The 115,343-nt window shown below is 71.1% G+C and carries 93 protein-coding genes, 1 pseudogene and 1 riboswitch (1 of these 95 running past the window's edge); of the genes and pseudogenes, 46 read left to right on the top strand and 48 right to left on the bottom strand.

What is annotated here, in order from left to right:
* A protein-coding gene (locus ACIO3O_RS30305) for an Lrp/AsnC family transcriptional regulator (RefSeq protein ID WP_189821770.1) crosses the window boundary here: on the top strand, window positions 1–105 show its end. The gene continues 177 nt to the left of window position 1, outside the view; 105 of the gene's 282 nt are visible here — the last part of the coding sequence; the start codon falls outside the window, past its left edge; its stop codon occupies window positions 103–105.
* Window positions 106–176: 71 nt separating this feature from the next.
* Here ACIO3O_RS30305 and ACIO3O_RS30300 read toward each other — a convergent pair whose 3' ends face one another.
* From ACIO3O_RS30300 to ACIO3O_RS30275, 6 genes are all read right to left on the bottom strand, one after another.
* Window positions 177–1,592 carry an aminotransferase class V-fold PLP-dependent enzyme gene (locus tag ACIO3O_RS30300; RefSeq protein ID WP_401751395.1) on the bottom strand — a complete coding sequence of 472 codons (1,416 nt, stop codon included), beginning with the start codon at window positions 1,590–1,592 and terminating at the stop codon, window positions 177–179.
* A 238-nt stretch (window positions 1,593–1,830) separates the two neighbouring features.
* Window positions 1,831–1,948, bottom strand: a riboswitch (SAM riboswitch).
* 96 nt (window positions 1,949–2,044) lie between these two features.
* Entirely contained in the window at window positions 2,045–3,109 is a 1,065-nt protein-coding gene (gene trpD, locus ACIO3O_RS30295; RefSeq protein WP_401751394.1) for an anthranilate phosphoribosyltransferase, read from the bottom strand.
* A gap of 166 nt (window positions 3,110–3,275) precedes the next feature.
* The gene (locus ACIO3O_RS30290) at window positions 3,276–4,913 is read right to left on the bottom strand and encodes a cytochrome bc complex cytochrome b subunit (RefSeq protein ID WP_401751392.1); all 1,638 of its coding nucleotides are present in this window, start codon (window positions 4,911–4,913) and stop codon (window positions 3,276–3,278) included.
* Window positions 4,910–5,962 (bottom strand): Rieske 2Fe-2S domain-containing protein, encoded by a 1,053-nt coding sequence (locus tag ACIO3O_RS30285; RefSeq protein WP_401751390.1) that lies wholly within the window; start codon window positions 5,960–5,962, stop codon window positions 4,910–4,912. Before ACIO3O_RS30285 ends, ACIO3O_RS30290 begins: the two co-directional genes overlap by 4 nt.
* Window positions 5,959–6,768, bottom strand: a complete 810-nt coding sequence (locus ACIO3O_RS30280; RefSeq protein ID WP_189821775.1) for a c-type cytochrome — start codon at window positions 6,766–6,768, stop codon at window positions 5,959–5,961. The genes ACIO3O_RS30285 and ACIO3O_RS30280 overlap by 4 nt, the downstream gene beginning before the upstream one ends.
* 65 nt (window positions 6,769–6,833) lie before the next feature.
* On the bottom strand, window positions 6,834–7,454 hold the full coding sequence (locus ACIO3O_RS30275) for a heme-copper oxidase subunit III (RefSeq protein ID WP_189821776.1): 621 nt from the start codon (window positions 7,452–7,454) through the stop codon (window positions 6,834–6,836).
* Window positions 7,455–7,671: 217 nt separating this feature from the next.
* Here ACIO3O_RS30275 and ACIO3O_RS30270 point away from each other — a divergent pair, with 217 nt between their 5' ends.
* A complete protein-coding gene (locus ACIO3O_RS30270; protein WP_401751388.1) occupies window positions 7,672–8,094 on the top strand; it encodes a hypothetical protein in 423 nt (140 codons plus the stop codon).
* A gap of 115 nt (window positions 8,095–8,209) precedes the next feature.
* Here the strand turns inward: ACIO3O_RS30270 and ACIO3O_RS30265 are convergent, their stop codons facing one another.
* From ACIO3O_RS30265 to coxB, 4 genes are all read right to left on the bottom strand, one after another.
* Window positions 8,210–9,463 carry an Ig-like domain-containing protein gene (locus ACIO3O_RS30265; protein ID WP_401751387.1) on the bottom strand — a complete coding sequence of 418 codons (1,254 nt, stop codon included), beginning with the start codon at window positions 9,461–9,463 and terminating at the stop codon, window positions 8,210–8,212.
* A 131-nt stretch (window positions 9,464–9,594) separates the two neighbouring features.
* A complete protein-coding gene (locus ACIO3O_RS30260; protein ID WP_401751385.1) occupies window positions 9,595–9,993 on the bottom strand; it encodes a cytochrome c oxidase subunit 4 in 399 nt (132 codons plus the stop codon).
* A complete protein-coding gene (ctaD, locus tag ACIO3O_RS30255) occupies window positions 9,990–11,732 on the bottom strand; it encodes a cytochrome c oxidase subunit I (protein WP_401751383.1) in 1,743 nt (580 codons plus the stop codon). The genes ACIO3O_RS30260 and ctaD overlap by 4 nt, the downstream gene beginning before the upstream one ends.
* On the bottom strand, window positions 11,729–12,727 hold the full coding sequence (gene coxB / locus ACIO3O_RS30250) for a cytochrome c oxidase subunit II (protein WP_401751381.1): 999 nt from the start codon (window positions 12,725–12,727) through the stop codon (window positions 11,729–11,731). Before coxB ends, ctaD begins: the two co-directional genes overlap by 4 nt.
* A gap of 286 nt (window positions 12,728–13,013) precedes the next feature.
* Here coxB and ACIO3O_RS30245 point away from each other — a divergent pair, with 286 nt between their 5' ends.
* Window positions 13,014–14,390, top strand: a complete 1,377-nt coding sequence (locus ACIO3O_RS30245; RefSeq protein ID WP_401751379.1) for a cysteine desulfurase/sulfurtransferase TusA family protein — start codon at window positions 13,014–13,016, stop codon at window positions 14,388–14,390.
* Between the two features lie 174 nt (window positions 14,391–14,564).
* Here ACIO3O_RS30245 and ACIO3O_RS30240 read toward each other — a convergent pair whose 3' ends face one another.
* A complete protein-coding gene (locus tag ACIO3O_RS30240) occupies window positions 14,565–15,539 on the bottom strand; it encodes a carbohydrate kinase family protein (protein WP_401751378.1) in 975 nt (324 codons plus the stop codon).
* 191 nt (window positions 15,540–15,730) lie between these two features.
* On the opposite strand from ACIO3O_RS30240, the gene ACIO3O_RS30235 reads away from it, so the two are divergent.
* Window positions 15,731–15,946: a hypothetical protein gene (locus ACIO3O_RS30235; RefSeq protein WP_401751376.1), complete on the top strand. Its 216-nt coding sequence runs from the start codon at window positions 15,731–15,733 to the stop codon at window positions 15,944–15,946.
* A gap of 111 nt (window positions 15,947–16,057) precedes the next feature.
* Window positions 16,058–17,524, top strand: coding sequence for a hypothetical protein (locus tag ACIO3O_RS30230; RefSeq protein WP_401751375.1), 1,467 nt, complete (start codon window positions 16,058–16,060; stop codon window positions 17,522–17,524).
* Window positions 17,525–17,624: 100 nt separating this feature from the next.
* Here ACIO3O_RS30230 and ACIO3O_RS30225 read toward each other — a convergent pair whose 3' ends face one another.
* On the bottom strand, window positions 17,625–17,981 hold the full coding sequence (locus ACIO3O_RS30225; protein ID WP_401751373.1) for a HesB/IscA family protein: 357 nt from the start codon (window positions 17,979–17,981) through the stop codon (window positions 17,625–17,627).
* A gap of 320 nt (window positions 17,982–18,301) precedes the next feature.
* Between ACIO3O_RS30225 and nadA the strand changes: the two genes are divergently transcribed.
* Together nadA and ACIO3O_RS30215 are read left to right on the top strand one after the other, a co-directional pair.
* Complete coding sequence (gene nadA / locus ACIO3O_RS30220) at window positions 18,302–19,498, top strand: quinolinate synthase NadA (protein WP_401751372.1); 1,197 nt, start codon at window positions 18,302–18,304, stop codon at window positions 19,496–19,498.
* An 87-nt stretch (window positions 19,499–19,585) separates the two neighbouring features.
* Window positions 19,586–19,981 carry a YciI family protein gene (locus ACIO3O_RS30215; protein ID WP_401751370.1) on the top strand — a complete coding sequence of 132 codons (396 nt, stop codon included), beginning with the start codon at window positions 19,586–19,588 and terminating at the stop codon, window positions 19,979–19,981.
* 68 nt (window positions 19,982–20,049) lie between these two features.
* On the opposite strand, the gene ACIO3O_RS30210 is transcribed toward ACIO3O_RS30215, so the two are convergent.
* From ACIO3O_RS30210 to ACIO3O_RS30190, 5 genes are all read right to left on the bottom strand, one after another.
* On the bottom strand, window positions 20,050–23,211 hold the full coding sequence (locus ACIO3O_RS30210) for an efflux RND transporter permease subunit (RefSeq protein ID WP_401751368.1): 3,162 nt from the start codon (window positions 23,209–23,211) through the stop codon (window positions 20,050–20,052).
* A gap of 657 nt (window positions 23,212–23,868) precedes the next feature.
* Complete coding sequence (locus tag ACIO3O_RS30205) at window positions 23,869–24,585, bottom strand: response regulator (protein WP_401751366.1); 717 nt, start codon at window positions 24,583–24,585, stop codon at window positions 23,869–23,871.
* Window positions 24,582–25,880, bottom strand: coding sequence for a sensor histidine kinase (locus ACIO3O_RS30200; RefSeq protein ID WP_401751364.1), 1,299 nt, complete (start codon window positions 25,878–25,880; stop codon window positions 24,582–24,584). Before ACIO3O_RS30200 ends, ACIO3O_RS30205 begins: the two co-directional genes overlap by 4 nt.
* 270 nt (window positions 25,881–26,150) lie before the next feature.
* Window positions 26,151–26,429: a hypothetical protein gene (locus ACIO3O_RS30195; RefSeq protein WP_401751363.1), complete on the bottom strand. Its 279-nt coding sequence runs from the start codon at window positions 26,427–26,429 to the stop codon at window positions 26,151–26,153.
* Between the two features lie 32 nt (window positions 26,430–26,461).
* Entirely contained in the window at window positions 26,462–27,265 is an 804-nt protein-coding gene (locus tag ACIO3O_RS30190; protein WP_401751362.1) for a PspA/IM30 family protein, read from the bottom strand.
* 282 nt (window positions 27,266–27,547) lie between these two features.
* Between ACIO3O_RS30190 and ACIO3O_RS30185 the strand changes: the two genes are divergently transcribed.
* Window positions 27,548–28,153: a DUF3043 domain-containing protein gene (locus tag ACIO3O_RS30185; protein WP_401751360.1), complete on the top strand. Its 606-nt coding sequence runs from the start codon at window positions 27,548–27,550 to the stop codon at window positions 28,151–28,153.
* 107 nt (window positions 28,154–28,260) lie between these two features.
* Complete coding sequence (locus ACIO3O_RS30180) at window positions 28,261–28,983, top strand: class I SAM-dependent methyltransferase (protein ID WP_401751358.1); 723 nt, start codon at window positions 28,261–28,263, stop codon at window positions 28,981–28,983.
* 78 nt (window positions 28,984–29,061) lie between these two features.
* On the opposite strand, the gene ACIO3O_RS30175 is transcribed toward ACIO3O_RS30180, so the two are convergent.
* Window positions 29,062–29,268 carry a hypothetical protein gene (locus ACIO3O_RS30175; RefSeq protein WP_401751356.1) on the bottom strand — a complete coding sequence of 69 codons (207 nt, stop codon included), beginning with the start codon at window positions 29,266–29,268 and terminating at the stop codon, window positions 29,062–29,064.
* An 81-nt stretch (window positions 29,269–29,349) separates the two neighbouring features.
* On the opposite strand from ACIO3O_RS30175, the gene ACIO3O_RS30170 reads away from it, so the two are divergent.
* From ACIO3O_RS30170 to ACIO3O_RS30155, 4 genes are all read left to right on the top strand, one after another.
* Window positions 29,350–30,543, top strand: coding sequence for a bifunctional adenosylcobinamide kinase/adenosylcobinamide-phosphate guanylyltransferase (locus ACIO3O_RS30170; protein WP_401751355.1), 1,194 nt, complete (start codon window positions 29,350–29,352; stop codon window positions 30,541–30,543).
* 67 nt (window positions 30,544–30,610) lie between these two features.
* Entirely contained in the window at window positions 30,611–31,705 is a 1,095-nt protein-coding gene (gene cobT, locus ACIO3O_RS30165; RefSeq protein WP_401751353.1) for a nicotinate-nucleotide--dimethylbenzimidazole phosphoribosyltransferase, read from the top strand.
* An 88-nt stretch (window positions 31,706–31,793) separates the two neighbouring features.
* Window positions 31,794–33,605: a phosphatidylglycerol lysyltransferase domain-containing protein gene (locus tag ACIO3O_RS30160; protein WP_401751351.1), complete on the top strand. Its 1,812-nt coding sequence runs from the start codon at window positions 31,794–31,796 to the stop codon at window positions 33,603–33,605.
* Window positions 33,602–34,336, top strand: a complete 735-nt coding sequence (locus ACIO3O_RS30155; protein WP_401751349.1) for a hypothetical protein — start codon at window positions 33,602–33,604, stop codon at window positions 34,334–34,336. Before ACIO3O_RS30160 ends, ACIO3O_RS30155 begins: the two co-directional genes overlap by 4 nt.
* Here ACIO3O_RS30155 and ACIO3O_RS30150 read toward each other — a convergent pair.
* On the bottom strand, window positions 34,297–35,040 hold the full coding sequence (locus ACIO3O_RS30150; protein WP_401751347.1) for a hypothetical protein: 744 nt from the start codon (window positions 35,038–35,040) through the stop codon (window positions 34,297–34,299). The genes ACIO3O_RS30155 and ACIO3O_RS30150 overlap by 40 nt on opposite strands.
* Before the next feature lie 76 nt (window positions 35,041–35,116).
* Between ACIO3O_RS30150 and ACIO3O_RS30145 the strand changes: the two genes are divergently transcribed.
* Window positions 35,117–35,914, top strand: coding sequence for an adenosylcobinamide-GDP ribazoletransferase (locus tag ACIO3O_RS30145; protein ID WP_401751345.1), 798 nt, complete (start codon window positions 35,117–35,119; stop codon window positions 35,912–35,914).
* 134 nt (window positions 35,915–36,048) lie between these two features.
* On the opposite strand, the gene ACIO3O_RS30140 is transcribed toward ACIO3O_RS30145, so the two are convergent.
* From ACIO3O_RS30140 to ACIO3O_RS30120, 5 genes are all read right to left on the bottom strand, one after another.
* Window positions 36,049–36,840: an endo alpha-1,4 polygalactosaminidase gene (locus tag ACIO3O_RS30140; RefSeq protein ID WP_401751540.1), complete on the bottom strand. Its 792-nt coding sequence runs from the start codon at window positions 36,838–36,840 to the stop codon at window positions 36,049–36,051.
* Entirely contained in the window at window positions 36,837–37,496 is a 660-nt protein-coding gene (locus tag ACIO3O_RS30135) for a spherulation-specific family 4 protein (RefSeq protein ID WP_401751343.1), read from the bottom strand. Before ACIO3O_RS30135 ends, ACIO3O_RS30140 begins: the two co-directional genes overlap by 4 nt.
* A 505-nt stretch (window positions 37,497–38,001) precedes the next feature.
* Complete coding sequence (locus ACIO3O_RS30130) at window positions 38,002–39,438, bottom strand: hypothetical protein (RefSeq protein WP_401751341.1); 1,437 nt, start codon at window positions 39,436–39,438, stop codon at window positions 38,002–38,004.
* 85 nt (window positions 39,439–39,523) lie between these two features.
* Window positions 39,524–41,065: a GT4 family glycosyltransferase PelF gene (gene pelF, locus ACIO3O_RS30125; protein ID WP_401751339.1), complete on the bottom strand. Its 1,542-nt coding sequence runs from the start codon at window positions 41,063–41,065 to the stop codon at window positions 39,524–39,526.
* A 121-nt stretch (window positions 41,066–41,186) separates the two neighbouring features.
* Window positions 41,187–43,406 (bottom strand): hypothetical protein, encoded by a 2,220-nt coding sequence (locus ACIO3O_RS30120; protein ID WP_401751337.1) that lies wholly within the window; start codon window positions 43,404–43,406, stop codon window positions 41,187–41,189.
* Window positions 43,407–43,689: 283 nt separating this feature from the next.
* Here ACIO3O_RS30120 and ACIO3O_RS30115 point away from each other — a divergent pair, with 283 nt between their 5' ends.
* From ACIO3O_RS30115 to aceE, 5 genes are all read left to right on the top strand, one after another.
* Window positions 43,690–45,219 carry a leucyl aminopeptidase gene (locus tag ACIO3O_RS30115; protein WP_401751336.1) on the top strand — a complete coding sequence of 510 codons (1,530 nt, stop codon included), beginning with the start codon at window positions 43,690–43,692 and terminating at the stop codon, window positions 45,217–45,219.
* 293 nt (window positions 45,220–45,512) lie between these two features.
* Entirely contained in the window at window positions 45,513–46,901 is a 1,389-nt protein-coding gene (gene lpdA / locus ACIO3O_RS30110; protein WP_401751334.1) for a dihydrolipoyl dehydrogenase, read from the top strand.
* Window positions 46,902–46,965: 64 nt separating this feature from the next.
* Window positions 46,966–48,768 carry a 2-oxoglutarate dehydrogenase, E2 component, dihydrolipoamide succinyltransferase gene (sucB, locus tag ACIO3O_RS30105; RefSeq protein ID WP_401751332.1) on the top strand — a complete coding sequence of 601 codons (1,803 nt, stop codon included), beginning with the start codon at window positions 46,966–46,968 and terminating at the stop codon, window positions 48,766–48,768.
* 100 nt (window positions 48,769–48,868) lie between these two features.
* Window positions 48,869–49,492, top strand: coding sequence for a GntR family transcriptional regulator (locus tag ACIO3O_RS30100; protein WP_189821807.1), 624 nt, complete (start codon window positions 48,869–48,871; stop codon window positions 49,490–49,492).
* Window positions 49,493–49,728: 236 nt separating this feature from the next.
* Window positions 49,729–52,401, top strand: a complete 2,673-nt coding sequence (gene aceE, locus ACIO3O_RS30095; protein WP_401751330.1) for a pyruvate dehydrogenase (acetyl-transferring), homodimeric type — start codon at window positions 49,729–49,731, stop codon at window positions 52,399–52,401.
* A gap of 131 nt (window positions 52,402–52,532) precedes the next feature.
* Here aceE and ACIO3O_RS30090 read toward each other — a convergent pair whose 3' ends face one another.
* Window positions 52,533–53,957, bottom strand: a complete 1,425-nt coding sequence (locus tag ACIO3O_RS30090; protein WP_401751328.1) for a protein kinase — start codon at window positions 53,955–53,957, stop codon at window positions 52,533–52,535.
* Between the two features lie 93 nt (window positions 53,958–54,050).
* Here ACIO3O_RS30090 and ACIO3O_RS30085 point away from each other — a divergent pair, with 93 nt between their 5' ends.
* Complete coding sequence (locus ACIO3O_RS30085) at window positions 54,051–55,022, top strand: helix-turn-helix transcriptional regulator (protein ID WP_401751326.1); 972 nt, start codon at window positions 54,051–54,053, stop codon at window positions 55,020–55,022.
* Between the two features lie 304 nt (window positions 55,023–55,326).
* On the opposite strand, the gene ACIO3O_RS30080 is transcribed toward ACIO3O_RS30085, so the two are convergent.
* Window positions 55,327–56,253 (bottom strand): SDR family oxidoreductase, encoded by a 927-nt coding sequence (locus ACIO3O_RS30080; RefSeq protein ID WP_401751324.1) that lies wholly within the window; start codon window positions 56,251–56,253, stop codon window positions 55,327–55,329.
* 89 nt (window positions 56,254–56,342) lie between these two features.
* Entirely contained in the window at window positions 56,343–58,355 is a 2,013-nt protein-coding gene (locus tag ACIO3O_RS30075) for a hypothetical protein (protein ID WP_401751322.1), read from the bottom strand.
* 239 nt (window positions 58,356–58,594) lie between these two features.
* Between ACIO3O_RS30075 and ACIO3O_RS30070 the strand changes: the two genes are divergently transcribed.
* Window positions 58,595–59,113, top strand: coding sequence for a DUF4240 domain-containing protein (locus tag ACIO3O_RS30070; RefSeq protein WP_401751538.1), 519 nt, complete (start codon window positions 58,595–58,597; stop codon window positions 59,111–59,113).
* 411 nt (window positions 59,114–59,524) lie between these two features.
* On the opposite strand, the gene ACIO3O_RS30065 is transcribed toward ACIO3O_RS30070, so the two are convergent.
* Window positions 59,525–60,382: an SDR family NAD(P)-dependent oxidoreductase gene (locus ACIO3O_RS30065; protein WP_401751320.1), complete on the bottom strand. Its 858-nt coding sequence runs from the start codon at window positions 60,380–60,382 to the stop codon at window positions 59,525–59,527.
* An 89-nt stretch (window positions 60,383–60,471) separates the two neighbouring features.
* Window positions 60,472–61,248, bottom strand: coding sequence for an SDR family NAD(P)-dependent oxidoreductase (locus ACIO3O_RS30060; RefSeq protein ID WP_401751318.1), 777 nt, complete (start codon window positions 61,246–61,248; stop codon window positions 60,472–60,474).
* 149 nt (window positions 61,249–61,397) lie between these two features.
* Here ACIO3O_RS30060 and ACIO3O_RS30055 point away from each other — a divergent pair, with 149 nt between their 5' ends.
* Window positions 61,398–62,084, top strand: a complete 687-nt coding sequence (locus ACIO3O_RS30055) for a TetR/AcrR family transcriptional regulator (RefSeq protein ID WP_401751316.1) — start codon at window positions 61,398–61,400, stop codon at window positions 62,082–62,084.
* Window positions 62,085–62,191: 107 nt separating this feature from the next.
* Here ACIO3O_RS30055 and ACIO3O_RS30050 read toward each other — a convergent pair whose 3' ends face one another.
* Window positions 62,192–63,313 carry a PP2C family protein-serine/threonine phosphatase gene (locus ACIO3O_RS30050; protein ID WP_401751314.1) on the bottom strand — a complete coding sequence of 374 codons (1,122 nt, stop codon included), beginning with the start codon at window positions 63,311–63,313 and terminating at the stop codon, window positions 62,192–62,194.
* Between the two features lie 171 nt (window positions 63,314–63,484).
* Complete coding sequence (locus ACIO3O_RS30045) at window positions 63,485–64,021, bottom strand: GNAT family N-acetyltransferase (protein WP_401751312.1); 537 nt, start codon at window positions 64,019–64,021, stop codon at window positions 63,485–63,487.
* Window positions 64,022–64,076: 55 nt separating this feature from the next.
* On the opposite strand from ACIO3O_RS30045, the gene ACIO3O_RS30040 reads away from it, so the two are divergent.
* The 3 genes from ACIO3O_RS30040 to ACIO3O_RS30030 all read left to right on the top strand — a co-directional run bounded on the left by ACIO3O_RS30040 (window position 64,077) and on the right by ACIO3O_RS30030 (window position 69,028).
* Window positions 64,077–64,982 carry a TIGR01777 family oxidoreductase gene (locus ACIO3O_RS30040; RefSeq protein WP_401751310.1) on the top strand — a complete coding sequence of 302 codons (906 nt, stop codon included), beginning with the start codon at window positions 64,077–64,079 and terminating at the stop codon, window positions 64,980–64,982.
* 271 nt (window positions 64,983–65,253) lie between these two features.
* On the top strand, window positions 65,254–66,651 hold the full coding sequence (locus ACIO3O_RS30035; protein ID WP_401751309.1) for an NAD(P)/FAD-dependent oxidoreductase: 1,398 nt from the start codon (window positions 65,254–65,256) through the stop codon (window positions 66,649–66,651).
* A 160-nt stretch (window positions 66,652–66,811) separates the two neighbouring features.
* Window positions 66,812–69,028 carry a family 20 glycosylhydrolase gene (locus ACIO3O_RS30030; RefSeq protein WP_401751307.1) on the top strand — a complete coding sequence of 739 codons (2,217 nt, stop codon included), beginning with the start codon at window positions 66,812–66,814 and terminating at the stop codon, window positions 69,026–69,028.
* Between the two features lie 166 nt (window positions 69,029–69,194).
* On the opposite strand, the gene ACIO3O_RS30025 is transcribed toward ACIO3O_RS30030, so the two are convergent.
* Complete coding sequence (locus ACIO3O_RS30025) at window positions 69,195–70,655, bottom strand: regulator (RefSeq protein WP_401751305.1); 1,461 nt, start codon at window positions 70,653–70,655, stop codon at window positions 69,195–69,197.
* A 229-nt stretch (window positions 70,656–70,884) separates the two neighbouring features.
* Here ACIO3O_RS30025 and lipB point away from each other — a divergent pair, with 229 nt between their 5' ends.
* The 4 genes from lipB to ACIO3O_RS30005 all read left to right on the top strand — a co-directional run bounded on the left by lipB (window position 70,885) and on the right by ACIO3O_RS30005 (window position 73,932).
* On the top strand, window positions 70,885–71,682 hold the full coding sequence (lipB, locus tag ACIO3O_RS30020) for a lipoyl(octanoyl) transferase LipB (RefSeq protein ID WP_401751304.1): 798 nt from the start codon (window positions 70,885–70,887) through the stop codon (window positions 71,680–71,682).
* Window positions 71,683–71,805: 123 nt separating this feature from the next.
* Window positions 71,806–72,771 carry a lipoyl synthase gene (lipA, locus tag ACIO3O_RS30015; protein WP_401751302.1) on the top strand — a complete coding sequence of 322 codons (966 nt, stop codon included), beginning with the start codon at window positions 71,806–71,808 and terminating at the stop codon, window positions 72,769–72,771.
* Window positions 72,772–73,013: 242 nt separating this feature from the next.
* Entirely contained in the window at window positions 73,014–73,208 is a 195-nt protein-coding gene (locus ACIO3O_RS30010) for a hypothetical protein (RefSeq protein ID WP_189821824.1), read from the top strand.
* 19 nt (window positions 73,209–73,227) lie between these two features.
* Window positions 73,228–73,932, top strand: coding sequence for a DUF4191 domain-containing protein (locus ACIO3O_RS30005; RefSeq protein ID WP_401751300.1), 705 nt, complete (start codon window positions 73,228–73,230; stop codon window positions 73,930–73,932).
* A 121-nt stretch (window positions 73,933–74,053) separates the two neighbouring features.
* Here ACIO3O_RS30005 and ACIO3O_RS30000 read toward each other — a convergent pair whose 3' ends face one another.
* Window positions 74,054–74,521: an RDD family protein gene (locus tag ACIO3O_RS30000; RefSeq protein WP_401751298.1), complete on the bottom strand. Its 468-nt coding sequence runs from the start codon at window positions 74,519–74,521 to the stop codon at window positions 74,054–74,056.
* 281 nt (window positions 74,522–74,802) lie between these two features.
* Between ACIO3O_RS30000 and glnA the strand changes: the two genes are divergently transcribed.
* Entirely contained in the window at window positions 74,803–76,212 is a 1,410-nt protein-coding gene (gene glnA / locus ACIO3O_RS29995; protein ID WP_401751296.1) for a type I glutamate--ammonia ligase, read from the top strand.
* Window positions 76,213–76,483: 271 nt separating this feature from the next.
* Window positions 76,484–78,520, top strand: coding sequence for a hypothetical protein (locus tag ACIO3O_RS29990; protein WP_401751294.1), 2,037 nt, complete (start codon window positions 76,484–76,486; stop codon window positions 78,518–78,520).
* A 499-nt stretch (window positions 78,521–79,019) separates the two neighbouring features.
* On the opposite strand, the gene ACIO3O_RS29985 is transcribed toward ACIO3O_RS29990, so the two are convergent.
* The 3 genes from ACIO3O_RS29985 to ACIO3O_RS29975 all read right to left on the bottom strand — a co-directional run bounded on the left by ACIO3O_RS29985 (window position 79,020) and on the right by ACIO3O_RS29975 (window position 82,454).
* The gene (locus tag ACIO3O_RS29985) at window positions 79,020–80,615 is read right to left on the bottom strand and encodes a hypothetical protein (RefSeq protein WP_401751292.1); all 1,596 of its coding nucleotides are present in this window, start codon (window positions 80,613–80,615) and stop codon (window positions 79,020–79,022) included.
* Between the two features lie 112 nt (window positions 80,616–80,727).
* Window positions 80,728–81,711, bottom strand: a complete 984-nt coding sequence (locus ACIO3O_RS29980; protein WP_401751290.1) for a hypothetical protein — start codon at window positions 81,709–81,711, stop codon at window positions 80,728–80,730.
* Between the two features lie 440 nt (window positions 81,712–82,151).
* A complete protein-coding gene (locus ACIO3O_RS29975) occupies window positions 82,152–82,454 on the bottom strand; it encodes a hypothetical protein (protein WP_401751288.1) in 303 nt (100 codons plus the stop codon).
* A gap of 124 nt (window positions 82,455–82,578) precedes the next feature.
* On the opposite strand from ACIO3O_RS29975, the gene ACIO3O_RS29970 reads away from it, so the two are divergent.
* On the top strand, window positions 82,579–82,947 hold the full coding sequence (locus tag ACIO3O_RS29970; protein WP_401751286.1) for an ArsC/Spx/MgsR family protein: 369 nt from the start codon (window positions 82,579–82,581) through the stop codon (window positions 82,945–82,947).
* A 3-nt stretch (window positions 82,948–82,950) separates the two neighbouring features.
* On the opposite strand, the gene ACIO3O_RS29965 is transcribed toward ACIO3O_RS29970, so the two are convergent.
* Window positions 82,951–83,907 (bottom strand): Gfo/Idh/MocA family protein, encoded by a 957-nt coding sequence (locus ACIO3O_RS29965; RefSeq protein ID WP_401751284.1) that lies wholly within the window; start codon window positions 83,905–83,907, stop codon window positions 82,951–82,953.
* Window positions 83,908–84,158: 251 nt separating this feature from the next.
* On the opposite strand from ACIO3O_RS29965, the gene glnII reads away from it, so the two are divergent.
* The 8 genes from glnII (at window position 84,159) to ACIO3O_RS29925 (ending at window position 91,967) form a co-directional block, all read left to right on the top strand.
* Window positions 84,159–85,178, top strand: a complete 1,020-nt coding sequence (gene glnII, locus ACIO3O_RS29960; RefSeq protein ID WP_401751282.1) for a glutamine synthetase — start codon at window positions 84,159–84,161, stop codon at window positions 85,176–85,178.
* Between the two features lie 99 nt (window positions 85,179–85,277).
* Complete coding sequence (locus ACIO3O_RS29955) at window positions 85,278–86,255, top strand: DUF6891 domain-containing protein (RefSeq protein ID WP_401751280.1); 978 nt, start codon at window positions 85,278–85,280, stop codon at window positions 86,253–86,255.
* Window positions 86,256–86,330: 75 nt separating this feature from the next.
* Window positions 86,331–86,453, top strand: a complete 123-nt coding sequence (locus ACIO3O_RS29950) for a hypothetical protein (protein ID WP_401751278.1) — start codon at window positions 86,331–86,333, stop codon at window positions 86,451–86,453.
* Between the two features lie 125 nt (window positions 86,454–86,578).
* The gene (locus ACIO3O_RS29945; RefSeq protein WP_401751276.1) at window positions 86,579–87,253 is read left to right on the top strand and encodes a winged helix-turn-helix domain-containing protein; all 675 of its coding nucleotides are present in this window, start codon (window positions 86,579–86,581) and stop codon (window positions 87,251–87,253) included.
* A 124-nt stretch (window positions 87,254–87,377) separates the two neighbouring features.
* On the top strand, window positions 87,378–88,649 hold the full coding sequence (locus ACIO3O_RS29940) for a sensor histidine kinase (RefSeq protein WP_401751275.1): 1,272 nt from the start codon (window positions 87,378–87,380) through the stop codon (window positions 88,647–88,649).
* Between the two features lie 38 nt (window positions 88,650–88,687).
* Window positions 88,688–89,278 carry a LuxR C-terminal-related transcriptional regulator gene (locus ACIO3O_RS29935; protein ID WP_401751537.1) on the top strand — a complete coding sequence of 197 codons (591 nt, stop codon included), beginning with the start codon at window positions 88,688–88,690 and terminating at the stop codon, window positions 89,276–89,278.
* Between the two features lie 269 nt (window positions 89,279–89,547).
* On the top strand, window positions 89,548–90,312 hold the full coding sequence (locus ACIO3O_RS29930; protein WP_401751273.1) for a trypsin-like serine peptidase: 765 nt from the start codon (window positions 89,548–89,550) through the stop codon (window positions 90,310–90,312).
* Between the two features lie 152 nt (window positions 90,313–90,464).
* Window positions 90,465–91,967, top strand: coding sequence for a DUF1996 domain-containing protein (locus ACIO3O_RS29925; protein WP_401751272.1), 1,503 nt, complete (start codon window positions 90,465–90,467; stop codon window positions 91,965–91,967).
* An 87-nt stretch (window positions 91,968–92,054) separates the two neighbouring features.
* Here ACIO3O_RS29925 and ACIO3O_RS29920 read toward each other — a convergent pair whose 3' ends face one another.
* On the bottom strand, window positions 92,055–92,465 hold the full coding sequence (locus ACIO3O_RS29920; protein ID WP_401751270.1) for a hypothetical protein: 411 nt from the start codon (window positions 92,463–92,465) through the stop codon (window positions 92,055–92,057).
* Window positions 92,466–92,554: 89 nt separating this feature from the next.
* Here ACIO3O_RS29920 and ACIO3O_RS29915 point away from each other — a divergent pair, with 89 nt between their 5' ends.
* The 3 genes from ACIO3O_RS29915 (at window position 92,555) to ACIO3O_RS29905 (ending at window position 95,139) form a co-directional block, all read left to right on the top strand.
* Entirely contained in the window at window positions 92,555–93,148 is a 594-nt protein-coding gene (locus tag ACIO3O_RS29915) for a rhomboid-like protein (protein WP_401751268.1), read from the top strand.
* A 67-nt stretch (window positions 93,149–93,215) separates the two neighbouring features.
* The gene (locus tag ACIO3O_RS29910; protein ID WP_401751267.1) at window positions 93,216–94,037 is read left to right on the top strand and encodes a tyrosine-protein phosphatase; all 822 of its coding nucleotides are present in this window, start codon (window positions 93,216–93,218) and stop codon (window positions 94,035–94,037) included.
* 391 nt (window positions 94,038–94,428) lie between these two features.
* Window positions 94,429–95,139 (top strand): DUF4230 domain-containing protein, encoded by a 711-nt coding sequence (locus tag ACIO3O_RS29905; protein WP_401751265.1) that lies wholly within the window; start codon window positions 94,429–94,431, stop codon window positions 95,137–95,139.
* Here ACIO3O_RS29905 and ACIO3O_RS29900 read toward each other — a convergent pair whose 3' ends face one another.
* From ACIO3O_RS29900 to ACIO3O_RS29870, 7 genes and pseudogenes are all read right to left on the bottom strand, one after another.
* Window positions 95,140–95,874: a TetR/AcrR family transcriptional regulator gene (locus tag ACIO3O_RS29900; protein WP_401751263.1), complete on the bottom strand. Its 735-nt coding sequence runs from the start codon at window positions 95,872–95,874 to the stop codon at window positions 95,140–95,142. It abuts the gene before it with no gap.
* A gap of 83 nt (window positions 95,875–95,957) precedes the next feature.
* Window positions 95,958–97,046 (bottom strand): PDR/VanB family oxidoreductase, encoded by a 1,089-nt coding sequence (locus ACIO3O_RS29895; RefSeq protein WP_401751261.1) that lies wholly within the window; start codon window positions 97,044–97,046, stop codon window positions 95,958–95,960.
* Between the two features lie 3 nt (window positions 97,047–97,049).
* Window positions 97,050–97,964 carry a metal-dependent hydrolase gene (locus tag ACIO3O_RS29890; RefSeq protein ID WP_401751259.1) on the bottom strand — a complete coding sequence of 305 codons (915 nt, stop codon included), beginning with the start codon at window positions 97,962–97,964 and terminating at the stop codon, window positions 97,050–97,052.
* An 89-nt stretch (window positions 97,965–98,053) separates the two neighbouring features.
* Window positions 98,054–100,009 (bottom strand): hypothetical protein, encoded by a 1,956-nt coding sequence (locus ACIO3O_RS29885; RefSeq protein ID WP_401751258.1) that lies wholly within the window; start codon window positions 100,007–100,009, stop codon window positions 98,054–98,056.
* Window positions 100,010–100,057: 48 nt separating this feature from the next.
* Complete coding sequence (locus ACIO3O_RS29880) at window positions 100,058–102,115, bottom strand: ATP-binding protein (RefSeq protein WP_401751256.1); 2,058 nt, start codon at window positions 102,113–102,115, stop codon at window positions 100,058–100,060.
* 333 nt (window positions 102,116–102,448) lie between these two features.
* The gene (pulA, locus tag ACIO3O_RS29875) at window positions 102,449–107,776 is read right to left on the bottom strand and encodes a pullulanase-type alpha-1,6-glucosidase (protein WP_401751254.1); all 5,328 of its coding nucleotides are present in this window, start codon (window positions 107,774–107,776) and stop codon (window positions 102,449–102,451) included.
* A 218-nt stretch (window positions 107,777–107,994) separates the two neighbouring features.
* Window positions 107,995–109,371 (bottom strand): annotated as a pseudogene (locus tag ACIO3O_RS29870) (alpha-amylase family protein); the annotation flags it as partial.
* Window positions 109,372–109,618: 247 nt separating this feature from the next.
* Between ACIO3O_RS29870 and ACIO3O_RS29865 the strand changes: the two are divergent.
* Window positions 109,619–109,924 carry a cupin domain-containing protein gene (locus ACIO3O_RS29865; RefSeq protein ID WP_401751253.1) on the top strand — a complete coding sequence of 102 codons (306 nt, stop codon included), beginning with the start codon at window positions 109,619–109,621 and terminating at the stop codon, window positions 109,922–109,924.
* A complete protein-coding gene (locus tag ACIO3O_RS29860) occupies window positions 109,924–110,703 on the top strand; it encodes a phosphotransferase (RefSeq protein ID WP_401751251.1) in 780 nt (259 codons plus the stop codon). Before ACIO3O_RS29865 ends, ACIO3O_RS29860 begins: the two co-directional genes overlap by 1 nt.
* A 59-nt stretch (window positions 110,704–110,762) precedes the next feature.
* Here ACIO3O_RS29860 and ACIO3O_RS29855 read toward each other — a convergent pair whose 3' ends face one another.
* Entirely contained in the window at window positions 110,763–111,185 is a 423-nt protein-coding gene (locus ACIO3O_RS29855; RefSeq protein WP_401751250.1) for a MerR family transcriptional regulator, read from the bottom strand.
* A gap of 58 nt (window positions 111,186–111,243) precedes the next feature.
* On the opposite strand from ACIO3O_RS29855, the gene ACIO3O_RS29850 reads away from it, so the two are divergent.
* Entirely contained in the window at window positions 111,244–112,218 is a 975-nt protein-coding gene (locus ACIO3O_RS29850) for an oxidoreductase (protein ID WP_401751248.1), read from the top strand.
* Between the two features lie 10 nt (window positions 112,219–112,228).
* Here ACIO3O_RS29850 and ACIO3O_RS29845 read toward each other — a convergent pair whose 3' ends face one another.
* Window positions 112,229–113,266, bottom strand: coding sequence for a LacI family DNA-binding transcriptional regulator (locus ACIO3O_RS29845; protein ID WP_401751535.1), 1,038 nt, complete (start codon window positions 113,264–113,266; stop codon window positions 112,229–112,231).
* Entirely contained in the window at window positions 113,251–114,927 is a 1,677-nt protein-coding gene (locus tag ACIO3O_RS29840; protein ID WP_401751246.1) for a glycoside hydrolase family 13 protein, read from the bottom strand. The genes ACIO3O_RS29845 and ACIO3O_RS29840 overlap by 16 nt, the downstream gene beginning before the upstream one ends.
* Between the last annotated feature and the right edge of the window lie 416 nt (window positions 114,928–115,343).

Genomic DNA, 115,343 nt, shown 5'->3' with positions numbered 1-115,343 from the left:
ATCAGCAAGATCCCCGGCGTCGAGGGCACGGACACGCACGTCGCGTTCCGCACCTACTCGCAGCACGACCTGGAGGCGGCGTTCGCCATCGGGCTGGACGGCTGACACCTGCACGGTACGGCTGTGGCCCGCCCCCTGCACGAGGGGGCGGGCCACAGCCGTACCGTACGGAAGCCTCAGACGGCCGGGACGCAACGCCCGCCCTCGGTGCGGTAGTTCCACTGCGCGCCGTTGGCGACGAGTTCCTTGACCGCGCGCACGAACCGCTCCACGTGCTCGTCCGGCGTGCCCGCGCCGAAGCTCACCCGGATGGCGTTGAGGGAGCGCTCGCCCGGCTCGGCCTCGGGGGCGCCGCACTCGCCCGGGTCCTGGGGGTCGCTGCCGAGCAGCGTGCGCACCAGCGGGTGGGCGCAGAACAGGCCGTCGCGCACCCCGATGCCGTACTCGGCGGAGAGCGCGGCGGCGAAGTGCGAGCTGTTCCAGCCCTCCACGACGAAGGAGATGACGCCGACGCGCGGGGCGTCGTCGCCGAACAGCGAGAGCACCTTCACGGCCGGGACCTCGGCGAGGCCCGCGCGGACCGTGCGCACCAGCGCCTGCTCGCGCTGGACCAGGTTGTCGAAGCCCGCCTCGGTGAGCGCCTTGCAGGCGGAGGCGATCGAGTACACGCCGATGACGTTGGGCGAACCGGCCTCGTGGCGGGCGGCCGTGGTGTGCCACTCGACGTCCACGCCGCCGTCGGCGCGCCGCGCGACCTTCTTGGACGCGCCGCCGCCCGCGAGGTACGGCTCGGCCGCCTGGAGCCAGTCGGCGCGCCCGGCGAGCACGCCGGAGCCGAAGGGCGCGTACAGCTTGTGGCCGGAGAAGGCGACCCAGTCGACGTCCAACTCCTTGACGGACACCGGGTGGTGGGGCGCGAGCTGGGCGGCGTCCAGCACGATCCGCGCGCCGTGGGCGTGCGCTGCGGCGGCCAGCTCGGCCACCGGCCAGATCTCCCCGGTGACGTTGGAGGCACCGGTCACGCAGACCAGCGCGGGGCCGTACGGGTCGCGGTCGGCCAGCGCCCGCTCCAGCGTCTCGACGGCCTGGGCCGGAGTGCGCGGGGCGTTCAGGTAGGTGACGTTCGCGTCCTGCCAGGGCAGCAGCGAGGCGTGGTGCTCGGTCTCGAAGACGAACACCTGGCAGTCGGCGGGCAGGACGGCCGCCAGGAGGTTCAGCGAGTCGGTGGTGGAGCGGGTGAAGACGACCTGGTCACTGTCGCGGCAGTCGAGGAACTCGTGGACGGTCACCCGGCTGTTCTCGAACAGGTCGGTGGAGAGCTGCGAGAGGTACCCAGCCCCCCGGTGCACGCTGCCGTAGTACGGGGCGTACGCGGCGACGTCGTCCCACACCCGCTGCAGGGCCGGCGCACTGGCCGCGTAGTCGAGGGCCGCGTACGTCACTTCGCCCCCGGTGACCAGCGGCACGGCCACGTCCCGGCCGAGGACGGGCAGCGGCGCACAGCAGGGGTCGGCGCACTCGGCGGCGCAGGCGTCGACGGAGGGGGCGGCGGCAGAGGTGGCGGCGACGGTGGCGACGGACGATGCAGACATGGCGAAACTCCTGGCAGGACAAGGCGGAATGGCTTCAGTGATGCCCGCACGGAATCCGACGAAGGCTCAACTACCTTGTCTCGTACGGGAGTTGCCTCGACGCTCCGGATACACGTGTCCGGTTGCGGAGGTGAAGGTGAAACGGGGCCGAGCGGCCCTATCGCATTCGCTTGCTCACGAGACTGCTCCCTTGAGGACCAGGACCCCAGGGGCGCGCCACTCAAGATGAGTGCGCAGGGGTCCGCGCTTGCCGTAGACCTCGCTGCCTACGACCTGGTCTTCACCCGGGGCACCCCGCCACGGACGGAGGGTTGCCGGACAGCGGGCCGGGGCCGTAGTCGCTGTCACTCATGACCTGGTCAGCATCCTGCCACACACACGATCACATGCAAGAGCGCAGTCCGGTTTCTGAGACGTCCGGACTGCGCTCTGCGTCACACCAGCAGGGTGTTTCAGGCGTTGCTGGCCCGCACCCAGCGGTCCAGGGCCGCCTGCGCGCCCCCGGAGTCCAGGGACGCGCGCGCCTGCTCCAGACCGGCCGCGATCTCCTCGTTCAGCGATCCGCCGCCCGGGTTCAGGGCCACCAGCGCGGCCGCCGTGTTGAGCAGCACGGCGTCCCGTACGGGCCCCTTCTCGCCCGCGAACAGCCTGCGGGCCACCTCCGCGTTGTACGAGGCGTCCGCGCCGCGCAGGGCCTCCACCGGGACGAGTTCGAGGCCGACCTCGCGCGGGTCGAAGGCCTCCTCCCGGACGCCCCCGTCCCGTACCACCCAGACCCGGGAGGTCGCGGTGGTGGTCAGTTCGTCGAGGCCGTCGTCGCCGCGGAAGACGAGGGCGGAGTTGCCGCGTTCGGCGAGGACGCCCGCGACGATGGGGGCCATCCTCGCGTCGGCCACGCCGACCGCCTGGGCGCGCACCTGGGCCGGGTTGGTGAGCGGGCCCAGGATGTTGAAGGTGGTCTGCGTGCCGAGCTCCTTGCGGGCCTTGGCGGCGTACCGCAGCGCCGGGTGGAACTTCACGGCGAAGCAGAAGGTGATGCCCGCCTCGCCCGCCACCTCGGCCACCCGGCGGGGCGTCAGGTCCAGGTTGACGCCCAGCTTCTCCAGGACGTCGGAGGAGCCGCTCGCCGAGGACGAGGCCCGGTTGCCGTGCTTGACGACCTTGGCGCCGGTGCCGGCGATGACGATCGCGGACATGGTGGAGATGTTGACCGTCTTGGCCATGTCGCCGCCGGTGCCGACGATGTCGACGCTGGGGCCGGGCACCTCGATGGTGTTGGCGTGCTCGTACATCGCCCGTACCAGACCGGTGACTTCCTGCACCGTCTCGCCCTTGGCGCGCAGGGCGACCGAGAAGCCCGCGATCTGCGCGTCGGTGGCCTCGCCGGACATGATGCGGTCCATCGCCCACGCGGTGTCGTCCGCGCCGAGGTCCTGGCCGCGCATCAGGGCGGTGAGGATGCCCGGCCAGCCGCGGGCCGCCACGCTGTCGCCGCCGACTGGGGTCACAACGTTCATGGTCCGCTCCAGGGTCCACGCGCCCGGCGAAGGGCATGCCGATAAGGGATGGGGCCACCCTATCCAGCCCCGGTACGCGCGAAGAGCCCCGTCCGGGGTCCGGACGGGGCTCTTGGCTGTGGCGAACAGTCGCCGGTTCAGTTCACTTCACTGGACCGGCCGGGGATCAGTGGTGGCCGTGGCCGCTGGTGATCTCCTTGTACTCCTCGGCGGTGGGCTTGGCGATCTGGTTGCCCTCGCCGTACATGCCCTTGCTCAGCTTGACGCGCAGCTTCTCGGCGGGGCCGACCTTGCGCGTGACACCGTTCTCGTCCTCGGCGGGACCGATCTCGGCCGGCGCGTACTGCTCGTGCGCCGTGAGCGTGTGCAGCTTGTCCGCGGACAGGGGCTCGTGGACCTCGACGAACTCACCGTGCGGCAGGCGCTTGATGATGCCGGACTCGCGTCCGTGCAGCACCTTCTCGGCGTCCCTGCGCTGGAGGCCCAGGCAGATCCGCTTGGTGATGATGAACGCCAGGACCGGACCGACGAAGAAGCCGATGCGCACGAACCACGAGATCGAGTTGAGCGACAGGTGGAAGTGCGTGGCCCACAGGTCGTTTCCACCGCCGACGAGGCCGATGAAGTACAGCGTGATCCAGGCGACGCCGAACGCGGTGCGCGTCGGGCTGTTGCGCGGGCGCTGTGCGATGTGGTGCTCGCGCTTGTCGCCGGTGACCCAGGACTCCAGGAACGGCCACACCGCGATGACGGCGAGGATCAGACCGAAGAGGGTCAGCGGGATGAACACGCCCAGGACCAGCGTGTGGCCCCAGAGGTTGATCTCCCAGCCCGGCATGACACGCACCAGGCCTTCGGCGAAGCCCATGTACCAGTCCGGCTGGGCGCCCGTGGACACCTGATCGGGACGGTAGGGGCCGAGCGCCCAGACCGGGTTGATCGTGAACGCCGCCGCGATGATCGCGATGATGCCGAAGACCAGGAAGAAGAAGCCTCCGGCCTTGGCCATGTAGACCGGCAGCAGCGGCATGCCCACCACGTTGTTGTTCGTGCGGCCGGGGCCCGCGAACTGGGTGTGCTTGTGGTAGAAGACCAGGATCAGGTGCGCCACCATCAGGCCGAGCATGATGCCCGGCAGCAGCAGGATGTGCACCGAGTAGAACCTGGCGACCATGTCGTGGCCGGGGAACTCCCCGCCGAACAGGAACATCGAGATGTACGTGCCGACGACCGGCACGGACAGGATCGCGCCCTGCGTGAAGCGGACACCGGTGCCCGACAGCAGGTCGTCCGGCAGCGAGTAACCGGTGAAACCGGTGAACATGCCGAGGACGAACAGCAGGAAGCCGAACAGCCAGTTGACCTCGCGCGGCTTGCGGAAGGCACCCGTGAAGAAGACGCGCATCATGTGCACGAACATCGCCGCGAGGAAGATCAGCGCGCCCCAGTGGTGGATCTGCCGGATCAGCAGACCGCCACGGACGTCGAAGCTGATGTCCAGCGTCGACGCGTAGGCCTCCGTCATGCGGATGCCGTGCATCGGGGCGTACGACCCGTGGTACACGACCTCGTTCATGGACGGGTGGAAGAACAGCGTCAGATACACACCCGTGAGGATGATGATGATGAAGCTGTACATGCAGATCTCGCCGAGCATGAAGGACCAGTGGTCCGGGAAGATCTTGCGCATGTTGGCCTTGGCGAGGGAGTAGATCCCCAGCCGGCCGTCCGCCCAGTCCGCGACCCGCTCACCGGCGGGCGCCTTCTGCTGCGGCTTGGATTCGGTAGTCGTCGCAGTACTCATCCGCGCTCCCAGAAGGCAGGACCGACGGGCTCGGCGAAGTCGCCCATGGCTTCGAGGTAACCCTGGTCGTTCACCTTGATGTGCAGCTGCGGCAGCGGGTGACCGGCCGGGCCGAAGATGACGCGGGCGCCGTCGGACAGGTCGAAGGTGGACTGGTGGCACGGGCAGAGCACGTGGTGCGTCTGCTGCTCGTACAGGCTGATCGGGCAGCCCACGTGGGTGCAGATCTTCGAGTACGCGACGATGCCCTCGGCCGCCCACTCGCGCTGCTGCTTGTTCTTGATCTCGTCCGGCTGGATGCGGACGATCATCAAGGCGTCCTTGGCGATCTTCGAGTTGAACTCGTGGTCGTCCTCCTTCAGGCCTTCCGGGATGGCGAAGGTGAGCGAGCCCACCACGACGTCCTCGGCCCGCAGGGGCTCCATCGTGTTCTGGTTGATCAGACGCTTGCCCTTGTCCCAGGACGTCTCGCGGAGCTTCTTCTCCGGCAGCGGACCGAGGTCGCGCAGCAGCACGACGCCGGACAGCGGCACCAGGGCCAGCGCACCGAACATCGTGGTGCGGATCAGCTTGCGACGGCCGATCACCGACTCCTCGGCGCCCGCCTTGAAGTCGGCCATGACCTTGGCCTTGACCTCGGGCGTGGCCGCGATCGCGTGACGCTCGTCGGCGACCTCCACGTCGGACATCAGGGTGCGGGCCCAGTGGACCGCGCCCGCGCCGATGCAGAAGAGGGCGATGCCGAGCGTCAGACCCAGCGAGAGGTTGAGCGCGCTCACGTGGCCCAGCGGCCACACGTACACGATCTTGTCGATGGGGAACGCGACGAACGAGGCGATGAAGCCGATCGTCGCGAGCATCGACAGCGTGAACAGGAAGGCGACGACGCGCTCGGACCGCTTGGCGGCCCGCTCGTCGAGGTCCTGGATGCGCGGCTTGTGCGGCGGCAGGCCCGGGTCCGCGAACGGATCGTCCTTGGGCGCTACTTCGCCGTGCGCGTTGCCCTGCTCAGCAGGCAGGGCCTCTTCTGGATTCTCTTGGCTACTCATGACTTCTTGGCCTTAGCGGTGTGGGCCGCGACCCAGACGGCAACTGCGATGAGCGCACCCAGACCGAAGATCCAGGCGAACAGACCCTCACTGACCGGCCCGAGGCCGCCCAGTCCGAAGCCGCCGGGGCTCGGGGTCTCTTCGCCGTTCACGGCCTTGACGTACGCGATGATGTCCTTCTTTTCCTTCTCCGGCATGGTGCTGTCCGGGAAGGAGGGCATGTTCTGCGGGCCGGTCTGCATGGCCTCGTAGATGTGCTTCGGCGAGACGCCCTCAAGGGAGGGGGCGAACTTGCCGTGCGTCAGGGCGCCGCCCTCGCCGGTGAAGTTGTGGCACTGCGCACAGTTGGTGCGGAACAGTTCGCCACCCTTGCCGACGTCGGCGTTGCTCGGGTCGGTCTGGCTTTCGGTCGGCGTGATCGGGCCGGCGCCGAGAGAGGCCACGTACGCGGCGAGCTGGTCGATCTGCGCCTGCGTGTAGATGACCTTCTTCTTCGGCACCTGGGCGCCGGGCTGCTGCGCCGGCATACGGCCGGTGCCGACCTGGAAGTCCACTGCGGCGGAGCCCACGCCCACGAGGGACGGGCCGTCAGTGGTGCCCTGACCGCCGGTTCCGTGGCAGCTTGCGCAGCCGACGGCGTAGAGCTTCTTGCCCTCTTCGATGGCGAGGGACTGGGCGGTCTCGTCGGCCTGCGCCTTGCCCGCAGGCGCAAACGCGGCGTACAGCCCCCCAGTGGCCGCCAGCGCGAAGAGTAGGACGACGACCGCCGCCAGCGGATGGCGTCGTCGTGCGGAGAGCTTTTTCACGGATTACCCCGGTGTCAGGATCTTCTGCGTCGATGCGGGAAGTGTGTGCGGGCCTAGGCCCCTGGTTACTTGATCATGTAGATCGTGGCGAACAGGCCGATCCAGACGACGTCCACGAAGTGCCAGTAGTACGACACGACGATGGCGGCGGTGGCCTGCTCGTGGGTGAATCGCTTGGCCGCGTATGTCCGGCCGAGGACCAGCAGGAAGGCGATGAGGCCGCCTGTCACGTGCAGTCCGTGGAAGCCGGTCGTCAGGTAGAACACCGAGCCGTACGGGTCCGACGAGAGCGAGAGGCCCTCGTGCTTGACCAGCTCGGTGTACTCGTACACCTGGCCGCCAATGAAGATCGCACCCATCACGAACGTGATGATGAACCAGGTCCTGAGCTTCTTCACATCGCCCCGCTCCGCGGCGAAGACGCCGAGCTGGCAGGTGAGGGAGGAGAGGACCAGGATCGAGGTATTGGTCAGCGAGAACGGGAAGTTCAAGGCCGAGGCCTTTTCCGCCCAGAACTCGGGACCGGTCACCGATCGCAGGGTGAAGTACATCGCGAAGAGGGCCGCGAAGAACATCAGCTCGGAACTCAACCAGATGATGGTTCCGACGCTGGTGAGGTTCGGTCGATTGACCGACGGGTGCGCGTGCCCGGTATCTACTGTCGTTGCTGTCGCCACGACCGACATTATGTCGGTCGCTTATCCCGCCCTCACCCCGGGGGGTGCCGTTCGGAGTGTCAAGAGGGTGTGTCCTGCCCGAACGGCCCATCGAAGAGCCGTACGAACCGGTGTGGGCGGAGGGTCTGACGGAGTAGCATCCGCGCATCGGAACCGGCCCCAGCAGCCGCCTGCAGAGCCCAGAAAAGCCCGAGATCACCGCGTAACCGGACGTCACGGAGGAACAATGCAGCAGCCGACCGCCACGGTGCTGGTCTACAGCGACGACGCCAACACCCGCGAGCAGGTGCGGCTCGCGGCCGGTCGCAGGCCGGCCGCCGACGTACCGCCGGTCGAGTTCCTGGAGTGCGCCACGCTGCCCGCCGTCCTCAAGGCGCTGGACGCCGGCGGCATCGACGTGTGCGTGCTCGACGGCGAGACCGTCCCGGCGGGCGGCATGGGCGTCTGCCGGCAGATCAAGGACGAGGTCTTCGACTGCCCGCCCGTACTGCTCCTGATGGGGCGCCCGCAGGACGCCTGGCTGGCCACCTGGAGCCGTGCGGAGGCCGCGGTGACGCTGCCGGTCGAGCCGGTGGAGTTCGCCGCCTCGCTGGCGGCCCTGCTGCGTTCCCGGCTCGCCAGGTCCGCGGCGCCCGCCGTCCGGGCCTGAGGCGGCCGCGTACGGGCTCTGAAGCGTCCCGTACGGACTCGTAGGCGTCCCGTACGGGCTCGTACGCGTCCCGTACGGACGTGGCCGCACGCCGTCCCCCCGTGCCCCCGGGTCCTCAGACCTGGGGGCGCAGGCGCGGGGTGTGGACGCGGTCGCGCTGCTCCTCGGTGACGGCGAGCAGGGCGCTGCCCCTGCGCCACTTCTTCCAGTCGATGTTCCAGTCCCCGAAGCCGTTGCCGAACGGGTCCATGGTGTCGCCCCAGCTGCCGACGACCTTGACGATGTCGCCCTCGCGCACGGTGTCGTAGAACCACTCGGCGTTGCCGGTGGACATGCCCGTGCAGCCGTGGCTGACGTTCTCGTAGCCCTGCGAGCCGGTGGACCAGGGCGCGGCGTGCACGTACTCGCCGCTCCAGGTGACGCGGGTCGCGTAGTAGACCGGCAGGTCGTAGGAGTCGCTGGTGCCGGTCGGGATGCCGATGCTGGTGCCGCGCATCCGTACGAAGTACTCCTTGCCCAGTACGACCTTGACGCCGTTGCGGGTGGAGTAGCCGGGCTTTCCGGTGGTCACCGGAATGGTGTTGATCACTTTGTCGTTGCGCTTGACCGTCATGTAGTGCGACGAGGCGTCGGTGATGGCCTCGACCTTGTCGCCGATGGTGAGCTTCAGGGGCGTCGCGGCGGCTCCGTAGAGGCCCCCCGCGACCTTGATGCCCTCCAGGTTGCTGTGCGCCCGCACCGTCGCTCCGGCGGGCCAGTAGGCGCGCGGGCGGTAGTGCAGGAGGTCGTCCTCCACCCAGTACCAGGAGCCCTCGGCGGCGGGCTTGGAGTCGACCTTCAGGGCGCGCTCCACGACCGCGCGGGCGCGCGGGTCCTTGACCTTGGCGCTGAGCTTCGCGGTGACGGGCTGTCCGACGCCGTAGGTGCCCGCGTCCGGCCCGAACTCGACCTTGAGGGCCTTCTTCCCGGGGGCGGTCTTGAAGCCCAGCCTGCGCACGCCCGGTGCGCCCTCCTGGTCCTCGGTGCTGACCCTGACGGTGTATTCGGCGCCGGCGGCCAGCGGGGAGGTGGAGTGCCAGCGGGAGCCGTCGGCGGAGAGTTCGCCCGCCACCTGGCGGCCCGCCGCGTCCGCGGCGACGACGTCGGTGATCCGGCCGTCCTTGCCGGTGGCGGTCACCTCCAGGGGCTTCTCCGGGTCGACGTCCGTGCTTCCGGGTTGCCCGTTGAAGGTGATCTGCCGCGCCGCGTCGTACGGCGGGGAGGCGAGCGGGCTGCTCTCGGGCGTGCCGCAGGCGGTCAGCCCCGCCCCGAGGGAGGCGATCAGAAGGGTGCAGCTCAGGACCGTCCGGGCGCGGGGTGCGTGGCTCATGATCACACAATATGAAGCATCGTCAGATCAAGCGCGTTGAACACCGGCAAGTGACTGCAAACGAATGAGGGGCCCGTGCTCCGGAGTGTTCCGGTGCACGGGCCCCTCATCGAGGTGCCTCGCAGCGAGTGCTACTGGGTGCGGTTCTCACCGCGGTAGAACTCGAAGACCCAGCCGAACAGACCGACCAGGATCAGCGGCAGCGAGAAGAACAGCAGCCACCAGCCCATCGCGATGGCGAGGAAGGCGAACGCGCCGCCGATCGCCAGCGAGAGCGGCTGCCAGCTGTGCGGGGCGAAGAAGCCCAGCTCGCCGGCCTCGTCCGCGACGTCGGCCTGCTTGTTGTCCTGGGCCATGGAGTCGACCCGCTTGGCCGTGAAGGCCAGGTAGAAGCCGATCATGAGGCTCAGGCCGAAGGCCAGGACCAGTGCCGTGGTGCCCGCGGGCTCCTTGGACCACACGCCGTACACGACGGCCATGATCCCGACGAACACGCTCAGCCAGATGAAGAGCCAGCCTTGAATCTTCACTTGCCGGACTCCTTCGAGCTGAGAGCGAGCGGCTCGATGCCGTTGTCCCGGTGGTTCTCCAGCTGGTCGATCGCGGAGATCTCCGGGTGGTGCAGGTCAAACGCCGGGGATTCGGACCGGATGCGCGGCAGCGTGAGGAAGTTGTGCCGCGGCGGCGGGCAGGACGTCGCCCATTCGAGCGAACGGCCGTAGCCCCAGGGGTCGTCGACCTCGATCTTCTTGCCGTACTTCGCGGTCTTCCACACGTTGTAGAAGAACGGGAGCATCGACAGACCCAGCAGGAAGGAGCTGATGGTCGAGATCGTGTTCAGCGCGGTGAAGCCGTCGGCCGCGAGGTAGTCCGCGTAACGACGCGGCATGCCCTCGGCGCCCAGCCAGTGCTGCACCAGGAACGTGCCGTGGAAGCCCACGAACAGCGTCCAGAAGGTGATCTTGCCGAGCCGCTCGTCCAGCATCTTGCCGGTGAACTTCGGCCACCAGAAGTGGAAGCCGGAGAACATCGCGAAGACCACGGTGCCGAAGATGACGTAGTGGAAGTGCGCGACGACGAAGTACGAGTCGGAGACGTGGAAGTCCATCGGGGGCGAGGCCAGGATGACGCCGGTCAGACCACCGAAGGTGAAGGTGATCAGGAAGCCGACGGCCCAGAGCATCGGGGTCTCGAAGGACAGTGAGCCCTTCCACATCGTGCCGATCCAGTTGAAGAACTTCACACCGGTGGGCACTGCGATGAGGAATGTCATGAAGGAGAAGAACGGCAACAGCACGCCGCCCGTCACGTACATGTGGTGGGCCCAGACGGTGACCGAGAGGCCGGCGATCGCGATGGTCGCGGCGATCAGACCGATGTAGCCGAACATCGGCTTGCGGCTGAAGACCGGGATCACTTCGGAAATGATTCCGAAGAATGGTAGGGCGATGATGTACACCTCTGGGTGTCCGAAGAACCAGAAGAGGTGTTGCCAGAGAATCGCTCCGCCATTTGCGGCGTCGAATACATGGGCACCGAATTTACGGTCCGCCTCCAGGGCGAACAGCGCGGCGGCCAGCACCGGGAAGGCGAGCAGGACCAGAACACCGGTCAGCAGCACGTTCCAGGTGAAGATCGGCATGCGGAACATCGTCATGCCGGGAGCGCGCATGCAGATGATCGTGGTGATGAAGTTGACCGAGCCGAGGATCGTGCCGAAGCCGGAGAAGGCCAGACCCATGATCCACATGTCGGCGCCGACGCCCGGCGAACGGACCGCGTCCGACAGCGGGGAGTAGGCGAACCAGCCGAAGTCGGCCGCACCCTGCGGGGTAAGGAAGCCGGCCACCGCGATGATCGAGCCGAAGAGGTACAGCCAGTACGCGAACATGTTCAGCCGCGGGAACGCCACGTCGGGCGCGCCGATCTGCAGCGGCATGATCCAGTTCGCGAATCCGGCGAACAGCGGCGTCGCGAACATCAGCAGCATGATCGTGCCGTGCATCGTGAACGCCTGGTTGAACTGCTCGTTCGACATGATCTGCGTGCCGGGACGAGCGAGTTCGGCGCGCATGAAGAGCGCCATGACGCCGCCGATGATGAAGAACACGAACGACGTGATGAGGTACATCGAGCCGATCGTCTTGTGGTCAGTGGTGGTGAGCCACTTGATCACAATGTTTCCCGGCTCCTTGCGGCGCACCGGCAGCTCGTTCTCCGACGAGTCGATTGCTGCCGCGGCACCCTTGGGTTCGTTGAGGATGCTCACAGTTTGTTCGTCTCCGCATTCCGGGCCGGGTTCGTCAGCTCAATACCGGACGGGATGTATCCGGTCTGACCCTTCTTCGCCAGGTCCTTGAGGTGCTGCTGGTACTCCTCCGGGGAGACGACCTTCACGTTGAAGAGCATCCGGGAGTGGTCCACGCCGCAGAGCTCTGCGCACTTGCCCATGAAGATGCCCTCCTTGTTGGGGGTCACCTCGAAGGCGTTGGTGTGGCCCGGGATGACGTCCTGCTTCATCAGGAACGGCACGACCCAGAAGGAGTGGATGACGTCACGCGACGTCAGCACGAACCGGACCTTCTCGCCCTTGGGCAGCACCAGCGTCGGTCCGGGGTTCCCGTTCTCGGGGTTCCGGGTGCCGGGGATGCCGTAGTCGTAGACGCCCTCGGCGCCGTCCGGGAACTGCTTGGTGAAGCGGTCCGGAATCGCGCCGAGTTCCTTCGGAACGCCGGTCTTCAGCTTGGTCTTGGGGTCCGTCTGGGGACCCGTGGCGGTGTTGCCGTCCACGTCCTCGACGTAGTTGAAGCCCCAGCTCCACTGGTAGCCGACCACGTTGACCGTGTGCGTCGGCTTCTCGTCGAGATGCAGGAGCTTCGACTCGTCGCGGGCGGTGAAGTAGAACAGCACCGAGACGATGATGATGGGTGCGACCGTGTACAGGGCCTCGATGGGGAGGTTGTAGCGGGTCTGCGGAGGTACCTCGACCTTGGTGCGGCTGCGCCGGTGGAAGATGACGCTCCACAGGATCAGGCCCCACACCAGCACGCCCGTGACGAGCGCAGCCGCCCACGAGCCCTGCCAGAGGGAGAGGATTCGCGGCGCCTCTTCCGTTACCGGGGTGGGCATCCCCAGTCGGGGGAAGTCCTCCCATGTGTACGAGCAACCAGAGGCGGTCGCCAGGACCACGCCCGCGGTCAGCACCTGGAGCAGCTTCCGCCGCATCGGGCGCCGCGACGAGCGGTCGGAGCCGTTGGGACTCACGTAGCGCCTTCCCGAGAGTCTCGCCCGCGCGTGTGTGGCTGCGGCCGTCTGTCTAGGTCGGTCGCCGGCCCTGACGCGGGCAGGGGTTTGGATGTTTATGCGGACCAAACCCTACTGGACGCTATTTGGGGTCGCGCGGGGAGGGTGCCCAACGCGCCGCACCGCTCCCCGAAGGGGTGGCTCCGCCGCCGCTCGCGGGCGGAAGCGGTGCCTCCGCGCGGGAACTGACGGACCCTCCTCCGATGGCGGTAGGGGGCCGGGCGCACCCGGCGGCTAGCGTGGCCGCGTGCCCTACTTCGACGCCGCCTCCGCCGCTCCCCTGCACCCCGTCGCCCGCCAGGCGCTGCTTGCCTCCCTGGACGAGGGGTGGGCCGATCCGGCCCGGCTGTACCGGGAGGGGCGGCGGGCCAGGATGCTGCTGGACGCGGCCCGTGAGGCGGCCGCGGAGGCCGTGGGCTGCCGCCCGGACGAGCTGGTTTTCACCCCTTCGGGAACGCATGCGGTGCACACGGGAATTGCCGGGGCGCTCGCCGCGCGTCGGCGTGTCGGCCGCCGTCTGGTCCACTCCGCGGTCGAGCACTCCTCCGTGCTCCATTCGGCCGACGCCCATGTGGCGGGCGGCGGGTCGGCGGCGGAGGTGGCGGTGTCGGCCGCGGGCGCAGTGACGGCGGCCGATTTCGTACGGGCCGTGGAGGTGGAGGGGACCGCTCTGGCGTGTCTGCAGTCCGCCAACCACGAGGTCGGCACCCTCCAGCCGGTGGAGGAGGTCGCACACGCGTGCCGGGAGGCAGGAGTGCCGCTGCTGGTGGACGCGGCGCAGTCGCTGGGGTGGGGGCCGGTGGCCGGGCCGTGGTCGCTGCTGGCCGCGAGCGCGCACAAGTGGGGCGGTCCGGCGGGGGTCGGACTGCTGGTGGTCAGGAAGGGTGTGCGGTTCGCCGCGCAGGGACCGGCGGACGAGCGGGAGGCGGGGCGCTCCCCCGGTTTCGTGAACCTGCCCGCCGTGGTGGCGGCCGCGGCGTCGCTGCGGGCGGTGCGGGCGGAGGCCGACGCGGAGGCGGCACGGCTGCGGGGGCTGGTGGAGCGCATCCGGGCGGGGGTGCGCGAGGGGGTGCCGGACGTGGAGGTGGTCGGCGACCCGGAGCACCGGCTGCCTTACCTGGTGACGTTCTCCTGTCTGTACGTCGACGGGGAGAGCCTGTTGCACGCGCTGGACGCGGAGGGCTTCGCGGTGTCCTCGGGCTCCTCCTGCACGAGCAGCACGCTGACGCCGAGTCATGTGCTGCGGGCGATGGGGGTGCTCTCGGAGGGGAACGTCCGGGTGTCGCTGCCGTGGGGGGCCGCGGCGGAGGACGTGGAGCGGTTCCTGCGGGTGCTGCCGGGGGCGGTGGCAGGGGTACGGGGGGCGCTCGGGGCGCCCGAGGGGGCGGCCGGGAGTGTTCCGGGCCGGGACGCGGTGGTCGTGGACGCACTGGGGAAGCGCTGCCCGATTCCGGTGATCGAGCTGGCGAAGGTGATCGGGACCGTGCCGGTCGGCGGCACGGTCACCGTCCTCGCCGACGACACGGCGGCCCGCCTGGACATCCCGGCCTGGTGCGGAATGCGCGGCCAGGAGTACGTGGGCGAGCCCGAGGAGGGCCGTTACGTGATCCGCCGCACCCAGTAGTCCCTTGGCCCCAGCCCCCTTGGGCGGCGGGGCCGCCCCCCGGGGGCGGGACGGGCGGGCAAGGGGGCGGCCCCTCCCGCTCCCGGCCCCGCCCGGTGCCGCCCCTTGGCCAGCCCCCGTGCCGGGTGCGCGTCCGAAGGGGCCCGCCCCGCCCCCGTACCGGAGAAGCAGCGACTAGCCCAGGTGCTTCTGGACCTCTGCCGCCGCCTCGTCCCCGTACGCCTTCGTGAAGCGCTCCATGAAGTGGGCCCGGCTCAGCGTGTACTCCTGCGTGCCCAGCGTCTCGATGACCAGCGTGGCGAGCATGCAGCCGACCTGCGCCGCCCGCTCGTGGTTGACGCCCCAGGACAGCCCCGAGAGGAAGCCCGCGCGGAAGGCGTCGCCGACGCCGGTCGGGTCGACCTTCGCGTCCTCCTCCGGGCAGCCCACCTCGATCGGCTCCAGGCCGAGCTTCTCGATGCGCACGCCGCGCGAGCCGAGCGTGGTGACGCGGTGGCCGACCTTGGCGAGGATCTCAGCGTCGGTCCAGCCGGTCTTCGACTCGATGAGGCCCTTCTCGTACTCGTTGGAGAAGAGGTACGTCGCGCCTTCGAGGAGCGTGCGGATGTCGTCGCCCGACATGCGCGCGATCTGCTGCGAGAAGTCCGCGGCGAAGGGGATCGTGCGCGAGCGGCACTCCTCGGTGTGGCGGAGCATCGCCTCCGGGTCGTCCGCGCCGATCAGGACCAGGTCCAGGCCGCCCACGCGGTCGGCGACGGACTTCAGCTCGATCTGGCGGGCCTCGCTCATCGCGCCCGTGTAGAAGGAGCCGATCTGGTTGTGGTCGGCGTCCGTGGTGCACACGAAGCGGGCCGTGTGCAGGACCTCGGAGATGCGGACGGAGGCGGTGTCCACGCCGTGCCGGTCGAGCCAGGCGCGGTACTCGTCGAAGTCGGAGCCGGCCGCGCCGACCAGGATCGGCTTGGTGCCGAGCTGCCCCATGCCGAAGCAGATGTTGGCGCCGACGCCTCCGCGCCGCACGTCGAGGTTGTCGACGAGGAAGGAGAGGGAGACCGTGTGCAGCTGATCCGCGACCAGCTGGTCGGCGAAACGGCCGGGGAAGGTCATGAGGTGGTCGGTGGCGATGGAGCCGGTGACTGCGATACGCACGGCGGGGTTGCTCCCTGGGGGGATGACGGTACGAAGAAGACGACGCTTCACGCTACCGGTTGCGACCCGCTCGACCGAAGCGGCAAAACTACCCGATAGTAGGGCTTTTTAGTTGACCTCGCAGGTGCATACGGTGCGAGGAGACCGGGGTTTCGCGCTTCGGCGGCCCCTTGAGCACGGGAGTTCCACGTATGCACGAGCAGAGCGTCAGGGTCCCTTCCCGCCAGCCCCTCGCCGACGCCGACGGGGACTGGGCCCGGCTGCACGGGGACTGCGCGCGCATGGTGCCGCACTGGGCGGTCCCGGCGACGGTCACCGAGAGCGTTCCCGCGTCCCTGATCCACGGGGTCGTGGTGCCCTCCGCCTCGGCCCGGCTGGTGGGCGCGATGCCCGAGTACGGGGCCTGACGGCGCGTCTTCGGGGAACCGTGCGCGGGTGTGCGCCGTCACACCGGTGTCTCCTGCAAGGGAAGGCATCCGGCGGCGGCGTGGGTCCGGCGCGGGCGAAGGAGCGTTCCGGTGAGCAGCGAGCAGCAGACGCAAGACGGTCCCCGGCGGCGGATTCCGCTGGTCACGGCCTCGGTGGTGGCCGGTGTGCTGCTGGTCGGCGGCGGGGGCGCGTACTGGGCGTCCGCGGCGGGCGACGGCGGCGCGCCGAGCAGCCCCGGTGCGCCCGGCGGCTCCCCTCCCCCGCTCTCCCTCGGCAGCGGTACGGACGCCACGTCCGGCGGTACGGGTACGGGCGCGGGGCCGACCGGCATCGCCCCGGGCGAGCCCGACCCGAACGGGCGCGGCCCGGTGGTCTACAAGGCGCCCGGCACGCTGCCGAAGGCCCCCGCCACGGCCCCGGTGTACCGGGCGCAGGGCGCGGTCGGCGCCGACGAGGTGGCCCGCCTCGCGAAGGCGCTGGGCGTCGAGGGCACCCCGAGGCTGACCGGCGGCTCCTGGACGGTCGGCGCACTGCCGGACGGCACGGGGTCGCAGCTGCGGGTGACGCAGCGGGCGCCCGGCACCTGGACCTTCGCCCGGCACTCCCGGCCGGACGGCACCGGCAGCGTGGACTGTCTGCGGGGCAAGCAGTGCACGTCGGGGACGCCGGTGAGCGAGGAGGCGGCGAGGAAGGCCGCCGCCCCGGTGCTCGCGGCGCTGGGGCTGGACGGCGCGAAGCTGGATGCGACGCAGGTGCTGGGCGGCTCGCGGGTGGTGAACGCGGACCCGGTGGTCGACGGTCTGCCGACGTACGGCTGGACGACCGGCATCCCGGTGGGGCCGGACGGCAGCGTGGTGGGCGGCAGCGGGAACCTGAAGTCGCTGGGCAAGGGCGCCGCGTACCCGACGATCGGGGCGGACCGGGCGATCGAGCTGCTGAACCGGGCGGGGCGCTGGACGCGGCCCGACATCGGGGGCTGCGCCGACCCCGTGCCCGTACGGGAGAAGGAGACGGCGGGGGCGACGAAGGAGCCGGGGCCGCCGGTGGGGAAGATCCTGCCGTGCGAGCCGCGCAAGAACCCGCAGCGGACGGTGAACGTCGCATCCGCAACGTTCGGCCTCGCGGTCCAGTACGCGGACGGGCAGCAGATGCTGGTGCCGTCGTGGCTGCTGCGGGTGGAGCAGGAGGGTGGCGGGGCCGCCGGGACGGTGACGTATCCGGCGGTGGACCCGAAGTTCCTGACGTCGCCCGAGCCGCCGCGGAAGGACTCGCCCACACCTGCACCGGGGACGATTCCGGACCGGAAGGTCGAGACGTACACGACGGACGGCAGGAAACTGACCCTGACCTTCTGGGGCGGGGTGTGCAGCGAGTACGCCGCCAAGGCCGTGGAGGACGGCGGCACGGTGAAGGTGCGGGTCGTGGAGAGCAACCCGGACCCCGACCGGATCTGCATTGCGATCGCGAAGAAGCTGACGGCTTCGGTGGAGCTGAGCAGGCCGGTCGACGGGCGTCAGGTGGTCGGTGAGGACGGGCGGGCCGTCCCGAAGGGCTGAGGGACCAGCCAGATCAGCCGGATCCGCCCGGAGCGGCCGGGCATGACGAAGGCGGTTGGCGCGGACTGCGAGGTCCGCGCCAACCGCCTTTGTCGTCCTGCTAGTTGAACGAGTCGCCGCAGGCGCAGGAGCCCGTGGCGTTCGGGTTGTCGATCGTGAAGCCCTGCTTCTCGATGGTGTCGACGAAGTCGATGGAGGCGCCACCCAGGTACGGGGCGCTCATCCGGTCGGTGACGACCTTCACACCGTCGAAGTCCTTGATGACGTCGCCGTCGAGCGAGCGCTCGTCGAAGAAGAGCTGGTACCGCAGGCCCGAGCAGCCACCGGGCTGCACGGCGACGCGGAGCGCCAGGTCCTCACGACCCTCCTGGTCCAGCAGGGCCTTCACCTTGGCCGCGGCGGCGTCGGACAGGAGAATGCCGTCGCTCACGGTGGTCTTGTCGTCCTGAACGGACATCTACATCTCTCCCGGGTTGTACGGACTGCTTGCCGACGGTTGCAACCGGCGGGGCCGCGGATTCATTCCGGGCCTGAGCGTGTGTGGTGCTTCTTTCATGCTCGCACACCGAAATCGGTACGGGGCGGGGGCGGTGGGGCGGGAACCCGCCCCGGGAACCCGCCCGGGCGGCCGGGTGCGCCCCACCGGGAATTCGTCACACCGACGAGATCGGCATCGTCAAACTGACGTGAAGGGATTATCATAGATAGCGTCGTTTTGACGAAAAGGCCCGTCGCTCCATCCTCCGGGCCGCTCTCGCATCTCGCAGAACAGAAAGGGTGCGTGTCGTGACCACCGCCCAGCCCCGCCAGGCCGTCGAGCTCGACGTCCAGCCGTCTCCCCTCGCCCTGCTGCTCCTCGGCCGCGAGGCCGACCCGCGCAGCGAGCGCGGCGTGGAGTGCCCCGGCGACCTGCCGTCCCCGTCCGACCCGGACCTGGTGGAGCGCGCCCGCGCGGCCAAGGAGAAGCTCGGGGACAAGGTCTTCGTCCTCGGCCACCACTACCAGCGCGACGAGGTCATCCAGTTCGCCGACGTGACCGGCGACTCCTTCAAGCTCGCGCGCGACGCGGCCGCCAAGCCGGAGGCGGAGTACATCGTCTTCTGCGGCGTGCACTTCATGGCCGAGTCCGCGGACATCCTCACCTCGGACGACCAGAAGGTCGTGCTGCCGGACCTGGCGGCGGGCTGCTCGATGGCCGACATGGCCACCGCCGAGCAGGTCGCCGAGTGCTGGGACGTGCTCACGGACGCCGGAATCGCCGATTCCGTGGTGCCCGTGTCGTACATGAACTCCTCCGCCGACATCAAGGCCTTCACCGGCAAGCACGGCGGCACCATCTGCACCTCCTCCAACGCGCAGAGGGCACTGGACTGGGCCTTCGAGCAGGGCGACAAGGTGCTGTTCCTGCCCGACCAGCACCTGGGGCGCAACACCGCCGTCCGCGACATGGGGATGTCGCTGGACGACTGCGTGCTCTACAACCCGCACAAGCCGAACGGCGGGCTCACCGTCGAGCAGCTCCGCAACGCGAAGATGATCCTGTGGCGCGGGCACTGCTCGGTGCACGGCCGGTTCTCGCTGGAGTCGGTCGAGGACGTACGAGCGCGGATTCCGGGTGTACGGGTCCTGGTGCACCCGGAGTGCAAGCACGAGGTCGTCGCGGCGGCGGACGAGGTCGGCTCGACGGAGTACATCATCAAGGCCCTGGACGCGGCCCCGGCCGGTTCGAAGTGGGCGATCGGCACCGAGCTGAATCTCGTACGGCGGCTCGCGAACGCGCACCCGGACAAGGAGGTCGTCTTCCTCGACAAGACGGTCTGCTTCTGCTCGACCATGAACCGCATCGACCTCCCCCACCTGGTGTGGACCCTGGAGTCGCTGGCGGAGGGCACGCTGGTCAACCGGATCGAGGTCGACCGGGAGACGGAGAGCTTCGCGAAGCTGGCGCTGGAGCGGATGCTGGCGCTCCCCTAGCGGGCGCGGGGCCGATGAGTTTCGGTGGGAGGGGCGGTCTACCCCACAGCACCGCAAGAAACGACTCGGCCCAAGGAGCGCGGACAGATGCTGTACATGATCCAGATGAACGTGAACGCCGACGAGTGGGACTCCGTCATGTCGTCCTACGGCAAGGACGACATGAAGGCGATGTTCGCCCACATGGAGACCCTCAACAACGAGCTGACCTCGGCGGGCGAGATGGTCGAGGCGCGTGGGCTCGGCGGCCCCTCCCTGGCCAAGACCGTACGGGCGGGCTCCGACGGGAAGCCGCAGGTCACCGACGGGCAGGCCGTGAAGGGCCCGATCCTGGCCGGGTACTGGGTCGTGGACGTGAAGAGCGAGGAGCGGGCGTACGAGATCGCCGCGCGCGCCTCCGCGTGTCCCGGCCCCGGCGGCAAGCCGGGCAACGACCCGGTCGAGGTGCACCCGATCCCGGAGTTCGATCCCACGGCGGTCTGACACCGCGTGCGGAATGCGTAAGGGGCGCCCTCCAGGGAGGGCGCCCCTTACTCACATGTCAGACGGGATCAGACGGTCGCGGGCTCGCGGTCGTCGTCCTTCGCCTCGGTGCCCGCGTCGGGCTTCTTCGGCTCGCCCTTCTTGGCCGCCTTCTTCGCCGCCCGGCGCTCCTTGCGGAGTTCCACCATGGCGTACAGCGTCGGGACCAGGAGGAGTGTCAGCAGGGTCGACGTGATCAGACCGCCGATCACCACGATGGCGAGCGGCTTGGAGATGAAGCCGCCCTCGCCGGTGATGCCCAGTGCCATCGGCAGCAGCGCGAAGATCGTCGCCAGTGCCGTCATCAGGATCGGGCGCAGCCGGTGGCGACCGCCCTCGACGACCGCCTCGACGACGCCCATGCCCTGCGACCGGTACTGGTTGATCAGGTCGATCAGCACGATCGCATTGGTGACCACGATGCCGATGAGCATCAGCATGCCGATCATCGCCGGGACGCCCATCGGGGTGCCGGTGGCGAGCAGCAGGCCGATCGCGCCGGTGGCGGCGAACGGGATGGAGACCAGCAGGATCAGCGGCTGGATCAGCGACTTGAAGGTCGCCACCAGCAGCATGAAGACGATCGCGACGGCCGCCAGCATGGCGAGGAACAGCTTGCCGAAGGTGTCGTCCATGTCGGAGGAGACTCCGCCGATGGAGACGGACGCGCCCTGCGGCAGTTCCTTCTTGATCTCGTCGATCTTCGTGGTGAGGGCGGCGGTGACCGCACCCGTGTTGTCGCCGACCGGCTTGGCGGTGACGGTCGCCGACCGTGCGCCGTCGATGCGGGTCATGGAGACCGGGCCGTCGACCAGCTTGACGTCGGCGAGCTGCCCGAGGGTGACGCCGGGGCCGAGCGGCAGCTTCTTCAGCTCGTCCATCGTCGTCGCGGGCTTCGCGGAGGTGATGACGATGTCGCGCTCGGTGCTGTCCAGCATGGCCTTGCCCGCCGGGGTGCCGCGGACGGCCTGGGCGACGACCGCGCCGAGGGCGGCGTCGTTGAAGCCCGCCTCGGCGGCCTTCGGGGTGCCCTTGACGGAGATGCGCGGCACCGACTGGGCCAGGTCGCTCTGGACGTCGGTGACGTCCTTGAGGCCGGCGACGGCCTTGCGCACCTGCTCGGAAGCCTTGGCCAGGGTGTCGGCGTCGGAGGCCTTGACCACGACGCTCAGGTCCTGGCCTCCGAAGCCGCCGCCCGAGCCGACCTTGGTCTCGCCCGCGCCCTTGAGGTCCGCGAGCTTGTCCTCCAGCTCCTTGGTGACCGCCTCGGTGTCCTCGGCGCTCTTCAGGGTCAGCTGGTACGAGGCCTGGTTGGCGCCGGAGCCGCCGCCGAAGGCCGCCATCATGCCCGAGGAGCCGACGGTGACCTGGTAGTCCTTCACCTTGTCGACGGACTCGATGACCTTCTCGACCTTGAGCGCGGCCTCGTTGGAGGCGTTCAGGCTGGTGCCCGGGTCCAGCTTCTGGGTGAGCGAGAGGGTGTCCTGCTCGCCCTGGTCGAAGAAGTTGGTCTTGAGCAGGGGCGCCATGGCGAAGGTGCCGACCAGGACCACCAGGGCGATGGCCACGCTGACCAGGCGGCGCTTGGTGGCGAAGCGGAGGACGGGAACGTACATCCGCTGGAGGCGGCTCTTGTTCTCCTTCTCCTCCGCCGTGCGGCGCAGTTCCTCGGGGTCGACGCCCTCGGAGCCCTTGGGCGCGCGCAGGAACCAGTACGAGAAGACCGGCACGACGGTGAGCGACACCAGCAGCGACGCCAGCAGCGCGGCCGTGACGGTGATCGAGAAGGACCCGAAGAGCTGGCCGACCATGCCGCCGACCAGGCCGATCGGCAGGAACACCGCGACGGTGGTCAGGGTCGAGGAGGTGACCGCGCCCGCGACCTCCTTTACGGCGGTGGTGATCGCGGAGTAGCGCTCCTCGCCGTACGAGAGGTGACGCTTGATGTTCTCCAGGACGACGATCGAGTCGTCGACGACGCGGCCGATCGCGATGGTCAGCGCGCCGAGGGTGAGGACGTTGAGGGACAGGTCCCTGGTCCACAGGACGATCAGCGCGAGGACGACGGAGAGCGGGATCGAGATCGCGGTGACCAGCGTCGAGCGGATCGACGCCAGGAAGATCAGGATGATGACGACCGCGAAGGCGAGACCGAGCGCGCCCTCGGTGGTGAGACCGGAGATCGACTTGGAGACCGAGGGGCCCTGGTCGAAGACGGTGGTCAGGGTGGCGCCGGAGCCGAGGCTGTCGCGCAGCTCGGGCAGCTTGTCCTTGACCGCCTGGGAGATGGCGACGGCGCTGCCGTCCTGGTCCATGGTGACGGAGATCGACAGGCTGGGCTTGCCGTTGGTACGGGTCAGGGAGGTGGCCTGCGCGGGCTTCTCCTGGACCTTGGCGACGTCGCCGAGGCGCACGGGCTTCGGCGGGGTGGCGTCGCCGGGCTTGGCCTGACCGGCGACCCGCAGGTCCTCGATCTGCTTCAGCGAGGTGAGGCTGCCGCCGACCTGCACGGTGCGGCTCTTGCCGTCCTCGGCGAACGCGCCGGCCGGGACGGTGACCCCGGCCTGCTGGAGCGCCTGGCCCAGCGTCATCGCGTTGAGCCCGGCGGCGGCCAGCTTGGCGTCGTCGGGGGTGATGGCGACCTGGAGCTCCTGGACACCGGCGACGGTGACCTGGCTGACGCCGTCGATGTTCTGCAGGACGGGCACGACCGTGCGGTCCAGCTGGTCGGCGAGCGCCTGCTGGTCCTTGTCGGAGGTCACGGCGAGCGTGACGGTCGGCAGGTCGTCCGTGGAACCGGCCACGACCTGCGGGTCGACGTCCTTGGGGAGCAGCGCGCGGGAGCGGTTGACGGCCTGCTGGACGTCGGCGACGAGCTGCTTGGAGCCCTCGTCCCCGTAGTCGAACTGGGCCATGATCACGGCGGAGCCCTCGCTCGCCGTGGAGGTGATGGACTCGATGCCGTCGACGGCCTTGAGGGAGTTCTCCAGCGGCTCGACGACCTGCTTCTCGACCACGTCCGGGGCGGCGCCCTGGTACGGGGCGATCACGGACACCATCGGGAGTTCGATGGTGGGCAGCAGTTGCTGCTTGAGCTGCGGAATCGCGATCGCGCCGAACACGATCGCGACGATCGATATCAGCCCGATCAAGGCCCGTTGGGCGAGGCTGAACCTGGACAGCCAGGACATGGGTGGGGTCTCTCTTCCGTGGCGCTCGGTGGCGAGGGTGCAGGCGGGACTCCTCCGCAGGGGTGCGGGGCGGGGGTCCCGATGGTCCGGTTCATACGATCCGGCATCGGCGGGGTGGTCTTTGTCGGCCCCAGGTGCCTTTTTGGGCGGGGGTGTACCGCGCCTGGAGTATGCGGGGGTGCTTCGGCGCTCCACCCTTGGGCGTACGGGGGTGGGCCGGGGCCCCTGTGGACGGGCGTCCGGCGGGGCGGCTTGGCCTCGGGCCGGTGTCGGGGTGCCCCGGCGGCGAAAGGGCCGGTACCGGGGCGGGCCCGGCGGCGAGAGGGCCGGTGTCGGGGTGGGCCGGAGTCGGGCGGGCCGCCCCCTTGCCCGCCCGTCCCGCCCCCGGGGGGCGGCCCCGCCGCCCAAGGGGGCGGGGGGGGAGGGAGCCCAAGGGGGCGGGGGGATGAAGGCGGCTGCGAAGCAGCCCCTTCAGGGGCGCGGGGAACTGCGCGACCAGCCACGACGCACCCGCACGGGACAGGGACCACGACGCACCCGCACCCGCACGGGACAGAGACCACGACGCACCGGCACCCCGCACGGGGCGACGCACCCGCACCCCGCACGGGGCCAGGACCGCGACGCACCCGCACGGGACCCCGCGCCCCGGGAGGATCAGTCCGTGCGGGGGCGGACGAGCCCGGATTCGTAGGCGAAAACGACGAGTTGGGCACGGTCGCGGGCACCCAGCTTGGCCATGGCCCGGTTGACGTGGGTCTTGACCGTGAGCGGACTGACGACCAGGAGTTCGGCGATCTCGTCGTTGGAGTTGCCGCCGCCGACGTGCACCAGCACCTCGCGTTCCCGCACGGTGAGCGTGGCCAGGCGGGCCGCGTGCGCCCCGTCGGGGGCGGGCTGCGGGGCCTGCCCCTCACCCTGGGCGAGGAAGGTGGCGATCAGCCCTTTGGTGGCGGCGGGCGAGAGGAGGGCCTCGCCGCCCGCGGCGATCCGGATGGCGTTGAGGAGCTCGTCGGGTTCGGCACCCTTGCCGAGGAAGCCGGAGGCTCCCGCCCGGATCGACTCGACGACGTACTCGTCGACCTCGAAGGTCGTGAGCATCACGACGTGCACGGTGGCGAGTTCGGGGTCCGCGCCGATCTCGCGGGTGGCGGTGAGGCCGTCGGTGCCGGGCATCCGGATGTCCATCAGGACGACGTCGGGCCGGTGCCGCCGGGTCAGTTCCAGGGCCTGTGCGCCGTCGGCGGCCTCCCCGACGACCTCCATGTCGGGCTCGGAGTCGACGAGTACGCGAAAGGCGCTGCGCAGGAGGGCCTGGTCGTCGGCGAGGAGGACCTTGATGGGCGGCAGGGCCGCCTCGGGCGTCGTGCTCATGCGTGCTGCTCCCCCGGGCCGGGCTGCTGTGGGCGGGCCGTGGTGGCGGTCTTGGTGCCGGCCGTGACCGGCAGGATCGCATGCACCCGGAAGCCGCCGCCGTAGCGGGGGCCCGCGGTGAGGGTGCCGCCGAGGGCGGTGACGCGTTCGCGCATGCCGATGAGGCCGTGCCCGCCGCTGTCGCCCGAGGAGGGGTCCTGGGCCGAGGAAGGGTGCTCGGGGCCGGTGGTCTCGGTGCCGTTGTCGAGGACGGTGACCTCCACCTCGTTCCCCACGCGTACGACGCTGACCTCGGCCTTCGCATCGGGGCCCGCGTGCTTGCGGACGTTGGTGAGGGCTTCCTGGACGATCCGGTACGCGGCCAGGTCGACGGAGGCGGGCAGCCCCTGGTCGTCGGTGCGGGCCAGGGCGACGGGCAGCCCGGCGTTGCGGAAGGTGTCGAGGAGGGCGTCGAGGACGGCGAGGCCGGGGGCGGGTTCGGTGGGGGCGGAGGGGTCGCCGGACTGGCGGAGCAGGCCGACGGTGGCGCGCAGCTCGCCGAGCGCGGAACGGCTGGCCTCGCGGACGTGCGCGAGGGCCTCCTTGGCCTGGTCGGGGCGCTTGTCCATCACATGTGCGGCCACGCCCGCCTGCACGTTGACGAGGGCGATGTGGTGGGCGACGACGTCGTGCAGGTCGCGGGCGATGCGCAGCCGCTCCTCGGCGACCCGGCGCCGGGCCTCCTCCTCACGGGTGCGTTCGGCGCGCTCGGCCCGTTCCCGTATCGCGTCGATGAAGGCGCGCCGCGAACGCACCGCGTCCCCGGCGCTCGCCCCGATGCCGGTCCAGGCGAACAGGCCCAGGTTCTCCTGGGCGTACCAGGGGCCTTCGCTGAACAGCATCGCCGCGCCGGTCAGGACGACCATCGTGAGCAGGCCGATGCGCCAGGTGGTGGGGCGGTCGGTGCGGGCGGCGACGGTGTACAGGGCGACGACCGCGCTCATGGCGACGGGGGCGGGGGGATCGGTGGGGGCCAGCGCGAGGGCGGCGACGGTGAGCGTGCTGGTGACGGCCAGGACCGGCAGGGGGCTGCGGCGGCGGTACACCAGGGCTCCGGCGGCCAGCACCATCAGGACGACGCCTCGGGCGTCGGGGGTGCGGGTGCCGAAGGAGGGGCCGTGCATGCCGTCGTGGGGGTCGGCGAACGACCCGACGATCATGCAGGCGAGGACGATCGCGGCGAGACCGGCGTCGCAGGCGAGGGGGTGGGAGCGCAGCCAGGTGCGGGGGCGGGCCATGCGGGGGCTGCGGGTCATGCCTTTACGGTACGGGGGCCTCGGGCGGCCGGCGGTCGGGGTGCGGGCCGGGCTTGGCCGGGGTCTCGGCGTCGCGGGCGTCCGGCACGCAAGGTGCGGGCAGGGGGCGGTGTCCGGGTGGGCCCGGATCGGGCGGGCCGCCCCCTTGCCCGCCCGTCCCGCCCCCGGGGGGCGGCCCCGCCGCCCAAGGGGGCGGGGCGGCGGGGCATGGCTGAGCCCCCGGCACCGGGAGGGGTGGCGGGGGCTCGGCCGTGGAGTGGAAGCCGGGGGTCAGCCCGGGATGAGGCCGTCGTCGGAGAGGAGGGAGCGGACTTCCTCCAGGGTGGAGTCCGGCGAGGGGAGGATGAGCTCGGAGGGCTCCAGGGAGTCGTCCGGCAGCGGGGTGCCCAGCGTGCGCACCGCGTCCAGCAGCGCGCCCAGCGTGCGCCGGAAGCCGGGGCCGTCCCCGACCTCCATCTCCGCCAGCAGTTCGTCGTCGAGCTTGTTCAGCTCGGCGAAGTGGCTGTCGGCCAGGTCGAGCTGGCCCTCGCCCATGATCCGTACGATCACGGCACTCCTCCTGTCAGGCTGTCCGGACCGGACTACTGCTTGTCGAAGCGGGGACGCGACTGGTCCTGGACCTGGTGGCCCTGCTGACCGGTGCTCTGCCCCTGCCCGCCCTCGATGGCCTGCTGCGACGGTCCCCCGGCCAGCTCCGCCTTCATCCGCTGGAGCTCCAGCTCGACGTCGGTGCCGCCGGAGAGGCGGTCCAGCTCGGCCTGGATGTCGTCCTTGGCGAGCCCGGACTGGTCGTCCAGGGCGCCCGAGGCGAGCAGCTCGTCGATGGCCCCGGCACGCGCCTGGAGCTGCGCCGTCTTGTCCTCGGCGCGCTGGATCGCGACGCCGACGTCGCTCATCTCCTCGGAGATGCCGGAGAAGGACTCCGCGATCCGGGTCTGCGCCTGGGCGGCGGTGTAGGTGGCCTTGATGGTCTCCTTCTTCGTGCGGAAGGCGTCCACCTTGGCCTGGAGGCGCTGCGCGGCGAGCGTCAGCTTCTCCTCCTCGCCCTGGAGGGTCTGGTGCTGCACCTCCAGGTCGGACACCTGCTGCTGCAGCGCGGCACGGCGGGACAGCGCCTCGCGGGCGAGGTCCTCCCGGCCGAGCGCGAGCGCCTTGCGGCCCTGGTCCTCCAGCTTGGAGGACTGGCTCTGCAGCCCGTTCAGCTGCAGTTCGAGCCGCTTGCGCGACGTTGCTACGTCGGCGACCCCGCGGCGTACCTTCTGCAGCAGTTCCAGCTGCTTCTGGTACGAGTAATCCAGCGTCTCCCGCGGGTCTTCGGCCCGGTCAAGGGCCTTGTTCGCCTTCGCGCGGAAGATCATCCCCATACGCTTCATGACACCGCTCATGGGCTTCGCGCGCCCCCTTCTGACGGACTCCGGCTCCTGGCCACTCCAACGGACCCCACAGTACGGGCCCTGTCTCCATTACCGCACTGTTCCGGCGCCGATGCGCTCCTCCTCCAGGACGACTGTGCGCGCCCCGGCTCAGGCGTAGGGAGTAGAGCGAACCCTGGTACGCGTGTGCGGGGGACCCGCCGGGGCCGGCGTGGGCCGGATGGACGCAGGTGTTGCCGGATCGTTCCCCCTGACGCTGGGGTCCATGCACGGCAACCCGTACCCTTGGGTTTTGTGTTCCGTAGCCGTGCCAACTCCAGCGCTGAGAAGACCGCCGCCACCGACAAGGTGACGGCCGACCTCTCCAAGCAGCCCCGTGACCCGCAGGCGCCCAAGGGGCGTCCCACTCCGAAGCGCGCCGTCGCGCAGTCGCAGCGGCGCACCGCCGCGACGCCGCCGGCGAACCGCAAGGAGGCGATGAAGCGCCAGCGGGAGTCCCGCCGCGCCGACCTCGCCAAGCAGCGCGAAGCGCTCGCGAGCGGTGACGAGCGGTACCTGCCCGTCCGCGACAAGGGTCCGGTGCGCAAGTTCACCCGCGACTTCGTCGACTCGCGCTTCTTCGTCGCGGAGTTCTTCCTGCCGATGGCGGTGATCATCCTCGTGCTGAGCATGATCCAGGTGGGCAACCTCCAGACCATCGCGCTGCTGCTCTGGATGATCGTCATCGTTCTGATCGTGATCGACTCGATCGGTCTGGCGATCCGCCTGAAGAAGCAGCTCAACGTCCGTTACCCGGACGAGCCCAAGCGGGGCGCGGTCGCCTACGGCCTGATGCGCTCCCTCCAGATGCGCCGCCTGCGCCTGCCGAAGCCGCAGGTCAAGCGCGGGGAACGGCCCTGAGCACGGACACCCCCCAGGCTTCGGGAGCCCCGTCGACCGCCACTCCGGCGGGTTTCGACGGGGCTTTCGCCGCATGGGTCGCAGGGCTGGGGGGCCTGCGCAACACCGTGCGGCAGGAGCTGGTCGCCCGGCAGCTCGACGAGCAGATATCGGCGCGCTTCCCCGTCGGGCAGCGGCTGCGGATACTCGACGTCGGCATGGGCCAGGGCACCCAGGCGCTGCGGCTCGCCCGGGCCGGACACCAGGTCACCGGCCTGGAGTCCGACGCCGAGATGCTGGCCACCGCCCGCGAGGCACTGGCCGTCGAGCCGCCCGGCATCCGCGAGCGGGTGCGGCTGATGCACGGCGACGGCCGCGACACCGGGGTGCACTTCCTGCCTGGCAGCTTCGACGTCGTGCTCTGTCACGGGGTCCTGATGTACGTCGCCGAGCCGGACGCCCTCGTGGCGGGGCTGGCCCGGATGCTGGCCCCGGGCGGGCTGCTGTCCCTCCTCGTACGGAACGCGGACGCGCTCGCGATGCGGCCCGGGCTCGCCGGGGACTGGGCGGGGGCACTCGGCGCGCTGGACACCCAGACGTACACGAACCGTCTCGGGCTGACCGTGCGGGCCGACCGGCTGGACGCGCTGACGGCCACCCTGGCGGGGATCGCGGCGCCGCTGCGCGCCTGGTACGGGGTGCGGGTCTTCACCGACAACGTGCCGAACGGGGCGGCGGCGCTCCCGGCGGACGAGCTGGCGCGGGTGCTGGAGCTGGAGGACCGGGCGGGACGCACGGACCCTTACCGGAGGGTGGCGGCGCTGCTGCACCTGTGCGGGGTGCGGGGCTGAAACCGGGCGGTGGTCCGTGCAGGTGGTACACCCGTCGGGGGCGGGTGATCGGTTCCCTCCGCCCCCGACGGCTTCGGCCTAGTTCTCCGCGTTGAGGCTCATCGGGCCGTAGATCTTGGTGCCGTCCTCCGAGAGGGTCACCTGGGCCGCGCCGCCCTCCAGGAGGTCCTTCCAGACCTCGCCGAGCCAGGACTCCGCGTCGCCCTGCGTGGTGAACTCCTCCGGCTCGACCGCCGGTTGCACTTCGGTTCCGTCGGCCGTCTCGAACCGCCACGTCCACGCCATGTACGCCTCCCGGGTCGTCTCGATGCTGCTCGCAGCGTATCCGGGCGCGCAGCCCGCACAAGGACACGGGAGGATCAGGGCGTGGAAACGACTCTGCTCGGCACTGCCGCCCCCGCCGGACTGCCCCGGCCCGACTGCCCCTGCGCCACCTGCGCCGCCGCCCGGGGCGACCGGGTGCGGGCCGCGACCGCCCTGCTGGTGGACGGGGCGCTGCTGCTGGATCTGACGCCGGGGGCGGCGCTGGCGGCCGCGCGGGCGGGGCAGTCGCTCGGAGGGGTGCGGCAGGTGTTGTTGACGCATCCGCACGACGGGCCGCCGGTGGAGCTGCCGCCGGGGCTCCCCCGGGCCGGACGGGTGCCGGACGGACAGGAGTTGACGCTGATCAGCGGGCACCGGGTGCGGGCGGTGCCGATGGACTCCCCCGGGACGGGGTACGAGGTGACGTCGCACGAGGGGGACCGGTTGTTGTACCTGCCCCGGGGCGGGTCGCCCGCCGGGGAGGGCGGGGTACGGCCGTACGACCTGGTGGTGATGGACGTGCTGGGGCGGCCCGACGCGCTCGCGAAGCTGCGGGCCTGGGGGGCGGTCACCGGGGCGACGGACGTCGTCGCCGTACATCTGGATCATGACGTTCCGGCGGGGGGCGAGACCGCGCGGCGGCTGGCGGCGCTCGGGGCGCGGGCCGTGCCGGACGGAACGACGCTGACCCTGGGCGAGTACCAGGAGGTGCCCGACGTGCCCCGGCGGACGCTGGTGCTGGGCGGGGCCAGGTCCGGGAAGTCGGTGGAGGCCGAACGGCGGCTGGAGGGCTTTCCGGATGTCGTGTACGTCGCGACGGGCGGGCGGCGGGACGGCGACCGGGAGTGGGCCGAGCGGATTTCGGTGCACCGGGACCGGAGGCCCGGTTCGTGGCGTACCGAGGAGACGTGTGAGCTGGCCGCGTTGCTGGGCGAGGACGGGCCGCCGTTGTTGATTGATTGCCTGGCGCTGTGGTTGACGGATGCCATGGACCGGGTCGGGGCGTGGGACGACGAGAAGTGGGCGGCGGACGGGCGGCGGGCGCTGCGGGAGCGCACCGATGAGCTGGTGCGGGCGGTGCGCCGCACGCGGCGCACGGTCGTCGCGGTGAGCAACGAGGTCGGGTCGGGGGTGGTGCCCGCCACGGCGGCCGGGCGGCGCTTCCGGGACGAACTGGGTCGGCTGAACGCGGCGTTCGCGGGCGAGTGCGAGCACGTGCTGCTGGTGGTGGCCGGGCAGGCGCTGGTGCTGCGCTGAAACGGTTCGCGACGAAGGGGCCGGACGTCCTGAGGGTTTACGCCGTTCGGCCGGTACTGTTCGGCGAATGAGCGCGCTGAATCTCGACGACTTCTCCGACCTGATCGAACGCCCCGACAGCGGCGTGCGGCGTGACGCCGAAGAACGCCGTGAACACCTCGCCGTGGCGCCCGGCAGCCTGGGGCGGCTGGACGAACTGGGCGAGTGGCTGGCCGCCGCGCAGGGGGCCGTGCCCGTCAGGCCCGTCGAGCGGGCGAAGGTGGTGCTGTTCGCCGGTGACCACGGGGTCGCGGGCCTGGACGTGTCGGCCCGCGAGGCCTCGTCCGCGCACCGGCTGGTCCGGGCGACGCTGGACGGGGAGAGCCCGGTCGCGGTGCTGGCGCGGCGGCTCGGCGTGCCGGTGCGCGTCGTGGACGCGGGGCTGGACTGCGCACCGGAGCTGCTGCCCGAGGAGGTCGTGCGGCACCGGGTGCGGCGCGGCTCGGGACGTATCGACGTCGAGGACGCCCTGACCCTGGAGGAGGCCGAGGAGGCCGTACGTCTGGGCATGGCGATCGCCGACGAGGAGGCCGACGCGGGCACCGACCTGGTGGTCCTCGGCGACCTGAGCGTGGGCGGCACGACCGCCGCCGCCGTGCTGGTCGCGGCGCTGTGCGGCACGGACGCCTCCGTGGTCACCGGGCGTGGTGGCGCGCACATCGACGACCTGGCGTGGATGCGCAAGTGCGCGGCGGTACGGGACTCCCTGCGGCGCGCCCGGCCGGTGCTCGGCGACCAGCTGGAGCTGCTGGCCACCGTGGGCGGCGCCGATCTGGCTGCGGCGACCGGGTTCCTGTTGCAGTGCGCGGTGCGGCGCACGCCCGTGATCCTGGACGGCGTGGTGTCGGCGGCGTGCGCGCTGGTGGCGCAGCGGGCCGCGTTCCGGGCCCCGGACTGGTGGCTGGCGGGGCACGTCAGCGGGGAGCCGGCGCAGGCGAAGGCGCTGGACCGGATGGCGCTCAACCCTGTGATCGACCAGGGCGTCACTGTGGGGGAAGGAACCGGGGCATTGCTGGCGCTTCCCCTCGTTCAGGCCGCCGCCGCGCTCGCCGCGGAGCTGCCGGTGCGGGAGAAGGCCGACGAGGACGCGTACTCCGCCGACGACGAGGCCGTCGCCGACTGAGCTGTCCCGGTGCGGGTGGGGAACACCCCCGTCCGCACCGGTCGAGCAGCACTCTCGTACAGCGCAATGACCCATATCATCGCGTTTTATGGGAGATGTCCGCTTGGCCACCGAAGAAGCATCCACGGCGTCCGGAACCGCCAAGGCGCCCGTGGGGCGGCGGAGCACTCCGCTGTCGCGGCGCAGTGCGGGGTTCGCCATCTGGTACCTGCGGATCGTGACGTTCATCTGTTTCCTGAGCGCGGTGTGGGTCTCCCTCGGCAATGACCTGCGCCGGCACAACGACGGCGACTACTTCACCCCGTACCTACTGACGGCGGGTTTCGCCTCGGGACTGTTCGCGCTGGTCATGGCGGTGACCATGCGGCGGCGCAAGAGGGCGGCGTGGCTGCTCAACCTGGCGCTCAGCGGACTGCTGTTCCTGCTGTTCGCGCTGGTGATGTTCTTTCCCGAGGTGCGGCAGTACCCGCGCAACTGGATCTCGCTGGCGCTGACGGGGGCCTTCTTCGTCGCGCTGCTGCTGGGCCGCCGCGAGTTCTACGCCAAGGGCGACCGGTCCAACCCGAAGCTGGCGGCGGCCGTCGCGGTGGGCGGGCTGCTGGTCACCTCGCTGCTGGCGGCGCTGCTGGTGACCGTCACGAACACCGCCTCGCACGGTGCGGAGTCCTCGACCTTCCTCCAGCGCTGGCGGTACGGGGTGGCGCGGCTGATCTCGCTCGCCGCGCCGGACGACCAGTTCGCCGGAATCATGACGCCGGGCTGGGTGAACGTACTCATCAACATCATGAGCACGGCGCTGCTGATCGGGGTGCTGCTGGCCGCGTTCCGGTCCCGGCGTGCGGTCGATCCGCTGTCGGAGGAGGACGAGGAGAGGCTGCGGGCGCTGCTGGCCAAGCAGGGCGACCGCGACTCCCTCGGGTACTTCTCGCTGCGCCGCGAGAAGAGCGCGATCTGGTCTCCGACGCAGAAGGCCGCCGTCACCTACCGGGTGGTGGGCGGCGTCTCGCTGGCCTCGGGCGACCCGATCGGCGACCCGGAGGCCTGGCCCGGTGCGATCGAGCCATGGCTGGCGGAGGCCCGTGAGCACGGCTGGGTGCCCGCGGTGATGGGCGCGAGCGAGGAGGGCGGCACGATCTACGCCCGGCACGGGCTGAACGCCCTGGAGCTGGGCGACGAGGCGATCGTGGAGACGGCCGAGTTCACCCTGGAGGGGCGCGCCATGCGCACCGTGCGCCAGGCGTACAACCGGGTGAAGCGCGCCGGGTACACGGTCCGCATCCGCCGCCACGAGGAGATCCCCGAGACGGAGATGGCCGAACTGCTGCGCAAGGCGGACGACTGGCGCGACGGTGCCACCGAGCGCGGGTTCTCGATGGCGCTGGGCCGTCTCGGCGATCCGGCGGACGGCCGCTGCGTGATGCTGGAGTGCTTCGACGGGGACGGCACGCTGAAGGCCGTGCTGAGTTTTGTGCCGTGGGGGCCCCAGGGGCTCTCGCTGGACCTGATGCGCCGGGACCGGGACTCCGAGAACGGGCTGATGGAGTTCATGGTCATCGAACTGCTCCAGCGCGCCCCCGAGATCAAGATCACTCAGGTCTCACTCAACTTCGCGATGTTCCGGTCGGTCTTCGAACGTGGTTCACGACTCGGTGCGGGACCGGTGCTGAGGCTGTGGCGGTCGTTGCTGAGCTTCTTCTCGCGCTGGTGGCAGATCGAGTCGTTGTACCGGGCGAACGCCAAGTACCGACCGATCTGGGAGCCTCGTTTCATGCTCTTCGAGAAGAGTGCCGACCTGTTGCGCATCGGCATCGCCGCCGGCCGCGCCGAGGGCTTCCTGGAAGCCCCGGGTCTGCCCAAGTGGATGCACCGCAAGCACCTGGAGACGGGGACCAGACGGTGACCGACACGGCCGTACCCGTCACTCCCGTGCGGCGGTTCGCCCACCGCGAGTGGGGCGTGCTGCACGCGCGCGTGCGCGAGGCGCTCGTCACCCGCCGGTGGCGGGCGATTCCGCTCACCCTTGCGGCGGTCGCCCTGTGTGCGACGTTCCAGGTCGTCCAGAACCAGTCCTGGGGCTACCAGTTTGTGCAGAACATCGGTTCGGTGCGCTCCGGCGACCCGTTCCTGCTGTCCCTGGTGCGCACGCCGCTGTCCCTGTTCGTACCGGCGCTGGATCTTCCGGTGTGGGGGGCGCTGGCGCAGATCCTGCTGGTGTTCGGCATCGCGGAGATCTGCCTCGGCCGCCGGCAGACACTCGTCCTGGCGTACGTCGCCACGCTGTCCGGCACGATGTACGCCCGCCTGGGCGTCGCCCTGGGGCCCGACAACCCGATCGGGCTGCCGGAGGCCGACCGGCACGTCATGGACACCGGCCCCTCGGCGGCGGTGGTGGGCCTGGCGCTGTACGTGTGCTGGCGCGTCGGGGCGTACTGGACGGGCACGGCGGTCGTCGTCGCGATGGTCGTCGAGGTGATCGTCAAGACGAACCTGGCGGGCAAGGAGCACATCGCGGCGCTGCTGGGCGTGTTCGTGGTGATGCTGGTCGAGGGGGCGCTGCGACGCCGTCGGGGTCGCGACGACGGGACGCCGTTTCAGGGTCGGGGCGACGGGGCGCCGCCGATCCAGTCCTGAAAGGCGCGTACACGCCGGGTCCAGCGGCGGTCGTGCCGGTAGACCCGGCGCATCGCCCGGGCCCGGGCCTTGGGGCGGCGGCGGTAGAAGCGGCGGGCCCAGGGCGAGTTGGGGCGGGCGAGTCGGATCGCACCGACCGTGCCGACCAGGGGGATGACGATCCCGAACAGGGCGGTGCGCACCTTGCCCTTGAACAGGGCGACCACCGACCACAGGGCGTTGATCACGATGTTGGTGATGAACAGCCCCCTGCTCTGCATCTCCTCCGGCGTCAGGTCGTTCACCCCGAACGGCAGCGAGCCGGTGAGCACCAGGAGCACCAGCGCCGCCGTCAGGACGACGATCTCCACACTGGTGCGCCCCTGCTCCGACCAGTAGACGTCGTCCAGGTGCAGGATCAGCGCGAACTCGTCCAGCACCAGACCGGCGCCGACGCCGAAGATCACCGCACAGATCGCGGCGCCCACCCCGTGCCGCCCGCTGGCCACCGCGCCGAAGCCGCCGATGGTGGTGAGGACGACGCCGGGTACGACGTGGTGGATGTGCATGCCGCCGGGGGTGACGTTGCGGAAGGGGCCCTTCCCCGCCCGGATCAGCCGAGTGATCGTGCGGGTGATCAGGAAGGACAGCACGAACGACGTCAGCGCGAGCAGGAGCGGGAGCTTGCCCGGCTCGACGATGTTGCGGTACAGCCAGTGACCCATGCCACCCACTCCGCTTTGTCCGATATATGCGTTACGAGTAAATTACCGGTCGGTTGTGCGGGATAGCCTGCGGCCGGTGACCACTCCTCCCCCGCCGCCCTCCCTCCCGGACGGCCTCCGGTTCGCCTTCGGCACACTCACTGTCCTCCCCGTCCGCGTGTCGCGCTGGGACCGGGAGGCCGCCCGTACCGGCATGCTGTGCGCGCCCGTCGCGGGCGCGGTGGTGGGTCTGTGCGCGGCGGCGCTGGGCGGACTGCTGCTGCTCCTGGGTTCGGGGCCGCTGCTGGCCGCCGTCGCGTCGGCCGCCGTTCCGGCCGCGCTCACCCGGGGGCTGCACCTGGACGGGCTCGCGGACACCGCCGACGGACTCGGCAGCGCGAAGCCCGCGCCGGTCGCGCTCGACATCATGAAGCAGTCCGACATCGGCCCGTTCGGTGTCATCGTCCTGCTGTTCACGCTGCTCGCCCAGGTGGCGGTACTGGCGCAGTGTTACGCCAACGGATGGGCGCCCGGCACGGCGGCGGCACTGGTGTCGGGGATCGCCGCCAGGCTGGCGCTCACTTTCGCCTCACGCGCGGGCGTCCCGGCGGCCCGCCCGGAGGGGCTGGGGGCGGCGGTCGCCGGGACGGTGCCGGTGCGCGCGGCGGTGGTGGCGGGGGTCGTCGTCACGGTGGTGTGCGGGGCGGCGGGGCTGGTGCTCGGCGGGGTCGGTGGGGCATGGCACTGCGCGGTGGCGGTGGTGGTGGCGCTGGGGGCGGCGGAGGTGCTGCTGCGGCACTGTGTGCGGCGGTTCGGCGGGGTGACGGGGGACGTGTTCGGAGCGGTGGCGGAGGTGGGGGCGACGGCGGCGCTGGTGGTGCTGGCGCTGGGGTGAAGCACCAGGGCCGGCGCTGGACTGAGCACCGGGGCTGGTGCTGGGTTCCGAGATGGTGTGAGCGCCGGGGCTGGTGCTGGTTCCGGGCCGGTGTGAGCACCGGGGCTGGTGCTGGGTTGGGCGCGCCGGGGACGTCAGCATTCCTGCCGCCACACCCCCAAGGCGTACCGCTTCAGCATCGAGCTGAGCTTCAGCTCCCGGGCCTGGGCGCAGAAACGGGCCGTGGGGAGCTCGTACTCCACGTGGAAGACCGCCTTGCCCGCCGCCACGAACGGCGTCAGTTTCGCGCACTCCTCGTACTCGGCGCACTGCTCGTTGACCGCGAAGTCGAAGTCCTTCACCAGCTCCGGGATCTGGTCGAGGTCGTTCTTCAGGCCGACCGACAGGCCCCGGTCGTGGGCGAGCCGGGCGATCAGCCGGTTGTAGCGGAGCTGGTCGGCGGCGGTGAGCGGGAAGCCCGTGGTGTTCCGGTAGCCGTCCATGTTGTCCGGCTCGACGGCGTCGAAGCCCTTGGCGCGGCACATGTCGATGCGGGCCGCCATCAGGGGTTCCAGGACGTCGGTGCGGCGGATGTCCAGCCAGCGTTCGCCCTTCCAGCCGTTGCCCCTGCCGAGGATCTCGGTGGGGAAGCGGGCGGCGTCGGGGCGGAAGTCCTCCCAGGCGCCGGTGGACAGATAGCAGATCACTTTGCGCCCTTCGTCGTGCAGGGCGGTGACTTGGGCCGCGGTGGTGGTGTGTCCGTCGACGTCGTAGACGGGTGCGTCGACGGTCAGGTCCAGCCTGCCGCTGAGCTGCCACTGCCAGGGGGTGCCGGGGCGCGGCTGCCAGCGGGGGCCGGTGGGACCGGGACTGGGGGCGGGTTCGGGGGGCGAGGTGCACCCCGCCGCGGCGGCCAGCAGCACCACGAGCAGCAGGAGACGTCTCACCACGGGTTCACCGCGCAGAGGCCGTGCGGCAGGGTGCCCCAGGGGTGCGCGCCGTCGCCGGGGACGGCGCAGTGCAGGGCCGCGCCGCGCTCGGTGGCCAGGGCGGTGACGTCGGCGTCGGCGGGGGCCCCGTACACCAGGTGGCAGAAGCGGTCTGCCGGGTAGGTCCGCGTCCAGGCGGGCGGCTGTTCGGTGGCGCGGTACGTCTCCCAGGTGCCCTCGAACGTCACCAGGACGTCGGCGAGTTTGAGGTAGCCGGGGTCGGGGTGCGTGCCGTGGTTGAGCACCAGGGAGCCCGCACCGGCGGCTCGGGCGGCGACGGCGAGGCGGCGGTAGTGGGCGAGGGCGTCGGGGCCGGAGGAGACCTGGTCGAGGAAGGCGCCGGTGACGCCGTACCAGTCGCGGTGCCGCAGGAGGTCCCGCACGACGTCCGGGTGGGACCGGCGGCCGTAGTCGGTGTCGACGTACCCGAGGACGCGGGTGCCGGTGGCGCGGAGCCGGTCGGCGGCGTCGGCGAAGGCGGGATCGGGGGCGGGGCCGGGGCCGCTGGCCGGGTTGAGGATGACGCCGTAGAGGCAGGGGGAGGCGAGGAGGGCCTGCCAGGCGGTGGGGGTGGTGGTGGGGTGCTCGTAGTACGGGACGAGGAGGTGGCGCACGGGGGTCCTTGGGGTGGGGGCGGGGGTTGTACGTACTCAGGGTGTACGTGTCCGGGGGTGCGGGGCGCGTCGGGGGCCGGTGTCGGGGCGGGCCGGGGCCTTGGCGGTGACGCGCGGCCGGTGCGGGGCTCAGCCTCGGGCCGGTGTCGGGGTGGGCCGGAGGCGAGAGGGCCGGTGTCGGGGTGGGCCGGAGTCGGGCGGGCCGCCCCCTTGCCCGCCCGTCCCGCCCCCGGGGGGCGGCCCCGCCGCCCAAGGGGACGGGGGCGGTGGACGGGGGCGGCTCCGCCGCCAGGGCTATGGCTGCCCGAAGGGCATGCCATCAGGGGCGCGGGGCTGTGTCGACTTGCGGCTCCGCCGCGTGGGCGCGACCAGCCACGACGCACCCGCACGCAACAGAGACCACCACGCACCCGCATGGCACAGCCACCCCGACGCACCCGCACAGGACAGCCACACCCGCACGGAACAGAGACCACCCACACCCCCGCACGGCACAGCCACCCCCTCACCCCCGATGCGCCGTCGCCCTCCCCAGCAGCCCGTACGCCAGTGCGGCCAGCAGCAGGGCCGCCGCACCGGGCGCAGCCAGGGAGACCCCCGCGTCCGCCCCGGAGAGCACCGCCAGCGTCTGGGCGATGGCCGCCGCCCCGCACACCCCCGCCGCCGCCTGCACCGCGCCGAAGGCCTGGAGCAGCAGCCCCGTCCACATCAGCGTGCCGATCAGGAGCAGCGCCAGGAAGCGCACCCCGTCGAAGCCCCCCGCTTGCGGCCACACCAGCGTCCCGATCGCCGCCAGCACCGTGAGGACGAGGAGGTACTGGCCCAGGCACCGGGCCAGGGTCCCCGCCGTCGCCCGCCGGAACTCCCCCGGCGTCGACGACCTCCGCAGCCCGGACAGGGTCCCGCTGCGGAAGCGGTGCAGCAGCCACTCCGCCGGTCCCATGCTGAGCGTGAGCGCCACCGCGCCCGGCGCCGCCTCGGCCCCCGCTCCCGCGCCCGCCCCCGAGGGCAGCGCCGCGTACAGCACGAGCACTCCCGTGGCGAGGCCGAAGACCCCGTACGGGAGCGAGGAGACGAGCCGGGGCCCGCCCGGCCCCCTGCTGCTGCCCGCACGCCGTGTCCCCGCCACCCCGCGCAGCAGCTCCACCCCCGCGAGCACCAGCACCGCCAGCGGCGAGAGGGCGAGCAGCACCAGCCGTGCCGCGTCGGGGAGGTCGTACGCGAGGGCGACGACCGCACCCACCGACATCGGCGCGAGCGCGGCCAGCAGCAGACGTTCGCGCCCCAGCACCAACAGCACGGTGGCGGCCGCCTGGTAGAGCGCCTGCGCGGAGGCGAAGGCGACCGCGGGCCCCTCCCCCGCACCGGCCGCCGCGAACGCCACGCCGGTGCCGAGGAGCGCGCCCAGCGGAGCCCCCGTCAGCAGGGCGCGCGCCGCGGCCGGGCGGTCGCCCAACCCGAGCCAGGTGTACGCCCGGTGGGCCAGCGCCTGGTTCCACGCCCAGCCGGTGAGCGCCCCGGCGAGCAGCACCGCGATCGGGGCCGCGCCCGTCGCGAACGGCGCCCCCAGCACGTACGCCAGACCGGGCAGTGCGAAGACGAGCCCGCGCAGCAGGCACGGCAGCAGCGCGACGTGCCACGGGTCGCCCGGCTTCAGCGCGGGCTCGGGGTAGGTGCGCGGGACGCGGTCGTAGAGGTCCTCGGCGAGTTCGAAGGAGTTCATCCGGCCGTAGGTGAGGCGGATGTGGTCGTCCGTCATGCCGTCGGACTCCAGGATGGCGGCGATCTCGTCGGGGTGCACCGCGGCCTCGATCAAGTCGCGCAGGCGCTCGGCGAGTTCGTCCATCGGGTCGTCGGCGGCCGCCCAGCGGGGGCGCGGCCGCGGTATCACCGGCAGGGTGTCCTGCCGGTCGTCGGGCGTGAGCCACAGCGGGCCGCTCATGAGGTCCCCTTCCCGGGTCGCGTCACGGTGTTCACCGGCGTCACGGTGTTCAGCAGCGTCACGGTGTTCAGCAGCGTCAGGGGGTTCACCAGGTCGTCCCGTCCGCCGCCATCGCCCGCCACGGGTCCGACGGCATCCGCAGCTGCATCGTCCAGTCCTGGGCCAGCGCCTCCACGTCGTGCAGCGTCTGGGCGATCGGCTCCGGGACGCCGTCCAGCTCCTCGTATATCCGGCGGAAGCCCTCGACGGAGCGGCGCAGGGTGAACTGGTCGATGACCCGTTGCCGGGACGCCTCGCCCAGTCCGGCCCTGCGGCGGTCGTCGCGGAGCAGTTCCAGGGTGGCCCTGGCCATCGCCTCCGGTTCGCGGGGCGGGACGACGAGACCGGTGTCGCCGACGGCCTCGCGCACGCCGCCGACGTCGGTCGAGACGGTGGTGCGGCCGCAGGACATGGCCTCGATGATGCTGAACGGGAAGCCCTCGCTGATGCTGGAGAGCATCACGACGCTGCCCGCCCCGTAGGCGCGGGCGACGTCGGAGATGCGGCCCTCGTAGCTGATGCCGTCGGTGACACCGAGGTCGGCGGCCAGTTTTTCGAGTTTCGTACGGTACGGCTCGCCGCCCTCGGGCACCCCGCCGAAGAGGCGCAGGCGCAGGGCGGGGATCTCCTCCCGGCAGATCGCGTACGCCCGGACGAGGGTCTCCAGGTCCTTGATGGGGTCGATGCGGCCCGCCCAGCTGAGGGTGGGGACCTCGGGCTCGGGGCCCGCGTGCGGGAAGAGCTGGGGGTCGACGCCGTTGTAGATGGTGCGGATGCGCTCGGGGTCGGCGCCGCCGCGTTCCTCCCAGCGCCGGTTGTACTGGTTGCACGGGGTGATCAGGTCGGCCTTGCGGTAGCCGAGCGAGTTGAGCTCCCGGTAGAAGCCGAGCAGGAGGGCCTTCACCGGCCAGCGCTGGGCGGCCGAGCGGTAGCCGAGGTAGCGCTCGCGCAGGTAGATGCCGTGCTCGGTGAGGAGGAAGGGCGCGCCGTCGAAGTGCTGGGCGGCGAGCGCCGGAAGGGTGGCCAGACCGCTGCTGACCGCGTGCGCGATGCTGCCGTCGGGCAGGCGGGCGCCGAGCGGACGCAGCAGGTGGTCCAGGAGGTCGGTGGCTATGAGGGCGTCGTGCAGGGTGGGGCGGGCCTGCGCGGTGTCCAGGTGCGGCCGGGTCCACACCGCCATCAGGGTGCGCAGGGCGGCCTCGCTGGAGAGTGCCGCGACCAGCCGGCCCTGCCGGGCCAGGGCGGCGAGCGCGAAGAGTTCCTGGCCGAAGTCGCAGCCGGTGGCCGGGTCCAGGAAGGAGAGCAGGAAGCGTTCGTACGTGCTCAGGAAGTCGCGCTTCTCGCGGCGGCCCGGGCGCGGTGCGCGGGCGGAGTCCGGTGCGCCCCAGAGGGGGACGACGGTGTGGTCGTAGACGTTGCGCGGCAGTTCCCAGGTGACGGGTTCCCGGCCGCTGCCGGTGAGGGACATGACATGGAAGTCGACGTCGGGCATGCCTCGTACCAGCTGGTCGCACCAGGTACTGACACCCCCTTGAACGTGTGGATAGGTGCCTTCGGTGAGCATGCTGACATGGCGCCCACGGCTCATGAGTGGTGTCCCCCCAGGACGGATGTGCGGGCGGCCGCGCCGTGCCGGTGAGGGCACGGCGCGACCGCCGGATGGTGCGACGGTGCTGGGGCCCGCACAGCCGTGGCGGGCCCCGGGTGGGTCAGTGCCCGGCGCTCTCCTGCGGCACGAGCGGCTGCTCCGGCGCGGGCGGGGCCGCCGGGGTGACCTTGGCGACCGGCGCACGCAGCGCCGGGGTCTTCGTCGCCGGGGCGCCGGCGGCCGGGGCCTTGGCGGCGGGAGCCGGGGCCGGGACCGCCGGGAGCTTCAGCGTGACGGCGGACTGGAGGGTGCCCGGGGCGTCCCACCCGGAGAGCGCACCCGCGTACGCCGTGCCGAACGCGCCCGTGCCGAGCAGCAGTTGCTTCTTGGTGCCGGTCGGCGCGGTGATCGGCGCGACCACCCCGGACGGCGCCTGCACGGTGACGGTGTCGCCGATGCGGTAGGCGGTCACCTTGTTGTCGGCGAGCGCCTTGTCCCAGGCGGTGCGCCGGGTGAACTCGACGCCGACGTCCTTCTGCCGCAGGTTCACCACGGGGGCGTTGTCGGCGAACAGGGCCCGGTAGTCGGCGAGGGTCTTGTCGATCACCGGGTAGAGCAGGCGCTCCTCCGCCAGGTTGGACTGGTGGACGTAGTGCGGCCGCGGGTCGTTGGCAACCACGTGGCCCAGGGCCGTGCGGGCCTCCTGCGGGACGATGTACGAGGCGAAGCCCGTGTTCACGTCGAGCGGGGCGGCCATGCAGGTGGAGGCCGGGTTGTCCTCGCAGGCGCCGCTGCCGCCGTCGGCCCGGGAGGTGTAGAGCCAGTTGTACTCGTCGGCCATCTCGGCGGCGGTCCCGACGTTGTAGTACACGTTCATCGGGTGCCGGGGAACGGTCATCGCGGCGCCCGCGGCCCGCTGGCCCGGCTCGCGCGAGGCGTCGCTCGCGATCCACTTGACCCCGTTGTCGGCGAGCGCGCCCGCCAGGTTCGGGTTGTCGACGGGCTGCTGCGGCAGGGTCTTGAGCCCGGAGTGCTCACCGGTGACCAGCTCGGTCTTGTCGACCGCGATGCCCTTGCCGGTGGCCCACTTCTGGTTGTCGGAGATCTGCTTCGAGATCTCCGCCCGGCTCATGTAGAGCGTCTTGCCCGCCGCGTCGGTGGCGCACTTCCACGGGACGACCGTGTTGTCCTGCGTGCAGCCGAGGAAGGGGTGGGTGTACGTGTGGTTGATCCACCGGTACTGGGCGCGGTCGGCCACCAGCTGATTGGCGAGGGCGTCGACGTTGCCGTGCTCCGCCTTCCACTCCTCGCCCGCACCGGCGTTGTAGACCATGTCCAGCAGGAACCCGGACTGCTTCTGCCACTGCGCCGCGTACTGCGCGTCGGCGGCGGTCATCCGGACCGGGTTCTCGCCCTCGTTCTCGCCGCCCTTGCAGTCGAAGTCGCCCGGCGTGCAGTTCAGCTGGCTGTTCCAGCGGGCGTCCGGCGCGAACACGTCGTCGACGTGCACGGAGAAGTAGTTGCGGCTCTGCCCCAGGTGCACACCCTGGGTCAGCCAGTCCACGACGCCGCGCGCCAGCACCCGGAACTGCTTCTGGTACTTGTTGTACGCGAAGGTGACGACCAGTTCGCTGCGTCCGTCGGCGGTGTACTCGCCGACCAGGCTGGCGCGGGTGGCGCCGTTGTTCACCGGGATGTCGAGATAGCTGGTGTACCCGGCGCGCGGGCGGCCCGCGTACCCGTAGCTCTCCACCACCGACGGCGAGTTGTCCTCGAACTTCAGCGGCCCGTCGAGGTAGCCGAACGGCCCCGCCCTGCCCGCCGCCGTGACGGCGGCGTCGACGCCGTCCAGCGGACCGGCGTACCCCTCCTGGTCGGTGTAGTCGAGGCCGACGCCCGGGTGGGACCAGGTGTAGGCGTCGACCTGCCGGATGCCGAAGGTCTTCTCGTACGTCACCAGGGCCGCCGACTCGGCGGAATTCGCCCCGAACGGGGCCTCGTTGGGCAGGACCACGCCCTGGAACTTGGCGCGCGGCCGACCGCTGACGGTGTCGCTGAGGAACGCGGCGTTGATCACCGGCCGCCCGGCCTCGCCGAGCTTCACGGTGGTGAACGGCACGCCCGTGCTGCGCAGTTCGTCGGTGACGGCCGCGACGGCCTCGCCGCCGTCGTCCACGACGAGCACCTTCAGATCCACGCGGGGCACCACTGCCGCGGGAGCGGCAACCGCTCCGGTGGGCGCCAGCGCCAGTGCCGTGCCGAGCAGACCGGCGGTGACTATCGCCGCTCCCGCTCTTCCCGCACGCCTCGCGCCGCCCCTGGTGTTCTTTCCGTACGCCATGGCGTACTCCCCTCCCCCTAGAAGGCTCTCCGTATACAGCGCCAAAGCGGAAGCCGTACGGGAGACATGTGAATGAGCTGCAAAGCAATCCCCTGATCCCTTGCAAGCTCTGTGAAGAGTGTGACGCACGGTTTACGCTCCGCGCTCCGAAAACCTCGGAGAGACACCACGGACGAGTGAACCGGTCGCCACCGTGATCGAAGTGCCCAACCGCGCGTAGGCTCGTCCGATAGGCGCACATTCCCGCCACCACCAGGAACCCAGGAAGCGAGATTTCACCACCGTGACTGCTCTCACTCTCAGCACCTCCGGTGCCGCGACGCTGCGCGCCGACGCGCTCGTCGTCGGTATCGCCAAGGGCCCCAAGGGTCCCGTCGTCGCCGCTGGCGCGGAGGCCGTGGACAAGGCGTTCGACGGAAAGCTGGCCTCCGTCCTGGAGACCCTGGGCGCTTCCGGCGGCGAGGGTGACCTGACGAAGCTGCCCGCACTCTCCGGTCTGAAGACCCCGCTGGTCGTGGCCGTCGGCCTCGGCCCGGTCCCGGAGAAGGACGAGACGTACCCCGCCGAGGCCCTGCGCCGCGCCGCCGGTACGGCCGCCCGCGCGCTGGTCGGCGTCAAGAAGGCCGGCTTCGCGCTGCCGATCGCGTCGGTCGAGGACGCGGAGGCCGTCGCGGAGGGCGCGCTGCTCGGCGCGTACAACTTCACGGCGTACCAGGACCAGGCCGACAAGGACGCCAAGAAGGTCGAGGCCAAGCTGCCGCTCGCCGAGGTCGCCCTGCTCGGCGCCAAGCCGCGCGACAAGGCGTTCAAGGCCGCCGCCGAGCGCGCGGTCGCGCTGGCCGAGGAGATCAACCGGGCCCGCGACCTGGTGAACACCCCGCCGAACGACCTCTACCCCGAGTCCTTCGCCGCGGTCGCCCAGGCCGCCGCCAAGGAGCACGGCCTGAAGATCCAGATCCTGGACGAGAAGGCCCTGGTCAAGGGCAACTACGGCGGCATCCTGGGCGTCGGCGTGGGCTCCGCGCACGGCCCCCGCCTGGTGAAGATCTCCTACACCCACTCCAAGGCCGAGAAGTCCCTCGCGTACGTCGGCAAGGGCATCACCTACGACTCGGGCGGCATCTCGCTGAAGCCGGCCGGCCACAACGAGACGATGAAGTGCGACATGGCCGGCGCCGCCGCCGTCTTCGCCGCCGTCGTCGCGGTCGCGCGTCTGGGCCTGAAGGTCAACGTCACCGGCTGGCTGGCGCTCGCCGAGAACATGCCGTCGGGCACCGCCACCCGCCCCGGTGACGTCCTGCGCATGTACTCCGGCAAGACCGTCGAGGTCCTCAACACGGACGCCGAGGGCCGTCTGGTCCTGGCCGACGCGCTGACCCGCGCCTCGGAGGAGAACCCGGACGCGATCGTCGACGTCGCCACCCTGACCGGCGCGATGATGATGGCGCTGGGCAGCCGCACCTTCGGCATCATGGGCAACGACGAGTCCTTCCGCACCGCGATCCACGAGATCGCCGAGGAGGTCGGCGAGCAGTCCTGGCCGATGCCGATGCCCGCCGAGCTGCGCAAGGGCATGAACTCCGACACCGCCGACATCGCCAACATGGGCGAGCGGATGGGCGGCGGCCTGGTCGCCGGTCTGTTCCTCCAGGAGTTCGTCGGCGAGGACATCGCCTGGGCGCACCTGGACATCGCGGGCCCGGCCTTCCACGAGGCCGCCCCGTACGGCTACACCCACAAGGGCGGCACCGGGTCCTCGATCCGCACCCTGGTCAAGCTGGCGGAGCGCACCGCCGACGGCGACCTCGGCTAGTCACCCCTCTCCTGCGACCCCGGGCCACCGCGCCCGGGGTCGCAGGTGCGTTTGCGTACGATTTCGCCCTGAACGAAATAATTGCACGTACGTACGCATCGGTAACCCCCGAGACAGCGCCCCGGCCCCGTCTCGGAACCCGGCCCGGCGTCCCGCCATCCGTGAACAAGTGCGAAGATGGTTTACCGGCAGGACAGGGCCCCCACCACAGGGCCGAACAACAAGCGGCCGTACACCCCCGCCGCCCGGTCGTCGACGACCGGCGAGTGGCGCACATGCATGGAGGACGTGACGTGGCGAACGACGCCAGCACCGTTTTCGACCTAGTGATCCTCGGCGGTGGCAGTGGCGGCTACGCCGCGGCGCTGCGCGGAGCCCAGCTGGGCCTCGACGTCGCACTGATCGAGAAGAACAAGCTCGGCGGCACCTGCCTGCACAACGGCTGCATCCCGACGAAGGCCCTGCTGCACGCGGGCGAGATCGCCGACCAGGCGCGCGAGTCCGCGCAGTTCGGCGTGAAGGCCTCCTTCGAGGGCATCGACATCGCGGGCGTGCACAAGTACAAGGACGAGGTCATCTCGGGCCTGTACAAGGGCCTCCAGGGCCTGGTCGCCTCCCGCAAGGTGACGTACATCGAGGGTGAGGGCCGCCTGTCCTCCCCGACCTCCGTCGACGTGAACGGCCAGCGCGTCCAGGGCCGCCACGTCCTGCTGGCGACCGGCTCCGTGCCGAAGTCGCTGCCGGGCCTGGAGATCGACGGCAACCGCATCCTCTCCTCGGACCACGCGCTCACCCTGGACCGGGTCCCGGAGTCGGCGATCATCCTGGGCGGCGGCGTCATCGGCGTCGAGTTCGCCTCGGCGTGGAAGTCCTTCGGCTCCGACATCACCGTCATCGAGGGCCTCAAGCACCTCGTGCCGGTCGAGGACGAGAACAGCTCCAAGCTTCTGGAGCGCGCGTTCCGCAAGCGCGGCATCAAGTTCAACCTGGGCACCTTCTTCCAGAGCGCCGAGTACACCGAGAACGGTGTCAAGGTCACGCTGGCCGACGGCAAGACCTTCGAGGCCGAGGTGCTGCTGGTCGCCATCGGCCGCGGCCCGGTCTCCCAGGGCCTCGGCTACGAGGAGCAGGGCGTCGCGATGGACCGCGGCTACGTCCTGGTCGACGAGTACATGCGCACGAACGTCGAGACGATCTCGGCCGTCGGCGACCTCGTCCCGACCCTCCAGCTCGCGCACGTCGGCTTCGCCGAGGGCATGCTGGTGGCGGAGCGTCTGGCCGGTCTGAAGACCGTTCCGATCGACTACGACGGCGTGCCGAAGGTGACGTACTGCCACCCCGAGGTCGCCTCCGTGGGCATCACCGAGGCCAAGGCCAAGGAGATCTACGGCGCGGACAAGGTCGTCGCCCTGAAGTACAACCTGGCCGGCAACGGCAAGAGCAAGATCCTGAAGACCGCGGGCGAGATCAAGCTCGTCCAGGTCAAGGACGGTGCCGTGGTCGGCGTCCACATGGTCGGCGACCGTATGGGCGAGCAGGTCGGCGAAGCGCAGCTCATCTACAACTGGGAGGCCCTGCCGGCCGAGGTCGCGCAGCTCATCCACGCGCACCCGACCCAGAACGAGGCCCTCGGCGAGGCCCACCTGGCCCTGGCCGGCAAGCCGCTTCACTCCCACGACTAATAGTTTTCCGTCATGGGCGCGACGACCTGTTTCCGCACCACTTCCGATAGGAGCAACTGAAACCATGTCGGTTTCCGTAACCCTGCCGGCGCTCGGCGAGAGCGTCACCGAGGGCACCGTCACCCGCTGGCTCAAGGCCGAGGGCGAGCGCGTCGAGGCCGACGAGCCGTTGCTCGAGGTCTCGACCGACAAGGTCGACACCGAGATCCCGGCCCCGGCCGCGGGCATCCTGGCCTCCATCAAGGTCGCCGAGGACGAGACCGTCGAGATCGGCGCCGAGCTGGCGATCATCGACGACGGCACGGGCGGTGGCGCTGAGGCCGCCGCTCCGGCCGCCGAAGAGGCTCCGGCCGCCGCCCCGGCGCAGGAGGAGGCCCCCGCAGCCGCTCCCGCCGCCGAGGCGCCCGCCGCCCCGGCCGAGGCTCCGGCTGCCGCTCCGGCCGCCGGTTCCGCCGAGGGCACCGACGTCACCCTTCCGGCGCTCGGCGAGTCCGTGACCGAGGGCACCGTCACCCGTTGGCTGAAGGAGGTCGGCGAGGAGGTCTCCGAGGACGAGCCGCTGCTCGAGGTCTCGACCGACAAGGTCGACACCGAGATCCCGGCCCCCGTCTCCGGTGTTCTCCTGGAGATCGTCGTCGCCGAGGACGAGACCGCCGAGGTCGGCGCCAAGCTCGCCGTCATCGGCGCGAAGGGCGCGGCCCCGGCCGCCGCCCCGGCCGCTCCGGCTGCCGCTCCCGCCGCTGCTCCCGCCCAGGAGGCCCCGAAGCAGGAGGCTCCGAAGCAGGAGGCCCCCGCTCCGGCCGCCCCCGCCACCCCGGCTCCGGTCCAGGCCGCGCCCGCCGCTGCCGCCCCGGCCCCGGCCGCTCCGGCTGCCCCGGCTCCGGCTGCTCCCGCCGCCCCGCAGGCCCCGGCCGCTCCGGCCGCGACCTCGGGTGACGACGGTGCCTACGTGACCCCGCTGGTCCGCAAGCTCGCCTCCGAGAACGGAGTCGACCTGGGCCAGGTCAAGGGCACCGGCGTCGGCGGCCGCATCCGCAAGCAGGACGTCGTCGCCGCCGCCGAGGCCGCCAAGACCCCGGCCCCGGCCGCCGCCCCGGCTGCTCCGGCCGCCGCGTCCAAGGCCCCGGCCCTGGAGGTCTCCCCGCTCCGCGGCCAGACCGTCAAGATGACCCGCATGCGCAAGGTCATCGGCGACAACATGATGAAGGCCCTGCACAGCCAGGCCCAGCTCACCTCGGTCGTCGAGGTCGACATCACCAAGCTCATGAAGCTCCGCGCCGCAGCGAAGGACTCCTTCGCCGCCCGCGAGGGCGTCAAGCTCTCCCCGATGCCGTTCTTCGTCAAGGCAGCCGCCCAGGCGCTGAAGGCCCACCCGGTCGTCAACGCCCGGATCAACGAGGACGAGGGCACCATCACCTACTTCGACTCGGAGAACATCGGCATCGCCGTGGACTCCGAGAAGGGCCTGATGACCCCGGTCATCAAGGGCGCCGGTGACCTCAACCTGGCGGGCATCTCCAAGAAGACCGCCGAGCTGGCCGGCAAGGTCCGCGGCAACAAGATCACCCCGGACGAGCTGTCCGGAGCGACCTTCACCATCAGCAACACCGGCTCGCGCGGTGCACTCTTCGACACGGTCATCGTGCCGCCGAACCAGGTCGCCATCCTGGGCATCGGGGCCACCGTCAAGCGTCCCGTGGTCATCAACCACCCCGACCTGGGCGAGACCATCGCGATCCGCGACATGACCTACCTCTCGCTCTCCTACGACCACCGCCTGGTGGACGGCGCCGACGCGGCCCGTTACCTGACGGCCGTCAAGGCGATCCTGGAGGCCGGCGAGTTCGAGGTCGAGCTCGGCCTGTAAGGCTCCTTGCTGTACGACTGCGCCCCCGCCCGGGTCTCTTCCGGGCGGGGGCGCCGCCGTATGGTTACCCAGCGCGTCGGTTTTTCCTGAAGGAGCCCCCATGAACCCGCCCGTCGTCCACTCGCTGCGCGAACAGATCCGCGAGCACATCGTCGAGGGGATCGTCAGCGGGCGCTGGAAGCCGGGCGAGCGCATCGTGGAGCGCCGGATCGCCACCGAGCTCCAGGTCAGCCAGACCCCCGTGCGCGAGGCCCTGCGCGAGCTGGAGACCCTGCGGCTGATCGAGTCGGCTCCCAACAAGGGCGTACGGGTACGGAATCTGACCGCCGCCGACCTGGAGGAGAGCTACCCGGTACGGGCGGGCCTGGAGCAGATCGCCGCCGAGCTGGCCGCCCCGGTGCTCGCCGACGACGTATCGGCGCTGGAGCCGCATGTGGTGGCCCTGTACGCGGCCGACCGCGCGGTGGACGGGACCGCGCAGGTGCGGCACACGGTGGGCTTCCACCGGGAGCTGGTGCGGGCGGCGGGCAACGGCGTCCTGCTGCACACCTGGGAGGGCCTCGGCATCGAGGTGTTCACGGCGCTGTCGATCCGGTGGCTGGGGACCGTGCAGAAGTCGTACGCCGAGGAGCACGAGGACCTGGTGGAGGCCTTCCGGCGGCGGGACCCCCGGATCGGTGAACTGGTGAAGGCACACGTGCTCGGATGTGCACCGCGCGCCTGAATTGCCCTCATTGTCCGTTTCTTTGATGACACTTCGTGCCCTTTTCCGTGGCACGGAATGCCGACTTTGCGTTGCGGAAGGATTTTTTCGCTTCAAACTTTGATCGATCATCGATCAGTCCTTACAGTCGACGGCGGACCTCATCAAGGTCCCGTCAACAAGCACCACCGGGTCCCGTCCTGCCAGACACAGACCCCCCTTTCTCCACCACCCCCTCCCTCCCGGAAGGCGGCGTCATGACCGACCCCGTACGCACCGCTCCGAGCGAGCTCGACCAGCTCCCGGACCGCGACACCGAAGAGACCGCCGAATGGGCGGCCTCCCTCGACGCCGTCGCCAAGGCCGCAGGCACCCACCGGGCCGAATACCTGATGCGCCGTACCCTCCAGCACGCCGAGGCCGCCGGTCTGGCGCTGCCCAAGCTGCTGGAGACGGACTACGTCAACACCATCCCGACCTCCTCCGAGCCCGCCTTCGACGGCGACCTGGAGATGGAGAGCCGGATCACCGCGTGGAACCGCTGGAACGCGGCGGCCATGGTGACCCGCGGCTCGCGCTTCGGCGTCGGCGGCCACATAGCCACCTTCGCGTCGGCCGCCTGGCTGTACGAGACCGGCTTCAACCACTTCTTCCGCGGCAAGGAGGGTGACGGCTCCGGCGACCAGCTCTACATCCAGGGCCACGCCTCCCCCGGCATCTACGCCCGCGCCTTCCTCGACGGCCGCCTGAACGAGCAGCAGCTCGACAACTTCCGGCAGGAGTCGGGCGGCAACGGCCTCCCCTCGTACCCGCACCCCCGCCGACTGCCCTGGCTGTGGGAGTTCCCCACCGTCTCCATGGGTCTCGGCCCGCTGTCCGCGGTCTACCAGGCGCGCTTCAACCGCTACCTGGAGAACCGCAACATCAAGGACACCTCCAACTCCCACGTCTGGGCCTTCCTGGGCGACGGCGAGATGGACGAGCCCGAGGCCACGGCGGCGCTCACGCTGGCCGCCCGCGAGGGTCTGGACAACCTGACCTTCGTCATCAACTGCAACCTGCAGCGCCTCGACGGCCCGGTCCGCGCCAACTTCCGCGTCGTGCAGGAGCTGGAGGGCGCCTTCCGCGGCGCCGGCTGGAACGTCGTCAAGTCGCTGTGGGGCTCCGCCTGGGACGAGCTGTTCCAGCTCGACACCACCGGTGCTCTCGTCCGCCGCCTGCGCGCGGTGCCGGACGCCCAGTTCCAGACGTACGCGACCCGCGACGTGGCCTACATCCGCGAGCACTTCTTCGGCGCGGAGCCCGCGCTCAAGCAGCTCGCGGCCGTGCTCTCCGACGCGAAGATCGCCGAGTGCTTCCACACCTCGCGCGGCGGCCACGAGGCCCGCAAGGTGTACGCGGCGTACAAGGCGGCCGTCGAGCACAAGGGCCAGCCGACGGTGATCCTGGCGCAGACGGTGAAGGGCTACACGCTCGGCCCGACCTTCGAGTCGCGCAACGCCAACCACCAGATGAAGAAGCTCACCGGCAAGGAATTCCGCGCCATGCGCGACCTCCTCGAGCTCCCCATCCCGGACGCCAAGCTGGACGACTCCCTCGTTCCGTACGGCCACCCGGGCGCCGACTCCCCCGAGGTCCGCTACCTCCAGGAGCGCCGTGCCGCCCTCGGCGGTCCGGCCCCGGCCCGCCGCGTGCACCCGGTCGCGCCCCTCCCCCAGCCGCAGGAGAAGTCCTTCGCCGCGCTGAAGAAGGGCTCGAAGCAGGGCATGGCCACCACCATGGCGTTCGTCCGCCTGGTGAAGGACCTGATGCGGGACAAGGAGACCGGCAAGCGCTGGGTGCCGATCGTCCCCGACGAGGCGCGCACCTTCGGCATGGAGGCGCTGTTCCCCTCCGCCGGCATCTACTCCCCCCTTGGCCAGACGTACGATCCGGTCGACCGCGACCAGCTCATGTACTACAAGGAGGCCAAGGACGGTCAGGTCCTCAACGAGGGCATCACCGAAGCCGGGGCCATGGCGGACTTCATCGCCGCGTCGACCGCGTACTCCACGCACGGCGAGACGATGATCCCGTTCTACATCTTCTACTCGATGTTCGGCTGGCAGCGGACCGGCGACCAGATGTGGCAGCTCGCCGACCAGCTCGGCAAGGGCTTCATCGTCGGCGCGACCGCCGGTCGTACGACGCTGACCGGTGAGGGCCTCCAGCACGCGGACGGCCACTCCCACCTGATCGCCTCCACGAACCCGGCGTCGCTGAACTACGACCCGGCGTTCGCGTACGAGGTCGCGGTGATCGTCCAGGACGGTCTGAAGCGGATGTACGGCGAGAAGCCGGAAGACGTCTTCTACTACCTGACGGTCTACAACGAGCCGATGCCGCAGCCCGCGATGCCCGAGGGCGTCGAGGAGGGCATCGTCAAGGGCCTCTACAAGTTCAAGGACGCCCCGGCCGCGACCTCGCCGGACGCCCCGCGCGCCCAGCTGCTCGCGTCCGGCACCGCGATCCACTGGATCCTGGAGGCCCAGGAGCTCCTGGCGGCCGACTGGAACGTCTTCGCCGACGTCTGGTCCGCCACCTCGTGGGGCGAGCTGCGCCGCGACGCGCTGGAGGCCGACGAGGCCGCACTGCGGGGCGAGTTCCGCACCCCGTACGTGACCCAGGTACTGGCCGACGCCCCGGGCCCGGTCGTCGCGGTCAGCGACTGGATGCGTCAGGTCCCCGACCAGATCAGCCAGTGGGTCGAGCAGGACTACACCTCCCTCGGTACGGACGGCTTCGGCCTCTCCGACACCCGTGAGGCGGCCCGCCGCCACTTCGGCGTCGACGCCCAGTCGATCGTCGTGGCGACGCTGGCCCAGCTGGCGAAGAAGGGCTCCGTCCCGGCTTCGGCGGTCAAGGAGGCCCGGGAGCGCTACGGCCTGTAGGCCTTCGCCTTCCCACGACGTACGGAGGGGCCCCGCGCGCACAGTGTGCACGCGGGGCCCCTCCGCGCTGCCAGGGGACACGATGCCCGGGGACGCGCTGCTTGAGGACGCACTGCTCGGTGCGGTGCCGCTCAGGCGAACTTCTGCTCCGGGATGTCGGTCTGCTCGGCGGCATCGGCCTGCGTCAGCTCCCGCTGGATGCTGAAGAGCTGGCGCAGGATGCCGTCCCGCCGGGTGGCCAGTTCGCCGGTCGGGATGTACATGCTCTCCTCCACCAGTCGGTCCAACTGTGCGCGGACCAGGTCCCATGCGGGCGGCGCACCGCCCGCGCCCGCCTCGATCCCCTCCGCCCGGCGCTCCGCGGTCTCCACGATCTGCCGTGCGTGGCGCTCGGCGTCGGTGCGCAACGTCGCCGCCTCCCGCCTCAGCTGCTCCGCCCGCTGCTCGATCTCGGCGAGGCGTTCCTGCGCCGTGGCGTGACGGGCGGCCTCGTCGCGCACGACCCGTTCGCGGCGCGCCTTCAGCTGCCGCTCGAACTCCGCACTGGCCCGCTCCACCTGCGCCCGGCTCTCCTCCCGGAGGGCGTCGGCCTGCTCGCGGGCGGCCCGCAGCTCCTCCTGGGCCCGGGCGAGAACGTCCGAGGCCTGCGCCCGGTACTCGACCGCCTGGGCACGGGCCTCGGCCGCCCTGCCCAGTGCGGCGCGCGCCCCCTCCTCGTGCGTCAGCCCGCGCAACCGCTCCGCCACGGCGGCGGCCGTCCGGGGGCGGCCGTCGGGGCTGCGGGCCAGCAGGTCCATGACGAGCGTGCTCAGCTCCGCCGGGATGCCGGGGGTGAAACGGTCCGGGGGCACGGGCGGTTCGTCGTCCATCATCATCGCCAGGGCGTACGGATTGTCGGCGCGCAGCGGCGGGCGTCCGGTGAGCATGAAGTACAGGACGCAGCCGAACGAGTAGAGGTCGCTGCGGTGGTCGAGGTCCCGCTCGCCGCGCAGCTGCTCGGGCGACATGTAGGCGAGGGTGCCGATGGCGGCGCCGGTGGCGGTGAGCCCGCTGACCGTCACCGAGTCGCCGACGAACTTGGCGATGCCGAAGTCGAGGACCTTCAGCTCGTCACCGGTGGTGAACATGATGTTGTCCGGTTTCACGTCCCGGTGCACGATGCCTCGGGCGTGGGCCGCGTCGAGCGCGGTGGCGATCCGGCCCGCCCAGTCGACCGCCTGCGACCAGTGCGGGAGCCCTTCGGCGACCTTCTGGCGCAGGGTCGGGCCCTCGATCAGCTCCATGACCAGGTAGAGCACGTTCTCGCCGTCGATCCACTCCTCGCCGCAGTCGTGGGCGATGACGGTGTGCGTGCCGGGCAGGCTCGCGGCGGACCGGACCTCGCGCCGGAACCGTAAGAAGGTCTCCGCCGAGGTGGCCTCGCGGGGCACTGCGACCGTCTTCACGGCGACGTCCCGCTGCATCCGCTCGTCGCGGGCGGCCCACACCTCGCCCATGCCGCCCCGGCTCATCCGTCTCGTCAGCCGGTACCGGCCGCCGAGCTGTTCCCCTCTCATGACCCCGCCCTCCCGCGCACACGTTCACGCGGCTCGCTTGTGCGCGTACACGACAACGGCCTCCCAGTATGGCCCCGTAGCAAGATGTGGGGCATGCGCGCTGCCCGACTGATCAAGATGGTGCTCCTGCTCCAGTCCCGGCCGATGATGACGGCTGCCGAACTGGCGGCGGAGCTGGAGGTGTCCGAGCGGACGATCACCCGGGACGCCCAGGCCCTCTCCGAGGCGGGTGTCCCCGTGTACGCGGACCGGGGGCGGGCCGGGGGCTACCGCCTGATCGGCGGCTACCGCACCCGCCTGACGGGCCTCGGCCGCAGCGAGGCCGAGGCCCTCTTCCTGTCCGGACTGCCGGGCGCGCTGCGGGAGATGGGCCTTCAGGACGCGGCCTCGGCGGCCCGCCTGAAGGTGTCGGCGGCGCTGCTGCCCTCCCTCCGCGACGCCTCGTCCAGTGCCGCGCAGCGCTTCCACCTGGACGCGCCCGGCTGGTACCAGGAGCCGGTGACACCGGAGTTGCTGCCCGCCGTCGCGGAGGCCGTCTGGGGCGACTACGTGCTGGAGGCCCGCTACGCGAAACGCCCGGACGTCGTCGCCGAACGCCGCCTGGAGCCGTACGGGCTCGTCCTCAAGGGCGGCATCTGGTACGTCTGCGCGCGGGCGGAGTCGGGGGACTTCCGGGTCTACCGGCTGGACCGCTTCACGGCGGTGACGGTGACGGCGTCGGCCTTCACCCGGGACGAGTCCTTCGACCTCCCGGACTTCTGGACGTCCCGGGCGGCGGAGTTCGCCCGCTCGATCCTGCGCGCGGAGGCGGACCTGCGGGTCTCGCCCGCCGGGGTGCCGGGCCTCCTGCGGATCATGGACCCGACCGTGACCCGCGAGGCGCTGGCGGCGGCGGGGCCGCCGGACGCGGAGGGGTGGGTGCGGATCACCCTGCCGGTGGAGTCGGTGGAGGTCGCGCTCGCCCAACTCCTGAGCCTGGGCCCGGAGGTGGAGATCCTGGGCCCACCGGCGCTGCGGGAGGCCGCGGTGGGGGTGGCGAGGGGGCTGGGGCGGCTGTACGGGTGAGGGCCCCGTCGGCCAGTGCTGGGGACGGGCCGGGGTTCCAGGTGCGGGCAGGGGCCGGAACCGGGGTGACCCGGTGTCGGGCGGGCCGCCCCCTTGCCCGCCCGTCCCGCCCCCGGGGGGCGGCCCCGCCGCCCAAGGGGACGGGGGGAAGCCCAAGGGGACGGGGTGGATGAAGGCGGCTGCGAAGCAGCCCCTTCAGGGGCGCGGGGAACTGCGCGACCAGCCACAACACACCCGCACGGAACCGAGACCACCAACACCCCCGCACGGAACCGAGACCACCAGCCCCCCGCCCGGACGGGCCTCAGCGGTAGTCGTCCGCCAGGACACCCTCCTCCCCCGCCATGACCCGCGACAGATACCCCCACGCATCCGGCTGCGACCCGTCCGCGTCCCGCACCCCGTACGCCACCGCCAGGTCCCTGCTGGACAGCGAGCGCCCGTTCCACCGCCCCCGCTCCGGATCGGCGGCGATCCGTGCGATGCCCCGCCCCACGTACACCGGCGACTCCGCGATCGCGAAGCTCGGCTCCTTGGCGATCGCGTCGCGCCAGTTCGCCTCCGTCACCCCGAAGTGATCGAGCATCTGCTCGGAGCGCAGGAACCCGGGCGTCACCGACACGGCCGTCCCGCCCACCCCCTCCAGATCGTGCGCCACATTCGACGCCATCCGGATCGGCGCGTTCTTCGCGAGGTCGTAGTAGAAGTTCTCCCGGAACCCCTTGTTCGACTCGGCCGTGCCGTCGGTGATCTCCACCACCAGCCCGCCCTCGTGCCGCACCAGCAGCGGAAGCGCACAACTGCTGGTGATGATGTGGGACTTGACCCCCAGCTCCAGCATCCGCAGCCCGCGCTCCAGCTCCGTCTCCCACATCTTCTTCTTCTCGAGCTCGACCAGGTGCTCCCCGCCCCAGATGTCGTTGACCAGGACGTCGAGCCGACCGCGCTCCCGGTCGATCCGCTCGACCAGCGCCCGTACCTGCGCCACCTCCAGGTGATCCGTCGGCACGGCGACGCCCTCGCCGCCCGCCGCCGTCACCAGTTCGGCGGTCTCCTCGATGGTCTCGGTCGTGCGTCCGACCTCGCTGACTTTCGCGCGGGTGGTGCGCCCGGTGACGTACACCGTCGCTCCCAGCGCACCCAGTTCCACGGCGATGGCGCGACCCGCGCCCCGGGTCGCGCCCGCCACCAGGGCGATGCGGCCGGTCAGGTTCGGCTGGTCGGTGTTCATGTGCGGCTCCTCCGTCGTCTCGTACGAAGAAGTCTGCCGCCCAAACCAGACAACTACTGTCCGGTTTTACGGCGGCCCACCGAGGAATCTCACCGCAGCCCCTCCAGCGTCGACCCGTCCGCCATCTTCGCCTTCAGCTGCGCCTTGACCCCCTGGGGTGCCCGCACCGCCATCACCGGGCCCTCGGCCTTCGCCGTGAGGCCGCCCGTGGCCTCGATGGTGCGCACCTTGCGGCTGCCCGCCGCCAGGAGGTACCAGGCGCCCGACTTCGGGGCCTGCCAGCCCGCCCCGGCGAGCACGTGCTGTCCGAAGCGGCTGCACGAGGCCGTGTCCTCGGCGGTCGCGACCGCCGTGCCGAGTGCGGTGGGGGAGGCGTTCGGCAGGTGGAGCTGGACCATCACGCGGCCCGGGCCGCGCCAGGTGTCGGCGCGGGTGCAGACCCAGTCGGCCCGGCCGCCCGCCTCGGGGAGCGTCTGCTGCGCGTACACCCAGTTGTTGACCGCGCGCACCCCGAAGCCCCGCATCGCGGGGAGGTGGCAGGCGCTGTGCGCCCAGGTCTGGAGGGCGGCGGTGCTGGTCGCCTCGCGGGGCTGGCGCGCGGGGGCGCCGCTGCCGGGCGGCGGGGTGTAGGTGAGGTGGACGGGCGCGAGGTCGCCGAGGTCGGTCAGCAGGAAGGCGTGTTTCTCGACGATCAGCTCGGAGGAGCGGAGCTGGAGGACGGGCCAGGAGTCGCACGTACCGCCCGCGCCCGGGCGTCGGACGGGATCGGTGACACCGTCCGCGCGCACCCCCAGCTTTCCGCCCGGGGAGTTGGGTTTGAGCAGGTCGCGGGTGGTGGTCTCGTCGATCCAGGGGGCCAGCAGGAAGCGGGTGTTGGCGCCGTCGCGGGTGACGACGAGGGCCGCTCCGGTCACCACGTCGGCGTCGTCGGTGCGGGCGAAGTCGAGTGCCGGGGGCTGGTCGCCGTCGGCGGGTTCCGCGTAGCGGATCGTACGGTCGCCGTCGTTGAGGAGGACGACCGCCGTGCCGTCGACGTCTCCGGCGTACAGCAGCCGGGGCGGGGCGGTGGGTGGTTGTGTCCCCGCGCCGGGGGTGCTGGAGATCCGTACCGTACGGGCCGGACTCGCCCACACCTTGAGTGCGCGGTCGAGCAGCTTGAGGTCGTCCACGCGGTCCCCGCGGGCGGGCCAGACGGTGAAGTCGACGCGGGAGGTGTCGGCCCATTCGTCGGCGGCGGGGCGGACCAGGTTGCGGGGGTCCAGGACGCGCCCCGCTATGGAGGCGTTGACGGTGCCGGTGGCGGCTGACCGCTCCTGCGGGCGCGGGGCGTCGCCGAGCACGACGGGCAGCACCCCGGCGGCGACGGCCGCGACCACGAGGGTCGCTCCCGCGGTACGGATGCGGTGCCTGCGGCGCAGCAGGTCGGTGGGGCGGGTGTGCACGAAGCAGGGGTCGAACTCGCCGGACAGCAGCGGGTGTTCGCTCCCCTCCCCCGGTTCGCCGAGCACCTGGCGCCCCAGCCGTTCGGCGGTGCGCAGGGCGAGGGCGGGCTCGGCGACCCCGGCCTCGGCGAGGCGCCGACGGGTCTCGTCCTCGCCCAGTCCCTCCACCCGGTGCAGGGCGAGGGCGGCGCGGGTGGCGGAGTCGGTTCCGGAGAGGGCCTGTTCCAGGGCGAGTTCGTCGGCGCCGCCGGCGGCGGGGAAGAGCCGCAGCCCCCAGACGGTGGGGAGCACGGGGCGCAGGCGCTCGGGCCCGGGTCCGCGCTTCGGCCACCAGGTGGGCCGCTTCCCGTACGCCAGCGCCTCGCGCAGCACCCGGGCGCGCAGCGTGACGTACGCGCTCTCGGCGGGCGCGGTGCGCTGGGCCGGAAGGGTGGGGGCGGTGACGGGGCGGCCGGTCCGGGTCCGTACGGACGGAAGGGCGCGCTGGACGAGCCCATGGGCGGCCAGGACGCGGCGGTGGCGGCCGAGGGAGGGCGGAAGGGTGATAAAGGCGAGCCTGACGAGGCGCGGATAGTGCTCGACCAGCGCGGCTTCGGCCTGTGCCACGCTCAGCGGGGCTCCGCGGGCCCCGGTGTGTTCTGTCCGGTCTTGCGTGTCCATGACGAGGGCAGCCCCTTTGAGGGTGAGAGTGCGTACGTCGCTTGCCCTTCAAACGAGTGAATCATCGGACGGTCACACGGGACGCCCACCTGCGAGAACAAGACATGCGCGACGGCCCTGCCATTCGCCCACCCGTACGCACCGGGGGCATCCGTACGAACCGCGCGGGTAACGAGACGGCCCTCATCCGGGCGCTCCGCGTGCGCCGCACCCGCGCAAGCCCGATGCTGGAGCACGTGATGGACGAGACGGAATTCTGGGAGATCGTCGACAGCACCCGCGCGGCCGCCGAGGGCGACCCCGAGGACCACGCCGACCTGCTGGTCGAGCGGCTGCTCCAGCGGGACCCCGACGCCGTGCTCGACTTCGCCAGACACTTCGAGGTGCGCTACAACCGCGCGTACCGGTGGGACTTGTGGGGGGCCGCCGTCGTCATGATGGGCGGCGCGAGCGACGACGCGTTCGACTACTTCCGGTGCTGGCTGATCGGCCAGGGCCGGGAGGTCTTCGAGGGCGCGCTGCACGAGCCGGACGACCTGGCGGGTCTCCTGGACGACTTCGACGACGAGATCGACGGGGACGGGGAGGAGCTGGGGTACGCGGCGGACGAGGCGTACGAACAGCTGACGGGCTCGGTCGCCCCGGACCTGGGCGTGCCGGCCCAGGCCGCGGAACCGGAGGGCACCCCGCTGGACCTCGACGACGACGGGGCCCTGGCGGATCGTTTCCCTCAGCTGTGGGAGAGGTTCGGCGACTAGCCACTGGGGCGTGGTGCGGGCACTGGGGCGTGCGGCGGGGCGGGGTCTCGGCACCCGGTGCGGGGCTTGCGGTTCTGTGCGGGTGCGTCGTGGCTGGTCGCGCCCACGCGGCGGAGCCGCACATCGACACGGCCCCGCGCCCCTGAAATGCCAGCCCTTCGGGCGGCATATCAGGGGCACACCAGCACCTCAGAAGCGCCAGCACCTCAGCCCTGGCCAGGCACTTCAGCCCGTCCGGCGTTTGAGGACGCGCGGGCGCAGCCCGTGCAGGGGGCGAGGGGCGTAGCCCCATCAGGAACAGCAGCCCACCACCCAGCCCCGCGGGTTTAGGTGAAGGGGCGGGGCTGGGGCGAAAACACCCCGGTACCGGGGACGGTACGCAGCAAGGGCCCCGCCCCGCCAAGCGGGACCTCAGCCCAGATTCAACGTGGGGGTCGCCCGCGACAGGATCATGTCCGTGCGCCCCTGCAGGACCGCATCCAGCATCTCCGGCTGCGGAATCGCCCAGTACGCACCTCCGGCCACCAGATCGAACACCCGCCGCGCATGCTCCTCCGGCGTGATCCCCTGCTCGTCCGCCCGCGCCTGCAGCTGCTGGTTGAACCCCGCGATCTCCGGCGGCGTCCCGTCCCCCGGCTGCGCCGCCCGGAAGATCTCGCTCTTGACGGAGTCGGGCATGACGACCGACACCTGGATCGGCGCCTGCCGCATCTGCATCTCGTAGTGCAGCGACTCGCTCAGCGCCAGGGTGCCGAACTTCGTCACGCTGTACGGCGCCATCAGCGGACTCGGCAGCATCCCGCCCACCGAGGACACGTTCAGCACCCACGCCTTGGTGCCCTGCTCCAGCAGCCTCGGCACGAAGGCGCGCAGGCCGTTGACGTATCCGCCGATGTTGATCCGCAGCGCCGCGTCCCAGCGCTCGGCGGGGATCTCCCAGGAGTAGCCCATGGCCATGATCCCGGCGTTGTTGATCAGCATGTCGACGCTGCCGAAGCGTGCGTACGCCCGCTCGGCGAGGCTCTCGACGGAGGCCGCGTCGGCGACGTCGACGACGACCGTCTCGACCTCGGCGCCGCCCGCCCTCAGCTCACCCGCGAGGGCTTCCAGGCGGTCGGCGGCGATGTCCGCGAGGACCAGCCGCATGCCGAGCGACGCGGCGTGCCGGGCGAAACCCGCGCCGATGCCGGCGGAGGCACCGGTGATGACGACGGTCTTCCCGTCGAAGGTCTCCGCCGCGGAGGACGTGCTGTTTTCGGTACTGCTCATGAGACTCAGTGCTTTCCGCTGGAGAGTGATCGCCGACGGGCGGGGGTACGGCACCGGGCTGCCCGGCGCCGCGCCCCCGCCGACTCCCGTCAGTAGTGCGTGCCGCCGTCGATGCGGATCTCGGTGCCCGTGATGAACGCGCCGTCCTCCGAGCCGAGCATCGCCACGACGCCCGCGACGGTCTCCGGGCCCGCGAAGCCCTGGCCGAGGGCCGGGGCGAGCTTCATGAAGAGCATCATGTCGGCGTCCTCGGGCAAGCCCGGGCCCTTGCCGCTGGTCATGTCGGAGGCGATGGAGCCGGGCGCCACGGCGACGACGCGCAGGCCCTGCTTGCTGTACTCGGCGGCCAGGGCGTGCGTCATCGACTGGATGCCGCCCTTGCTGGCCGCGTACGCCGACATGTACGGGTGGGCGAAGGAGGCGGAGGTGGACGAGAAGTTCACGATCACCGGCTTGTCGCCCGCCAGCAGGGCCGGGATCGCCTCGCGGATCATCAGGAAGGTGCCGGTCAGGTTGACCGCGATGATCTTGTTGAAGAAGTCGAGCGTGGTCTCGTGCGTGTGCGAGGAGCGCAGGATGCCGGCCGCGTTGACCAGTACGTCGAGCCCGCCCAGGCTCTCCACGGCAGCCGCGACGCCGGCCTTGACGGCGGCCTCGTCGGAGATGTCCAGGACCGCGGTGCTCAGACGCTGCGCGGCCTCGGCGGAGGTGGCGGCGGCCTGCTCGACGGTCTCCTTCAGCCCTGCCTCGTTGACGTCGACGGCGAACACACGGCCGCCCTCGGCGAGCACACGGTGCACGGTCGCCCGCCCGATGCCCGAACCGGCGCCGCTGATCAGAACGCGACGGCCTTCGTAACGCTGCATGGTCTTCATCTCCGCAGTGCTTGAGTCCCCTCCGGATCGGCCTCCTTCGGGATCGCCTTTCACGTTACGCCCATGTGGCACGTTTTGTCACTAGGTCATTTTGTGCACCCCTGCCGGTGTGCGGACCTTCCTGGGCGTACGCTGCCGAGGTGAGCACCGAGCCCCCACAGACCACGCACCAACAGCCCCCGAACCCGTCGCCCGCCCCCGCGAGCACCCCGCCCAAGCCCTCCCTGACCGAGCGCCGCAAGGCCGCCACCCAGCTGGAGATCGCGCGCGCCGCCGCCGAACTGTTCGCCGAGCACGGCCCGGACGGCACCACCGCCGAAGCCATCGCCACGCGCGCGGGGGTCGCGCTGCGCACCTTCTACCGGTACTTCCGCAGCAAGCAGGACGCCGTCGCCCCGCTGCTCTCCGGCGGCGGCGACCAGTGGCGCGCACTGCTCGCGGCCGCCGAGCCCGGTTCCGGTGTGCTCAGCACCCTGGAGCGCGCGGTCGCCGAGGTGCTCGCCACGCCGGACCCGCAGGCCGCCGAGCAACTGGACTGGACCCGGGGGCTGCTGCGCGCCGCCGCGCAGGACCCGGCGCTGCGGGCCGTCTGGTACCGGGTGAACCAGGAGTCCGAGGAACAGCTCGTCCCGGTGCTGGGCACGCTCGCCGGGCCCGGCGCGGACCCCCTGGAGGTGCGCCTCGCGGCAGCGGCGGCGACGGCCGCGATCCGTACGGCACTGGAGGAGTGGGCCCGTACGGACGCCCCCACCGAGGGGCCGGGCTCGCCCGCCGAGCTGGCCGCCCGCTGCCTCAGGGAGCTGACCCGGGGCATGAGCCTGTCCTGAGCCGCGCCCGGGGGACACTGCCCCGGCTTCCCGGGCACACCGCCCCGGCCTCGGCGGAGCGCCGTGGAACCAACCTCAGCGGAACGCCCCCGGCCCCGGCAAAGCGCTCACGGCGTCGGCGGGCCCTCGTCCGGGCAGCGCTCCGGGTCCGGCTCCACCAGCAGCAGCGCCACGTCGTCCTCGACGTGCTTGGCGAACCGAAGCAGGTCGCGCTGGACCGCCTCCGCCAGGTCGGCCAGCTCCCCCCGGGACGGGCCGATGGCCTCCAGGCGCTCGCGCAGGGGGTAGAAGGCGCCCGCCGCGTTCCGCGCCTCCGTGATGCCGTCGGTGTGGGCCAGGATGCGGTCGCAGGGCTCCAGCGGCACCACGGTCACCGACGGCAGCCCGAACTCGGTGAGGCCCAGCCCCAGCGGGGGTGCCGGGTCGACCGGCATCTCGGTGACCCGGTCCTCCCGCAGCAGCAGCGGCGGCGGGTGCCCGCAGGAGACCACCCGTACGGACCGGCCGTCCTCGGCGAACTCCATGAGCACGGCGGTCGCGAACAGCTCCGCGTGCTCCACCGCCGCCGAGTCGACCACCAGCCGCCGGTCCAGCCGGGCCGCCACCGCGGGCAGGTCGGCGTCGTCGAGCGCCGCCTCCCGGAACGCACCGAGCAGGGCCGACACCGTGGCGACCGCCCCGGGCCCGTGCCCCTCCACGTCGGCGACCACCGCGCGCACCCCGTTCGGCCCCGCCCGTACGTCGTACAGGTCGCCGCTGACCAGTGCGCCCAGTTCCGCCGCCCGGTAGAGACCGAAGCAGTGCACCCGGCCCACCGCGGCCGGCAGCGGCGGCAGCACCGCGAACTGCGCGACCTCCGCGGCCGTCCCCACGGTCACCAGCCGGGCATCCCTGCGCATGCGCGACCAGGACACCACCACGCTGGTGCCGCAGAGCAGCACCAGGGAGAGCAGCACACCGTCCCGGTGCGCGAATTCGCCGCGGTCGAACAGCCCGAAGACCAGCACCGCCACCCCCATGAGGGCGGTGCTCACCGGCCCGTACAGCAGGGCGGTCAGCGGCGGCAGGGCGGCGACGAAGTAGCTCAGCTCGACCTCGTCGGGGGTGATCCGGTCGGAGAGCACCAGCAGCACGAAGACGGCGAGGGGCAGCAGGCGCAGCCAGAGCGGCGCCTTCTCGCCCCTGAGCCATCGAGGGACCTCCCCCTGACGCGCGCGGACCGAGCTCATCGCGCTTCCGGCTCCTCGGGCAGACGACAAGGGCTGCGGGCGGGTCCCCGCACGGTCCTCCGTACAGGCACCCCTGACGATCACTATGCCCGCATTGCCCCCTTCGCGCCGTTCGGTGCCGTTCCTGGCTCCATGCGGAACCCTTCCGTACGGGCCCGCGGGCCTCCGCCCTCAGTCCGTGAGCGCCCGCCCCATCAGCACGTCGTCCACGTACCGCCCGTCGAGGAAGAACTCCCCCGGGAGCACCCCCTCCACCGCGAACCCCTCCGCCTCGTACAGCGCCCGCGCGGGAGCGTTGTGTCCCAGCACCCGCAGGGTGATCCGGCGGCATCCCCGGCGGCGCACCTCCGCGCAGACGGCCCGCACCAGCGTCCGGCCGATCCCCCGCCCGCGCGCCTCCTCGGCGACGGCGAACCCGTTGATCTGCAGGACGTGCGTGTTGGAGACGAGCGGGGTGGGCGGCACGATGCGCACATAGCCGAGCAGCCGCCCGTCCTCCTCGGCGACCAGGACGTCGTCGGGGAGGTGGCGTTCGTCGAAGTAGGGCGCGTACGGAGGCACCGGGCGCGGCGTCACCGCGTGCAGGGGCGACCAGGTGTCCCCGTCCAGTGCGGCCAGCGCCGCGTCGTCGGCGAGCGTGGCGACGCGTACGGCGACGGCGTCGACGGGGCTCGCGGATGCGTCGGGTCCTTCGTGCGTCTGCGGCATGGCGACACTGTGCCACCGAGCGCGCATCCGCCCTTACCCGGGGCAGGATGAACCCATGGACGCCATGCGGATCGCAGTCACGGGCTCTACGGGCCTCATCGGTACGGCACTTGTGCGCTCGCTGCGCGCGGACGGCCACGAGGTGGTGCGCCTGGTGCGCAGGCCCGCGCGCTCGGGCGACGAGGTGACCTGGGACCCCAGGCGCAGTCACGTCGACACCAAGGGCCTCGTCGGCTGCGACGCGGTGGTGCACCTGGCGGGCGCCGGCATCGGTGACCACCGCTGGACGGACGCGTACAAGCGCGAGCTGCGCGAGAGCAGACTGCTGGGCACCTCGGCGATCGCCGAGGCCGTCGCCTCCCTGGACACCCCGCCACGGGTCTTCGTGAGCGGCTCCGCACTGGGCTTCTACGGCGAGACGGGTGACCGGAAGGTCGACGAGCAGGCGCCGCCGGGGGACGGGTTCCTGCCGTCGCTGTGCGTGGACTGGGAGGAGGCCGCCGCCCCGGCCGAGGAGGCGGGCATCCGGACGGTGTTCGCGCGCACCGGGCTGGTGGTGGCGCGCGGCGGCGGGGCCTGGGGCAAGCTCTTCCCGATCTTCCGGGCGGGCCTCGGCGGACGGCTCGGCGACGGCAGCCAGTACTGGAGCTTCATCGCGCTGCACGACGAGGTGGCGGCGCTGCGGCACCTGATCGACACCGAATCCCTGTCCGGGCCGGTGAACCTGACCGCCCCCGAACCCGTCACCAACAAGGAGGTGACGGCGGCCATGGCGCGGGCCCTGCACCGGCCGGCCCTGTTCCCCGTCCCGAAGGCGGCGTTGCGGATCGCGCTCGGGGAGCTGGCGGGGGACGTGCTGGGGAGTCAGCGGGTGGTGCCGGGGCGGCTGCTGGAGTCGGGGTTCTCCTTTGCGTTCCCGACGGTGGACGACGCGATCGGGGCGGCGCTGCGCGCACGGTAGCGACGGTGCCGCTGTCACCGGCACCGGTGACAGCGGCACCCCGCACGTGACCGTTCCTGACCGTTTCCCCACCCCATCGCGACCGCTTCTCCACCCCGGTGCGACCGACTCTCCACCCATGTGCGACCGCCGTGCATCGGTGCACGGGAGGTGCGCGCCTGCCGGAGAGAGTGTGCCGACTTCTACGCTGCACCCTCAGTGCGGGTATCCCGTACGGCTGTCGGGGGCATAGGCCCTGCACCACAGCCGCGCCGACCTCGGGGAGGGGCACGTGCTCACCACAGCACACCACGCGGACGTCGTCATCGTCGGAGCGGGGGTCGCGGGACTCTGCGCCGCCCACCAGCTCATCCAGGCCGGGGTAACAGTCAGCGTCCTGGAGGCCGCCCCTTACGTCGGCGGCCGGATGTCCACCGAGCGGATCGACGGATTCCGGCTCGACCGGATCGGTCAGGTCCTCAGCAGCGCCTACCCGGAGCTGCTGCGCACACCGGGCCTGGAAGGGCTCGCCCTGCGCCCGTTCGCCCCGGGCGTGCTGGTGCACAGCGAGGGCCGCCACTACCGCGCGGGCGAGGTCGCGGGGGTACGCGGCGCGAAGGCACGTGCGGGGGTACGGGGCGCAAGGGGCGCACTCACCGCAGCGCGCGCCCTCGCGAGCGCCCCCCGGAACGGGACCGCCGTCGGCCAGTCCCCCGGCACCCCGTCCTCCGGCAGCCCCGCCACCCGCCCCCTCGGCGGCGCCCTCGACCAGGCCCGCCTCAACGCGGCCCTCACCCGGTTCGCCGCCGCCCCCGTCGAGAAGCTCCTGGCTCGGCCCGAACTTCCGGCCCTGGACGCCCTGTTCAGCCGGGGACTGCCCTCGCGCACCGTCGAGGGCTTCCTGCGCCCGCTCCTGTCGGCCCTGCTCTGCGACCCGCACCTCACCACCTCCAGCCGCTGCGCCGACCTCGCCCTGCGCGGCTTCGCCCGCGGTCGCCTCTGTCTGCCCGAGGGCGGCGCCGACACCCTGCCGCAACTCCTGGCCGCGGCCCTGCCGCCCGGCACGATCCGCACTGGTGTGCACGTCACCGGCGCGTCCATCTCCTCCGTCACCACCAAGGAGGACGGCGAACTGGGCTGCCGTTCCCTGCTCCTGGCCACCGGCGCCCGCGCCGCCGCCGAACTCCTGCCCGGCCTGCGGGTCCCCGACTTCCACCCCGTGACCGTCCTGCACCACACCACCGCCACGGCTCCCGCGACCGGTTCGGCCCTGGTCCTGGAAGCCGACCGGAGCGGCCCCGTGTCGCACACCGCCGTCGTCAGCGCGGTCGATCCCACGCGTGCGCCCGACGGCAGGGTGCTGATCTCCTCCACGGTCCTGGGCAACCCCCCGCCCGACCTGGACCACGGGGTCCGCTCCCACCTGTCGCGGCTGTACGGCACACCGACCGACGACTGGGAGCTCCTCGCGGTCCACCACGACCCGGACGCCGTGCCCGCGATGCCCGCGCCGCACGACGTACGCCGCCCGGTCCGGCTGCTCTCCGGGCTGTACGTCTGCGGGGACCACCGGGAGACCAGCACCGTGCAGGGCGCCCTGCACTCGGGCCGCAGGGCGGCCGAGGAGATCCTCCGCGACTTCGGCATCCGCCCCGGCTACGCGGCCGAGGAACTGCGCGACGCGGCCTGACGTATCGACAACTCCCGACCACCAGAAGGCAATTGGTCGGACCAAAGAACGACGAGGGTCCGCGGAAAGTGGTCCACACCACTCTCCGCAGACCCTCTTGTCATGCCTCCCACGCGCCGCTACGGTCCCTCCGACCCCACAGGTATCCAGGAGGCCCCTCGTGCGCCGCGCTGTACCGATCGCGTTCCTGCTCCTCGGCCTGCTGGCCGGAGCCGTCACTCCCCCCGCCTCGGCCGCCGCCGCTCCGGCCGTCCCCGACATCGTCCCCCGACCCACCCAGTGGTCGGACCTGGGCGGACAGAACGCCCTCTCCGCCCGCAGCCGGATCTTCGTCGCCCCCGCCTCCGGAGCACCGGGCGCCCTGCCCGCCGTACGCAGCGAACTCATCGCCCCCTCCCGCCAGACCCCGCGCCGGCTCGCCGACCAGTTCCGCACCGAGCTGTCGCAGGTGACCGGCCTGAACCTGCCGGTGCGCACCGACGTCCAGCAGGCCACCCGGGGCGACATCGTGCTGCGGCTCGCCAACGACACGGCGTACGGCGTCGAGGGGTACCGCCTCGACAGCGCGGAGGCCGTCCGCATCGACGCCGCCTCCACCCACGGCCTGTTCTACGGCACCCGCACCCTGCTCCAGCTCCTGCGCGCCGCCCCCGACCACCGCACGCTCCCCCGCGCCCGCTCCCTGGACGTACCGGCGCAGCAGTTGCGGACGGTGATGCTGGACGCGGGCCGCAAGTACTGGCAGCTCTCCTACCTGGAGAACCTGGTGCGCCGGATGGCCGACCAGAAGATGAACACCCTCTTCCTGCACCTCTCGGACTCGGAGGGCTTCCGCCTCGACAGCCCGAAATTCCCGGGCCTCGCGGACCCGAAGAACAGCTACAGCCGCGCCGACATCGAACGCCTCAAGACCTTCGCGGCCCGCCACCACGTGCAGATCATGCCGGGCATCGACGTCCCCGGGCACGCCACCGTCATCACCGACGCCTTCGGCATCGGCTTCGGCGACGGCCCCGACCCCTGCACGGCCGCGCACACGCACTCCCACCTGACCGCCAACTGGATGATCGACATGACCAGTGCGCGGGCGGTCGCGAAGTCGAAGGAGATCGTCGAGGAGTTCGCGGGCTGGTTCGACGCCCCGATCTTCAGCATCGGCGCGGACGAACTGCCCGGACAACTCGCCAACTGCCCGCGCGTCAAGGACCACCTGGCCAAGGACCCCGACGTCTCGACGCTGGGCGACCTGCTGGCCCAGTACATCAACACCCTGGACTCCGTGATCACCCGGCACGGCAAGCGCACCGCGATCTTCAACGGCGTCGAGCACATGACCGCGCCCCAGCAGAAGGTCAACCCCTCGGTCGTCTACCTGACCTGGGAGGGCACCGGCTCCGAGCCGACCATCCCGGGCCACGACGAGATCGCGATGGCGCCCTTCTACGTGACCCCGAACAACTACCACAACCTCTACCCCAACGAGTCCTGGATGTACGACAGTTGGGCCCCCAGCACCGCCCCCGACATGCTCGGCTCCAGCCTGGAGAACTGGGCGGACTACAACTTCTGGGCCGACGACCTGTACTACGAGCAGCACATGTCCGGCCCCCGCGCGATCCTCGCCGACCGCTCCTGGAACGCCTCCGCCACCCCGGACACCCTCGCCGACTTCCGCGCCCGCGTCGCCCGCATCGGCGACCCGCCCGGCCTGAACCCCACCCCCGCCAGGCCTCGTACGAACGACGGAAAGCCGTCCCACCACTGGACCTTCGACACCAAGCCGTACCCGAGCGGCTGGGTGTGGGCGGGCAGCCCCGGAAACACCCTGTACGCCGAGGACACCGCCGGTGACCTCCCCGGCACCTCGTACATCATCAACAACCCCACCCCCGTCGCCGACGGCGTACGCGGCCAGGCCTGGCGCTTCGACAACGACCGCGACGGCGTCGGCCTCGGCGGCCTGGACGTGACGGAGCCGTGGACGGCCTCGACCTGGGTGCGCTCCACCGGCAAGACCGCCGACCAGGTGCTGTTCAGCTCGAAGGCGGGCGCGCTCAAGCTCCAGCAGTGGGGCACCGGCAAGGTCGGCTTCACCCGCTTCGGCGTCGCCGACCACAGCTTCGACTACACCCTCCCGCAGAACACGTGGGTGCAGCTGACCTGGGTGACCACCCCCGGCTCGACCACCCTGTACGTCAACGGCGAGAAGGCCGGCACGGTCGCCGCCTCCATCCCGCTGCCGCTGCGCTCGATCGGCATGCCCGGCACCTCGCTGCGGGGCGACCTGGACGAACTCCTCACCTGGGACGAGGCGCTCAGTGCCGACCAGGTCCGCGCCCACTTCACCGGCTACGGCCGGCCGGGAGGCCTCTCGTGAACCGCACCGGACTCGCCGGCACCCCCCTCCCCTCCCGACCGGGACGAGCGCCCGCCCTGTCCGTATACAACGCGCAGCGACCACCGCACCCCTCTCCCCGGCCGAGGTCCAGGTGCGAGGGGTGGCCGGAAAGTGACCCCGTAGCGGGGCCACCGGGACCGGGTCGTCAGCCCAGCGCCGCGACCCGGTCCCGGTACCCGCGCACCGCCGCCGCGTCGCGGTACGGCTCCAGCCGCCGCTCGAACTCCCGGACGTACTCCGTGGCCCGCGCCGAGCGCATCTCGGACGCCTGCTGGGCCGCCTCCGCACCCAGCGCACACGCCTGGTCCAGCTCCCCGAGCCCGAGCCGCGCCTGCGCGAGGACCACCCGGCAGAACAGCCGACTGCGCGCGTACCCGTGCGGCCTGAGCTGCAAGGACTTCTCCGCGTGCTGGGCTGCCGCCCGGTACTGCTGCAAGTCCCGGTGGCAGTGCCCGAACTCGTCCGCCAGCTGCGCCTCGTCGAAGAACTTCGCCCAGTGCGGTACGTCGTCCCCCGGCCGCGCGGCGTCCAGCGCCCGCTCGGCGCGCACCAGCGACGAGGTGCACGCCCGCACCTCGCCGAGCACGCCGTGCCCGCGCGCCTCCACGGCGTGCAGCAGGGACTGCACGACCGAGGGCGCGGACGAGCCGACGCCCTGCTGGGCGACCCGGGCGAGCTGCACCGCCTCCCGCCCGTGCCCGAGGTAGACGGCCTGCCTGCTCATCGTGACCAGCACATAGCTGCCGTACGCCCGGTCGCCCGCCGCCTGCGCCAGGCGCAGCGCCTGCACGAAGTAGCGCTGGGCCAGGCCGTGCGCCGCGATGTCGTACGAGGTCCAGCCCGCCAGCCGGGTCAGGTCGGCGGCGGCGGAGAACAGCCTGCGGCCCGTCGCCTCCCCGTAGGTCCCCCGGAGCATGGGTTCCGCCTCGTGCTCCAGGTAGCGCACGAGGGCCTGCCGGGCGTGCCCGCCGCCGTACGCGTGATCCAGCGTTCGAAACAAATCGGCCACCGAACGCAGGGCGGCGATGTCGCCGGACGTGACCCGCTGTCCCGGCCCCCGGTCGGTCTGGCGCTGGCGGGGCAGCACGGCGGGGCGGCCGCCCTGGGCGGGGACGCGGGCGGCCGTCGCCCCGTTCACGACCGGCGGCTCACCGCGGCCGACCCGGTCGTCGGCGCGGCCGATCAGCCAGTCGCGGCTGGGCACGACCAGTCCCGCCGGGGTGAAGGCGATCTTGCGCAGCTCGGCGTGGCTGCCGGAGTCCTTGCGCCACAGGCCGCTGACGATGTCCACGGCCTCCTCGGGCGTGGCCGCGAACTCCAGCCCCGCGTAGACCGGGGCGCAGGCGTCCAGTCCCAGGTCCTGCGCGGAGAGCCGTCTGCCCAGCCTCCTGGTGAACACTTCGGCGATGAGCGCGGGCGTGGTGCCGCGCGGCTGCTGGCCGCGCAGCCAGCGGGTGACCGAGGTCTTGTCGTACCGAAGGTCGAGCCCGTGCTCCAGTCCCAGCTGGTCGACCCGTCGGGCCAGACCCGCGTTGGAGAATCCCGCCTCCGCGATGAGCGCGGCGAGCTGTCGGTTGGGAATGCGCTGCGGAGGTCGTTCCGTCATCAGCTCTGTGCTCTCCTGCCTTCCGGGCCCCGGGTGGCAGCCCTGCATGGGACGGCGCGAATTTAGCGACCCTGACCCCCGGAACCGGCCTGAGCGCCTCTACTTCATCCGATCGTGTGACGATTCATCGGAGGCGCTGACGGAGACCCCGCTCCGCGCCCTGCCCATGGACCGCCGTCCCCGCCGCCGTACAGTGGCTGAGGGCGTGGCGATACGAAGGAGACACACCGTGAGTGAGCTGCGGTTCGTCCGACTGGGATTCGGCGACGAGGCCGTCGAGTACCAGGAGGCATGGCAGAAGCAGCGTGAGGTGCACGCCGCCCGCTTCGAGGACGAGATCGAGGACACCTGTCTGCTCCTGGAGCACCCGCCCGTCTACACGGCGGGACGGCGCACCGAGGACAGCGAGCGCCCCCTGGACGGGACGCCCGTCGTGGACGTGGACCGGGGCGGCAAGATCACCTGGCACGGCCCCGGCCAGCTGGTCGGCTATCCGATCCAGAAGCTGCCCCGCCCGGTGGACGTGGTCGCGCACGTGCGACGGCTGGAGGAGGCCCTGATCCGTACGTGTGCGGAGCTGGGCCTGGAAACCACCCGCATCGAGGGCCGCAGCGGTGTCTGGGTGCTCGGCGACCCCGTCGAGCAGCGGCCCTCGATCGGCGGGCTGTCGCTGGACTTCGACCCGCGCCTGTCGGACCCCGAGTTCGACGCCCGGCTGAACGGTCCCGAGTACGCGCCCTCCAACGCCGGTCAGCGCCGCGAGGACCGCAAGCTGGCCGCGATCGGCATCCGGGTCGCCAAGGGCGTCACCATGCACGGCTTCTCGCTGAACGTGAACCCGGACAACACCTGGTTCGACCGGATCGTCCCGTGCGGCATCCGGGACGCGGGCGTCGCCTCGCTGGCGAACGAGCTGGGCCGGGACGTCACCATCGAGGAGGTCCTGCCGGTGGTGGAGAAGCACCTCACCGCGGTGATGGCGGAGTCCGTGCTCGCGCCGCGCGAGGTCGAAAAGGCGGCCGTCTAAACGTCAGCTGGGGAATGTCCCCGTCCGGGTCCAGGTTGTCCGGACGTAGTGCCATGCAAATATCGGGCGTACCCTGGTGTTCGCCGATGAATCGAAGCCGTTACGGCAAGAGGGAGTGCGGACGTGTCCGCTGTCGCACCCGACGGACGCAAGATGCTGCGCCTGGAGGTCCGGAACAGCCAGACCCCCATCGAGCGCAAGCCCGAGTGGATCAAGACCCGGGCGAAGATGGGTCCCGAGTACACCAAGATGCAGGCCCTGGTGAAGGGCGAAGGACTGCACACGGTGTGCCAGGAGGCCGGTTGTCCCAACATCTACGAGTGCTGGGAGGACCGCGAGGCCACCTTCCTCATCGGCGGTGACCAGTGCACGAGGCGCTGTGACTTCTGCCAGATCGACACGGGCAAGCCCGAGGCGCTGGACCGTGACGAGCCGCGCCGCGTGGGCGAGTCCGTGGTCACCATGGACCTGAACTACGCCACCATCACGGGCGTCGCACGCGACGACCTGGAGGACGGCGGCGCCTGGCTGTACGCGGAGACCGTGCGCCAGATCCACCAGCAGACGTCCGGCCGCGAGGCCGGCCGTACGAAGGTGGAGCTGCTGGCCCCCGACTTCAACGCGGTCCCCGAGCTGCTGGACGTCGTCTTCGAGTCCCGCCCCGAGGTCTTCGCGCACAACGTGGAGACGGTGCCGCGCATCTTCAAGCGCATCCGCCCCGGCTTCCGCTACGAGCGTTCGCTGGACGTCATCACCAAGGCGCGCGCGGCCGGTCTGATCACCAAGTCGAACCTGATCCTCGGCATGGGCGAGACCCGTGAAGAGGTCAGCGAGGCGCTGCGCGACCTGCACGAGGCGGGCTGCGAGCTCATCACGATCACGCAGTACCTGCGCCCCTCGCCCCGGCACCACCCCGTCGAGCGCTGGGTGAAGCCGATGGAGTTCGTCGAGCTGAAGGACGAAGCCGACGCGATCGGCTACTCCGGTGTGATGTCCGGGCCGCTGGTCCGTTCCTCGTACCGCGCGGGCCGTCTGTACGGCCAGGCGATGGAGCGCCGCGGGGCGCTGGAGACCACGCCCGCCGTGTGAATCCACTCACCAGACATTACTGAACAGTAGTGGCCGTCATGACGCGGTCCGTACGGTCTCCGCAGGTAGGGGGCGCGTACGGGCCGCGTCAGCGTTTTCGCCCCTACCGTCAAGGTTTCATCGCTGTTTGACCGGTCGGTCACGTGCTGGTAACACCCATCAGTGACCCTGGCTTTACGCACCGCAGCCACACCACCACTGACACTGACGCCTTTCGCCGTTGCTACGAGGGGGACCCCCGAATGCAGGCCGTACGCGCCAACGCCCTCCCGTCCGTCACCGACGCGCTCCGCGCCGTCGAGTCCCTGCTGATGGGCACCGGCCAGCGCACCGCGCGCCGGAACGCCTGGACCGCCGTGCTGGAGGACCGCCGCCGGGCCAAGGACCGGGTCGAGACACAGCACGTACTGGAGGCCGTGTCCGCTCGTACGTCCTAGGCAACGTAAACTTTCTCGCATGGCGAGGAAGGAACGCGCAGCGAACGCGGACACTGCGAACCCCGGGCGACTCAAGCAGATCGCTCTGACGTACAAGATGACCCGCAAGCAGGACCCCAAGGTGGGTCTTGTGGTCTTTGGCCTCGGCATCGTCGTCTTCGGCGTGCTCCTGGGCGTCGGCTTCTTGATCGGTCACCCGGTATACCTGGGCATTCTCGGCTTCCTGCTGGCCTTCCTCGCGATGGCGATCGTCTTCGGACGGCGTGCCGAGCGCGCTGCCTTCGGGCAGATGGAAGGACAGCCGGGGGCCGCGGCGGCCGTGCTGGACAACGTCGGCCGCGGCTGGACGACGACTCCGGCGGTCGCGATGAACCGCAACCAGGACGTCGTGCACCGGGCCGTCGGCAAGGCCGGCATCGTCCTGGTCGCCGAGGGCAACCCCAACCGGCTGCGGACCCTGCTGGGCGCCGAGAAGAAGAAGATGGCGCGCATCGTCGGCCCGGACGTCCCGGTCACCGACATCATCGTGGGCAACGGCGAGGGCCAGACCCCGCTGAAGAAGGTGCGCACCACGATGCTGAAGCTGCCGCGCCCCCTGACCGGCGCGCAGGTCACGGCGACCAACGACCGACTGCGGGCGATGGGCGACCTGATGGCGAACATGCCGCTCCCGAAGGGCCCGATGCCCGGCACCAAGGGCATGAAGATGCCGCGAGGCCGCTGACCGCCCGTCCCTCCCGTTCCTTCTACGCAAGCGACGGCCCCGGAACCTCTGAGAGGTTCCGGGGCCGTCCTGCTGTTCTCGTACGTTTCCGCACTACATCCTGTTCTCGTACGTCTCCGGGCTACATCCGTACCTGTACGGAGCGGCTCAGCCGGTCGTGCAGCCCGCGCCCGTCGCGGTCCCAGATCAGCGCCGGGATCGCCAGGCAGAGCAGCACGCTGCGGACCACGGCCCACCCGAAGCCGAGCCGTCCGCCGTGCTCGGAGACCACCCGCACCTTGAAGAGGCGCTTGCCGGGCGTGCAGCCGATGGTGCCGACGGTCAGGATGCTCAGTACGAGGAAGACGAGAAGCGCCGCGTTGCCCGCGGCCTGGGCGTCGCCGCGGGCGAAGAGGCCGTTCGCGATGAGCAGGCACAGAATCCAGTCGACGAAGAGCGCGCCGAACCGGCGGCCCAGCGGGGCCACCGCGCCGGGGCCCTCGGGGGGCAGTCCGAGGCGCTTGCCCCGGTGTCCGAAGTCGGCGCCCATCTCTTCGGCGGCCGCGCGCGGCCCGGAGAGCCACGATCCGATTGCTTGCCTGTTGTCCACCCCACCACGGTACTGCGCCCCCCTTCGTCCCGGTCCGGGCGGGGCGGCGCTTGCGGCGAGCGTCACGTCCGAGGGAGCGTTCGTCACGGTCGGTCGGGGGCAGGCTCGGCGGGGAGCGGTGGAGCCTGCTGGTTAACTTGGGCGAAACAAATGGGTCATGCTGGAGAAATCCCGTCTGCCTATGGTCGACGCCAGCGTGCGCCACCGCACTGGCCCGCATGAAGAACCCGCAGAAGACGCGGCAACCCCGTCCGGCCCCGGGCGGGAGTAGGAGGAGCTGGATGTTCGGGAACGCCGACGAAGCCAAGAAGTTCATCGCGGACAACGACGTGAAGTTCGTCGACGTCAGGTTCTGCGACCTGCCGGGTGTGATGCAGCACTTCACGATCCCCGCCGCGGCCTTCGACCCGGACGAGGAGCTGGCGTTCGACGGCTCGTCCATCCGCGGCTTCCAGGCCATCCACGAGTCCGACATGGCGCTGCGCGCGGACCTGTCGACGGCGCGGATCGACCCCTTCCGCCGCGACAAGACGCTGAACATCAACTTCTTCATCCACGACCCGATCACGGGCGAGCAGTACAGCCGTGACCCGCGCAACGTCGCCAAGAAGGCGGAGGCGTACCTCGCTTCCACCGGCTTCGCGGACACCGCGTACTTCGGTCCCGAGGCCGAGTTCTACGTCTTCGACAACGTCCGCTTCCAGACGTCGGCGAACGAGAGCTTCTACCACATCGACTCCGAGGCGGGCGCCTGGAACACCGGTGCGGTCGAGAACAACCGCGGTTACAAGGTCCGTTACAAGGGTGGTTACTTCCCCACTCCCCCGGTCGACCACTTCGCCGACCTGCGTGCCGAGATCTCCCTGGAGCTGGACAAGAACGGCCTCCAGGTCGAGCGCCAGCACCACGAGGTCGGCACGGCCGGCCAGGCCGAGATCAACTACAAGTTCAACACGCTGCTCGCCGCGGCCGACGACCTGATGCTCTTCAAGTACGTCGTGAAGAACGTCGCCTGGAAGAACGGCAAGACCGCGACCTTCATGCCGAAGCCGATCTTCGGCGACAACGGCTCGGGCATGCACGTCCACCAGTCGCTGTGGCAGGGCGGCGTCCCGCTCTTCTACGACGAGCAGGGTTACGCCGGTCTCTCGGACATGGCCCGCTACTACATCGGCGGCATCCTCAAGCACGCCCCCTCCCTCCTCGCCTTCACCAACCCGACGGTGAACTCCTACCACCGCCTGGTCCCGGGCTTCGAGGCGCCGGTCAACATGGTGTACTCGCAGCGCAACCGCTCCGCCGCGATGCGCATCCCGATCACGGGCTCCAACCCGAAGGCCAAGCGCGTCGAGTTCCGCGCCCCGGACCCGTCGTCGAACCCGTACCTCGCCTTCGCGGCCCTGCTGATGGCCGGTCTCGACGGCGTGAAGAACAAGATCGAGCCCCCGGAGCCGATCGACAAGGACCTCTACGAGCTGGCTCCCGAGGAGCACGCCAACGTCCAGCAGGTCCCGACCTCCCTCCCGGCCGTCCTGGACGCCCTGGAGGCCGACCACGAGTACCTTCTCGCCGGCGGTGTCTTCACCCCCGACCTGATCGAGACGTGGATCGACTACAAGCGCACGCAGGAGATCGCCCCGATCCAGCTGCGCCCGCACCCGCACGAGTTCGAGCTGTACTTCGACCTCTAAAAATCAGCTCCGGGTGACCCGGGAGGGTACCTGGGAACATGCGTTGACATGCGACGACTCTGCTCAGCAGTGCTCGCTGATACCACTTGGTTTCCGCCCGCGCGTGTACTGCTCGGTCGATTCACCGACATAGCGCCAGCAACAGTGAGGCCGTCACTCTCATCGGAGTGGCGGCCTTGCTCTGCGTGCGTCCCGTGCCGACGCTGGCCACCTGCGAGCCATCAAGGAAATGAGCGAGCTTCATCCCAGGATCCGGTGGCATTCTGTGTTGGTGGACACAGTCTTCCCCGACCAACTGGGTACGGTCGAACGAGAATCCCGGGCCGCTGTGCAAGCGCTGATCGGACGTCTGAAGCTCACGGCACCGCATGTGCAGCCGCCGGAGCAACAGGACGTTGCTTTCATACCGGTGACCCGCGCGCAATGGAAGTCCGTGCTGAAGGACGCCGACCTGCCCAGGCTTCAGCAGGAAACCGACGACACGGCGATGGAAATCCTGCTCCTGCGGACCGCCTCCGGCGCGACGGTCGGGAAGCGACTTCCAGAGTTGTTGCAGCGTCTCAGCACCTCAGTTGTCGCCCTTAGCTCCGTGGCAGTTGAGGTATCCCGGTTCAGCCCTTCCCGTACCAGCGCGGCTGAGCGACGGTTGGCTGCTGACCTGGCGCAGGCAAATCAACGCGAGGTCCAGGCGTTGTTCGCCTGCCTCAACCAAGGGTGGCTAGAGGCCGCCTGGGCTCCGGTACAGAGGCATGCTCAAGCGGCCCAAGCAATTGCGCGGGCTCTGGAGACTGCAACCAGGAATTATCATCAGGCCGACGCTCCCAACGAGGACACATACCGACGAGCGCTCGGGCTGTCGGCCGAGGAAGTGGGTTGCGGCTCGGGTGTAGCGGTACGAGCTCGTTTGCTGGCCGCCTGGGCGAAGGATCCAAAGAAGCTCGTCCGTCGGCTACGCCGGAGCCTGAGCCATCTGATCGACGACTCCATACCGCTGACAGTGAAACTGCTCAATCACCTAGCAGCCCTCGCACTGTCCGACCGTCCCTTGGAGGCGCACCGCGCCACACTCCTGTCGCGTGATCTGGTGGCGTCCCATCTGAAGTTGGAACCAGCACTTACGTGTGCGGTGATTGCACGGCACAGCAGTCAAGAACGGGAGTTGCTGTCCTCCCACCGCGGGCAGATCGCCTACCACCATGCCTACAACCGGGCGGAGCACCAGGAAGAGAAGGCGCGTGCGGTCTTGGACATGTATCGGGCTGCGCTGGAAGGTGACGTCAAGCGGACAGCCACAGTGGTCTTGGAGCTGCTGGGCCGGACGCTGCCGCAAGGAGCCTCTCTCTCAACCATTCGGGACCTACTCGTGGCCGAGGGGACACAGCCGCTATGCAGAATGATCGCTTCCACGATCCGATCTGATTGGCGTAACGCGAACGCACATGAGGACTTCCGCTGGGACCCCATCGACGGCACGCTCCTCGTGGGCGACCAACCCACTGACCTACAGACAGTGCTGGACGCTGTCATCCGAGCCCGTACCATCTGCCATGGGTTCGAGCACGGAGTCGCCGTGGCCTACGGACAGAACGCTTCCTTGATCAATGGGGGGGTGATGGAGACGACCTACGTCAGCCGAGACCTCGCCATACTTCAAGCTGCTGGAGAGGTGAGATTCTCGGTACTGGACATTCGACGCCATGGCAGTCTCGTACGCTTGGACGTTCCCGATCTCTCTATCAAGGACTTGCGAGAGGCATTCCGCGCCATTCTGAGGGGCTCCATAGCTGACCCCGGCGTCGAGCGCTGGGAGTTGCGGCAATCCTCACGGGACCTGCCGCCACTGTGCGTGGACAGCACGGGAACACGCGTCGGGCTCCGGCTCTCAGAATCCCTGTGGGATAGCGTCGATCCTCTACCGTTCGCCGAACTCCCCCTCCTGGCAAACGCCATGACCAATGCAGAAGAATCGGCCGAAATTGCAGCATCATCGATTCTCTCTCTGGCTGCAGCCCATGTAGTTGGAGAGCGCGAACGCCTGTCGCGTGCCCTTGCACACGGGGATCCAGCCGCCAAAGAGGAGTTGATCAGCACCGCTAAGCTGATCAGCAGCGGCGCCGAGGCTGCAGCCGACTTGCTTGAGAAGCGAACCCGACGCAAGTTGCTGGCCTTTGCCGAAGTTCTCGCCGGAGAGTGCCACCGTCTGGAAAATGCTGCCCCCAGGTACCTCACCCGCGGCTTCATACCTGCCGATCGGACTCTGCGCAGGCACATACCTCGCCTGCCGTGGATCGCAGAGGTCGAAGGCTGATCCAGTACCCGAAAGTGTTGATCAGGACCCGTGGTCTCCTGATGCGATCTGGATCAGGCGCCGACTGCAGGTGTTCGACGAGACGACCGTCAACTTGGTCCTCACACACCTCACGTCGATCCCGGCCGTGGCAGTGGACGACGACTTGACCGCCGAGAACCCTTGCAAGGCTGGGTCGGTGAAGCGCATGAAGCAGCGACGGTCAAAGAAGGTTGCGAAGGACGTACCGCTGTCATGCCAGCGAACAGACGCCCTGCGCTCCCATCTGCGCGAGCGGTACCAGCCGACTGCGACCGGGGCTGGACATCGGGCAGTGCGAGATCTTCGGGCTCAGCCCCAAGGACGCCAACTGGCTACAGAAGGGCGAGGTCGGCTGCTCTGAGCAGGAGTGAGGCCGCCCCCACCGAGGCGGCGGCCTCACTTCTTCTACGGCTTCTCGCGAGCGGGACACGATCCGTGGTCGAAGTCTATTGAAGAAGAAACATCGAAAAGCAGCACCTCAATCCCGTTCAGGGCAGTGGCTCTGGCCATCATTCACTGCATATGTCGAGACCTCTACCGAGAGCACCGAGATCACTGGATCCGGACCATCTTCGACACGAGCGCGCACTGCGTCCCATAGGTAGAGGACCGTGCCGTCTGTGCTGAAAGTGAACAACGGGCGATCAACGGGGAGCGGCCCGTTGTGCACAGAGGGCTTTCCCTTGAGCCGCTGTACACACACCCTCTTGCCTTGGATACCGAAGTAGGGATCCGGTGCTTTCGCTTCCACTACGTCACGGCCCGCGCGGTGGGCGGCTTCGGAGGTCCGGTTCATGAATGCAAGACCTCCCGTGGTGAAGAGCAAGACAGCGCCCCCTGCGGACACAACACTAACGATGCGCTTCTCCCAGGCCCAGTGGAAGTGCCGGGCCCAGCCATAGAGGGACATGGGCGGCATGAGCAGCGCCACACAGCCAAGCGTGGGATACACCGCAGATGCCCCGGTCCAATAAATTGGAATAGAAACCGAGTCCGCAGGGATTCCGAAGACATCCTCCATGTATAGAAACTGAAGAAATGATCCGACGAACGGCAGGACTAATGGAATTGGCAGAAAAGCTGCTGTGATCAAACTGACGGCGTGCCGGCTGATCCAAGTCTGCCGAATGGCGAACCAGCAGCCTCGCGGTACGAACCACAGCAAGGCCAGACAGGCGAATGTGAGCAGAATGCTTCTCACCTGCGCAGCAACGCCGTTGGGGTTCTGCTGGTGCCACATATACCCAGGCATTGCGCCGCTGGACAAGATCAAGATCCCGGTCAGCCAGCGCAGGAGCCAGAGACGACGCTGATTGCTCGTATACCAGTTGCCAACGAACCACGCGGCCCCTGCGAGTGGCGCAAACATGGCCAGCTGGCCCAGCAAGGAACGGTCGTACGCGAGCCAGCCATAGAACATGAGCAGGAGTACCAGAGCAAGGCGGAGTGCTATACCTCGACGGCCGTGCCACCAAGGGTTCCCGTCGCCCTCCGTCTCGTTGACCTTGGGCCCCACGCTCTTGCGCACACCGTGAAACAGCGCGTCAAACGCGAAGCCCCCAATCCGCTGTCCCTTAAGTAGCTCGTAGACCTCCGCCTCTTCAACCGCAGGGGCAACGTCGATGGTGCGCTGCTCGTCGGCGAATCCGGACTGAGTACACAGCGAAGCCAACCAACCGAATCCGCGCTTGTTCTCCCAGCGCGACCTCCGGAAGACTCGCCACGTAACCAACGGCTCGGGTTTCCGGGGAGGGATGAAGGCCCCTCCCACGATGGTTGTGGACACGTGTTTTCCCACAACCTCCAAGAGGCGCTGGCGGGCGCCGACCTCGGCACCCCTGCTCGAGCCCGAAAGTCGCACTTCGACGACGTATCCGACTTGGTCCTCCGGCCGCCCGGGATCCTGCTGACCAGCAACTCGGATAGCCCAGCCTTGCTGTTCGCACAGCCATTTCGCGAGCAACTGGTCATGCTCACGCCTCGGAGTTCGAAAGACCAGCTCAACCCGCTCATCGAAATCCGAAATCGGTAGAGCTACTTCTGGCTCGTCGACGGCTACTTCGCTTCGAGGCATTCCGGTATGGGTACCACCCAGCGTCCCTAGAAGCGGATCGCGCCCGCCACATACCCCGCCACAAAAAGTGTCGCCTCGTGGCGGCGCGGACGACAGGGGACCGCGCGGCTGGCTACCCCGCATGCCCTGCCCCATTCTCCACGTCATCCATGTGGACGACCATATCGGGAATTTCCATGTGGCTCATCAGAGCCCTGACAGACACCTGATAACTCCGTCCGGATGAATTCACCGGAAGAGGAAGGTCTCCGTCTCTGAGCATTCGATATGCGGCAGACTCAGCAATCCCCATGACTTTTGCCGCATCACGCAGGCCAATGAATTTTGGATAGAAATCCGATACGTAGTAATATCGCTCCACTCCATCGACCCAGACTCTCGTCGCTACTCCACTTTTCAAAACCCTCTGTGAAATTTCAGGGTGAAGTCCGTCACGGATTTTCTGGTGGAACGACGTCATTTCTTCACCGTACCCCATCTTCCGTAGGAGAGCACCGAATCGTTCACCACGAATCTGCTCTGCAACAACCGGATCCCGCACGTCGGCATCATTTACGACGACCGAATTCCTCATAGTGAAAGAAAAAGAATCCTCCACCGACGAGGGGAAATCATCCATAGCGTCAAAGGGCTGCTCTCCCCCATCCACCTTAGCTCTCTTGTGGGCGAGATTGTAAGCACTCTTAATTACGTAATGACGCACACCGCCTGGCGGACATCCATGCCCCGTTTCAATCCACGCAAGCAGCACGGCCTCGAACATATCCGAGAGAACATCTTCAAGATCCGTACCAAAATCACGCGAAATATTTCGCGAGCGCCGACGGAGAACGGGTGAAAGGCAGTCAATAAAGGCCATTTTCCACGTATCGTCATCGCCCATTTCAGCCAGCCTTCCCATGGCGATGAGCGCCTCCCACCGCTTAGAGCGCTTCCCCTTCCTCCGAACGAGATCGTCCATCATCTCGCTACGGAAACTTGAGTACCCCGGGTGCCTCCGGACAGTGCATTCCAGCACATCCCCTGTGTGCACACAGACCGCAGCACCCGCAAACATCTCGAGAACATACTTTTCTGCACAGGCGAACACATCCACGCCGATCCGACCTCCATGTTGTGATCCTCACTGGATTTCGAGGAGATCTTGGCGCGATACCATTCCTCTGAATCCTGAATTTCGAGGAAAGCCCTTTTAGGGTGAACCCTGTTTGCCGATTCGGTCGAACTGCTGTCCCGGTACGGGTCGTTCGATGCGTACCTGAAGGAGGCGCGGCAGGCGCACCTGGTCGGGGCGGGCCAGGACGCGCAGGTGAAGGTTCTGGAGGGGGCCAGGGCTTCAGCCACCCGGCGGCGGAGGTGCTGCACATACGGATACGGCTGAAGACGGGACTGGTCTACGGCGGCCCGCTGGTACCCCGACGGAGAGGAGCGAACGGCGGCGGGGTGCCACCTGGGGCCCCTTCCGGCCCGGGCGACACCCCGCCTGTACCCACCGGAGCCCGATGTGCGGCTCCGGCACCTCATCGCGGCCCCCTGTCAGCCCATTTCGTCGCGGATGAGCTCGCGGACCAACCTGCACGTCGTGTTCGACGGCGGGTGGATGCCCACGCGGGCGGCCGTGTCGCGGATTTTGCGGTTGGTGGCCTTTTCCGGGACGTAGATGCCCGTGTCCATCAGGGCTATCGCCAGGCGCATGGCCTTCAGGCGGCGGTTGTGGGAGATGTACCACTCGCGCGGACGGCCGGCCGGGAGGGGCTTCTTCCGGAGGGGCTTGGGCGGGGTGGTCTTCGGCTTGTGCGGGCGGGCGTTGGTCATCAGTGCGGCAGCGGTCACGGGCATCCTCCTGAGGCGTTCACGGACCCTCTCGGACGCTTCCCATTTTACTGGGCACCACTGACAATCGGCCCTGGCCAGAGGGGGTTTGGGGCCGGGAGGCGGGTGGGGTTGGGGGTAACTTTGGGGCATGGAGATCTGGATCAATCCCGCGTGTTCCAAGTGCCGGTCGGCCGTGCGGCTGCTGGATGAGGAAGGGGCGTCGTACACCGTGCGGCGCTACCTCGACGACGTACCGGAGGAAGGGGAGATCAGGGAGGTGCTGGAGCGGCTCGGGCTGGAGCCGTGGGACATCACCCGCACCCAGGAGGCCGAGGCGAAGGAGCTCGGGGTGAAGGAGTGGCCGAGGGAGGCGGATGCGCGGGAGCGGTGGATCGCGGCGCTCGCCGCGCATCCGAAGCTGATCCAGCGGCCGATCATCACGGCGGACGACGGCACTGCCGTGGTGGGGCGGACGGAGGAGGCCGTGCGGGACGCGTTGGGGCGCCGGGGGCAGTAGCGGTCAGGGCTTGGCGGGGAGGGCGGCTTCGGCCTGGGCGAGGAGTTCGGTGACGCGCAGGCCGAAGCGGGCGTCGCAGGGGTGCGGGGTGTTCGTGCGGACGGCGTCCAGGAGGGCGTCGGTGGCCGCGGTGAAGGAGTCGGTGGCCGGGCCCCAGTGGGCGGGGAGGGTGTGGACGCCGGTGCTGCCGCGCAGCTCGATGTCGACGCCCGCGGCTTCCTGCGGGGCACTCAGGCTGAGGGTCGTGACGCTGGAGGCGCCCGAGGTGTGGCGCAGCGTGAGGTGGACGGTGTCGGCGGGGCCGGGGGCCGCCGTGAGGTCCGTGACGTCGCCCAGGGTCGGCAGGAGTACGGACAGGGCGTGCGGGCCCACGTCCCACAGGGCGCCCTTCTCGCCGCGCCACGGGGAGGCGGCGTACGGGCTGTCGGAGCCCGGCGAGAAGAGCGCGCCGAGCCAGTGCGCGCGGGCGGTGAACCAGCCTTCGGCGGCGGCCTGTTCGGCGATCCAGGGGGCGACGCCGGCGGCGAAGCGGAGGGTGAAGAAGACGACGGAGGCGACGCCGTTCGCCTCGGCCGCCTCGGCGACCTCGCGGGCGCCCTCGGGGGTCGTGGCGACCGGCTTGTCGAGGAGGAGGTGACAGCCCGCCCGCGCGGCCCGGACCGCGAGGGGGGCCTGCACGTCCGGGGGCAGGGCGACGGCGACCGCGTCGCAGTCGGCGAGGAGGGCGTCCAGGTCCTCGTACGCGGTGGTGGCGTGGGTACGGGCCAGGGCTTCGGCCGCTTCGGGGCGGCGGCCCCAGACGCCCTGGAGGTGGACGCCGGGGTGGGCGGCGAGGGCGGGCGCGTGGGTACGGGCGGCCCAGGGGCCCGTACCGAGGAGGCCGACGCGGAGGGGGGTGGTGGGGGCGGTCGTGGGGGTGGAAGTGGGGGTGGGGGTGGGTGTGGGGGTGGGTGTCGTCATGGGGTCCAGTCTGCATGGCCGGTACGGGGGCGGGCCCTTCCGGTGGGCGGGGCCTGCGGCACGTGGTGCGACGCAGGTCACGCCGGTGGGGAGGGGTGGTAACACGGGGTTCACATTCGGGCAATGGGAGGGAAATCGCGGGTTGCCAGGCTGCCGACCATCACCGCAGCAGCACGGGGCCGCACCCGCCACCGCCGCACCGGTGGCAGACCCGCAGCCGCGCAGAAGCAGAACCCGTAAAGGATGGCGTCGTGACGTTCAAGGCCGAGTACATCTGGATCGACGGCACCGAGCCGACCGCGAAGCTCCGCTCGAAGACGAAGATCCTGAGCGACGGGGCGGCGCTGCCGATCTGGGGTTTTGACGGGTCGAGCACCAACCAGGCCCAGGGGCACGCGTCCGACCTCGTGCTGAACCCGGTGTTCTCCTGTCCGGACCCGATCCGCGGCGGCAACGACATCCTCGTCATGTGCGAGGTGCTGAACATCGACATGACCCCGCACCCCTCCAACATGCGCGCCGAACTGCGGCCGCTGGCGGAGCAGTTCGAGGGGCAGAAGCCGATCTTCGGGATCGAGCAGGAGTACACCTTCTTCGAGGGCGAGCGCCCCCTCGGCTTCCCGGCGGGCGGCTTCCCGGCCGCGCAGGGCGGCTACTACTGCGGTGTCGGCGCGGACGAGATCTTCGGGCGGGAGATCGTGGAGAAGCACCTCGACCACTGCCTGGCGGCGGGGCTGGGGATCTCCGGGATCAACGCCGAGGTCATGCCGGGGCAGTGGGAGTTCCAGGTGGGGCCGCTGTCCCCGCTGGAGGTCTCCGACCAGCTGTGGATCGCCCGCTGGCTGCTCTACCGCACCGCCGAGGACTTCGGCGTCTCCGCCACCCTGGACCCCAAGCCCGTCAAGGGCGACTGGAACGGTGCGGGCGCGCACACCAACTTCTCCACCAAGGCGATGCGCGAGGGCTACGACGCGATCATCACCGCGTGCGAGTCGCTGGGTGAGGGGTCGAAGCCGATGGACCACGTCAAGAACTACGGCGCGGGCATCGACGACCGGCTGACCGGCCTGCACGAGACCGCGCCGTGGAACGAGTACAGCTACGGGGTCTCCGACCGTGGTGCGTCGGTGCGGATTCCCTGGCAGGTCGCGCAGGAGAAGAAGGGGTACATCGAGGACCGGCGGCCGAACGCCAACGTCGACCCGTACGTCGTCACCCGGCTGATCGTCGAGACCTGCTGCACCGCGCTGGAGAAGGCCGGACAGGTCTGATCCGCCGACAGGCAGTGCGCGAGGGGGTGTTCACCGGAGGCGTCCGGTGAACACCCCCTCGGCGCGTGCGTTGTCAGTGCCGTGTGCCACTCTCGACCCATGTCCGACATCCTCGACATCACCGTCACGACCGGGTCCGCCGCCGAACCGGTCGCCGAGCACGTCACCGCCGACGCGCTCACCGCGCTCGTGCACCGCATCGGCGGGGACGGCGACCGCTTCCTGGTGATCCGACGGATACCGGCGGACCCGGACAGGTACGTGCAGGTGCGGCACGCGCACGGCGGGGCGTACGAGGTCGAGCACCGGGACGGCGGGCCCCCGCGGCACTTCGCCGCGACCCTGAGCGGGCCGGAGGCCGTCGCGGCGGTCCTGACCGGCTGGGCGCGCGGGGCGGCGGACGACTGGGACGCGGGAGTGGACTGGGAGGCGCAGCACCGAGGGAAGGGGCAGCACCGAGGGGAGCGGCAGGGCCGAGGGGAGGGGCAGGACCACACGCCTCCCCCGGCCGAGCCGATACCCGACCTGCCGCCGGAACTGGCCGAGGCCGTCGAGCGGTACGTCGCCGAGCTGGTCGACTGCGGGTACCTGGGCCGCGTCGAGGTCGCCCGGGCCGTGCAGGACACGTACAGCGGCGAGGCCTCGTACCCGCAGACCTGGCGGGTGGTGGACCGGCTGTGGTCCGCCCGGCTCGCCGAGCAGCGGCAGTGGCGGGGGCGGACGGACCCCGAGCGGATCACCGAGGCGTTCGGGGTGCTGGAGGGCCGGGGCATCACCGCCCGCGAGCACTTCGCGTGCTGCCGTGCCTGCGGGCTCGCCGAGATCGGGGCCCAGGCGGCGAAGGACGCGCGGGGCTTTGTGTTCTTCCCCACGCAGGGCACGGCCGTCGCGGCGTCCGGCGGCGGACTCTCCCTGCACCACGGCGGGTTCGTGACCTCCCCACAGGTGACGGCGGCGGTCGGCCGGGAGGTCGTGGCAGCACTGGCCGCAGCGGGCCTGGTGGCGCAGTGGGACGGTTCGCCCGACACCTCGATCCTGCTGCCCGAACTGCACTGGCGCAGACGGCTGGTGGGGTGAGCGGCCGACCTGTGAAGACGGTGCGGAGCAGTCGTGGGGCTCCACCCCCTGGCGTGCTCATGCTTCAATAGGCACATGACCGGCTTCCAGAACCCCACCGCTACAGGTCGTTTCGACCTGGAGCCGTTCTGGCCTTCCCGTCAGCACCACGACTTCGACCGGGTCTGTTGTCGCGCGACGAACGCGCGGCCCCTCTAAAGCCGTTACGCACCGGGTGACCGGTCCCGTACGGCCTTCGGTCCGCGCGCACTTCCCGAGGTAAGCACCACACCGCCGCGCGGCTCTCCGCGGCGGTCTCCTCCGCGCGAAAGAGCTGACCTGCCATGGCGAACTCCCGCATCACCCCCCGTACGTACTCCGCTTCCTCCGCCGCGTCCTCGGTGACCGCGAACCTGGTCCAGCGGCGCGGCGTCCACGAACCCTTGCGCCCCTCGGGGCACCGGCTGCGGGCCGTGGACCGCGACGAGGTGGCCGTGGCCGCCGCCCCGATCCGCCCCGCCTACGACGTCGCCGACTACCTTCCGCCGGGGGCCACCTGGCTGCCGGCGCCGCAGCACACCCTGCCCGCGCTGCCGGGCCGCCCGCCGATGGTGGGCTACCTGGTCCTCGTACCGGCCGACCAGAACCCCGTACAGCCCCCTTCCGTGCCGCCGGTGCTGGTCGCCGAGCAGGAGCGCCAGGAGGCGCCCGCGTACGGGCCGGTGCGGGACGTGCAGCACGGGGCCGTGCGGATCGACGGATCGCGGCGGATCGTGGAGGTCGAGGGGCGGGTCCTGGACCTGACGTACCTGGAGTTCGAGCTGCTCGCGCACCTGGTGGCGCACCCCCACCGGGTGCACACGCGCGACCAGTTGGTGACCACGGTGTGGGGGTACGGTCACGTCGGCGACGGCCGCACGGTGGACGTGCACATCGCCCGGCTGCGCCGCAAGCTGGGCGCGGAGCACCGGCGGAGCATCCAGACGGTGCGCCGGGTGGGCTACAAGTACGCGCCGTGAGACCGGTGGTGGTGCTGGGTACACCCCCCTTCGGGTGCGGGGCCCAGTGACCTCGTCCCTCTCCGCCAGGGAGACTGTGGGTGCACTCGGCGCACGGGCCGCCGGCGGAGAGGGACAGACCACCATGAATGCCACGAAGATACGTGCGTCCGTCGTCGCGGGGTGCCGCGGCCTCGGACTGGCCGTCTCCACCGTCGTCGTCTCGGGCCTCTACTTCTGCCTGACGCTGCTCTCACTGGCACTCATCGTGATCGGTGTCGGGGTGTTCACCACTCCCCCGGTCCTGCAGGCGGTCCGGGTGTGGGCCAACCGGCGGCGGGCGCTGGCGGGCGACTGGTCGGACGTACGGATCGCCGTGCCCTACCGGCCGCTGCCCGCCGACCCGCGCACCGGGATCATCGGGCAGGTGGAGCTGGTCACGCACCTGCTCAAGGACCCGGCGACCTGGCGGGACTTCCAGTGGCTGTTCCTGGACATGATCGCCGGGTTCCTCACGGCGGTGTTCCCCGCGCTGCTGCTCTGGTACCCCCTCGAAGCGGTCGTGCTGGCGTGCGGGCTGTGGCTGGTCTTCCGAAACGATCCGTACTGGTACGCCTTCATCCCCGTCGACAGCCTGGGCAGCGCGCTGCTCGCCGTGCTGCTCGGTGCGGTGATCCTGGCCGTCGGGCTGGTCTTCAACCCCGTGCTGCTGCGCGCCCACTTCCGCTTCTGCCAGTTCTTCCTGGCGCCGACCAAGGAGGCCACGCTCGCCCAGCGGGTGGAGAAGCTGACCGAGACCCGGCACGACGCGCTGGACACCTCGGCGGCCGAACTGCGGCGCATCGAGCGGGACCTGCACGACGGCGCGCAGGCCCGCCTGGTCGCGATGGGCATGAACCTGGGCACCATCGAGGCGTTGATCGAGAAGGACCCGGCGCAGGCGAAGAAGCTGCTCGGCATGGCGCGCGCGTCGTCCGCCGAGGCACTGACCGAACTGCGCGACCTGGTACGGGGCATCCACCCGCCGGTGCTGGCCGAGCGCGGTCTGGGCGACGCGGTACGGGCGCTGGCGCTGCGCCTGCCTCTCGCCACCGAGGTCGAGGTGGACCTGCCGGGGCGGGCGGACGCTCCGGTCGAGTCGGCGGCGTACTTCGCGATCAGCGAGGTGCTCACCAACGCGGTCAAGCACTCCGGTGCGGACCGCATCTGGATCGACCTGCACGGCACCCAGGGCATGCTGCGCGCCTCGGTCACCGACAACGGGCGCGGCGGGGCCCGGGTCGGGGCGGGCTCGGGGCTGAGCGGGGTGGAGCGCCGACTCGGTACATTCGACGGTGTTCTGGCCGTCAGCAGTCCCGCGGGCGGTCCCACCATGGTGACCATGGAGATCCCTTGCCAAGCCTTCGCGTCCTGCTAGCCGAAGACCTCTTCCTGCTCCGCGACGGCCTGGTCAGGATGCTCGAAGCGTTCGACTTCGAGGTCCTGGCCGCCGTCGAGACCGGACCCGAACTGACCCGCGCCTTCGCGGAGTTGGAGCCGGACGTCGCCGTCGTCGACGTCCGGCTCCCGCCGTCCCACACCGACGAGGGCCTCCAGTGCGCGCTGGCGGCGCGGCGGGCGAAGCCGGGGCTGCCGGTGCTGGTGCTCTCGCAGCACGTGGAGCAGTTGTACGCCCGGGAGCTGCTCGCGGACGGCAACGGGGGCATCGGGTACCTGCTGAAGGACCGGGTTTTCGACGCGGAACAGTTCGTGGACGCGGTGCGCCGGGTGGCGGCGGGCGGTACCGCGATGGACCCGCAGGTCATCCAGCAGCTGCTGTCGCGGCGGGCGCAGGACAGACCGATAGCCCAGCTCACGCCCCGCGAGAAGGAGGTGATGGAGCTGATGGCACAGGGCAGGTCGAACGCGGCGATCGCGGCGCAGCTCTTCGTGACGGAGCGGGCGGTCGCCAAGCACACGTCGAACATCTTCGGGAAGCTGGATCTGACGGTGTCGGACGACGACAACAGGCGGGTACTGGCGGTACTGGCCTACCTGGACCGGTAGGGGTGGGTGCGGCCGGTGGCGGGCGGGCCCGGGGCCGGTGACGGGCGGGCGCGGGGCCGGTGACGGGCGGGCCCGGGGCCGGTGACGGGCGGGCGCGGGGGCCGGGGCTGTCGGGTTGCTGTGAATCGGGTCGCTTCTGCGGGCTCCACCGCGTAACCACGACATTCTCGGGACACATGCATAACCTGTCAGCGCGTGGCCGGATGCGAGTGGGCGAGGAGATTGCCGACGTGGGTGAGCGATGGAAGTCGAGATCGCGGGGTGTCGCCGTGGCAGCGAGTCTGGCCATGATGACGCTGGTCAGCGCGTGCGGCGGGCCCGTCGCCTCGGCGCCGAGGCTGGAGCCCGGGACCTCTCCCGTACCGCAGAAATCGGCCGCGGTCATCGACTACCCGCCGTTCATCGGGGTCCTCGTCGACGGCGAGGAGCACTGGTGCACGGCCAGCGTCGTGGACAGCCCCCGGGGCAACATCGTGGCCACCGCCGCGCACTGTGTGAACCAGGACGACGGCGCGGAGCCGCGGGAGATCTCCTTCGCGCCCGGGTTCTCCGGCGAGGGCGTCGGCAAGCAGCCGTACGGGGCCTGGAAGGTGCGTTCCGTACAGGTCGACGACCGGTGGCAGGAGCAGGAGGACGATCCGTACGACTTCGCGTTCCTGGCGTTGGAGCCGGACGCGCAGGGGCGCAACGTGCAGGAGGTCGTGGGGGCCGCCGCGCTCGACTGGGAGTCGGGCCCCGACCGGCAGGTGACCGTGGTCGGCTACCCGGAGTCCGACCACAACCCCGACAACCGCCCCGTCACCTGCACCACCGACAGCCGCGCCGACAAGGACCTCCCCGGCATGGTCCGCATGGAGTGCGCGGGCTTCTGGAACGGCACCAGCGGCAGCCCCTGGCTGACCGACTACCGGGGGCCGGACCGCCCCGGCAGGCTGATCGCCGTGCTGAGCGGCGGTGACACGGACGCGGAGTCGACGGCGGCGCTCTTCGGGTCTCCGGCGAGGGCGCTTTATCAGCGGGCGCTCAAGGCGTGAGGGCACTTCGCGGTAATACGTGATCGTCGGTGGATTCCGCCGAATTCGCGGGACGGGTGGGGAACGATTGAACGCGTCGTTCCCCGCGTACGTATGGGACTTCGCCCGGCCGTAGCGCGGCGCGAAGATCGCACATCCCCCGAAGGAATCCCATGGGCAAGACATCACGCCTGAAACAGCACAAGCGTTCCCCTCTGGCAAAGAGGGCGATGGCGGCGAGCGCCGCACTCGTTCTCGGCGGAGGCGGATTGATCGCCCTGAATGTGCACGCCTCCGCGACGGAGGAACCACCCGCATTACCGTCGGCCGCCGGCCCGCGCACGGGGACGATCAATTGCCCCGACGTGTCGAGCGCGCTTCCCGAGGTGCCGCAGGGGGCCCGGCAGGAGGTCGACCGGGACCTGGCGGACATGGACAGCCGACTCACGGAGGCGTACCGGAAGTTCGCCGAGGCGGGCAGCGGTGCGGACCAGGAGGCCGTCCTGGGCTCGCTGAAGGAGCAGCGGGCGGCGTCGCTGACACGGATCGCGGACGCGGTCGAGCGCCGGTCGGAGGCGGACCGGCCGCAGGGCCTGGACGGTCTGGCGGAGTGCACGATGCAGGGCACCGAGGGCTCCGGCGGGTCCTCGAAGGGCACGGAACCCTCGCAGGGTACGGAGCCCTCGAAGGACGCCCCGCAGGAGAGCGCACCCGACGGGAGCCGGCAAAGCGACGCCTCCGACGGGGCCAAGCCCGGCGACGCGCCCGACGGAACCGCCCCCCGGCAGGGGAACGGCCCGGACCGCTCCGACTTCGCCGACATCCGCTCCGTACGCCCCAACGCTCCGCAGGTGCGCAATCGGCGCGGGGCCTCCAGGGGCACCTTCAGCACCTTCTGCGGGCGCAACGAAAACGGCAAATTCAATCCCGACAACGTCATCGTCGCTCCCGGCGTGAGCAATGGCGCCCACCACATGCACGATTACGTCGGAAATCAGGCGACGGACGCTTTCGCGAGTGACGACGTTCTGGCGTCCGGGCGGACGACCTGCCGGAATCCCGGCGATCGCTCGACCTACTACTGGCCCGTCCTTCGGCTTCAGAACGGAAAGGCGGAGGACGACGCGAACGCGGACGGCGGCGGAAAGGACCAGAACACCGGAGAGATCCAGACGCCACGACAGGTCACCCTCGATTTCGTCGGGAATCCGACGGGGAAGGTGACGGCGATGCCGCGCTTCCTGCGGATCATCACCGGGGACGCGAAGGCGTTCACCAACGGCACGACGCATGCGAATGCGTCGTGGAGCTGTACAGGATTCGAGAATCGACAACTGAAGGACAAATACCCGATCTGCCCGCGCGGCAGCCAGGTCGTGCGGACCTTCCGCTTCCAGAGCTGCTGGGACGGGCGGAACGCGGACAGCGCCAACCACCGCACGCATGTGGCGTTCGCGCGGGAGGACGGGTCGTGCGGGCTGGGGTTCAAGCCGATTCCGCAGTTGGTGCAGCGGGTGGTGTACGGGGTGCCGCGGGGGGCGGGGTTCGCGGTGGACTCCTTCCCGGAGCAGCTGCACAAGCCGGTGACCGATCACGGGGACTTCATCAATGTGTTTGACGAGGGGGTGATGGGGCGGATGGTGCGGTGCATCAACGAGGGGCAGAAGTGCCGCTGAGGGGACGGTGGGGTGCGGGGTGCGTCGCGGGCAGGGCGCACCCCGCACCCTTGCGCGGGCCCCGGGCCCCGGGCCCCGGGCCCCGGGCTACGAGGTGTGAGACCCGTGAGCCCCGTGGCCTCCGGCGGCGGGCGATGTGTGCAGGGTTCCGCCCAGGTGGGTGCGGAGGGCCGTGAGGGTGGGCGGGTCGGCGACGGCGATCCAGCGCCGGGCCACCAGGTACGTACCGCCGTAGTCGTCGGCCTGGTCGAGCCACTCCGCCCGCCCCCGGTCGGTGGCGAAGGTCGCCAGGACGTAACGGGACGTCCCCGTACCGCAGTTGGCCTGGCGGATCTCCGCCGCGTCCAGGTCGACGTCCGGCACGCACCCCGCCCGGGCCGCGATCTCCTCCAGGGTCCCGGTGGCCTCGGCGGGCGGGGAGGGCGCCCCGCACCCGGTCAGCCCGGGCAGGAGCCCGAGCAGGAACCCGCCCACCACAGCAGCCGTTCGCTTGCGCATCCGCCCATCGTGGCCCGCCCACCGTGATCGGCGAGGCCGAACGCCCACTTCTGACACGCCCGTTAACCAACGTGCGCGATCATGCCCCCATGCACCTCTCGGACCTCCCCGTCCTCGCCCCCGCCTACGTCGGCGGCGTACAGCTCGGCGCGCACGCCGCGCTGCGGCACCTGCCCGAGCCCGGCCCGCGCCACGACTTCCTGCGCTCCTGCTCCACCAACGTCGACCAGCTCGAAGCGGGCCGCTGGGAGACCCTGCTGACCAGCGCGCTCGTCGTCGAGGAGCCCATGCCGCTGCCGTACGCGCTGCTGCTGCTCGCGGTCCTGGGGTACGCCGAGTACGCGTACGGGGCCTGGTGGGCGGCCGGGGTCTTCCTGCTCGGCCACACCGCCGCCACCCTCCTGGTGTACGGAGGCCTGCGGGCGACCGGCGCGGACGCGGCGACGCGCTCGGCGGTGGACGTGGGCGCGAGCTACGGCTTCAACACCGTCCTGGGCGCGCTGACGGCGGCCGTGCCGCGCGGTCCGCTGCGGCTGGCGGCCCGGGCGGGACTGCTCGTCCTCGGCGCGCGCCCGCTGCTCAACAAGGACCGCCCCACCTTCACCGACGTCGGCCACTTCGCGGCGCTCGCGCTGGGCATCGGGCTGGGATCGGCGCTGGCCGGGGGCCGTCGAGCCGCCTGAGCGGGGGCCACGTACGGTGGCTGAAAACACCTCGTCAGCCCCGTGCACCCTCAGGAGCGCCACCCCCATGACCGCACTCGCCTCCACCACCGTCGCCAACCTCCGCGACCTCGGCGGTCTCCCGCTCGCCGACGGCCGCACCGTCCGCCCGGGCCTGGTACTGCGGGCCGGGCAGCTGGACCGGCTGGACCCGGCGACGGACCCCGTGGTGGCGGCGCTCGGCATCGAGACGATCGTGGACTTCCGCAGTGCGGCCGAGCGCGCGGACTACCCGGACCGGGTCCCGGCCGGAACCCGCCTGGTGGTCGCGGACGCGCTGGCCGACACGATCGCGGCGGCGACGGCGCACGGGGACGCGGCGGACAAGCCGGCGGCGGCGCAGCTGAAGAACGTCCTGTCCGACCCGGCGGTGGCCGAGGAGCACCTGGGCGGGGGCCGCGCCCAGGCCCTGTTCCAGGACACCTACCGGGCCCTGGTCTCCTCCGACTCCGCCCGCGCCGCCTACCGCGCCTTCCTCCTCGAACTCACCGCTCCCGACGCGGGCCCCCTGCTCTTCCACTGCACGGCGGGCAAGGACCGGACGGGGTGGGCGGCGACGATCGTGCTGACCCTGCTGGGGGCTGCGCCGGAGACGGTGGAGTCGGAGTACCTGGCGGTGAACCCGGCGGTTCGGGCGGCCTTCGAGCCGATGATCGCGGGCTTCGTCGCGAAGGGGGGCGACCCGGAGATCGCGCAGGCCATCATCGGGGTGGTGCCGGAGTATCTGCGGGCGGCGCTGGCGGAGGTCGACGCGAGGTACGGCTCGATGGACGCGTACGTCCGGGACGGCCTGGGCATTCCGGACGAGGCGGTGTCCCGCCTGCGGGCCCGCCTGACGCGGGAGGCGTAGCCGGTACGGGGATGTGCCGGGCCCCCTCGGACGGGCGTCCGGCACAGAACCTGGCCGGAGGCTCCCGGTCCTGGCCGGGATCCAGGTGCGGCCAGGGACCGGAACCGGGGCGGACCCGGATCGGGCGGGCCGCCCCCTTGCCCGCCCGTCCCGCCCCCGGGGGGCGGCCCCGCCGCCCAAGGGGGCTGGGGGGGGTAGGGGGCGGCTTCGCCGCCGGGGATATGGCTGCCCGGAGGGCATGCCATCCAGGGGCGCGGGGAACTGCGCGACCAGCCACGACGCACCCGCACGGAACAGGGCCCGACCGCAGCCACCCGATGCGCCCCTCCCGATCCCCACCCCGCTGCGCGGTGACCGCGTAAACCGCCCCCTCACCGGGCACCCGCCCCCTATGGACCGCACCGACGCGCCCCCGGGGCCCGGGGACACCGAGAGTCCCCGGGCAGCAGCCCCCGCCCCCGTGCACCCCCGCCGCATCCCCCTCTGGATCAAGATCCCCGGTGTCCTGCTCGCGCTGGTCGCCGTTCTCCTCCTCGGCACCCGGCTCTTCCTCATCCCCGGCCTCGGCGACCTCTTCGGCACCGAGACCAAGGACCGCACCGGGCCCGCCGTCCTCAAGTCCCTCCAGGACATGAGCAGTTACGAGGCCGCCGCAGGCAACTTCCAGGTGGTGGTCGACCTGGAGAAGGACGCCAAGTTCCTGCCCGACGCCATCCGGGGCACCCGCACCCTGTACGTCGGCGCGGGCACCGTCGGCGCGAGCGTCGCCCTGGGCGGGCTCGGCAAGAACGACGTCACCGTCAACGAGGACCGCACCGCCGCCACCATCCGGCTCCCCCGCGCCACCCTGGGCAAGCCCGCCCTGGACCCCGACCGTTCCTACGCCGTGTCCAAGCAGCGCGGCCTCCTGGACCGGCTCGGCGACTTCTTCTCCGACAACCCGAACGACGAGCAGGCCGTCCACAAGCTGGCCGCGCAGCGCATCGGCGAGGCCGCCAAGGAGAGCGGACTGACCGCCCGCGCCGAGAAGAACACCACAAGCATGCTCCAGGGCCTGCTGCGCTCCCTCGGCTTCAAGGACGTCACGGTCACCTACAAGTGACTACGCCCCGGCGGCGGGACCCCGCTGCCCCGGCACCCCCGGAAGCGCCCCGACCAGCCCCACCAGCCGCCCCACCAGCTCCCCGAACGGCCCGTCCTCCGGTTCGTCGGCCAGTATCCGCAGGACGATCTGCGCCGTCGCGGCGTCGTACGCCGCACTGACCGCCATCAGCGCGGCGAAATCGTGGACGAGCTGCAACTCCAGCTCCGCACGCGGGATTTCCCGCCCGTCGAGCCACAGAAGCGCCGTCGATTCGGCGAGCGAGACCCAGGACCGTACGACCAGGGCGAGCCGGGCGGGCGGGTCGCCGACCCCCAGGTGGTCGAGGATCTGCTCGTACGCGGCCTGCCGGACCTCGTCGATCATCGCGTTCGTGGTCGAGGAGCCGACCGCGGGCCCGCCGCGCATCAGCGCGGAGAAGCCGGGCCCGTGCTCGTCCACGAACCCGAAGAAGCGGCTCATGACCCTCAACAGCCGTGCGCCGAGGGGACCTTCGTGCGGTTCGGCGAAGCGGGCGGCCAGTTCGTCGGCGGCGCGCCGCAGGGCGGCCTCGTACAGGCTCTGTTTGCCGGGGAAGTAGTGGTAGACGAGCGGCCGGGAGATTCCCGCGGCGGCGGCTATCTCGTCGATCGAGACCTCGTCGGGCGAGCGATGGCTGAACAACTCCAGCGCCACGCCGATCAGTTGCTGCCTGCGCTCTTCGACGCCCATCCTGCGGCGCACCCCGGTCGTCATCCCCCCAGCCTAACCTTCACCCCTCTCCCGGGGGCACCCCAGGGGCCGGTACGGATCTTCGCCCGGCCCCTCCCCGGCGCCCGCTACAGGTCCAGGACCAGCCGCTCTCCCGCCGCCCGGGATACACAGATCAGCAGCGAGTCGTCCCGCTCGGAGTCCGTCAGCAGCTCGTCCCGGTGGTCGATCTCGCCCTCGATGACCCGCTGCTGGCAGGTCCCGCAAAAGCCCTGCTCACAGGAGTACGAGACGTTGGGCACGACCGGTTTCAGCGCCGCGAGCACGGACTGGTCCGCCGCCACCCGCACCACTTCCCCGCTCCTCCTCAGCTCCACCTCGAACGCTCCGGAGCCTCCGGCGCCCGCGCCCGGCGCGAAGCGTTCGACGTGCAACGAGCAGTGCTCCGGCAGCGATCCCTCCACCGCCCCCAGGAGCCCCTCGGGGCCGCACGCGTACACGGCCGTCCCCTGCGGCACATCCGCCCACAGTGCGGCGAGGTCCGGCAGCCCGTCCTCGTCCTCGGCGACGATGCGCACCCGCTGCGCGGAGACGCCCAGCTTCTCGACCTCTTCCAGGAACGGCATCGTGGCCCGGCTGCGCCCGCCGTACAGCAGCCGCCAGTCCGCGCCCGCCGCGTCCGCCGCCCGCAGCATGGGCAGCAGCGGGGTGATCCCGATGCCGCCCGCCACGAAGACGTACGACGCACAGTCGATGAGCGCGAACCGGTTGCGGGGCCCGCGCACCTCCAGCTCCGAGCCCTCGTGGATCTGCTCGTGCACCTCGCGCGAGCCGCCCCGGCCGCCCATCTCCTGGGTGATCATGCGGGTGGCGACGGTGTACGAGGCGCGGTCGGCCGGGTCGCCGCAGAGCGAGTACTGCCGTACCAGACCCGACGGCAGCACCAGGTCCAGGTGCGCCCCCGGCTCCCAGCGCGGCAGGTCACCGGCGTCCATGGCCTCCAGATGCAGCTGTACGACGCCCTCGGCGGGCTCGCTGCGCCCGCTGACCAGGACCCGGGTCGCCCCGGACGGCCTCCGCTGCCCCGATATGGGCTCCTCCAGCGCGGGCATGGGCCACAGCGGCGACTCCTGGACGCGGCCGCGCAGGGCGCGCCGGGCGACGACGGCGAGCGAGGCGGCACCGGCCGCGATCAGGTACGTACGGGCGCGGGGCATGGGTCAGGAACCTCCGGAGGTGCGGGCCTCTGCGGCGAGTGCGGCGGGGGACGAGGCGAGGTAGGCGACGGCCTGGGCGGTGCTGCCCTCCTGGGAGGGGTGGTAACCGCGGCTCAGGTAGCGGGGGATGGACTTCGCCATGGCCCCGGCCGACGGCAGCAGGCCGCGGCGTCCGTCCCGGACGAAGTCGGCGACGCGGGCCCGGCCCGTACCGCCCAGCGACGGGTCGTTCTCCATGAAGAAGCGGGCGCCGCGCTGCCACAGGAAGACCAGGGCGGTGAACGCGGTGGCCCAGGTGCGGGCCCGGCGGGCGTAACCGCCGTCGACGTGCTGGAACAACTCGAAGGCCACCGACCGGTGTTCGACCTCCTCGGCCCCGTGCCAGCGCAGCAGGTCGAGCATGGTCGGGTCGGCGCCGCGCCGGTCGAGTTCGTCGGCGTTGAGTATCCAGTCGCCGAGGAAGGCGGTGTAGTGCTCGATGGCCGCGATGATCGCGATGCGTTCGATCAGCCACCACCGGCGCGGCTTCCCGGGCGGCAGCGTCCGGTCGCCGAGGAGTTTCTCGAAGAGCCAGTCGACCTGTGCGGTGTACGGAGTGGGGTCGAGCCCCTGTGCCTTGAGGTGCGGCAGGACGTCGTCGTGGGCCTGGGAGTGCATGGCCTCCTGGCCGATGAACCCGATGACGTCCTTGCGCAGCCGGTCATCGGTGATCAGCGGCAGCGCCTGCTTGTAGACGTGCACGAACCACCGCTCCCCCGCCGGGAGCAGCAGGTGCAGGACGTTGATGGTGTGCGTGGCGAACGGCTGGCCGGGGAGCCAGTGGAGCGGGGTGTCCGCCCAGTCGAAGGACACGTTGCGGGCCTTCAGCGGCGTCCACTCCGACGCCACCGGGGCCGGCCCCTGCTGCGTATTAGACATGGCGTCAATGTACTGACGGGTACGACCTTGGCAACAGGTCTGTGCGGCCAGAACTTTGACGCCATGCGTTCACGCCGTGCGTCGGCCCCCTACCTGAGGGAGGAGATCTTCGTGCCGTCCGCCAGCTTCCCGGTGAGCTGTGCCTGTGCCCCCTGCTTGGCGGGGACGGCCAGCACGTTGCCGTCGGCGGACCCCTCGACCCCGCCGCTCACGGCCACCGAGGCGACGGCCTCGTCGCCCGCCGCCAGCAGGTACCACTTGTCGGTCTTGGACTTCCACAGCACCCCGGCGAGCACCTGGGGGTCCTTGGCCCCGCACGCGGCGGAGTCCTCGGACTTCGCGGCGGTCGCCCCGGGCGACGCGTGCCCGGTGGCCGGGGGCAGGAACTGGGCGAACACCCGGCTGCCGCCGCCCTGCCAGGTCTCGGCCCTCGTGCACGCCCACTGCGCGGTGCCGCCGCCCTCGGGCAGGTTCTGGGAGGCGTACGACCACACGTTGACGCTGCGCACGCCGTGCGAGCGCAGGGTGGGCAGCCGGCATGCGGTACGGGCCCAACTCGCACGGTCCGCGGCCGACTTCACGTCTCCGGCGGACTGCGGGGCACCGGCGGTGAGCCGGGCCGGGACGAGTTCGCCGAGGTCGGTGAGGGTGCGCACGCCGGTGGTGTCGCGGACCTCCACGGCGTCCCAGGAGGTGCAGTCCCGGGCCATGGAGGACGCGGCCACCGGGCCGGTGACGCCGTCGGGTCCGCGCTTGAGGGCGCGGGGTGCGGCAGCCGGGTCGAGGAGGTTGCGGACGGAGGTGCGGTCGGCCCAGGGGGCGGTGAGGAAGCGCACCGTGGTGTCGGTCCGCGAGACGACCACGGCGTTGGCGCCTGCCTCGTTCGCGCCGTCGACGCGGGCGAAGTCGAGGACCGGGCTCGCGCCGCCGTCGAGGGGTTCGGCGTAGCGCACGAGCCGCAGCCCGTCGTACAGGACGACGACGCGCGCCCCGTCGACCTCTCCCGCGTACAGCAGTTGGGGAGCGCCTGCGGCGGGTCCGGCCGGGGTGTCGGGGGTGGCGGAGACGCGGACGCTGTTCTCGGGGGCGGCCCAGGTGGCGAGGGCGCGGCGGAGCAGGGCGCTGTCGTCGGTGAGGGAGCCGCGGACGGGCCAGGCGGAGAAGTCGGTGCGGTCGGCGGTCTTCCACGCCCCGGCCGCCGCGATGGTCAACTGCGCCGGATCGAGGGACTCTTCGGCGGCCAGGTTCCGTACGGACGAACCGCTCTCGCCGGACCCGCCGAGCACGATCGCGCCCACCACCAGCGCGGCGAGGGCGGCGACGCCGATACGGGTGTGCTGGCGGCGGCGCATGAGGTCGGTGGGGCGGGCCTGGAGTGAACAGGGGTCGAACTCGGCGGACTCAAGGAGCGGCGAGGGCTCGACCGTGTCGGCCTCCGCGAGCGCGGTGTCCGGGTCGGCGGCCCCGGCGGCGGTGAGCACGCTCCGTACTCCCGCGTCGTCCAGCTTCTCCAGACCGCGCAGCACGTACGCGGCGCGACCGGCCCCGGTCAGGGCGGCGAGCCGTTGGTCCAGGGCGAGTTCGTCGGCGCCGCCGGACTTGGGGAAGAGCCGTACGCCCCACACCTGGGGCAGCACGGGCGGCAGCTGGGCCCGCTTCGGCCAGGCCTTGCGCAGCAGCGGCGGTTCGGCCTCCAGCGCCTGCCGCAGCACCTGCTGCCGTACGAACGCGTGCCCGCTCCCGGTGCGCTCGCCCTCGGGCCTGCGGGGGCCGGGAATCGCGGCGACGACCTGGGGCGTACGGCCGGAGCGGCCGCGCGGGAGGGAGCGCTGGACGAGGGAGTGGGCGGTCAGGACCCGGCGGTTGCGCCCCAGGTGCGGGGGGAGCACCAGGTAGGCGAGCCGGACGAGTCTCGGGTAGTGCTCGACGAGAGCGGCCTCGGCCTGCTCCACGCCGACGGCGACGGTGGGGTCGGCCGGGGGTGTGGCGGCGGGGGCGTCGGTGGGCTTGCGGGGGCGGCTGAGGACATCTTGGGGGCGGCGCACATTACGCAGAACGAGCGATTCGTGGGATGGTCACCCACGATTTTCGGGTCAGGGGCGGGGTCCGAGGAGAGCGAGCGCGAGGGCGGTCTCCTGGTGGGCCGCGGACCCCTCCCGGTAGGCGCGTTCGTACGCGTCGTCGCCGATCAGCGCCCGCGCCCGCCGCTCGCACTCCTGCCGTACGGGTCCCAGCTCAGGGGTGCCGCGCTGGGGGTGGCCGACCTGTCCCCAGTAGGTGTGGCCGGTGCCGTAGACGCGGGCGGCCTGCTCGCCGTCGCCCTGGGCGGCGAGCGCGGCGGCCAGCAGGTCGAGGCCGAGCGCGATGCCGAAGCTGTCGCCGATCCGGTACTTGGAATCGACCATGGCACGCGCGTGCGCGGCGCAGTCGTCGGCCCGCCCCTGGAGGAGGGCGATGAGGGCGAGCTGGTAGTCGGCGTAGGCGCGCGTCCAGCACTCGCCCTGGGCGGCGCAGATCCGCCGCAGTTCCTCGGCGGCGGTCCTGGCGTCGTCCAGTTCGCCCATGCCGGTGAGCGCGAAGACCCGCACGAGGCGGCAGCGGAGCTGGGCGGCGGAGTCGAAGGGGCCGCCGGGGCGGGCGGTCAGGCACCGGTCGGCGACGGTGTGGGCGGCCCGGGGCCGTCCCATCAGCAAGTACGTGATCCCCAGCAAGTACGCCGCGCTGAGCATGTCGTCGGGGTTCTTGTCCTGCCAGGCGGCGACGGCGCACTGTTCGCCGAGCTCGCGCGCACCCTCGTGGTCGCCCTGGAGGCTGCTGGCGAAGCCGAGCGCCCACAGGGCGCGCGAGCGGTGCGGGCCGGGGGCGCTGTGGGTCTCCAGGGCGCGGGTGAGGTAGCTGCGGGCCTCGTGGAGGTGGCCGCAGCATCCCCAGTAGAAGCCGACCCGCCCGGCCATGGCGAGGGCCCGGTCGGGGGCGGTCTCCAGGAGGTGGTCGAGGGCGGCGCACAGGTCGGCGTGGGCGGCGCCGATGCGCCGGTACCAGTCGGCCTGTTCGGGTCCGGTCCAGCCCTCGTCGGCGCGGCGGGCGAGGTCGGCGTGGTGTTCGGCGTGCCGGTCGGCGACGCGGGGGGCCTCGCCCAGCTCGCGCAGCCACATCGCGCCGTACTCCCGCAGGGTGTCGAGCATCCGGAAGACGCTCTTCTCCCCCGCTCCGTCGGCTGCCCCACCGTGCTGGAGGACGGACTTGCGGACCAGCCCGCGCAGGGCCCGCCCGACGGTGTCGGCATCCAGCGGCCCCCCGGCGCAGACCTCGGCGGCCGCCTCCTCCCCGAAGTCCCCCCGGAAGACGGACAGCCGGGCCCACAGCAGTCGCTCCAGCGGGGTGCACAGCTCGTGGCTCCACCCGATGGCGGTGCGCAGGGCGCGGTGCCGCTGCGGCCAGGTCCCCTCCTGGGCGAGGACGTCGAGCCGGGCCCCGGCCCGCACGGTGAGCCGCTGGGCCACCTCCCGTACGGAGCGCCCTTCGGCGAGCTGCGCGCAGGCGAGTTCGAGGGCGAGGGGGATGCCTTCGAGGTGGGCGCAGATGGTCTCCACGGCGGTGTCGTCCAGGGGCAGCCCCGGTACGGCGTGCCGGGCGCGCTCACGGAAGAGGTCGGCGGCGCCCCCGGGTCCGGCCAGGGGCAGGGGCGGTACGTCGAAGACGGTCTCGCCGCGGCTGCCGAGGGCCTGGCGACTGGTGGCCAGGACGGTCAACCGGGGGACGGTGGTGAGGAGTTCGCCGAGAAGGTGGGCGACGGGTCCGGTGAGCCGCTCGCAGCAGTCGAGGACGAGCAGCAGCTTCTTGTGCTCCAGCCACTCGCACAGCGCCTCGGCGGGCATGCGCAGGGTGTGGTCGGCGAAGTCGACGGCGTCGGAGACGGTGGCGACGAGGAGGGCGTCGTCGCGCAGCGGTGCGAGGTCGGCCCACCAGACGCCGTCGGGGTACGCGCCCCGGGAGTGCTGGGCGGCCCGCAGCGCGAGGCGGGTCTTGCCGACGCCGGGGGGGCCGGTGAGGGTGACGAGGCGGGACGCGCGGAGGGAGTGGGCGACGCGGGCCAGTTCGGCGCGGCGGCCCACGAAGGTCGTGGTTTCCTCGGGGAGGTTTCCCAACACGGGGTCATTCTTGCGGACTTGGGGGCGGGCCGCTGGGGCGCGGGCGGAGTCGGGTCGGCAGCCGGTGCCGGGGCGGATTTCTCCCCTACCCGCCCCTTCCCGTAACCCTGCGGGGCTGGTCGTGGCTGGGGTTTTGCGCAGTTCCCCGCGCCCCTTTCAGGGGCGCGGGGAACTGCGCGAGCAACCCACCACAAGCCGCGCGGCCGAGCGCTTTAGGTGAAGGGGCGGGGCCGGGGCGAAATCACCCCGGCGCCGGGGACGACACGAAGAGGCCCGCCCCCGGCACCCCGCACCCGGACCCGGCACGCGGCACCCCGCACCCAGCCCCCACGCTCACCCCGTCGCGCGGAAGACCGCCACCGTCCGGGCCGGGACCGTGAAGGTCCCCGAGGACGCCTCGTACGAGGATCGCTTGACCACCGGGTCGGCACCCTGAGCCTGCACCGGGTGCAGCCCGAAGCCCCGTCCCGCAGCCCCGGGCACGGCCTGCCGCACCTCCCCCGGCGTCGCGTTGAAGACGACCACCAGTTCCCCGAGCCGCATCGTCACGACCCCCGGGGTCTCCCCCTTCCCCGACAGCGGGAAGGAGAGCCGGGACTGGACCTCCCCGGCCGTGGCCAGCGCGAAGTCCGCCTCCGTCGTGCGGATCTTCAGCAGGTCCCGGTACGCCGCCGACGCCCCCTCGATCTCCGGGCAGCCGACCGCGACCGACGTCAGCAGCGGCTTCCCGAAGCCCCACTTGGGCCGGTTGTCCGCCGCCATGGGCAGCCCCCGCCCGAAGCCGTTGCCGTCCCGGCACTCCCAGTGGATCGCGTTGAACCAGTCCCCGCTGTCGTAGGAGTTCCGGTCCAGCGACTTGGACCGCAGCAGGTCGCTCCCCGCCTGGGACAGCGCGGGCCCCTGCGACAGGGCCGCCGTCGCCATCCCCAGCACCTGCATCCGCGCCCGGTCCCCCGCCGACGTCCTGACCGGCAGCTTGAAGGCCAGTGCGTCGAAGAGGCTCTCGTTGTCGTGGGCGTCGGCGTAGGCGAGGGCGTCCCCGGGAGCGGCGGCGTATCCCGCCGGGGAGCCGTTGTAGTCGACCTGCGCCCCCGTGACCGTACGCCCGCCGCTGTCCACGAACGAGTAGCCCGCGAGGTTCCCGCTCAGCCCGACCTTCAGCAGGTCCTGGTAGTGCAGCAGCCGTGCCCGCTGCTCCTGCGGACTCCCATTGCCGGACGAGGAGTTGGGGTCGGTGAACAGCCCCGACGCGAACCCCTGAACGCCCGGGTCCTCGTCGAACGGCCCGCCGCCCCGCACCGCGTCCCGCGCCCGGTCGGAGAAGGTCGCGATGCCGGTGCCCGCCATGTTCTTCTGCGTGGCCTGCACGAAGCGCGCGTCGTCGGCGATCTCGCCGAAGTTCCAGCCCTCGCCGTACAGGACGATCGCCTTGCCGTCGACGCCGTCCTTCGCGACGGTCAGCGCGTCGAGCGCCTTGCGGACGGCCAGGATGTTGGCCTTGGGGTGGTGCCCCATGAGGTCGAAGCGGAATCCGTCGACCTTGTACTCCTTCGCCCAGGTGACGACGGAGTCCACGACCAGCTTGCCCATCATGGCGTTCTCGGGCGCGGTGTTGGCGCAGCAGGTGGAGGTGGCCACGGACCCGTCGGGCATCAGCCGCTGGTAGTAGCCCGGCACGATCCGGTCGAGCACCGACTTCTCCGACTGCCCGGCGGCGACGGTGTGGTTGTAGACCACGTCCATCACGGTCCGCAGCCCGCTCCCGTTGAGCGCCTGCACCATCTGCCGGAACTCGACCGTGCGCCGCGTCCCCTCCGGGTCACTGGCGTACGAGCCCTCGGGCACGGTGTAGTGCAGCGGGTCGTACCCCCAGTTGTAGGCGTCCTTCGCCGCGACCTTGCCCACGCAGGCCTGCTGCTCCTCCGAGTCCTTCGCGTACGACGCCAAGTCGCAGGCGGGGACGGCCTGTTCGGACTTCTTCTCCGGTACGGTCCCGATGTCGAAGACGGGCAGCAGATGTACGTACGAGGTCCCGGCGGCGGCCAGCTTCCGCAGGTGCTGGACGCCCTGGGACCCGGTGTCCGTGAAGGCGAGGTACTGCCCGGGGTGCCGGGCGGTCCGGTCCTCGACGGAGAAGTCCCGGACGTGGAGCTCCTGGATCTGCGCGTTCCGCAGGGGCACGGCGGCGGGCTTCTTCAGCCCGTTCCACCCCTGGGGCGCGAGCTTCGGGTCACGCAGGTCCACCACCAGGCTGCGCGCCGAGTCCGTCGTCAGCGCGGTGGAGTACGGGTCGGTGACCCGGTTCGTGACGACCTTCCGCACGCTGGGGGCCCAGATGGTCACCTCGTACACGTACGGCTTTCCGGCCCACCCCCGTTCGCCCTCCACGGACCAGACACCGCTGCGTGCGTCGCGCCGCATCGGCACCTTGCGCCCGGCGAGGTCGAGCACGACCTTCTGCGCGGTGGGCGCCCACACGGACAGCGTCGGCCGGCCTTCCCGGAAGACGGGCCCGAGCGCGGCCTTCTCGGCGTTCGCCGCGTAGGTGGCGTCGAGGACTCCGGGGAGCTGTACGCCGGTCGCCGCCAACAGGGCGCCGTTCGCGGCCCGTTGTGTCGCGATGACCTGCCCGCGCAGCGCGCCCTCGGCCCGGTCGCGGTCGCGTGCGTCGACCACGAAGGCCGGATAGTCCTTCAGGTGGGGGTACTTGGCCTTCTGTGCCTCGCTCAGTGCACCCGGGTTGAGCCGCAGCCACTGCCCCTCGTCGCTGAGCGCGCCGTCGACGACCTCGATGCCGCCGTCCTTCGCGTACACCAGTTGCTGGCTGGTCGCCTCGGTCGCCTTGACCTTCCAGACGACGGTGTCGCGGTCGATCCACTGCGCCTCGGCCTTGCCGAGGTCGAGCCCGCCCGCGCCCCCGGCCTGCGGCAGGACGTACGTCGGCTGCCCGGCGAGCGCCCACACCTCGTGCCCGTACGTGGCGAGGTCGAGGGACTGGTCGGTCGGCAGGTCCTTCTCGTCCCCCTTGTGCAGGATGTACGACAGGGAGGTGGCCCCGGCCGCCAGAGGCACCTCGTAGGTGACGCCGTACGCGTCCTTGCGCACCGGCAGCAGCGGCTTGGCCCAGTCGGTGGGGTCCTTGGCCCCGGTCCAGACGTGGAGCCCCCAGCCGTCGTAGTTCCCGTCGGTGCGCTGGTAGTGCAGGACGACCTTGGTCTTGTCCTGCGGCGGGTAGGCACCCTCGGGCGCCTTGGTGAGCTGGCCGTCCTTGCCCTGCTCGACCCAGACCTCTCCGGTCGCGGCGAGGTCGACGGTCCGCGCGGGCCCGTCGGCGGTGCCGCCCTTCTCGACGGTGTACGGGAAGGAGGTCGCCCCCTCGGGCAGCTTCACCCAGGCGAAGGCACCGTAGGCGTCGCGCCCGGTGAACTCGCCCGTCCCGAGTGGGGACTTGAGCTGCCAGCCGTCGTACGCCCCGTCCGCCCGCTTGTAGTGCACGACGGCGTACGTGCGCTCCCCGGCGCGGGGCTTCTCGGGCGGGGGTGTCTTCCCCGCCGTGGTCGCGGCGGGGGCACTGGCCGTGCGTCCGGCGCTGTCCACCACAACTGCCTTGTACCGCAGGGCGGTTCCGGCATGCGTGGCCGCGTCGATGTACTGGGTCACCTTGTACGGGGCGTGGTCGGCGGAACCGAGGACGCGCCAGGGTCCGTTGCCGACCTGGGCGGCGAAGACGACACGGTTGAGCTGCCCGCCGGTGGGTGCGGCCTCGATCTCGACGGTACCGGTGGCGCCGGGGGCCGGTGCCTTCAGGGTGAGGGAGGGCTTGGCGGCGGGGGCCGGGAGGGGCTTGTCGGCCTGGAGGACGAGGCTGGAGAGGGCGGGGACGGTGACCTTGACCTTCCCGCCGGTGGGGGTCACGGCCGCGGTGCCGCCGTAGATCGTACGGAAGGCGCTGCCGCTCGCGACCGGGATCTCGACGGTCTTGGCCTCGGTGGCGCTGTTGGTGGCCACGACGTACTCGACCTTGCGCCGGGCGTCCGTACGGGAGAAGGCGTACACGGAGCCTTCCGCGTACCGCTCCTCCTGCACGCCGTCGCGCAGGGCCGGGTGCGCCGTGGTCAGCTTCGACAGTGCGGCGATGGACCGGTAGATCGGGTGCGTGGTGTCGTAGGCGTCGTCGGCGTGCGTGCGGTCGGTGCCGAGCTGGTCGTCGTCGAGGTAGTCGGGGGTCTGGGAGGCGAAGAGGGTCTGGCGGGAGTCCTTGTCGCCGCCCGCGCCGGTGAAGCCCTGCTCGTCGCCGTAGTAGACGACGGGATTCCCCCGCCCGAGGAACATCAACTCATTGGCCAGCCTCGCGCGTTGGACGAGTTCGGCGTCCGTCGCCTTCGGGTTGTCCTGCTTCAGGAAGGTGCCGATGCGGCCCATGTCGTGGTTGCCGGTGAAGGTCACCTGCTCGTACGCGTTGGCCTTGTCGGTGGTGTAGCGGTAGTCGGCCCCGTAGACCCGGGCCAGTCTGTCGGCGCCGCCGCTCCGGGAGGCGTAGCCGCGCAGGGCGTCCTGGAGGGGGAAGTCGAGGGTGGCGTCGAGGCGGCCGCGGGTGACGTAGGGGGAAGTGACGGCCGGATCGGCGTCGTACACCTCGCCGAACAGGAAAAAGTCGTCGCGCCCGCGCTTCTTGGCGTAGGCGTCGAGGGCGGTGGCCCACTGGGTCCAGAAGTCCAGGTCGACGTGCTTGACGGTGTCGATGCGGAAGCCGTCGATGTCGAAGTCCCGCACCCACTTCTCGTAGATCTCCTCCATCCCCCGGACGACCTCGGGCCGTTCGGTCCAGAGGTCGTCGAGGCCGGAGAAGTCGCCGTACTCGGCGCTCTCACCGGCGAAGGTGGAGTCGCCCCGGTTGTGGTACATCAGCGGGTCGTTGAGCCAGGCGGGCGTCTTGCGCTCGCCGGCGCGCGGGGCGGGGGTGTAGGGGAAGGAGTCCCGGTCGACCTTGCCCGTCTTCGCGCGGTCGTCGAAGGGCCGACCCTCCTTGTCGAGGTACGGATACGCACCCTTCGGCCGGTACCCGTACTTCTTCTCGGCGTAGTCGACGGTGTCGGCGGTGTGGTTGGTGATGACGTCGAAGAAGACCTTCATGCCCTTGGCGTGGGCCTTGTCGATGAGCCGCGCCAGGTCGGCGTTGGTCCCGAAGTGGGGGTCGACCTGGGTGAAGTCGGTGATCCAGTACCCGTGGTACCCGGCGGAGGCGTCCTTCCCCGCCCCCTGCACGGGCTTGTTCTTGAAGATCGGGGCCATCCAGATGGCGGTGGTCCCGAGACCCTTGATGTAGTCGAGCCGGTCGGTCAGCCCCTTGAGGTCGCCGCCCTGGTAGAAGCCCTTGTCGGCGGGGTCGAAGCCGTGGTCGAGACGGGTGCCGGTGAGGCCGCCCCGGTCGTTGCGCGGGTCGCCGTTGGCGAAGCGGTCGGGGAGGACGAAGTAGAACTGGTCCCGGGTGAGGTCGTGCCGGGCGGGCTGTTTGGCCAGGTGGGCGTCGGAGGGCGGGGCGGGCGCCTTCGGGGCGGCGGGGCCGGGGTCGGCGAAGGCGAGCGCGGCGGGGGCGAGTGCGGCGCACAGGGCCGCACTCACGACGCCGACGACGGCTCTTCGCAGGGGGGTGGGTATCACGGGCGGGGTCTCCTGATGGGGCGGTGGCCTGGCGGGAGGCGGCGGGGATGCGGCTCCACTGCTGAATGTTCTTGCAGCAAGACGGCAGAAAGTTCTTGCGCGTGACGGTACGAGGGAGGCGGGGAGGGGTCAAGAGGTTGGACGGGACGGGTATTTGGGCTGGTCAGACGGGGGCGGGCCGACCTGTGGGCCGCCCCCGTACCGCCCCCGCACTGTTAACAGGCCCGTGCGCCCGCGTGCAGGGCGATCGCCGTGCCCGACGGGGCGGTCGCGGTGAAGCGGCCCGAGCCGTCGACCGTCACCGGGCGGTTGCTCTGGACGTCGCAGTAGGTCCCGCCGGGCAGGGACGTCTGGAAGGTACGGGTCAGCGGGGCGCCCTCGCGGTTGATGACCACGTACGCCTTGTCGCCGCGCCCGAAGGCGATCTGGTTGCCGCCGTTGTCCCACCAGCCCGTGACCGGCTGTCCCGTGGCGGTGTTGCGCAGGGCCACCATGGAGGCGATCTCGCGCCAGTCGTGCTGGCACTTCCAGCCGTCGGCGTAACAGGCGTTCACCTGGCCGCCGTTGGGCGGGCCCGCGTCCTTGTCGGTCCACTCGTACCCGGAGTGGACGTCGGGCGATCCGTAGGGCCACGCCAGCATGAAGACGTTGGCGAGCGTATAGGTGCTGCCGGCCTTGTAGTTGAGGGTGTCGCCGCCGCGCTCGGTGTCGTGGTTGTCGACGAAGACGGACGACTTCCCGGACGCCATGAAGCCCCAGCCCTCGCCGAAGTTCTTCAGCCAGGACAGACTGCCGCCCTGGAAGGCGGACTTCAGCCCGCGCGCGTACCGGAACTCCTGGACGTCCCCGGTCCCGAGGTACTCGCTCGGGGAGACCGCCTCCCCCTCGCCGTAAATGGCCTCCTGCTTCCAGTACGCGCCCGGGTCGCGCAGCCTGCCCCTGATCGCGGCGAGGTCGGCGGCCGGCATGTGCTTGGCGGCGTCGATGCGGAAGCCGTCGACGCCGAGGGAGCGGAGGTCGTCGAGGTAGGCGGCGATGCGGGTGCGGACGTACTCCTCGCCCGTGTCGAGGTCGGCGAGGCCGACCAGTTCGCAGTTCTGGACGTTGGAGCGGTTGCGGTAGTCGGTGATCGGGGCGCGGCAGTCGTCCAGGTCGAAGCCGGAGTAGGTGCCGGGGTAGTCGTACTTCCGGTACGGGGAGCCGCCCGTGCCCGTGCCGTCGCCCGCCGCCATGTGGTTGATGACGGAGTCCGCGACGACCTTCACACCCGCCCCGTGACAGGTGTCGACCATGGCCTTGAAGGCCGTACGGTCGCCCAGCCGCCCGGCGATCCGGTAGCTGACGGGCTGGCACGAGGTCCACCACTGGCCGCCCTGGATGTGCTCCTGCGGCGGCGAGACCTGGACGTAGCCGTAACCGGCGGGCCCGAGCCGGTCGGTACAGGCCTTCGCGACGGAGCTGAACCTCCACTCGAAGAGCACGGCGGTGACGTCCTTGCCGCCGGGCGGGGAGGCCTGGGCGGCGGGTCCGGGGGCGACGAGGAGGGCACTGGTGGCGGCGAGGAGGGCGAGGGCGGTGGGGAGTCTGCGGGGCATGGGGATTCCTCCGGTGGGGGCACTGCGCAGGCTTCTGCATCTTCTTGCAGCAAGTACCGGGAATTTCTTGCGGGGTGACGCTACGAGGAGGCCCTGACGGGGTCAACCCTTCGCGCAGAGACCCGTTCCACCGACAGCCTTTGCCGAACGGTCGACCACCCGTCCATGCAGGTCGGGTAACTTCCCAGCCATCCAGGGAAATTGATGTGCGGTCCCGTCGGTGCGGGGTCGCCGGAAGGGGTGTGCCATGGAAGCGGTCAACCTGCTGGAGACCTCGGCGGGCCTGCCGGAGGCGTGGCGCTCGCGCGCCCTGGGCCGGGTGGGGACGGCCTGCGTGAAGGTGCTGCGCATGGACGCGCTGCCGGTGACGGAGGAGAGCCACCCCACCACCGAGGCCCTCCTCGTCCTCGACGGTCGCCTCGAACTCACCGTGGACGCGCGGGATTTCACCCTGCACTCCGGCGAGCTGTTCCTGGTCCCGGCGGGTGCGCGGCACACGGTCCGCCCCGGGAGCACGGGCACCCTCGTCATCGTCGAGACACCGGAGGACTGATGCCCGACCAGCAGGAGTTCCGGGGCGGCGTGAACGTCGTCCACCGCCACGGGGACGTCGTCCACCGCCCGCCCTCCCCCGCGGCCCCGGCGGTCCACCGCCTCCTGCGGCACCTCCACGCCCGGGGTTTCCACGGCGCACCCGAGCCGCGCGGCTTCGCGCCCGACGGCCGCGAGCGGCTCACCTTCCTCGACGGCCACGTCCCGGACACGCTCACCCCGGACCTGCGCACCCCCGAACTCCTCACCTCCGCGGCCGCCCTCCTGCGCTCCCTGCACGACGCGAGCACCGGCTTCGCCGCCCGCCCCGACGACGCATGGCTGTTCCCGCCCCGCGCACCGGCCGAGGTGATGTGCCACGGCGACGCGGCGCAGTACAACTGCGTGGTGCGCGACGGGCGGGCGGTCGCCTTCATCGACTTCGACACGGCGCACCCCGGCCCTCGCGTGTGGGACGTCGCGTACGCGGTCTACCGCTTCGCCCCCTTGCAGGCCCCGGCCAACACCGAGAGCTTCGGTACGCCGCAGGAGCAGGGGCGACGGGTGGCCGCCTTCTGCCGGGCGTACGGGGCACACCTGGTGGGCGCCGAGGTGCTGGACGTCGTACCGGACCGGTTGCAGGCCCTGATCGACTTCATGCGGGAGCAGGCCCGGCAGGGCGACGCGGCGTTCCAGCGGCACCTCGCGGAGGGCCACGCCGATCTGTATGCGGCGGACATCCGCTACGTACGCACGCATCGGGAGACCTTGCGGGCGGCCTTCGGGGCGGAACGAACCTGACCGCCACGCCACGCAACGCCCCGCCTCGGTGGACGCCGTGCCGAACGGCTTGTCGGGCCTCAGCCCGTCGGGTCCCAGAGGCCCCCGGCCTCGCCCCGCTCCAGGTGCTCCGCGTACACCCCCACCTTCCAGTTGATCACCGATCGGCACTCCCCCAGCGCCCGTATCTGCGCATCCACCCGGCTGCGGTGCGCGTCCAGCAGGCGCAGGCGTTCCGCCTCGTTGCCGCGGCCCGCCCGGACCAGCTCCGCGAACCGTTTGAGCTCGGCGAGCGGCATGGCCGATTCGCGGAGCTTCACGCAGACCAGGAGCCACTCCACGTCGACGGGTGAGTACCGCCTGCGGCCCCCCGTGGTGCGCCGGACCGGGCCGACCAGCAGCCCCTCGCGCTCGTAGAACCGCAGCGCGTGCACGCTGAGGCCGGTGCGGTCGGCCACCTCGCCGATGCTCAGGGAATCCGCCGGGTGCCCGGTGGCCGTCATGCGCCCCTCCACCTCGCCGCTTGATCTAGACCGTCCTCTAGATCGTAGCGTCGTGGCCATGACCAGCAGCAGCGTGCAGCAACCGCTCAACTCCCCCCATTTCGCGACCAGTACGGTCGAGGACGTCCTCGCGGGCATCGACCTCTCCGGGCGCACCGCCGTCGTCACCGGCGGCTCCTCCGGGCTCGGCCTGGCGACCGCCCGGGGGCTGGCCTCGGCCGGAGCGCGCGTCGTGGTTCCGGCGCGCCGGCCCGGGGCCGCCCGTGCCGCCCTCGCGGACGTGCCGGGATGCGAGGTCCTTCCCCTGGAGCTGACCGACCTCGGATCCGTCCGTGCCGCTGCCGCGTTGATCGGCGACGTCACCGACAGCGTGGACATGCTGCTGTGCCTCGCCGGGGTCATGGCCACCCCCGAACGGCACGTCGGGCCCGGCTGGGAGAGTCAGCTCGCCGCCAACCACTTCGGGCACTTCGCGCTCACCTGCGCGCTGTATCCCCTCCTCGCCGCCCGAGGCGGCGCCCGCGTCGTCGTCAACAGCTCGGCCGGGCACACCCTCACCGACTTCCGCTGGCACGACCCGCACTTTCGCACCGGATACGACAAGTGGCTGGCCTACGGGCAGGCCAAGACCGCGAACTCCCTGTTCGCGGTGCACCTCGACGCTCTCGGCCGCAGCGACGGCGTCCGGGCCTTCGCCCTGCATCCGGGGAAGATCCTGACCGGGCTCCAGCGGGAGATGACGCTCCAGGAGCAGGTGGAGCGGGGGTGGGTGGACACGTACGGGAACCTCGTCGCGGCCGACTTCAAGAGTCCTTCCCAAGGAGCCGCCACCGGCGTGTGGGCGGCGACGTCACCGCTCCTCGACGGGCACGGCGGTCTCTATCTGGAGGACTGCGACGTCGCCCGCGTCACCGCCCCCGGCACCCCGATGGACGACGGCGGCGTCCGCCGGTACGCCGTCGATCCCGACGCCGCGGCGCGGCTGTGGGACCTGTCCCTCGCGGCGACGGGGGCCGCACCGATCGGCCGGTGAACCTGCCGGTTCAGGGGCGGGCCTGGGAGGTGGAGCCCCGTACCACCAGCTCCGGCTGGAAGACGTACTCCGTGCGCTGGACGGGGTTGCCGCCCAGTTCCTCCAGGAGTGCGCCCACCGCTGCCGAGGCCATGGCGTGGACCGGTTGGCGGACGGTGGTCAGGGGCGGGTCGGTGAAGGGGATGAGGGGGGAGTCGTCGTAGCCGACGACGGAGAGGTCGTGGGGGACGTGCAGGCCCCGGTCGCGGGCGGCGCGGATCACGCCGAGGGCCATCATGTCGCTGCCGCAGATGATGCCCGTACAGCCCTGGTCGAGGAGGGCGACGGCCGCGGCCTGGCCGCCCTCGACGCTGAAGAGGGTGTGCTGGACGGTTTCTTCGGCGCTGTCCCCGAGCGCGGCGAGGTACGCCTCGCGCTTGCGGTGGGAGGGGACGTAACGGACCGGGCCGACCGCCAGACCGATGCGGGTGTGGCCCAGGTCGGCGAGGTGGGTGACGGCCATGCGGACCGCCGCGTGGTCGTCCGGGGAGACGAAGGGTGCGCTGATGCGGTCGTTGTAGCCGTTGATCAGGACGTACGGGATGCCGCGCGCGGCCAGGGAGTCGTAGCGGGCGGGGTCGGCGGAGAGGTCGGCGTGCAGGCCGGAGAGGAAGATGATGCCGCCGACGCCCCGGTCGACGAGCTGTTCGACGAGTTCGTCCTCGGTGGCGCCGCCCGGGATCTGGGTGCAGAGGATCGGGGTGTAGCCGTGGCCCGCGAGCTGTTGCTCGATGATCTGGGCGAAGGCCGGGAAGATCGGGTTGGTCAGCTCCGGGGTGACCAGGCCGATGAGGTCCGTCGCGCGGGGTTTCAGGCGTACGGGGCGGGCGTAGCCCAGGACGTCGAGGGCGGCGAGCACCCGGTGGCGGGTGGCGGCGGCCACGCCCGGCTTGCCGTTCAGGACGCGGCTCACCGTCGCCTCGCTGACCTTGGCCTGCGTGGCGATGTGGGCCAGCCGGGGAGCGGGGGTGCCGCTCCCCGGCGCGGGGTGTGTCACACGGACCACCAGACGGTGCTGTCGGCGGGGAGGATCAACTCGCCCTCCTCGACGGCCACTTCGGCGCTGGAGAGAAGCACGCGGCCGGGGGCCTGGATGCGTACCGGCTCGGTGGTGGTGTTGGCGGTGCAGACGAACTCGCCGCGGGAGAAGGCCAGGACGCCGGACGGGGTGTCCCGCCACTGCACGTCCGTGCCCGCGCCCAGGTCGGGGTGGGAGCGGCGGACGGCGAGGGCGGAGCGGTAGAGCTCCAGGGTGGAGTTCGGGTCGCCGGTCTGGGACTCGACCGAGAGGGCCGCCCAGGAGTCGGGCTGCGGGAGCCAGCTGCCGCCCTCGCCGAAACCGTACGAGGGACCGGTGGCCGTCCACGGGATCGGCACCCGGCAGCCGTCGCGGTAACCGTCCTGCCCGGCGGCGCGGAAGAAGGAGGGGTCCTGGCGGACCTCGTCGGGGAGGTCGGTGACGTCGGGGAGGCCGAGCTCCTCGCCCTGGTAGACGTACGCCGAGCCGGGCAGGGCGAGCATCAGGAGGGTGGCGGCGCGGGCGCGGCGCAGGCCCAGTTCGCGGTCCCCGGCGGTGCGGATCTGGGTGCCGAGGCCGGGCGGGTTGGCGAAGCGGGTGGCGTGGCGGGTCACGTCGTGGTTGGAGAGGACCCAGGTGGCGGGGGCGTCGACGGGGCGCATGGCGGCGAGGGAGGTGTCGATGACCTCGCGCAGCGCTTCGGCCTCCCAATGGGTGCCCAGGTACTGGAAGTTGAAGGCCTGGTGGAGTTCGTCGGGGCGGACGTAGTTGGCGGTGCGCTCGACGGTGGGGGTCCAGGCTTCGGCGACGCCGATGCGTTCGCCGGGGTACTCGTCGAGGATTTCGCGCCAGGCGCGGTAGATGGCGTGGACGCCGTCCTGGTCGAAGAAGGGCATCACGTCATTGCCGAGCAGCTTGAGCTGGTCGTGGGAGCCGATGTCGGGGAGCCCGTCGGCCTTGACCAGACCGTGGGCGACGTCGATCCGGAAGCCGTCGACGCCCATGTCGAGCCAGAAGCGCAGGATCGAGCGGAACTCGTCGGCGACGGCCGCGTTCTCCCAGTTGAAGTCGGGCTGCTCGGGGGCGAAGAGGTGGAGGTACCAGTCGCCGGGGGTGCCGTCGGGGGCGGTGGTACGGGTCCAGGCGGGACCGCCGAAGACCGACTCCCAGTCGTTCGGCGGGAGTTCGCCGCCTTCCCCCTTCCCGGGGCGGAAGTGATAACGGGCGCGGAGGGGCGACTGGGGTCCGTCCGCGAGGGCGCGCTTGAACCACTCGTGCTGGTCGGAGGAGTGGTTGGGGACGAGGTCGGTGATGACGCGCAGGCCCAGCGCGTGGGCGTCCCGGATGAGGCCGTCGGCGTCGAGGAGGGTGCCGAACATGGGGTCGATGGCGCGGTAGTCGGCGACGTCGTACCCGGCGTCGGCCTGCGGGGAGGCGTAGAAGGGGCTGAGCCAGACGGCGTCGACGCCGAGGTCGCGGAGGTAGGGAAGGCGGGACCTGACTCCGGCGAGGTCGCCCATGCCGTCACCGTTGCCGTCGGCGAAGCTGCGGGGGTAGACCTGGTAGATCACGGCGTCGCGCCACCAGGGGGTGGGGGTGGCGGCCGGGGCCTGGGTGGCGCTCGTGGCAGGGGCAGCGAGGTGCTGGGTCATGTCGTCCCTGGGTGTGTGGGGTGTACGGGGTGGATGGGCGGGGCCGGTGTACGACTCCGCCGCGGAGGGGGCGCCCCTCTAGGGGCGCGGGACTGTGCTGGCTCTGCGGCTCCGCCGCGCGGGCGCGACCGCTTCGTGCCCCGTCAGGGGCGCGGGGAACTGCGCGACCAGCCACGACGCGCCTGCACGGAACCGTGCAATTGCCCCGCGGGTTTAGGTGAAGGGGCGGGGTTGGGGACCTGCCTTTCCGGTACGAGGAGTGCCGGGCTCCTCCTGGACGGGCGTCCGGTGTCGGGGCCTGGCCGGGACCCCTCTGGACGCGCACCCGGCACAGGTGCTGGGCCAGGGGCGGCACCCGGGTGGGCCGGGAGCGGGAGGGGCCGCCCCCTTGCCCGCCCGTCCCGCCCCCGGGGGGC

It is taken from the genome of Streptomyces sp. NPDC087440, assembly GCF_044744005.1.
Taxonomy (GTDB): Bacteria; Actinomycetota; Actinomycetes; order Streptomycetales; family Streptomycetaceae; genus Streptomyces.
This window is presented reverse-complemented; position numbering and strand designations above follow the sequence as displayed.

Bases quoted from the DNA above. Each gene is read 5' to 3' on its own strand.
- ACIO3O_RS29975 (WP_401751288.1), bottom strand. From the start codon at position 82,454: ATGCCCGTGACCGCTGCCGCACTGATGACCAACGCCCGCCCGCACAAG.
- ACIO3O_RS29965 (WP_401751284.1), bottom strand. From the start codon at position 83,907: ATGACGACACCCACCCCCACACCCACCCCCACCCCCACTTCCACCCCC.
- ACIO3O_RS29925 (WP_401751272.1), top strand. From the start codon at position 90,465: ATGGGCAAGACATCACGCCTGAAACAGCACAAGCGTTCCCCTCTGGCA.
- ACIO3O_RS29855 (WP_401751250.1), bottom strand. From the start codon at position 111,185: ATGACGGCCACCGGGCACCCGGCGGATTCCCTGAGCATCGGCGAGGTG.
- ACIO3O_RS30080 (WP_401751324.1), bottom strand. From the start codon at position 56,253: ATGAACACCGACCAGCCGAACCTGACCGGCCGCATCGCCCTGGTGGCG.
- ACIO3O_RS30190 (WP_401751362.1), bottom strand. From the start codon at position 27,265: ATGAGCGGTGTCATGAAGCGTATGGGGATGATCTTCCGCGCGAAGGCG.
- ACIO3O_RS30215 (WP_401751370.1), top strand. From the start codon at position 19,586: ATGCTGTACATGATCCAGATGAACGTGAACGCCGACGAGTGGGACTCC.
- ACIO3O_RS30090 (WP_401751328.1), bottom strand. From the start codon at position 53,957: ATGAGAGGGGAACAGCTCGGCGGCCGGTACCGGCTGACGAGACGGATG.
- ACIO3O_RS30085 (WP_401751326.1), top strand. From the start codon at position 54,051: ATGCGCGCTGCCCGACTGATCAAGATGGTGCTCCTGCTCCAGTCCCGG.
- ACIO3O_RS30150 (WP_401751347.1), bottom strand. From the start codon at position 35,040: ATGGGTCACTGGCTGTACCGCAACATCGTCGAGCCGGGCAAGCTCCCG.
- ACIO3O_RS29905 (WP_401751265.1), top strand. From the start codon at position 94,429: ATGGACCGCACCGACGCGCCCCCGGGGCCCGGGGACACCGAGAGTCCC.
- ACIO3O_RS29895 (WP_401751261.1), bottom strand. From the start codon at position 97,046: ATGCCCCGCGCCCGTACGTACCTGATCGCGGCCGGTGCCGCCTCGCTC.
- ACIO3O_RS29940 (WP_401751275.1), top strand. From the start codon at position 87,378: ATGAATGCCACGAAGATACGTGCGTCCGTCGTCGCGGGGTGCCGCGGC.
- ACIO3O_RS29840 (WP_401751246.1), bottom strand. From the start codon at position 114,927: ATGACCCAGCACCTCGCTGCCCCTGCCACGAGCGCCACCCAGGCCCCG.
- ACIO3O_RS30040 (WP_401751310.1), top strand. From the start codon at position 64,077: ATGGACGCCATGCGGATCGCAGTCACGGGCTCTACGGGCCTCATCGGT.
- ACIO3O_RS29900 (WP_401751263.1), bottom strand. From the start codon at position 95,874: ATGACGACCGGGGTGCGCCGCAGGATGGGCGTCGAAGAGCGCAGGCAG.
- ACIO3O_RS30130 (WP_401751341.1), bottom strand. From the start codon at position 39,438: ATGAGCGGCCCGCTGTGGCTCACGCCCGACGACCGGCAGGACACCCTG.
- ACIO3O_RS30290 (WP_401751392.1), bottom strand. From the start codon at position 4,913: ATGAGTACTGCGACGACTACCGAATCCAAGCCGCAGCAGAAGGCGCCC.
- ACIO3O_RS30025 (WP_401751305.1), bottom strand. From the start codon at position 70,655: ATGACGGAACGACCTCCGCAGCGCATTCCCAACCGACAGCTCGCCGCG.
- ACIO3O_RS30200 (WP_401751364.1), bottom strand. From the start codon at position 25,880: ATGACCCGCAGCCCCCGCATGGCCCGCCCCCGCACCTGGCTGCGCTCC.
- ACIO3O_RS30005 (WP_401751300.1), top strand. From the start codon at position 73,228: ATGGCGAGGAAGGAACGCGCAGCGAACGCGGACACTGCGAACCCCGGG.
- ACIO3O_RS29970 (WP_401751286.1), top strand. From the start codon at position 82,579: ATGGAGATCTGGATCAATCCCGCGTGTTCCAAGTGCCGGTCGGCCGTG.
- ACIO3O_RS30270 (WP_401751388.1), top strand. From the start codon at position 7,672: ATGCAGCAGCCGACCGCCACGGTGCTGGTCTACAGCGACGACGCCAAC.
- cobT (WP_401751353.1), top strand. From the start codon at position 30,611: ATGAGCGCGCTGAATCTCGACGACTTCTCCGACCTGATCGAACGCCCC.
- trpD (WP_401751394.1), bottom strand. From the start codon at position 3,109: ATGAACGTTGTGACCCCAGTCGGCGGCGACAGCGTGGCGGCCCGCGGC.
- sucB (WP_401751332.1), top strand. From the start codon at position 46,966: ATGTCGGTTTCCGTAACCCTGCCGGCGCTCGGCGAGAGCGTCACCGAG.
- ACIO3O_RS29915 (WP_401751268.1), top strand. From the start codon at position 92,555: ATGCACCTCTCGGACCTCCCCGTCCTCGCCCCCGCCTACGTCGGCGGC.
- pelF (WP_401751339.1), bottom strand. From the start codon at position 41,065: ATGAGCCGTGGGCGCCATGTCAGCATGCTCACCGAAGGCACCTATCCA.
- ACIO3O_RS30265 (WP_401751387.1), bottom strand. From the start codon at position 9,463: ATGAGCCACGCACCCCGCGCCCGGACGGTCCTGAGCTGCACCCTTCTG.
- ACIO3O_RS29985 (WP_401751292.1), bottom strand. From the start codon at position 80,615: ATGCCTCGAAGCGAAGTAGCCGTCGACGAGCCAGAAGTAGCTCTACCG.
- ACIO3O_RS30120 (WP_401751337.1), bottom strand. From the start codon at position 43,406: ATGGCGTACGGAAAGAACACCAGGGGCGGCGCGAGGCGTGCGGGAAGA.
- ACIO3O_RS30210 (WP_401751368.1), bottom strand. From the start codon at position 23,211: ATGTCCTGGCTGTCCAGGTTCAGCCTCGCCCAACGGGCCTTGATCGGG.
- aceE (WP_401751330.1), top strand. From the start codon at position 49,729: ATGACCGACCCCGTACGCACCGCTCCGAGCGAGCTCGACCAGCTCCCG.
- ACIO3O_RS29955 (WP_401751280.1), top strand. From the start codon at position 85,278: ATGTCCGACATCCTCGACATCACCGTCACGACCGGGTCCGCCGCCGAA.
- ACIO3O_RS30175 (WP_401751356.1), bottom strand. From the start codon at position 29,268: ATGGCGTGGACGTGGCGGTTCGAGACGGCCGACGGAACCGAAGTGCAA.
- ACIO3O_RS30070 (WP_401751538.1), top strand. From the start codon at position 58,595: ATGGACGAGACGGAATTCTGGGAGATCGTCGACAGCACCCGCGCGGCC.
- ACIO3O_RS30050 (WP_401751314.1), bottom strand. From the start codon at position 63,313: ATGAGCTCGGTCCGCGCGCGTCAGGGGGAGGTCCCTCGATGGCTCAGG.
- ACIO3O_RS29910 (WP_401751267.1), top strand. From the start codon at position 93,216: ATGACCGCACTCGCCTCCACCACCGTCGCCAACCTCCGCGACCTCGGC.
- ACIO3O_RS30285 (WP_401751390.1), bottom strand. From the start codon at position 5,962: ATGAGTAGCCAAGAGAATCCAGAAGAGGCCCTGCCTGCTGAGCAGGGC.
- ACIO3O_RS29890 (WP_401751259.1), bottom strand. From the start codon at position 97,964: ATGTCTAATACGCAGCAGGGGCCGGCCCCGGTGGCGTCGGAGTGGACG.
- ACIO3O_RS30225 (WP_401751373.1), bottom strand. From the start codon at position 17,981: ATGTCCGTTCAGGACGACAAGACCACCGTGAGCGACGGCATTCTCCTG.
- ACIO3O_RS30060 (WP_401751318.1), bottom strand. From the start codon at position 61,248: ATGCAGCGTTACGAAGGCCGTCGCGTTCTGATCAGCGGCGCCGGTTCG.
- ACIO3O_RS29860 (WP_401751251.1), top strand. From the start codon at position 109,924: ATGCCCGACCAGCAGGAGTTCCGGGGCGGCGTGAACGTCGTCCACCGC.
- ACIO3O_RS30275 (WP_189821776.1), bottom strand. From the start codon at position 7,454: ATGTCGGTCGTGGCGACAGCAACGACAGTAGATACCGGGCACGCGCAC.
- ACIO3O_RS29920 (WP_401751270.1), bottom strand. From the start codon at position 92,465: ATGCGCAAGCGAACGGCTGCTGTGGTGGGCGGGTTCCTGCTCGGGCTC.
- ACIO3O_RS30075 (WP_401751322.1), bottom strand. From the start codon at position 58,355: ATGGACACGCAAGACCGGACAGAACACACCGGGGCCCGCGGAGCCCCG.
- ACIO3O_RS29945 (WP_401751276.1), top strand. From the start codon at position 86,579: ATGGCGAACTCCCGCATCACCCCCCGTACGTACTCCGCTTCCTCCGCC.
- ACIO3O_RS30205 (WP_401751366.1), bottom strand. From the start codon at position 24,585: ATGAGCACGACGCCCGAGGCGGCCCTGCCGCCCATCAAGGTCCTCCTC.
- ACIO3O_RS30300 (WP_401751395.1), bottom strand. From the start codon at position 1,592: ATGTCTGCATCGTCCGTCGCCACCGTCGCCGCCACCTCTGCCGCCGCC.
- ACIO3O_RS30045 (WP_401751312.1), bottom strand. From the start codon at position 64,021: ATGCCGCAGACGCACGAAGGACCCGACGCATCCGCGAGCCCCGTCGAC.
- ACIO3O_RS29850 (WP_401751248.1), top strand. From the start codon at position 111,244: ATGACCAGCAGCAGCGTGCAGCAACCGCTCAACTCCCCCCATTTCGCG.
- ACIO3O_RS29935 (WP_401751537.1), top strand. From the start codon at position 88,688: ATGCTCGAAGCGTTCGACTTCGAGGTCCTGGCCGCCGTCGAGACCGGA.
- ACIO3O_RS30100 (WP_189821807.1), top strand. From the start codon at position 48,869: ATGAACCCGCCCGTCGTCCACTCGCTGCGCGAACAGATCCGCGAGCAC.
- glnA (WP_401751296.1), top strand. From the start codon at position 74,803: ATGTTCGGGAACGCCGACGAAGCCAAGAAGTTCATCGCGGACAACGAC.
- ACIO3O_RS29950 (WP_401751278.1), top strand. From the start codon at position 86,331: ATGACCGGCTTCCAGAACCCCACCGCTACAGGTCGTTTCGACCTGGAG.
- ACIO3O_RS30065 (WP_401751320.1), bottom strand. From the start codon at position 60,382: ATGAGCAGTACCGAAAACAGCACGTCCTCCGCGGCGGAGACCTTCGAC.
- ACIO3O_RS30235 (WP_401751376.1), top strand. From the start codon at position 15,731: ATGCACGAGCAGAGCGTCAGGGTCCCTTCCCGCCAGCCCCTCGCCGAC.
- ACIO3O_RS29865 (WP_401751253.1), top strand. From the start codon at position 109,619: ATGGAAGCGGTCAACCTGCTGGAGACCTCGGCGGGCCTGCCGGAGGCG.
- ACIO3O_RS30010 (WP_189821824.1), top strand. From the start codon at position 73,014: ATGCAGGCCGTACGCGCCAACGCCCTCCCGTCCGTCACCGACGCGCTC.
- ACIO3O_RS30160 (WP_401751351.1), top strand. From the start codon at position 31,794: ATGGGAGATGTCCGCTTGGCCACCGAAGAAGCATCCACGGCGTCCGGA.